The sequence below is a fragment of the Curtobacterium sp. Csp1 genome, assembly GCF_013347185.1.
The window spans coordinates 1,270,493-1,385,835 of record NZ_CP054594.1 but is presented as its reverse complement, the minus strand read 5'-3'; the positions used below and the strand labels follow the sequence as shown (position 1 = coordinate 1,385,835).

Sequence of the window (115,343 nt, the reverse complement as noted above, 5' to 3'; positions counted from 1 at the left end):
ACCCGACGGCCTTCCGACCGACGAGGTAGAACACCACGTCCTTGCCCTCGCTGCGGAGCAGGGAGGCGAGCTCCTCGCCCTGCTTGAGGACGTTGGAGCTGAACGCGCCGTTGAGGCCGCGGTCGGAGGTGAACAGGACGACCGCCGCACGGGTCGAGGACTCGGGCTCGGTGGTCAGCACGTGGTCGACGTTCGAGAACGTCGCCACGGCCGACACGGCACGCGTCACGGCCCGCGAGTACGGGCCGGACGCGGCCATGCGCGCCTGCGCCTTCTGGATCCGCGACGCCGAGATCAGCTCCATCGCGCGAGTGACCTTCTTCGTGGTCTTCGCCGACTTGATGCGCTGTCGGTAGACCCGGACCTGTGCCGCCATCTAGCGACGACCCTTGACGATCTGCTCCTGGTCGACGTCCTCGGCCTGCGCCGCGTCGAACTGCTCCGAGCCGAGCGTCTTGCCGTCGCTCGTCTGGAAGCCCTTCTTGAAGGCGTCGATCTCGCGGTCCATCGCGGCGACGGTGTCGTCGCTGAGCTGGTTGGTCTCGCGGAGCGTCGTCAGGACGTCCGAGTTGCGGCGGAGGTGCTCGAGCAGCTCCGACTCGAAGCGGAGCACGTCGGAGACGGGCACCTCGTCGAGCTTGCCGTTCGTGCCGGCCCAGATCGAGACGACCTGCTCCTCGACCGGGTACGGCGAGTACTGCGGCTGCTTGAGGAGCTCGGTCAGACGCGCACCACGGTCGAGCTGACGACGCGACGCCTGGTCGAGGTCGGACGCGAACATCGCGAACGCCTCGAGCGAGCGGTACTGCGCGAGCTCGAGCTTGAGCGTGCCGGAGACCTTCTTGATCGACTTCACCTGGGCGTCACCACCGACGCGCGAAACCGAGATGCCCACGTCGACGGCCGGACGCTGGTTCGCGTTGAACAGGTCCGACTGCAGGAAGATCTGGCCGTCGGTGATCGAGATCACGTTGGTCGGGATGTACGCCGAGACGTCGTTCGCCTTGGTCTCGATGATCGGGAGACCCGTCATCGAACCGGCGCCGAGGTCGTCGGACAGCTTCGCGCAACGCTCCAGCAGACGGGAGTGCAGGTAGAAGACGTCACCCGGGTAGGCCTCGCGGCCCGGCGGACGACGGAGGAGGAGGGACACGGCGCGGTAGGCCTCGGCCTGCTTCGACAGGTCGTCGAAGATGATCAGGACGTGCTTGCCGCCGTACATCCAGTGCTGGCCGATGGCCGAACCGGTGTAGGGGGCGAGGTACTTGAAGCCGGCCGGGTCGGAGGCCGGAGCGGCGACGATGGTGGTGTACTCCATCGCGCCGGCGTCCTCGAGCGCACCCTTGACGGAGGCGATCGTGGAGCCCTTCTGACCGATCGCGACGTAGATGCAGCGGACCTGCTTCTCGACGTCGCCGGACTCCCAGTTGGCCTTCTGGTTGATGATCGTGTCGATCGCGATCGCCGTCTTGCCGGTCTGGCGGTCGCCGATGATCAGCTGACGCTGACCGCGGCCGACCGGGATCATGGCGTCGATCGCCTTGATGCCGGTCTGGAGCGGCTCGTGGACCGACTTGCGGGACATGACTCCAGGGGCCTGGAGCTCGAGGGCACGACGGCCCTCGGCCTGGATCTCGCCGAGACCGTCGATCGGGTTGCCGAGCGGGTCGACCACGCGACCGAGGAAGCCGTCGCCGACGGGGGCGGACAGGACCTCACCCGTGCGGGTGACCTCCTGGCCCTCCTCGATGCCGGCGAACTCGCCGAGCACGATGGCGCCGATCTCGTCCTCGTCGAGGTTCTGCGCGAGACCCAGGGTCCCGTCCTCGAAGCGGATGAGCTCGTTCGCCATGACGCCGGGGAGGCCCTCGACGTGCGCGATGCCGTCGCCCGCGTCGGTGACGTGCCCGACCTCGGCCGTGGAGGCCTTCGTCGGCTCGTAGTTCGAGACGAAGTCCTTCAGGGCATCACGGATCTCATCGGGGCTGATGGTGATGTCTGCCATGGGATTTTCCTTGTTGGTTTCCGGGGCCCTTCGGCTCCGAGAGGGTGACGCTGCCTGACTCGGCAGTTCCCGTTGTGGACTTGGGTGGGGCGGCTTCGACCGTACGCTCAGCCGGCGAGCTGGAGCCGGAGCTCCGACAGGCGCGTGGACACCGTGCCGTCGATGACGTCGCCACCGACCTGCACGCGGACCCCGCCGACGACCGCGGGGTCGACGACGTGGTTGACGCTGATGTCCTTGCCGTACCGCTCGGCGAGACCCCGGGCGACGCGAGCCGCCTGGCCGTCCGAGAGCGGGGACGCGGTGATGACCGTCGCGACGAGCTTGCCCGCCTGGTCGGCCACGATGCGCGAGGCGTCGCGGACGAGCTCACCGATGCGGCGGCCACGCGGCTGCTGCACGAGGTGGGCGACGATCGCGGTCGTCTGCGCCGAGGCCTTCGACCCGATCAGACGCTCGACGAGCGCGGCCTTCTCCGCCGGGCTGCCGAGCTTCGTGCCAAGTGCGAGCTCGAGCGACGCGTCCGAACGGACGGCGGTCTCGAACGCGAACAGCTCGGCCTCGATCGAGGTGTCCGACGACGCGGTGGCCGCGACGGCGCGGATGCCCGCGTCCTCGATGCCGGCGAGCAGGTCCTGCTGCGAGGACCAGCGCGAGCCGGCCACGGCGGTCAGGACCGCACGCGTCGCGTCGGACTGGCCGGCGAAGACGCGGTCGATGAGGACCTTCTTGCCGACGACGTCCGCCGTCGGGTCCGAGAGCAGTCCGAGCAGCTGGGGCGCACCGGCGATCGCACGCCCGGAGGCGAGGATCTCGACACCCGCGCCGAGGTCGACCGACCCGCCGAGGTCGGCGAGCACCGCCCTCGTCGACGTGAGTGCTTCCCTGGTGGCGCTGCGCATGCTCAGCGCTCCCCGGCCGACTGGCCCTGCGATGCCTCGAGGTCGGCGAGGAAGCGGTCCACGACCGCGGCCGACTTCGCGTCGTCGCGGAGCGACTCGCCGATCACACCGGAGGCGAGGTCGAGGGCGAGGCTGCCCACCTCGCTCCGCAGCGACTGGAGCGCGCTCTGCCGCTCGGCCTCGATCTGCGCCTGGGCGTTGGCGGTGATGCGTGCCGCATCCGCCTGTGCCTGCTCGCGGACCTCGTTGCCGATCGCGGTCGCGTCGGCACGGGCCTGCTCGCGGATCCGCGAGGCTTCGGCACGCGCGTCGGCGAGCTGCTTGTTGTACTCCTCGAGCGCGGCCGCGGCCTGCTCCTGAGCGGCTTCCGCCTTCTTGATGCCACCCTCGATGGCCTCGGTGCGCTCATCGAGCATCTTCGTGATGCGCGGCGTCACGACGCGCCACATCACGATGAAGATGATGACGAAGGCCACCGCGGACCACACGATGTCGTACACCGGCGGGATCAGCGGATTGTGGGTCTCCTCCGCCGCGATGATGAGTGCAGTCTGCATCGAGAAGCCTTACGCAGTGAAGATGAAGTACGTGGCGATGCCGATGAAGGCCAGGGCCTCCGTGAAGGCGATACCGATGTACATGAGGGTCGTCAGACGGCCCTGGAGCTCAGGCTGGCGGGCGACGGACTCGATCGTCTTGCCGACGACGATGCCCACGCCGATGGCCGGACCGATCGCGGCGAGGCCGTAGCCAACCGTTGCGATGTTGCCGTTGATCTCCGCGAGAACGGTCGTTGCGTCCACGTGTTTTCCTTTCGAGTGCGGCCCGACGGATGTCGTGCCGTATGGGGGTCAGTAGGTCAGTGCTCGTCAGCCAGCGCGAGCTGGATGTACACAGCGGTCAGCAGCATGAAGACGTACGCCTGCAGCAGCGCGACGAGGATCTCGAAGAAGCTGAACGCGATGCCGAACGCCAGGGTCCCGATGCCGAACAGCTTGAAGAGGCTGTCGGCGTCGAAGAAGAAGAACCAGGTCGCCGAGAAGAACAGCACCAGGAGGAGGTGGCCGACGACCATGTTCATGAGCAGTCGCAGCGTGAGCGTCACCGGACGGAGCACGAAGGTCGAGACGATCTCGATCGGCGTCACGATGATGTACAGCGGCCACGGAACCCCGGGCGGGAACAGCGCGTTGCGCAGGAACGTGCCCGGGTGCTTGCGGAGACCGGCGTAGATGAAGGCGACGTAGGCGACGATCGCGAGGATCATCGGCATCGCGATGCGGCTGGTCCCGGCGATGTTCATGAACGGGATGAGACCCGTCAGGTTCATGAAGAGCACACCGAAGAAGACCGTGGCGAGGAGCGGCAGGAAGCGCTTGCCGTCCTTCTCACCCAGGTTGTCGAAGGTGTTGCGACGGACGACGTCGAACGCGTACTCGATGAAGGCCTGGCCCCGGTTCGGGACGAGCTTCAGCGCGCGCGTCCCGACGAACGCGAAGACGAGCAGCACGGCCACCGCGAACAAGCGGATGAGGACGATGCGGTCCATCTCGATCGGGGTCCCGGCGAAGAAGATCGGGTCCGGGAAGAACTCGTTGATCGACGGACCATGGAATTCGGCGGCCTTGCTGCTCCCCGCCGCCACGGTGTTGGCCGCAGCGGTGAGGGACAGGGGAAGAGCGTGGGATAGCAGCGCTGTCTCCTGTGTCGGCGCGCGCACGTCATGGCACGCGATGGTGGACTGTGTGGAGGCTCGTCCGCTCCGAGCGAGGCTCCGGACGCGGACTTCGAGAAGCCTATCAGGTGCGAGAGGCTTCCCGGGCTCTCAGGAGCGGGGGGTGTCGTTCCCAGGAGCGGAGCCGTCACCGGGCAGGCTGACGCCGATCGGGATGCGCGCCTTGGCGACCGCGACGACGTCGATCACGAGGGATCCGACGACGCCGACGATGATCACGACCGCGAGCACCGGGAAGTCCACCCACGCCCGGTCACGCAGCGCGATGAGCACCACGAGGAACAGGATGAACTTCAGGATCCAGGTGCCCATCACGATGCCGAAGAAGGCACCGGAGATCATCTGCCCCTTCGACACCCGCAGGGCGACGAGCACGGACAGCGCCGTGAGCCCGAGGAACACCACGCTGAGCACCGCGCCGAGCAGTCCCCCGACCAGGCCGGGCGTACCGCTCACGACGAGCCCGACGACGCCGCCGGCGACCGCCAGCGCGACGGCGAGCAGGCCCGCCCAGAGGAGGATGCGGCGGAAGACCGGCCGGACGTGGTCGAGGGCGTTCGGTGCGGTCACGAGGGGTCTCCAGGGATCGATCGGTCGTTGGCGGCGCGGTCGAGGGGGTCGAGGCGGGCGTCCACCACGGGGGACGACCGCGTGGCGGCCTGCGCGGCGAACTCGGCGCGCTTCCGCCCGAGCGGGGCGAACGTGGCGACGGCGCACACGGTGAACCCGACGGCGACGAAGGTCAGCACCCAGTACCAGTCCACGAACAGGAACAGCAGGCACCCGAACGCGACGGTCGCGGTCCACGCGTAGAAGATGAGCACCGCGTGGAAGTGCGAGTGCCCCATGTCGAGCAGCCGGTGGTGCAGGTGCTTCCGGTCAGCCGAGAACGGCGACTTCCCCGCGCTCAGGCGCCTGGTGACGGCCAGGCCGAAGTCGAGGATCGGCACGATCAGGATCGCGAACGGCAGCAGGATCGGGATGAACGCCGGGAGCAGGGCCTGGCGCGTCTGCACCGCCGCCGGGTCGATGTTGCCCGTCACCGACACCGCGCTCGTGGCCATCAGGAAGCCGACGAGGAGCGCGCCCGCGTCCCCCATGAAGAGCTTCGCGGGGTGCCAGTTCAGGATGAGGAAGCCGAAGCACGCCCCGACGAGCACCGCCGTGAGCAGCGACGGCAGGTTGAAGAAGAACTCCGTCTGGACGACCACGCGGTTGATGAAGAACGTGTACAGGAAGAACACGCCGCCGGCGATGATCGCGACGCCGGCGACCAGGCCGTCCAGCCCGTCGATGAAGTTCACGGCGTTCATCACGAGCACGACCGCGAGCACCGTGAAGATCAGGCTCATGTACGACGAGCCGACGCCGAGCGTGTTGCCGATCGGCAGCGAGACGATCGCCACGCCCTGCCACGCGAGGATGCCGGCCGCGATGATCTGCCCGGCCAGCTTGGTCATCCAGTCCAGGTCCCAGATGTCGTCGGCGACGCCGAGCACGACGATGATCGTCGCCCCGCCGAGCACCGCGAGCACGCGCCCCGGTTCGCTGAACACCAGGCGGAAGTAGTCGGTCCCCGCGATGGACGGGAACAGGAACCACGCGGCGAGCATCGCCACGATCACGCCGATGTACATCGCGATCCCGCCGAGCCGCGGGGTCGGCGTGCGGTGCACGTCGCGCTCCCGGACCTTCGGGTACCAGCCGTACCGCAGGCCGAGCTTCCACACGATCCAGCTCATGCAGAAGCTCACGACCGCGGCGATCGCGCCGGCGAGCAGGTAGTACTTCACGTGAGCAGGTCGGCTCCGACGACCCGGGCGATCTCGTCGTCGGGGATGACGCCGTGCCGCACGATCGTCAGCTTCCCCCCGGTGGACAGCCCGGTCGCGTCGACGATGGTCGATCCGGTGGACGCCGCGACGCCGTCCCGCACCGCGATCGGGCCGCCGTCCAGGTACACCGACACGCTGTCGCCGAGCATCGCCTCGGCCCGGTCGACGTCCATCGCTGCGGGGTCGCCCGTGGAGTTCGCGGAGGAGACCGCGAGCGGTCCGACCTCCTGCAGGAGCTCGAGGGCGATCCGAGAGTCGGGCATCCGGAGCGCGACGGTCCCCCGCGTCTCCCCCAAGTCCCAGTCGAGCGAGGGCTGCGCGCGGAGGATCACGGTGAGGCCGCCGGGCCAGAACTCGTCGACGAGGTCGCGGACCTGCTGCGGGATCTCGGTGGCCAGCGCCTCGAGCGTCGGCGGCCCCGGGATGAGCACCGGCGGCGGCGACTGCCGCGTGCGGCCCTTCGCGTCGAGGAGGCGCTGGACGGCGCTCGCGCTGAACGCGTCCGCCGCCAGGCCGTACACGGTGTCGGTGGGGACGACGACGAGCTCTCCGCGCCCGAGCGCGGCACGTGCGAGCCGCATCCCGGTCAGGAGCCCGTCGGGGTCGGTGCAGTCGTATCGGGAGGCCATGACTCGACGATGATAGTGCGACACAATGGGTGGCATCGTGAACGAGACCGACGCGCCCCGCCTCCTGTTCCTCTTCGACATGGACGAGGTCCTCGTCCGGTACGACTGGCGGGTCCGGATGGCCGCCCTCGCCGAGTTCACCGGACACGACTTCGCGGAGCTCCGCCGCCGCTGGTGGGACTGCGGGAACGAGGCCCGCGCCGAGGCCGGCCACTACGCCGACGGCGACGCCTACCTGGCCGCGTTCGCCGACGCGATGGGCACCGACGTGCCCGAGGCCGACTGGGCGCGGATCCGCGGCGCGGCCATGACGGAGCTCCCGGACCGGGTCGAGGCGGTCCGGATCGCCGCCGAGCACGGACGCGTCGGGCTCCTCACGAACAACGGACCGCTCGCCGGTCGGTGGATCGGCCGCTGGGTACCGTCGCTCCCGCCGCTCTTCGGCGAGCACCTGGACACGACGAGCAACTTCGGGGCCAGGAAGCCCGAGCCCGAGGTCTTCGAGCGGGCGCTCGCGCACCACGGTGTCCCCGCCGAGCGCACGTTCTTCGCGGACGACATGCCGGTCAACGTCGAGGCGGCGCGGTCGGTGGGCATCCACGCGGTGCTCGTCGAGGAGCACACGGACCTCCGCGACGCGGTCCGCGCCTTCGTCGCGATGACCGACGACAGCCTGGAGGCGCGGCTCGGGTCCGTCTAGCGGGTCGCGGTGGTCGTGCGGTCGCGCCCGGTGAGGTCGACGTGCGTCTCCGGGGTCCGGAACCCCCGGCGCGCGAGGACCTCGCGCACACCGACGCCCTGCTGCTCCGCGTGCTCGATCACGAGGAGACCGCCCGGCACGAGCAGGCGCCAGGCCGTCTCGGTGAGGGCCCGGACGGCGTCGAGGCCGTCCGCTCCCCCGTACAGCGCGAGCGCCGGGTCGTGGTCGCGGACCTCGGGGTCGACCGGCACCATGTCGTCGGGCACGTACGGCGGGTTCGAGACGACAACCGACACCGTGCCGTCGAGCTCCGGGAGAGCATCAGCGAGGTCGCCCTCGACGAGCCGGACGGTCCCGCCGTGGGCGTCGACGTTGCGCCGGGTCCACGGGAGCGCCTCGGGCGAGCGCTCCACCGCGTACACGACCGCGTTCGGCACCTCGGTGTCCATCGCGATCGCGATCGCCCCGCTCCCCGACCCGAGGTCGACGGCGACGGGCTCCGGGACCGCGGCGGCGCGCAGGGCGTCGATCCCGAACTGCACGACCCCCTCGGTCTCCGGTCGCGGCACGAACACGCCGGGTCCGACGGCCAGGGTCAGCGCGCGGAAGTGCGCCTCGCCGGTGATGTGCTGGAGCGGCTCGCGGGTGGTGCGCCGCGCGACCGCGTGCCGGAAGCGGTCGACGTGGTCGGCAGCGATCGCTCCCCCGGTCATCGCGCGTGCCTGCACCGCGCCGCGCGACGTGTCGGTCGCCCAGGCGAGCAGGAGTTCGGCGTCCACACGCGCGGACGGGACCCCGTGCGCGACGAGCGCCGCGGTCGCCTCGTCGAGGAGGCGATCCGCGGTGAACGTCGGCTGACCGTCGGAGGTGATCCGATCCTCCAGGCCGCTACTGGCCGTCCTGGTCGCCGATGGCGGCCAGGCGGGCCTCTTCGTCCGCCGAGACGGCGGACTGGATGACGGGCTCGAGCGCCCCGTTCATCACGCGGTCCAGGTCGTACGCCTTGTAGCCGGTGCGGTGGTCCGCGATCCGGTTCTCCGGGAAGTTGTACGTGCGGATGCGCTCCGAGCGGTCCATGCCGCGGATCTGCGACTTGCGCGCGTCCGAGGCGATGGCGTCGAGCTCCTCCTGCTGGCGGGCGAGGATGCGGGCGCGGAGGACGCGCATGCCGGCCTCGCGGTTCTGCAGCTGCGACTTCTCGTTCTGCATCGCGACCGTGATGCCCGTGGGCAGGTGCGTGATGCGGACCGCGGAGTCCGTCGTGTTGACGGACTGCCCGCCGGGGCCGGACGACCGGTACACGTCGATCTTGAGGTCGTTCTGGTTGATCTGGACCTCTTCGGGCTCGTCGACCTCGGGGAACACCAGCACGCCGGTGGTCGAGGTGTGGATGCGGCCCTGCGACTCGGTGGCCGGCACGCGCTGCACGCGGTGCACGCCGCCCTCGTACTTCAGGTGTGCCCAGACCCCCTGCGAGGGGTCGGTCGCGTTCGACTTGATCGCGACCTGGACGTCCTTGTAGCCGCCGAGGTCGGACTCGGTGCGCTCGAGGAGCTCGACCTTCCAGCCCTTCGCCTCGGCGTAGTGCGAGTACATCCGGAGCAGGTCCGCGGCGAAGAGCGCCGACTCCTCGCCGCCCTCACCGCCCTTGATCTCCATGATCACGTCGCGCCCGTCATCCGGGTCGCGCGGGATGAGGAGCCGGCGGAGGCGCTCCTGGCGCTCCGCCAGCTGCTCCTGCAGCCCGGGGACCTCGTCCGCGAACGCCTCGTCCTCGCGGGCGAGCTCCTGGGCGGCGGCGAGGTCGTCCCCCGCCGCCTGCCAGGACTCGTACGCGGCCTTGATCTGGCTCAGCTCGGCGTAGCGCCGGTTCACCTTCTTCGCCCGGGCGGCATCGGCGTGGAGCGCGGGGTCCGACAGCTGCTGCGTCAGGTCCTCGTGTTCCGCCAGCAGCCCCGCCACCGACTCGAACACGCGTTACTCCTGGTGGCCGTCGTGGCGCCCGCCGGTCGTCGGGACCGACTTCTGCACCTGGACGAGGAACTCGACGTTGGACTGCGTCTCCTTGAGGTTCCGCAGCACGATCTCGAGCGCCTGCTGCGGGTCGAGCCCGGCGAGGGCCCGACGCAGGCGCCACGTGATCTTGACCTCGTCGGCGGAGAGCAGCTGCTCCTCGCGACGGGTCCCGGAGGCGTTGACGTCGACGGCCGGGAAGATCCGCTTGTCGGCCAGGTGGCGGTTCAGGCGGAGCTCCATGTTGCCGGTGCCCTTGAACTCCTCGAAGATCACCTCGTCCATCTTCGAGCCGGTCTCGACGAGCGCGGTCGCGAGGATGGTCAGCGAGCCACCGTCCTCGATGTTGCGCGCGGCGCCGAAGAAGCGCTTGGGCGGGTAGAGCGCCGCGGAGTCGACGCCGCCGGAGAGCACGCGACCGGAGGCCGGGGTCGCCAGGTTGTAGGCGCGGCCCAGGCGGGTGATCGAGTCGAGCAGCACGACGACGTCGTGACCGAGCTCGACGAGACGCTTCGCACGCTCGATGGCGAGCTCGGCGACCGTGGTGTGGTCCTCGGCCGGTCGGTCGAAGGTCGAGGCGATGACCTCGCCCTTCACCGAGCGCTGCATGTCGGTGACCTCTTCGGGACGCTCGTCCACCAGGACGACCATGAGGTGCGCCTCGGGATTGTTCTTCGCGATCGCGTTGGCGATGGCCTGCAGCACGACGGTCTTGCCGGCCTTGGGCGGGGACACGATGAGCCCGCGCTGGCCCTTGCCGATCGGCGACACGAGGTCGATGATCCGCGTGGACAGCTTCTGCGGCTCGGTCTCGAGGCGCAGGCGCTCGTTCGGGTACAGCGGGGTCAGGTCGGAGAAGTCCTTGCGGGCCGCTGCCTCGTCCGTGGTCTGCCCGTTGATCGAGTCGACCTTGACGAGGGCGTTGTACTTCTGGCGGCCCTGCTGCTCGTTGTCCCGCGGCTGCTTGATCGCGCCGACGACCGCGTCGCCCTTGCGCAGGTGGTACTTCTTCACCTGGCCGAGCGAGACGTAGACGTCGCTCGGGCCGGGCAGGTAGCCCGTGGTGCGCACGAAGGCGTAGTTGTCGAGGACGTCGAGGATGCCGGCGATCGGGATGAGGACGTCGTCCTCGGTGATCTCCGGCTCGAACTCGTCGTTCTGGGCGCCACGGCCGCGCTTGCGGTCCCGCTGACGACGGCCGCGGCCGCCCTCGGCGTCGTCCTGCTGGCCGTTCTGCTGCGGGCCGTTCTGCTGCTGGCCGTTCTGCTTCTGCTGGCCGTTCTGGCTCTGGCGGCCGTTCTGCTTCTGCTGGCCGTTCTGCTGCTGGCGGTCGTCCTGGTCGGCGTCGGCCTTCTGCTCGTCCTGCTTGGCGTGCTGCTGACCGGCCTGCTTCTGCTGGCCGTTCTGCTCGCCGGACTGCTGCTCGCCGTTCTCGCCGTTCTGCCCGCGGCCGCGACCGCGACCCCGGCTGCGGCGTCCGCGGCGCGAGCCGCCCTCGCCCTGCTGGTCGTCCTGGCCCTGGTCCTGCTGGCCCTGGTCGTCCTGCGTCCGACCCTGGTCGGCCGGCTGCTGACCGGCGTCGGCCGGCTGCTGACCGGCATCGGCCTGCTGGTCGGCGGCGTCGACCGTCGGCGCCTCGGCGGCGGGACCGCGGCCACGGCCACGGCGCTGTCCGGCCTGGGCGGCCTCCTGGGCGTCCTTCTCGGCGCGCACCTGGTCGAGGCCCGCGAGCAGGTCCTCGGTGCCGGTGTGGCCGTGGTTGGTGTGCTCGGCGGCCGAGGTCGGCGCGGCGCTGACCGTGCCGCCGGACGAGGCACGGCGCGAGCGACGGCCACGAGCGGGCTGCTCGGCGGCGGGGGCCTCGGTCGGCTCGGCTGCCGCGGGGGTCTCGACTGCCGGAGCCGGCTCCGCCGGGGTCTCGACCGCGGGGGTCTCGACCGCGGGGATCTCGACCGTGGGGGTCTCGACGGGGGCGGCGTCGGCGGGACGCTTGTCCTCGATCGAGGCGATGAGGTCGCCCTTGCGGAGCTTGGAGAGCCCGGTGATGCCGAGCGAGGAGGCGATCCGCTGGAGCTCCGGGAGTCGGAGGGCGCGCAGGTCGCTGGGGATCTCCACCGGGGTGGAGTCGTTGACGTTCGTCAAGTCGGTGTTTCCTTTCGAACCGCAGAACGCGGAGAGTTTCCACCGTCCCGGCGCGTGGGTGCGCGTCGACCGTCGTTCAGACGACGGACCGGGATTCGGTGATCAGAAAGAGAGTGCCCCCGCGCACCGGACCCTGCGCTGGTGAGGAGCAGTCCTTGCGCCTACGCGGGATCGGCTTCGAGCGCCGAGTGCGGCACCACTGTAGCACCACCCAGGTCCACGGCCAGCATGAGGGCCCGCCAGTCGGACTGCGCGTGTCGCGCCACCAGGTCCGCGGCCGTCAGGCGCTGCGCCGGGTCGCTGCCCAGGACGAGCAGGCTCGGTCCCGCGCCGGAGACGACCGCGGCGAGGCCCTGCTGCCGGAGGAGACCGATGAGCGCGTCCGTCTCGGGCATCGCGCTCGCCCGGTACGACTGGTGCAGGCGGTCCTCGGTCGCGGCGAGCAGCAGCTCGGGGCTCTGGATGAGCGCGGCGACGAGCAGGGCGGACCGCGACACGTTGAACGCGGCGTCCTCGTGCGGCACGCTCGCGGGTTGCAGGGACCGCGCGAGCTTCGTCGACAGCGTCGAGGTCGGCACGAAGACCACCGGCGAGACGCCGCGGTGGACGAGCAGCCGCTTGTACGCGGGGCCCTCTGGGGTCATCCACGCGATCGTCAGACCGCCGAACAGGGCCGGGGCGACGTTGTCGGGGTGCCCCTCCATCTCGGTGGCGAGCGACAGCAGGGTCGACGCGTCGAGGTCGACGATCCCCTCGAGGAGTCCGCGGGCGGCCATGAGCCCGGCGACGATCGCCGCGGCGGACGAGCCCATGCCGCGCCCGTGCGCGATCGCGTTGACGGCGTGCAGCTCGAGCCCGGGCTGGGCCACTCCGGCGTGCTCGAGGCCGCGGCGGACGGCTCGGACGACCAGGTTCGCGTCGTCCGTCGCGACCTCGCCGGCACCGACGCCCTCGACCGTGACGGTCGCGCCGGGCTCCGGACGGACCCGGACGACGACCTCGTCGTACAGCGACAGCGCGAGCCCCAGGGAGTCGAACCCCGGGCCGAGGTTCGCGGAGGTCGCCGGGACGCGCACACGGACCGCCCGTCCGGCCGGTACAGCGTTGCGGGCGGTCATGCCCTCCCCCGGCCCGGACGAGCGGTCGACGCTCACGCGGAGCCGACCAGTCCGAGCACGTCGGCGACCGACTTCGTGTCGACCGGGACGCTCGTCGGGGCGACTTCACCGCCGTCCGGCGTGCGGAGGGCCCACTGCGGGTCCTTGAGGCCGTGTCCGGTCACCGTGATGACGACCTTCGCACCCTTGGGCACGATGCCGGCGTCGGCACGCTCGAGCAGTCCGGCCACGCCGATCGCGGACGCGGGCTCGACGAAGACGCCGACCTCGGCGGACAGGATGCGGTGCGCGGCGAGGATCGCCTCGTCGGTGATCGCACCGAAGTAGCCGTCGGTCTCGTCCCGGGCCTCGAGCGCGTACTGCCACGAGGCCGGGTTGCCGATGCGGATCGCCGACGCGATGGTGTCCGGGTTCGGGACGACCTCGCCGCGGACGATCGGGGCGGATCCGGCGGCCTGGAAGCCGAACATGCGCGGCATCTTCGTCGACCGGCCGGCCGCGACGTCCTCGCGGTAGCCGCGGGAGTACGCCGTGTAGTTGCCGGCGTTGCCGACGGGCAGGAAGTGGAAGTCCGGCGCGTCACCGAGGACGTCGACGACCTCGAACGCGGCGGTCTTCTGCCCTTCGATGCGGTCGTTGTTGACCGAGTTCACGAGGTGCACCGGGTAGTTCGCGGCGAGGTCGCGCGCGATGTCGAGGCAGTCGTCGAAGTTGCCCTGCACCTGCAGCAGCTGGCCGTCGTGCGCGACGGCCTGGCTGAGCTTGCCCATGGCGATCTTGCCCTCGGGCACGAGCACCGCAGCGGTGATCCCCGCGTGCGTGGCGTAGGCGGCGGCCGACGCGCTCGTGTTGCCGGTCGAGGCGCAGATGACGGCCTTCGCACCGTGCTCGACGGCCTTCGAGATCGCCATGGTCATGCCGCGGTCCTTGAAGGAGCCGGTCGGGTTCATGCCCTCGTACTTCACGTAGACCTCGGCGCCGGTGCGCTCCGACAGACGACGAGCCGGGATGAGCGGGGTCCCGCCCTCGCCGAGGGTGACGATCGGCGTCGTCTCGGTCACGTCGAGACGATCAGCGTACTCGCGCAGGACTCCCTGCCACTGGTGGGCCATCAGGCTCTCCTTGTTCGGTGTGTTGCAGTCGGGGGCGGTGGGGTGACGGTCAGGCGCCGACGACGCGGAGCACGCTCGTCACCTCGACGACGACGTCCTCGTCACGGAGGGCCCGGACCGTGTCGGCCAGGGCGGACTCGCGGGCGAGGTGCGTGCCGATCACGAGGTTCGCGGTGCCGGCCGTGCCGTCACCCGGGTCGGTGGCGGCGGTCTGCTCGACGGTCTCGACGCTGACGCCGTGGTCGGCGAGGACGCCGGCGACGGTGGAGAGCACGCCAGGGGCGTCCGCGACGTGCAGCGTGATCTGGTAGCGCGTGCTCACCGAGCCGATCGGGAAGACCGGCAGCGCCGACTGCGTCGACTCGGCGATCCCGGGGCCGCCGATGACGTGGCGACGGGCGGCGGACACCAGGTCGCCGAGCACCGCGGACGCCGTCTCGACGCCGCCGGCACCCGCGCCGTAGAACATGAGGTCGCCGGCCGCCTCGGCCTCGACGAACACGGCGTTCTTCGCGCCGTGCACGCTCGCCAGGGGGTGCGACTCCGGGACGAGCGCCGGGTACACCCGGGCGCTGACGCCCTCGACGCCCTGCGCGTCGGTCAGGCGCTCGGCCGTCGCGAGGATCTTCACGACGTAGCCGGCCTTGCGCGCGGCCCGGACCTGCTCGATCGTGACCGAGGTGATGCCCTCGCGGTGCACGGCGGCGAGCGGGACCGAGGTGTGGAACGCGAGCGACGCGAGGATGGCGGCCTTCTGCGCTGCGTCGTAGCCCTCGACGTCGGCGGTCGGGTCGGCCTCGGCGTACCCGAGCTCGGTCGCCGTGGCCAGGGCGTCCTCGAACGTCGCGCCCTCGCGGTCCATCAGGTCGAGGATGAAGTTGGTCGTGCCGTTGACGATGCCCATGATCCGCTCGATGCGGTCACCCGCGAGCGAGTCGTGCAGCGGCCGGATGATCGGGATCGCCCCGGCGACGGCGGCCTCGTAGTAGAGCTGCGCGCCGACCTGCTCCGCCGCGGCGAAGAGCTCCGGGCCGTGCGTGGCGAGGAGCGCCTTGTTGCCCGTGACGACGTCGGCGCCGGACTGCAGCGCCTGCAGGACGAGCGTGCGCGCGGGCTCGATGCCGCCGATGAGCTCGACGACGATGTCCGCGCCGAGGATGAGCGACGCCGCGTCCGTCGTGAAGAGCGCCTTCGGCAGGTCGACGTCCCGAGGCGCGTCGGTGTCGCGGACCGCGATGCCCACGAGCTCGAGGCCGGCGCCGGCACGGGAGGCGAGCTCGTCGCCGTGCTCCAGGAGCAGCCGGGCCACCTGGGAGCCGACCGAGCCGGCTCCGAGCAGCGCGACGCGGACGTTGCGGTATTCGATCATCTGGTGCGGGTCCTGTCGTTCTCGGGTCATCCGGCCGCGCCGGCTGCGGGCGCGGGGACGACCCCGGTGTCGCGGGCGAGGAGGTCGTCGATCGACTCGCCCCGGACCAGGGTACGGGCAGCGCCGTCCGCCACCGCGACGACCGGCGGGCGGCCCACGTGGTTGTAGTTGCTCGACAGCGCCCAGCAGTAGGCACCGGTGGCCGCGACGGCGAGCAGGTCGCCTCGGTGCACGTCGCCGGGCAGGTACTCGTCGTGCACGACGATGTCGCCCGACTCGCAGTGCTTGCCGACGACGCGCGTCAGGACGGCCGGGGCGTCCGAGGTGCGGGCGAGCCGGGCGGTGTAGTCGGCGCCGTACAGCGCGGGGCGGGCGTTGTCGCTCATGCCGCCGTCGACCGAGACGTACGTGCGCGTGGCGGTCGCGCCGTCCTCGGTCTCGAGCGCGACCGGCTTGATCGTGCCGACGCGGTAGAGCGTGACGCCCGCGGGGCCGACGATGTAGCGGCCGGGCTCGACCGCGATCTCCGGCACCGGGATGTCCCGCTCGGCGCAGGCCTCGGCGACGATGGTGGCGAGGGCCTCGGCGACGTCCTCCGGGGCGAACGCCTCGTCCGCCTCGGTGTAGTCGATCCCCCAGCCGCCGCCGAGGTTCAGCTCCGGCACCGGCCCGGACTGCACGAGCTCGGCGTGCACGTCCATCAGACGGCGGGCGGCCTCGCGGAAGCCCGACTCGTCGAAGATCTGCGAGCCGATGTGCGAGTGCAGACCGACGAACGCCAGGCTCGGCTCCGCGCGCACGGCTGCGGCGGCCTGGACGGCCTCGGTCAGCGGGATGCCGAACTTCTGGTCCTCGCGCGCGGTCGCCAGGTACTCGTGCGTCGATGCGTGGACGCCGCTGTTGATCCGGATGCGGACGCGCTGCACGGTCCCGGCGTCCGCCGCGGCACGGGCGACGCGGCCGATCTCCTCGTGGCTGTCGAGCACGATCGTGCCGAGGCCGACCTCGACCGCGCGGGCGATCTCGGCGTCGGACTTGTCGTTGCCGTGGAAGCCCAGGCATGCCGGGTCGACGCCGCCGGCCAGGGCGACCGCGAGCTCCCCGCCCGTGCAGACGTCGACGCGGAGGTCGGCCTCGGCCATCCACGCGGCGACCTGGGTCGTGAGGAACGCCTTCGCGGCGTAGTAGACGTGCGCCCGGGTGCCGATCCGGCCGAAGGCGTCGTCGAACGCGGTGCGGACGCGGACGGCACGGGACTGCACGTCGCGCTCGTCGACGACGTAGAGCGGCGTGCCGTACTGCGCGACCAGGTCGGCGGCGGCGACGCCGCCGATCGCGAGCGAGCCGTCGTCGGTCCGCGTCGCGGACGCGGGCCAGATGCGCGCGCTCAGCGCGGAGGCGTCGTCGGGGACCCGCAGCCGCGGCGGGGCAAGGGGGTTCTCGCTCACGGGACCCGATCCTAGCGAGCCGGGACGAGCCTCCAGTCCGCTGTTACGGGCCGACACGCGCCGACACGCGCCGCGACGGGACGCGACTCCCCCCGCCACGTCCGACGTCACGGGCCGTGGCGCCCCGACATGCCCGCGCCCGCGCCGTCAGCTGCCGCAGGTCCCCACGGTCTGCAGTCCCTGCTCCGTGAGCGGCAGCCGGTCGGCCGTCACCCGCACGGTCGCCTTCGACCCGGTGATGTCGAGCGAGCGGACCCGCAGCTGCTCCGGCAGGAACTGCGCCGTGCAGACCGTCACGGGCACGTCGGTCACGCCGGGGATGGAGTCCACCTTGAGCCCGAGCGCCGAGTTCGTGATCCGGACCGTCTGCGGCGTGATCGTCACGCCGCGGCCGTCCGACTGCGCCACGACGTCACCGGTGGCCGCGTACGAGATGTCGTAGCCGAGCACCGCGGTGGAGCCGGAGAGCTCGACCCCGCCGTCGACGAGCCGGAGCCGGTCGAACAGCGGGCTGTACTTCGCCAGGTCCTTCACGCTCGAGGCGGCGAGCGTCACGTGCCCGTCGACGTCCCGGACGTCGCCCTTGCCGTCGACCGGGACGTCGTGCACGGTGACGTCCGCCGCGAGCGGGACGCCGTCGACCGTGATCCGGTCCGACGAGATGTCCACCCGGTCGAGCGTCCCGGCGATCAGCTGCGGCAGGACGATGCCCTCGGCGTGGGCAGTGACCTCGCCGGTCGTGCCGTCGGGCAGGGACTGCTCGACCTGGTCGGCGATCGTGCGGTCCACCACGCCGCGCAGGACGAACTCGGCGACGACCGCGAGCGCGGCCAGCACGACGAGGAGCACGACGAGGACGATCGGCCAGCGACGGCGCTTCCGGGCGGGTGCGGGGGCGACGGACATGCGTCCCAGCCTGCCAGGGTCCCCCGGCAGCCGGCCTGGAGGCACGGGTGCGGCCCGGCGCGTCGGCTGCGGCGGGCGCGCGGCTGGCCGGTGTGCGGTCGGGCGGGGGCGGGCGCGTGTCGAACCAGGAAACCGACGTCGAACCAGCCGCGGGGGCTGGTTCGACGTCGGTTCCGTGGTTCGATCCGGGCGGGGCCGCGCTACATGCGCTCGGGAGCGGAGACGCCGAGCAGCCCCAGGCCGTTGCGGACGACCTGGCCGGTGGCGTCGTTCAGCCAGAGGCGGGTGCGGTGCAGGTCGGTCACGGCCTCGTCGCCGAGCGGCGTCACGCGGCAGGCGTCGTACCAGCGGTGGTACAGCCCCGCGAGCTGCTCGATGTACCGCGCGATGCGGTGCGGCTCGCGCAGCTCCGCGGCCTGCCGGACGACCCGCGGGTACTCCGCGAGGGCACCGAGGAGTGCACCCTCGGTGTCGTGGGTGAGCAGCGAGGCATCGAACGCCGAGCGGTCCACCCCGGAGGCGGCGGCGTTGCGCGCCACCGACTGCGTGCGGGCGTGGGCGTACTGCACGTAGAAGACCGGGTTGTCGTTCGTCCGCTTGGTGAGCAGGTCGAGGTCGATGTCGATCGCGGTGTCGCTGGCGAACCGCACGAGGGCGTACCGGCCGGCGTCCACACCGACGGCGTCGACGAGGTCCTCCATCGTCACGATCGTGCCGTTGCGCTTGGACATCCGGAACGGCTGGCCGTCCTTGAGCAGGTTGACCATCTGGCCGATGAGGATCTCGAGGTTCGTACCCGGCTGGTCGCCGAACGCCGCGCACATCGCCATCATCCGACCGACGTAGCCGTGGTGGTCCGCGCCGAGCATGATGAGGTTCCGCTCGAACCCCCGCTCGCGCTTGTCGAGGTAGTACGCCAGGTCACCGGCGATGTACGCGGGGTCGCCGTCGGACTTGATGACGACGCGGTCCCGGTCGTCGCCGAAGTCGGTCGTGCGGAGCCAGAGCGCCCCCTCGGCCTCGTACATCATCCCGAGCGACTGCAGGCGCTCGATGGCGCGCTCGACGGCCTTCGACTCGTGCAGCGAGTTCTCGTGGAAGTACACGTCGAAGTCGACGCCGAAGTCGTGCAGCGACTGCTTGATGTCGGCGAACATGAAGTCGACGCCCTCGCGGCGGAACAGCTCCTGCGCCTCGTCGCGGGGCAGGTCGCGCACGTCGCCGTCGTACGTCGAGAGCACGCGGGCGGCGATCTCGCTGATGTAGGCGCCGCCGTAGCCGTCCTCGGGCGTGGGCTCCCCGAGCGCGGAGGCGACGAGGGACCGGGCGAAGCGGTCGATCTGCGCACCGTGGTCGTTGAAGTAGTACTCGCGGGTGACGAGGCCGCCCTGCGCGGCGAACACGCGCGCCAGGCTGTCGCCGACCGCGGCCCAACGGACGCCGCCCATGTGGATCGGGCCGGTCGGGTTGGCGGACACGAACTCGAGGTCGATGCGGACGCCGTCGTACAGGTCGCCGTGCCCGAAGGACGAACCCCCGTCGACGATCGTGCGGGCGATCTCCCCCGCGGCCGCTGCCTCGAGCGTGATGTTGATGAAGCCGGGTCCGGCGACGTCGACGGACGCGACACCGTCGAGCTCGGACAGCTCGCCCGCGATCTCCGTCGCGAGCTCGCGCGGGTTCGTGCCGAGGCGCTTCGCGAGCTGCATCGCCGCGTTCGAGGCCCAGTCGCCGTGTGCGCGGTTCTTCGGCCGTTCGAGCGCGACGTGCGACTCCCCGACGGTCACGGTGTCGGACGCGCCTCGTCGCTCGACGATCCCGGTCAGGATCGACAGGTACGCGGCGGAGAGTTCGGCAGGAGTCACGAGGGTCGATCCTACCGGGACGTCCAGGCGGCTCCTGGCCCGCGTCTGGTCGCGTGCACCATCATGTCCGGATGACCACCCGCAGCCGTGCCCGGGCGATCACCGTCGCCGTCCTCAGCGTGACCGCGTCCCTCGCCCTCACGGCGTGCACGGGCGGGTCCGGCGGCGGCTCCCCCAGCGCCAGTGCGAGCGCCGGACCGATCGGGCAGCGCGTGGCGCAGAGCTGCACCGACCTGCTCCCCGCGTCGGCGCTGCAGGTGTACGGCAGGACGTTCACGCAGGACACGTCCTGGACGCCCGCGAAGGGCACGCCGGCGGCCACCATCGAGCGCCAGCGCGGTCGCGTGTGCCGCTTCGTCGCGACCGACGACCCCGCCACCACGGTGACGCTCGCCGTCGCCCACCTGCCTGAGAAGTCGCTCACGACACTGAAGGACGCCCTGTACGAGCGCGGCGGCTCGGTGCCGACCTACCGCGTCGAGGGCTACTTCGCCCTGACCGACGGCGTCGGGCGCGCGGACGCGTTCCCCGACCCGTACTGGATCACCACCGAGTCGACCCTGTTCACGGAGCCCGGCGGCGCGCAGCCCGTCGTCGACGCCGTGCACGCGGCACTCGAGCCGAGCGCCTCGGCGGCCCCGGCCGACTGACGGGACGGCACGCCCGGCCGCCGGCCCACGTCCGACGCGACCCGGCAGCGGACGGGAGGCGCGGGGCGGGCCCGCACCGTGCCTCCCGTCCGGTGCGGCGCGACACGCGCTGTCCTGGTGCGGTGCGCAGACCTGCTACGGTTGGTCTCACCCACGAGCCCCCATAGCTCAGGGGATAGAGCACTGCCCTCCGGAGGCAGGGGCGGAGGTTCGAATCCTCCTGGGGGCACCGATACATCTCCGCGCAAGCTGACGTTCTCGCTGCGCTCGATCGGCAGCGCGCGATGTCGCCTCCGGCGACCGTCCCCCACGCACGCGCCCGCCACGCCGGTCTCGACAGGCTGGTTTGCCGGCGCGACACCCGGCGTCACTATGATCCGCGCCGATGAGCACCGGCACCACGGACACCCAGGCACCCCTCGCCCGCGGCACACACGCGCCCGAACCGCGCACCCTGCTCGACGTCCTGCGGGCGACCGCGGCCGCGACCCCGGACGCCCTCGCGCTCGAGGACCCGGCCGGGACCGTCGACTACGCGACCCTGCTCGACCTCGTCGCCGCGCAGGCCGACGACCTCGCCACGCGCGGGGTGCGCCGCGGCGACCGCGTCGGCATCCGCCTCCCGTCCGGCGGCCGCGACCTGTACGTGTCGATCCTCGCGGTGCTCGCCGCCGGTGCCGCGTACGTCCCCGTCGACGCCGACGACCCCGAGGAGCGGGCGGCGCTCGTGTTCGGCGAGGCCGGGGTCGTCGGTGTGATCGGGGCGGGCGGCGTCCTGCGGACCTCCGGCGCGCCCGACGCCGACCCCGCGCCGGTCGTCGACCCCGGCGCGCGTGCGGCGGCACCGACGGTCGACGACGACGCCTGGATCATCTTCACCTCGGGCTCGACCGGTGTCCCCAAGGGCGTCGCCGTGACCCACCGCTCCGCGGCAGCGTTCGTCGACGCCGAGGCGCGGATGTTCCTGCAGGACGCCCCGATCGGCCCGGGCGACCGGGTCCTCGCCGGGCTGAGCGTCGCGTTCGACGCGTCCTGCGAGGAGATGTGGCTCGCGTGGGGCCACGGGGCGTGCCTGGTCCCCGCGCCGCGGTCGCTCGTCCGGACCGGGGTCGACCTCGGGCCGTGGCTCATCGCGCACACGATCACGATCGTATCGACCGTGCCGACCCTCGCGGCGCTCTGGCCCGACGACGCCCTCGAGCAGGTCCGGCTCGTCATCTTCGGCGGCGAGGCCTGCCCGCCCGAGCTCGCCGCACGCATCGCCTCCCGGGACCGCGAGCTCTGGAACACCTACGGCCCGACCGAGGCCACCGTCGTCGCGTGCGGGTCCCTGATGGACGGCAGCCAGCCCGTCCGGATCGGCCTGCCCCTGGACGGCTGGGACCTCGCCGTCGTCGACGAGCACGGGCAGCGCGTCGCCCCCGGCGGCGTCGGCGAGCTCGTCATCGGGGGCGTCGGACTCGGCCGGTACCTCGACCCGGCGAAGGACGCCGAGAAGTACGCACCCTTCCCGGAGCTCGGGTGGGACCGGGCGTACCGGAGCGGGGACCTCGTGCGGTACGAGCCCGAGGGCCTGGTGTTCCAGGGCCGCGCCGACGACCAGGTCAAGCTCGGCGGTCGCCGGATCGAGCTCGGCGAGGTGGACGCCGCGCTGCAGGGCCTGGACGGCGTCGCGGGCGGTGCCGCCGTCGTGCAGCGCACCCCCGCCGGGAACCAGGTGCTCGTCGGGTACGTCGCCCCGGTCGCCGGCGCGACGATCGACACCGCCGCCGCGAACGAGCGCCTCCGGCAGGAGCTGCCCGCCGCCCTCGTGCCGCTCCTCGCCGTCGTCGACGCCCTGCCGACCCGCACCTCGGGCAAGGTCGACCGCGCTGCGCTCCCCTGGCCGCTCCCCGGCGCCACCGACACCGCCCTGCTGCCGGACACCGTCGCGTGGATCGCCGAGCGGTGGGCGGCGATCCTCGGCGTCCCGGTGACGAGCGTCGACGACGACTTCTTCGCGCACGGCGGCGGCTCGCTGACCGCGGCGCAGCTCGTCTCGGCCATCCGCGAACGCTTCCCGACGACGACCGTCGCCGACGTGTACGACCACCCGCGGATCGGCGCGCTGGCCGAGGCACTCGACGACGCCGGGCCGGTCGCCGCCGCCCGGCGCCCCGTCCGTCCGGTCCCGCCGGCGACCGGGCTGCTGCTGACGGTGCTCGGCCTGCCGGTGCAGGTCCTCCGCGGGCTGCGGGTCACGACCTGGACCGCCCTCGCGTCGAGCGTCCTGCACGCGACGTCGTTCCCCGCCCTGCCGTCGCTGCCCTGGTGGGCCCTCGTGCTCGCGCTCGCGGTGTTCGTCACCCCCGTGGGCAAGATGGCGCTCACGGTCGTGCTCGCCCGGCTCGTCCTGCTCGGCGTCCGCCCGGGCGACCACCCCCGTGGCGGCTCGGTGCACGTGCGCGTCTGGCTCGCGGAGCGGATCGCCGAGGCCGTCGACGGCCCCTCGACGTCCGGCGCGCCGTGGATCAGCTACTACGCCCGCGCGCTCGGCGCCCGGATCGGTCAAGGCGTCGACCTGCACACGCTCCCGCCCGTGACCGGCATGCTCACGATCGGCAAGCGGGCGTCGATCGAACCCGAGGTCGACCTCGCCGGGCACTGGGTCGACGGCGACGTGTTCCGTCTCGGCCGGGTCCGGGTCGACGCCGACGCGGTCGTGCACAGCCGCTCGACCCTGATGCCGGGCGCGCACGTCGGCGTGGGAGCCGAGGTGGAGGCCGGCTCCGCCGTCTCCGGCCAGGTCCCCGACGGGGAGCGCTGGGCGGGTTCGCCGGCGGAACGCGTCGGCTCGGCTCGGCACGGTCGGGAGGCACGACCACCGTCCCGCAGGCGCTGGCTCGTCGCGTACGGGGTCGGCTCCGTCGTCGTCGCGGGGCTGCCCGTCGTCGGCGTCGCGGCCGGCGTGACGGTCGCCGCGGCCCTGGTCGGGCGAGCGGACACGATCGGGTCCGCCGTGCTGCACGGCCTGGCGGCCGTCCCGCTCGCCACGCTCGTCGCGGGTGCCGTGTACGCCGGGCTCGTGGTCGTCGCCGTCCGGCTGCTCGGCATCGGCCTCCGCGAGGGCCGGTACCCGGTGCGGTCCCGGACCGGGTGGCAGGCGTGGTGCACCGAACGGGTGCTCGACGCCGCACGGACCCTGCTGTTCCCCCTGTACGCCTCGCTCGTCACGCCGCTGTGGCTCCGGGTGCTCGGGGCGAGGGTCGGGCGGGACACCGAGATCTCGACCGTGCTGCTCATCCCCGCGCTCACGCAGATCGCGTCGGGGGCGTTCCTCGCCGACGACACCATGGTCGCCACGTACGAGCTCGGCGGCGGGTACGTCCGGATCGGGCGGTCGAAGGTCGGGCGGCGCGCGTTCCTCGGCAACTCCGGCATGACCGGGGCCGGCCGCTCGGTCCCCCGCGAGGCCCTGGTCGCGGTGCTGTCCGCGGTGCCGAAGAAGGCCAAGCGCGGCTCGTCGTGGCTCGGCTCGCCGCCGGTGCGGCTCCGCCGGGCGACGACCGAGTTCGACGAGGAGCGCACCTTCCGTCCACCGCGCCGCCTGAAGGTCGCCCGGGGGCTCTGGGAGCTGCTCCGACTCGTGGCGCCGATGGTGTCCGCCGCGATCGCCCTCGGCGTCGCCGGGGCGCTGCTCGCGCTGTGGTCCTCGATCGGGCTCGGGTGGACGGTCCTGCTCGCGGGTCCGGTCCTCATCGTCGCGGGCGCCGTCGCCGCCGCGGTGTCGACGGCCGCGAAGTGGGTCTTCGTCGGGCGGATCGACGCCAGGGAACGGCCGCTGTGGTCGTCGTTCGTGTGGCGCAACGAGGTGCAGGACACGTTCGTGGAGACCGTCGCCCGGCCCTGGTTCGCCGAGCAGGCCGCGGGGACGCCGGCCCTCGCCGCGTGGCTCCGGAGCCTCGGAGCCCGGATCGGCCGCGGCACCTGGATCGAGACGTACTGGCTGCCGGAGGCCGACCTCGTCGAGATCGGCACCGGCGCGTCCGTCGCGCGCGGGACCGTCGTGCAGACCCACCTGTTCCACGACCGGGTCATGCAGCTCGACGCGGTCCGCCTGGACGCCGGCGCGACCCTCGGTCCACACAGCGTCGTCCTGCCGGCGGCGGGCATCGGCCCCGGCGCAACCGTCGGCCCGGCGTCGCTCGTGATGCGCGGCGAGCAGGTCCCCGGCGGTACGCACTGGTCGGGCAACCCCATCGCTCCGTGGACGACCGCCCCGCCGGTGGACCGCGACGAGGACCCGGGCGTGGCAGACTCGACGGCACCGTGAAGCCGAACCCCGACGCCGACCCGTACACCCCGCACAGCGGCGACCGCCGGTGGAGCGCCCTGCACCACGACCTGCGCCTCGGCTACCGCGTCGCGACCAACCGGCTTGACGCGACGGCGACGATCACCGCGCGGGCGCTCGTCGCCCTGGACCGAGTCGTGCTCGACCTGCACGGGCTGCGGGTCGACCGTGCTGACGTCGACGGCGTCCGGGCGGCGAAGGTCGCCGCGTCGACCCACAAGCTGACGGTCACCCCCGCCGAGCCGATCGCCGCGGGTGCCGAGTTCACGCTGCACCTGCGCTACCGCGGCGCACCGCGTCCGCTCCGCAGCCCCTGGGGCCAGATCGGGTGGGAGGAACTGACCGACGGCGTCATCGTCGCCGCGCAGCCGACCGGTGCCCCGAGCTGGTTCCCGTGCAACGACCGCCCGGACGACAAGGCCACCTACCGCTTCGAGATCACGGCCGAGACCGGCTACGACGTCGTCGCGAACGGCGACCTGCTCGGCCGCGAGCAGGCACGCGCCGGCACGACCTGGACCTACGCGGTGACCGAGCCGATGGCCACGTACCTGGCGACCGTGCAGATCGGGCGCTACCGCTCGACACGGCTCCGCGGTGCCGTCCCGCCGGTGACCGTGCACCACCCGGCGGACCTGACGTCCGCGGTCCGGACGGACTTCGGGCAGGTGCCCGAGATGCTCGCGCTCTACGCCGACCGGTTCGGCCCGTACCCGTTCTCGTCCTACGGGATCGTGGTGACGGACGACGAGCTCGAGATCCCGCTCGAGGCGCACGGGCTCGCGGTGTTCGGCCGGAACCACGTCGACGGCGAGCACGGCACCGACCGGCTCATCGCGCACGAGCTCGCGCACCAGTGGTTCGGGAACTCGCTCACCGTCCGCCGCTGGCAGGACATCTGGCTGCACGAGGGCTTCGCCTGCTACGCGGAGTGGCTGTGGTCCGAGCACCGCGGCGGCGACTCGGCGGACGTGCTCGCCGCGCAGCACCGACAAGCGCTGGTCGCCGGGCCGCAGGACCTCGTCGTCGCGTCGCCGGGCGCGCGGGACATGTTCGACGACCGGGTCTACAAGCGCGGCGCCCTCGCCCTGCACGCCGTCCGACGGACCGTCGGCGACGAGGGGTTCTTCGCGGGGCTGCGGACGCTCACCGACCGGTACCGGCACGGCAACGTGGTGCCCGAGGACGTGCTCGGCGCGCTCGCGGACGCGGCGGGACTGCCCGTCGACGCGGTGCGACGGATCACCGGGCCGTGGGTCGACGAACCCGGGGTGCCTGCGCTGCCGGTCGTCCGTCCGGTCTGAGCGGCGCCGAGGGAGCGTTACGAGGCCGCGCGGTCCGGCGCGTGCACGTCCGTCCAGAGCGTGTCGAGCGAGAGTCCGACCTCGCCGGCGACCGCGGCGATCGTGGCGAACGCCGGGGTCGCGATCCGGCCCGTCTCGATCTTCCGCAGGGTCTCGGGCGAGATGCCGGCGGCCAGGGCGACGTCGAGCATCGAGCGCTCGGCACGGGCCCGGCGGAGCAGCGCCCCGAGCCGACGCCCACGCTCGAGCTCCTCGGGACTGAGCGGGAGACGGACCATGGACCTGATGGTAGTACCGGTACTGTTGTACCGGCCGAACTGTACCGGTAGCCTCGACGCGTGATCGAGATCCTGAGCCCCACCGAGGTCGACCGGGCCCGCCGCACGGGCGCCCTCGTCGGCACCGTCCTGCAGACCCTCCGCGAGCGCACCCGGGTGGGCACGAACCTGCTCGAGATCGACGCGTGGGCCCGGACGCTGATCGAGGACGCGGGCGCCGACTCCTGCTACGTCGACTACGCCCCGTCGTTCGGCCGCGGGCCGTTCGGCCACCACGTGTGCACCGCCGTGAACGACGCGGTCCTGCACGGGCTGCCCCACGACCGGGCGCTCGTGGACGGCGACCTGCTCACGCTCGACCTGGCGGTGTCCCTCGACGGGATCGCCGCCGACGCGGCCATCAGCTTCGTCGTCGGCACGCCCGACCCCGCGGACACGGCGCTCATCGCGGCGACCGAGCGCGCCCTGGCCGCCGGGATCGCGGCCGCCCGCCCCGGCGCTCGGACCGGTGACCTGTCCCACGCCGTCGGCACCGTGCTCACCGACGCCGGGTACCTCGTGAACACCGAGTTCGGCGGCCACGGCATCGGGTCGACCATGCACCAGGACCCGCACGTGTCGAACACCGGTCGACCGGGGCGCGGGTACACGCTCCGGCCGGGGCTCCTCCTCGCACTGGAGCCGTGGGTGATGGCGGACACCGACGAACTCGTCACCGACCCGGACGGCTGGACGCTGCGGAGCGCGACGGGGTCCCGGACGGCACACACCGAGCACACGATCGCGATCACCGAGGACGGTGCCGAGGTCCTCACGCACCCCCGGCGCTGAGCGGGACGTCCTGCGGCGCGGTGACCGTGATCGGCAGGCCGCCCGCCGCGACCGCGAGCACGAGGTCCGCGTCGAGCCAGGTCACCGTCACCGGCTGCCAGCGGCCGTCGAGCCGTGCCCGACCGCGGCGGAGGTCGACCTCGACCCGCGCGGGGTCGACGCGGAGCCCGCGGCCGTCGCGCTTGAGCACCGCCTCGGTGACGGCCCACGCGGCGGCGCGGTCCTCCTCCGTGCGGAGCCGGGCGGACTCCCGCGGGCCGGACGCGTCGAGCGGGGCGGCGGCGACGCGCGAGACCCGCTCGACGTCGACGCCGATCGTCGGCGCGGATGTCCCCGCCGGCCGCGCAGCCCCCAGCAGCGCGGCCACGGCGACGAGGCCGGTCGTGCGCGCGAGGCTCACCGGGACGGCCGTACCGGCGGCCTCCGCCCAGGGGCGCCCGTGGTCGGACGCGCCGCACGTCGGACAGGACCGGCCGGTGCGCACGGTGACCGGCTCGACACCCGCAGCGGACGCGGCGGCGGTGACCAGCGCCTCCCGGCCGACACCAGCGGTGTCCGCGTCCGCGGCGACGACGCGCACCGTGACGGCGACGGCGCCGCACCTGGCATCGTTGCGGGACCGGGCGACCACGCGGTGAGCCTACCCGCGACGAGCGGGCGGATCAGGCGTGCGTGAGCGCGATGAGCGCGACGTTCATGGTGCTGTAGGCACCCTCGGACCGGGTTGCCTGCCGGACGCGGCCGCGCAGGACCTCGTAGCGGCCGTCCTGCTCCCGGACGAAGCCGATCACGCCGCTCGCCGGCGTCGAGACGCGGTGGTAACCGTCCTCCAGTGGGACGACCTCTGTGCTCGTCGTGCGCTCCATCGTGCTCCCCTTCCGTTCGTCGTCGAACAGTGGCCGCCAGCATACCCCGCCCGGGGGACAAACCCTCCCCAGGTTGCGCGTCCCGCGGGGTTCTCCCGAAGTCTGTCCGTCCGCGAAGGAGCGTGGATAGCATCGGGGCGACGGCAGCCTGCTCGGCGCGGTCACGGGGTGCGTCGCAGGGCACACCCGACGACGGATGGAGGACGGATGCGAGCGGTCCACGCCCGGACGAGCGCGACGACGGCTTCACACAGAGCGGACTCCGCCGGGGGACAACGGCGGCGCGGACGCCGCGGGTTCCGCGCCCGGCTCGGCGCGGCACTGGTGGCCGTCGGTCTGGTCGTCGGCCCCGTGCTCGTCCCCGTGGCCGCCGCGGACGCCACCGAGCCGGTGGACCTCGCCGGAGCGTACGTGCTCGACGACGCCGGAGCGCTGACGAGCGGGCAGCGGACGCAGGTCGAGCGGGCGATCCAGGACCTGTACGACGAGACGAAGACGCAGCTCTACGTCGTCTACGTCCCCACGTTCACGGACCCGACCGACCACACTGCCTGGGGCGACGCGGTCATCCAGCGGAACCAGATCGGCTCCGACAGCATCGTGCTGTCGGTCGCGGTCGACGACCGGATCGCGGACATCCGGCAGACGACCGAGGGCGTGCTGTCCTCGACGGACGTCAAGAACGCCTACCAGCAGGACGCGGTCCCCCAGCTGCGGGACGGGAACTGGTCGGGCGCGGCGGTCGCGCTCGCGGACGGCCTGGTCGCCAGCCAGGCGCCGCCGGACCTGACCTGGCTGTGGGTCGCGCTCGCCGTCGTCGTGGTCGGCCTGCTCGTCCTGCTGCTCGTCGTCCGAGCACGGAACAAGCGCCGGACGGCAGCGGCCGCGCGGGCGCAGCAGGAGTCGCTCGCGGGACTCGAACGGGCCGCGGGCGGTGCCCTCGTCACCATCGACGACGAGCTCAAGACCGCCGAGCAAGAGGTCGGGTTCGCCGCCGCCCAGTTCGGCGACGACGCCGCGAAGCCCTTCGCCGAGGCGGTCGACGCCGCGAAGCGGTCCGTCCGCCAGGCCTTCGCGTACCAGCAGCAGCTCGACGACGAGGTCCCCGACACCCCGCAGCAGCGCGCCGAGTGGGCGAACCAGATCATCGCGATCTGCGAGCAGGCGCACGCGGCGATCGACGAGCAGACCGAGGCCTTCGACCGCCTCCGAGCGCTCGAGGACGGGGTCGAGGACGCGGCACGGGCGCTCGGGTTCGCGGTGGCCGCCGCTCCCGCCGACCTCGCCGCCGCGCGGGCGGCGCTCGACCGGGTGCGCGGGGCGTACGCCGGCCGGACCCTGGCATCGGTGTCGGACAACGTCGACCAGGCGCAGCAGGTGCTCGACTACGCGACCGAGCGGTCCCGGGCAGCCACGGCCGCGATCGCCGCCGGCGACAAGGGCGAGGCCGTCATCGCCGTGCGGGACGCGCAGCACGCCCTGGCGCAGGTGCAGCAGCTGACCGGCAGTGCGACCGCCGCGGAGACGACCTTCGCCGAGGCCGCTGCCCGCGCGCAGGCGATGCGCGCCGACCTCGAGGGCGACGTCGCCGCGGCGCGTGCGACGCGATCGGGCGACCCGGCCCTCGCCGCAACGGCGACGCAGGCCGACGCGGTGCTCCGGCAGGCGGTCGACCCGCGGGACCCGATCGCGGCGGTCGACGCCCTCACGAAGGCGAACACGGCCATCGACGCCGCGTTGGCCACCGCCCGCAGCCAGCAGGAGCAGCGCGAGCGGGCCCAGCGGGCGCTCGACGACGCGCTGCGGGACGCGCGGACACGGATCAGTCAGGGGCGGGACTTCATCTCCGTGCGCCGCGGCGCCGTCGGCACCACCGCGCGGACCCGGCTGTCCGAGGCCGAGCGGGCGCTCGACGACGCGGTCGACCTCGCCACCTCCGACCCCGCACGTGCGGTGCAGGCGCCGCGGTCGGCGGAGCAGTACGCCGCGGCTGCGATGGACGCGGCGAACGACGACATGGGCGGGTGGCCGGGGCAGGGCGGCGGCGGGAACGGCGCGCAGCTCGGCGGGCTGGTCACCGGCCTCGTGCTCGGCGGACTGCTCGGCGGACGCGGGGGCAGCTTCGGCGGCGGTTCGTTCGGGGGCGGGGGCTTCGGGGGCGGGGGCTTCGGCGGCGGGGGCGGCGGCTTCGGCGGTGGTGGGGGCGGCGGAGGCGGCGGGTTCTCCGGCGGCGGCCGCTTCTGACCTCCGGGACTCCCCACCGCCCGCCCAGCGACACCTCCCCCGGCAGACCGCCGGACCGCCCATCCAGATCACCAGTCAGACCACCGACGGACCTCCCAGGAAAGGCAACGCACATGGCAAAGCAGACCATCTTCGGCCGGATCTCCGCGCTCATCCGCGCGAACGTGAACCAGATCATCGACGACGCCGAGGACCCGCAGAAGATGCTGGACCAGCTCGTCCGCGACTACACGAACAACATCGCGGACGCCAAGACCGCGATCGCGCAGACGATCGGCAACCTCCGCCTGCTCGAGCAGGACCACGAGGAGGACAAGCGCGCCGCCACCGAGTGGGGGCAGAAGGCCGCGAACGCCTCGTCGGCCGCGGACAAGTACCGCGCCGAGGGCAAGACGGCCGAGGCGGACAAGTTCGACAACCTCGCGAAGATCGCCATCGGCAAGCAGATCGCCGCCGAACAAGAGGTCAAGGACAACGAGGGCCCGCTCGCCACCCAGAACGAGCAGGTCGAGAAGCTCAAGTCCGGTCTGGCCGGCATGGAGCAGAAGCTCGAGCAGCTCAAGTCCAAGCGCGACTCGCTCGTCGCCCGCCAGAAGACCGCCGAGGCACAGTCGAAGGTGAACGACGCCATCGGCAACATCGACATCACCGACCCGACGAGCGACCTCAACCGCTTCGAGGAGAAGGTCCGCCGCGAGGAGGCGAAGGTCCTCGGACAGCAGGAGCTCCAGTCGTCGAGCCTGGACGCGCAGTTCGAGAGCCTCGAGGACGTCGGCCGGGACGCCGAGGTCGAGGCGCGACTCGCCGCGCTGAAGAACGGCGGGTCGTCGACGATCTGACCCGACACGCTGGTGCGGACGGCGCCGGGCCGTGCTGACAGACTGAGACGATGCAGTTCCTCGTCGTCGGGCAGTGGCAGGGTTCGGCGTCGTCGCGGGCGATGCGCCTCGGCGACGGCGCCCAGGCCGTCGCAGCCGATCTCCCCCGTGCCGCCACCACCGTCGTCGACGTGCCCGCGGGCGCAGGCGACCGACTCGAGACCGCCGTCGCGCGCTACACCTCGGTCCGCTCGGTCGCCGAGCGCGTCGCCGAGGAGGTCGGGGTCGCGAGCGAACCCGTGCTCGTCGTCGGCGGGGACGGCTCGAGCGTGCTCGGGGCAACGGTGCTCGTGCGTCCCGGCACGGCCTTCGTCCGGATCGCCGGGTCGAGCGGGTACCGCGCTCTGAACCGCGCCCAACCCGTAGCCGCGGAGACCGCGGTGCTCCGGCTGCTCGTCGACCGGCCGGACGACCTGTTCCCGGACCTGCCCGTCGTCGACCCAGCGGCCGTCGTCGTCGCGGGCATCCGCGGCACCGAGGACGCCGAGCTCGCCGCGCTCGACCGGGTCGGGATCACGCACCTCGACGTGGACGACGCGACCCCGGACACCCTCGACGCCGCCGTCACCGCGACCGGAGCCGACGCGGTGTTCGTGCACGTCGACCTCGACGTCCTGGACCCGTCCGAGGTCGACGGGCTGCTCGAACCCGTGCCGTTCGGACTCGACGCGGCGGCACTCGTCGCGCAGATCCAGGCGGCGACCCGCGGCCGACGGCTCGTCGGTGCGGCGCTGACGGGGTTCGCGCCGGTCGACCCCGAGCGGGCCGTCGACGACCTCGGCGTGATCCTGCGCGCGGTCGGCGCCCTCACCACGGCGTCCCGCGCGTAGCGGGCGGTTCCGCGCATCGGGAGCCGTCCCGCGTATCGGAGGACATCTCGCGCATCGCAGGCCCTTCCGCGCATCGGAGGACGTCCCGCGCATCGCAGGCCCTTCCGCGCATCGGAGGACGTCCCGCGCATCAGGTGTCGTCCGTTCCGACCCCAGACGCGCGGGCCCGCATCCCATGTCGCGCGCGATGGGATCGATCGCTCACCCGCACCTCCACGCTCACCCGCGCCTCCACACGCACCCGCACCTGCATCCGCACCTGACCCCGCACCGACCCCACCGCGCTGCGCGACGGGCGCGAACCGTCCTCGGCCGCCGACTCCGACGCGCCATCCGGACCGATACCCATCGCACCCGGACGCCCCTCCGGCGGCCTGCGTACGCTCGGGCACATGACGGACTACGACCTCATCGTGATCGGCGCCGGCGCAGTCGGCGAGAACGTGGCGGACTACGCCCACAAGCGCGGCCTCTCGGTCGCCGTGGTCGAGGCCGAGCTGGTCGGCGGCGAGTGCTCGTACTGGGCGTGCATGCCCTCGAAGGCGCTCCTGCGCAGCGGGCACGCGGTCGCGGCGGCGAAGCGACTCGAGGGCGCCGCCCAGGCCGTGACGGGTGACCTCGACGCCGCGAAGGTGCTCGCCCGTCGCAACTCGTTCACCTCGGACTGGAAGGACGACGGACAGGTCGCGTGGCTCGAGTCCGCCGACATCGCGCTCATCCGCGGCCACGCGCGCATCACCGGCGAGAAGACCGTCGAGGTCGCCGGCGAGACCCACACCGCCCGTGCCGCCGTCGCCGTCGTGACCGGGTCGCTGCACCAGCTCCCCGACGTCCCCGGCCTGGCCGAGGCGAAGCCCTGGGGCACCCGCGAGGGCACCAGCGCCCAGCACGTCCCCGAGAGCCTGCTCGTGATCGGCGGCGGTGTCGCCGGCTCCGAGCTCGCGACCGCCTGGGCGTCCCTCGGCGCGAAGGTCACCCTGGTCGCCCGGCACGGCCTGCTCGGCGGCATGGAGCCCTTCGCGGGCGAGCTCGTCGCGGACGCCATGCGGGAGCTCGGCATCGACGTCCGGACGGGCGTCAACCCGACCCGTGTCGACCGGGACGAGCACGGCCTGGTCACGACGACCCTCGACGACGGCACGACCCTGGTGACGAGCGAGGTGCTCGCCGCCACCGGTCGGTCGCCGCACACCGCCGAACTCGGCCTCGAGACCGTCGGGCTGACCCCCGGCGACTGGCTGCAGGTCGACGACACGATGCTCGTGCAGGGCACCGACTGGCTCTACGCCGTCGGTGACGTCAACCACCGGGCGCTCCTGACCCACCAGGGCAAGTACCAGGCGCGTGCCGCGGGCGAGGCGATCGCCGCACGGCACCAGGGCCGTCCGGTGCACACCGAGCCGTGGGGCGCGCACGTCGCGACGGCCGACCACGCCGCGGTGCCGCAGGTGACCTTCACGGACCCGGAGGTCGCGAGCGTCGGCCTGACCGAGGACGCTGCTCGCAAGCAGGGGCTGACCGTCCGCGCCGTCGAGTACGACCTGGGCGCCGTCGCCGGTTCCGCACTGCAGGCCGACGGGTACACCGGGCGCGCGAAGATGGTCGTCGACGAGGACCGCGGGGTCGTCGTCGGCGTGACCTTCGTCGGTCAGGACGTCGCCGAGATGCTCCACGCCGCGACGGTCGCCGTCGTCGGCGAGGTCCCGGTCGACCGCCTCTGGCACGCCGTCCCGGCCTACCCGACCATGAACGAGGTCTGGCTGCGCCTGCTCGAGACCTACGGCCGCCCGGAGTAGCGGTGCGGAACCCGCTCCTCGACTCCCCCGTGTCGCGGGCCGGCTGGCTGTTCGCCACGGCCGTCGGCCTCGCGATCGGCGTGCCGCTGTCGACCGGCAGGATCCGGGTCGTCGACGGGCTGGTGGTCTGCAGCGGCCTGCCCCGGTGGGTCTTCCGCCGCGGCGGGACCTGCGTGGGATCGGTGTACCTGACGCGCGACAACGACGGCGACCGGGTGCTCCGGCACGAGCGCGTGCACGTCACGCAGTGGCGCCGCTACGGCATGGCCATGCCGCTGCTCTACGCACTCGCGGGCCGCGATCCCCTGCGCAACCGCTTCGAGGTCGAGGCCGGCCTCGAGGACGGCGGCTACGTCCGCTGACGCCGACGCTCGCCGAGCGTGCCAGATCTGGCACGTTCGGCGTGCTCGAGCGACGAATTGTGCCCTCCGGGCGGACGTGAGCGGCGTGTCCTGACCACTCGCGGGTGACCAAGCACGGCGGGGGCGAGCGCGCGATGCGAGCGCGCGTCAGGCGGCGCGGCGCCGCGGGACGACCAGGGGCGTGCCCGTCTCGGGGTCCGGGACGACCACGCACGGCAGGCCGAAGACGTCCTCGACGAGCTCGGCGGTCAGGACGTCGGCCGGACGCCCCTGCGCGACGATCGACCCCGCCCGCATCGCGACGAGGTGCGTGGCGTACCGCGCCGCCTGGTTGAGGTCGTGGAGCACCGCGACGACCGTGCGTCCGGCCGCGTGCAGCGCAGAGGCCAGTTCGAGCACGTCGTACTGGTGCGCGATGTCGAGGAACGTCGTCGGCTCGTCGAGCAGGACGATGTCGGTCTCCTGCGCGAGCACCATCGCGATCCAGACGCGCTGCCGCTGCCCGCCGGAGAGCTCCCCGACGCTGCGGTCGGCGAGCGTCACGGTGTCGGTCTGCTCGAGCGCGGCCTGGACGGCGGTGCGGTCGGAGCCCGACGAGGGGTGCAGCAGGTCCTGGTGCGGGAACCGGCCGCGGGAGACGAGGTCGCGGACGGTGATGCCCTCGGGGGCGATGGGGGTCTGCGGGAGCATGCCGACCCGGCGCGCGACGGCCTTCGGGCGGTAGGACGTGATCGGCGCGCCGTCGAGGTACACCGTGCCCGCGCGGGGCGTCAGGGTCCGGGCGAACGCCTTGAGGAGCGTCGACTTGCCGCACGCGTTCGGACCGACGACGACCGTGAGCTCACCGTCCGGCACGTCGACGTCGAGGGCGTCCACCACGACGCGGTCCTCGTACGCGAGCGTCAGCCCGCGGGCGCCGAGCGCCGTCGTCGGGAGCGCCGAGGGGGTGGAAGTGTTCAGTGCTCGGCCCTGCCGTGCCGCCAGTAGCCCATGAACGCGACCTGTTCCCGGGCGATGCCGACACCGCGCACGAGGTGGCGCCGGAGCTCCTTGACGCAGCTGGCCTCCCCCGCGATCCACGCGTAGACGGGGCGCTCCTCGGCGGCGGCGGGGACGTCCCAGAGCACCTGCTCGTCGACGTCGAGATCTGCGTCGACATCCGCGTCGACCGGGGCGAGTGCGACCGTGGGCGCGACCGCGGCGGCAGCGCCTCGGCCGCCGACGACGTCCGACGCCCACGCGTGCACCTGGTGGGTCATGCGCTCGCCGTGCGAGGCGCCGTTCCGGGCGATCCAGCGGACCTCGACCCCGGCGGGCGCGGACACCGGCAGGCGGTCGGCGTCGGTCGGGACCTCGATGAAGACGTGGCCGACGGCCGTGACGTCGAGGGCCTCGAGGATGGCGCAGATCGCCGGCGCCGCGGTCTCGTCGCCGGCGAGCAGGATGCGGTCGGCGCGCCCCGGGGCGAACTCGGCGGCACCGCTCGGGAGCTCGGCCGGCGAGGACGGGACCGCCGGACCGACGATGCGGAGCTCGTCGCCGACGCGGCAGCCCGAGACCCAGCGGGACGCAGGGCCGGTGTCGCCGTGCGCGACGAAGTCGATGTCGAGCTCGCGGGCGTCCGGACGGAACGAGCGGACCGTGTAGGTGCGCAGCGGGTTCCGCACGGCGTCCGGCAGCGCGCGCCAGGCGCCGTACCAGTCGTCGCCGTCGGGCAGGTCGGTGAAGCCGTGGCCCGGGATCGGCAGCACGATCTTGATCCGCTGGTCGAGCCCCACCGCGGAGAACTCCGCGAGGGCGTCTCCGGACAGCGTCACCCGGACGAACGAGGGGGTCAGCGCGGACACGGCCGTCACGCGGACGGAGAAGACGCGGTACCGGGCAGCCACGAACGCAAGTATGGCATGCCTCACCTAACCGTTCCAGGGTGGAACGGGGTACCCCGGACGGTGCGAGGATCGTCCCCGTGCACGAACCCGACGACGAATTCTCGGACCTGGCCGCGCTCGCCGCCGCGAGCGGCGTGACGGAGCCGCTCCGCGCCTCCAGGCAGGTGGTCCGCGGCGACGACGGACGCGAGACCGCCGCGATCCGGTGGGACACGGCGGACGGACGGGAGGCACGGATCACCTACCTGCACGGGCTCGGCATCGACGCGCACAGCTTCGACCAGACCGCGCTCGCCGTCGGCGAGCCGGCGGTCGCCCTCGACCTGCCGGGACATGGCCGGTCGAGCTGGCGCGACGACGCGGACTACGGCGCCGCGGTCACCGCCCCGCAGGTGCTCGCCGCGCTCGACGCGCTCGACGTGCCGCCGGGGATCGTCGTCGGGCACTCGCTCGGGGCGATCCTCGCCGCGCGGCTGGCGTCGCTCGCGCCGGAGCAGGTGACCGGTCTCGTGCTCGTCGACATGTCGCCGGACTTCGCGCAGCGGGCCGTCGACCGGATCGCGCGGGCGCTCGAGGACGAGGAGCCGTTCGCGTCCCTCGACGAGGTGGTCGACCGTGCCGTCGAGGCCCGCGTCGGCGACGACCGGCAGGTGCTGCTCCGCGAGGCGCGGCACACCACCCGGCTCGGCGCCGACGGCCGGCTCGTCCGTCGGCACCACTTCCCGCACCTGCCCGCCGGCCGGACCGCCTCGGTGGGCCGCTTCGCCGACGCGTGGCCGGACCTCGAGGCGCTGGACGTCCCACTGCTGCTCGTCCGGGGGGACCGCGGCTACGTCTCCCCGAAGCTGCACACCGGGTTCGTCGAGCGCCTGCCCGACGCCCGGGTCGTGACGGTCACGGCCCGGCACGCGGTGCAGAACCAGGCACCCCTCGAACTGGCCACGGCGATCCGGGCATGGGCCGAGGACCACGGATTGTTGCACCCCGTGGAGAAACCGTCCCCCGACGGTCCGGTTGGTCGGTAGCCTCTTGCGAGCGCGACGCGACGACCGTCGCTCCCACGCGCCCGGAAGGAACCCACAACCCATGAGTCCGCTCCTCCCCCGCCTGGGTCGACGTGCAGCACGCGTCGCCCTCGCCAGCACGGCCGTCGCGGTCGTCTCGGCCCTCGCCCTGACCGGGTGCTCGGGATCGTCGAACGAACAGGGCGGCGCCGACGCGACCGTCCGGATCGGGCTCGTCCTCGAACCGACCAGCCTGGACATCCGCACGCAGTCCGGTGCCGCACTCGACCAGGTGCTCATCGACAACGTGTACCAGGGGCTCGTCGGCCGGGCGGCGGACGGCAGCGGTGCGATCCACGACGTGCTCGCGTCGAAGCACGAGGTCTCGGCCGACGGGCTCACCTACACGTTCACGCTCCGCGACGGGACGACGTTCCAGGACGGCAAGCCGGTCACCGCGGCCGACGTCGTGTGGTCGCTCCAGCAGGTCAAGGACAACGCGTCCTACGTCGACTCCGCGCAGCTCGCGAACGTCCGGTCGATCGCGTCGCCGTCGTCGGACCAGGTCGTCCTGACGCTGTCGAAGCCGGACTCCGACCTGCTCTGGAACCTGACCGGCCGCGCGGGACTCGTGCTCGAGCAGGCCGCGAAGAACGACCTGTCGGACTCCGCGAACGGCACCGGCCCGTACGAGGTGTCGAGCTGGAAGCAGGGCGACGCGCTCGTCTTCGCCCGGAACGCCGACTACTGGGGCACGAAGGCGAAGGTCGCCAAGGTCGAGTTCCGGTACATCACCGACGGGTCCGCGGCCGTGAACGCGATGGCCGCGGGCGACCTGGACGTGCAGACCTCGGTCGACGGCACGCTGAAGAGCCAGCTCGAGGGCAACGCCGACATCTCGCTGCACACCGGCAAGACGACCGACAAGTACACGCTCGCGTTCAACGACCGCAAGGCGCCCTTCACCGACGTCAAGGTCCGCAAGGCGATCCGGCAGGCGATCGACCCGAAGGCGCTCATCAAGGCGATCGGTGGGACCGGGGTGCCGCAGGGCGGGCCGATCCCGGAGCTCGACCCGGGCTACCAGGACCTGACCGACATCGACGCGTACGACCCCGCGGCCGCGAAGCAGCTGCTCGCCGAGGCCGGCGCGAAGGACCTCAAGCTCACCCTGACCTACCCGAACATCTACGCGGCGACGATCGGCGACGTGCTGAAGTCACAGCTCGCGGACGTCGGCATCACGCTGAGCGTCCAGCGCGTCGACTTCGCCACGTGGTTGTCGCAGGTGTTCGAGAAGCACGACTTCGACCTGTCGATGGTCAACCACGTCGAGTCGCGGGACTTCGGCAACTGGGCGAACCCGGACTACTACTTCGGGTACGACAACCCCGAGGTGCAGGCCCTGTACGCGCAGTCCGTCGCGGCGACCGACCAGGCCGACAAGACGAGGGCGCTCGAGCAGGCGGCCCGGATCGTCAGCGAGGACGCCGCCGGCGAGTGGCTCTACACGGCGACGTCGGTCACCGCGGTCCGCAAGGGCGTGACGGGCGTGCCGTTCGACGGCACGAACTCCCGCCTGGACCTCGCGCAGCTGGCGGTGCGGTGACCGGGGTCGCCGCTGCCGGGCCCGTAGCATCGGACTCGTGACCCGGTTCCTCGTCGGGCGACTGCTGCTGCTCGTCGTCGGTCTGCTCGTGGCGAGCATCATCGTGTTCGCCGTGCTCCGGGTGCTCCCCGGCGACGTCGCGCAGGTCGTCGCCGGCACGCAGGCGTCCCCGGCGCAGGTCGAGCAGCTCCGCCAGCAGCTCGGCCTGGACCGGCCGGTCGTGGTGCAGTACGTCGACTGGATCGGCGGGCTGCTGCACGGCGACCTCGGCCGCTCGCTCGTCACCGGGGGCCAGGTCGCCCCCGAGCTGACCCAGAAGCTCGCGGTCACGCTGCCCCTCGCCGGGATGTCGCTCGCCGCGGCCCTCGTGCTCGGCGTGCCGCTCGGGGTGCTCGCCGCGGTGCTGCGGCGCCGCGCGGGCGGTGCCGTGATCGCCTTCGTCGCCCAGGCCGTCGCCGCGATCCCGATCGTCTGGGCGGGGCTGCTGCTCATCGCGCTGTTCGCCGTGACGCTCCGGTGGCTCCCACCGCAGGGCTTCCCGCTCGACGGCTGGGGCGAACCCGGGCGGGCGTTCTCGGCGCTCGTGCTCCCCGCGCTCACGATCGGCGCCGTCGAAGGCGCCGTGATCCTGCGTTTCACCCGGTCGGCCACGCTCGGGGTGCTCGACGCCGACCACGTCCGCACCGCCGCCGCGATCGGGCTCACCCGGACGCAGGCGCTCGTGCGGCACGGGCTGCCGTCCGTGGCGCTCACGGTGCTCGCGGTGCTCGGTGTGCAGATCGCCGGGCTGCTCGTCGGCGCCGTCGTCGTCGAGCAGCTGTTCTCGCTGCCCGGTGTCGGCCGGATGCTCGTCACCGACGTCGGCCGGCGGGACGTCACGAAGGTGCAGTCCGAGCTCCTCGTGCTCACCGGGCTCGTCCTGCTCGTCGGCTTCGCGGTCGACGTGCTGCACCGCGTGCTCGACCCCCGGCAACGCGAGGTGCACGAGTGACCCGCCGACTCGTCGCCCGGCCGACCGGGGTGTTCGCCGTCGTGGTCCTCGGCCTGCTCGTGGTCCTGGCCGCCGTGTCCCTCGTGTGGACGCCGCAGGACCCCTTCCGCACCGACCCGTTCCGGCAGTGGTCCGGGCCGAGCGCGGCGCACTGGTTCGGCACCGACGCCTCCGGACGGGACATCGCGAGCTACCTCCTCGCCGGCACGCGGACGACGGTGCTCGTCGCCGTGGGGTCGGGGGTCATCGCGAGCGTCGTCGGCATCGTGCTCACCGCGGTCGGCTCGCTCACCGCCCGGTGGGTCCGCGAGGGCACGGCCGTCCTGCTCGACATCCTCGTGGCGTTCCCCACGCTGTTGACGGCGATGCTGCTCACCGCGGTGTTCGGCGGTTCGCTCGGCGTCGTGGTCGTGAGCGTCGGGCTGTCCTTCGGCGTGACGATCGCCCGCGTGGCCCGCGGCGAGATCCGCCGGATCGCGCGCAGCGACTACGTCGTCGCGGCACGGGCGTCCGGCGTGGGACCGCTCGGGGTGCTCACCCGGCACCTCGTGCCGAACGCGGCGCCGCTGTTCACCGTGCAGCTCTCGCTCGCGATGGCGACCGCGGTCCTGGCCGAGGCCGGGCTGTCGTACCTGGGCTACGGCGCCGGTTCGGACACCGCGTCGTGGGGTAGCATGCTCGCCGACCTGCAGACCTACGTGGGCGTCCACCCGTGGAGCGCCGCGTGGCCGGGGGCCGCGATCGCCCTCGTGGTCGCCGCGCTCTCGCTGCTCGGCGACGCAGTGCGGGACGCGACGGACCCGCGGCTGACGACGGGCGACCGGGCGTCCGACCCGACCACGACCTCGCCGACGACCCCGGGGGTGACCGCGTGACGGACGCACACGACCGCGTGACGCACGCACACGAGCGCGGGCCGGACCCGCGCGCCGGACTCGGGGTCTCGGGTCTCTCGGTGCGCATCGCGGGGCGGACGGTCCTGGACCGTGTGTCGTTCACCGTGCCTCCCGGCCGTCGCGTCGGCGTGATCGGCGCGTCCGGATCCGGGAAGTCGATGACCTCGCTCGCCCTGATGGGGCTGGAGCCCACCGGTGCGCAGGTGACCGGCAGCATCCGCCTGGACGGGCGGGAGCTCGTCGGCCTGCCCGACCGCGAGCGGGCGAAGCACCGCGGCGCGGACCTGGGCATGGTGTTCCAGGAACCGGGCACGGCGCTCGACCCGCTCCGACGGGTCGGCGCCCAGGTCGCGGAGCCCCTCCGGCTGCACCGCGGCCTGGATCGTCGTGCCGCGCGGACCGCCGCCGTCGCACTGGCCGACGCGGTGGGTCTGCCGGACCCGGCGTCGCTCCTGCGGCAGTACCCGCACCAGCTGTCCGGCGGGCAGCGGCAGCGCATCTGCATCGCGATGGCGATGGCCGGGTCGCCCGCCTACCTGATCGCCGACGAGCCGACCACGGCGCTCGACGTCACGACCGAGGCCCGGATCCTCGAGCTGTTCGAGCGGCTGTCCTCGGCACGCGGCACCGGGATGCTGTTCGTGACGCACGACCTCGCCGTGCTCGCGCGCATCGCCGACACCGCCGTCGTGCTGCACGAGGGGCGCGTCGTCGAGCAGGGGCCGGTCCGCACCCTGCTCGGGGCGCCGCAGCACCCCGCCACGACCGCACTCGTCGAGGCCGCCCGCGCCACCGCCAGGAGGACCCCGTGACCACGCCCTCCGCAGCGCCGCAGCCGGACGCCCTGCCCGTCCTGGCCGGGACCGGGCTGCACCGCACGTACCGGCCCCCCCGCCGTGGGCCGTTCGAGCCCGGCCCGGTCCGCACCGCCGTCGACGGGATCGACCTGACGGTCGCTCCCGGCGCCCGGCTCGGGATCGTCGGCGAGTCCGGGTCCGGCAAGTCCACCCTGGTGCGGCTGCTCGCCGGCCTGGAGGCGCCTTCCGCCGGCACCGTGACCGCCTCCGGTCGTCCCGTGGTCGCGTCCGCCTCCGCTGCCGCGATGCGGTGGTTCCGTCGCGAGACGGGCGTCGTGTTCCAGGACCCCTACGCGTCGCTCGACCCGCGGATGCGCGTGGGCACGATCATCGCCGAGCCGCTCCGGGCACTGCGGATCCCCGGCGACCACCGGGAGCTGGTGCGGCGGGTCCTCGAGCGGGTCGACCTGCCGGTGGACGCCGTGGACCGGTACCCGCACGAGTTCTCCGGCGGGCAGCGGCAGCGGATCGCGATCGCCCGGGCGGTGGTGCACGAGCCGCGGATCCTGTTCGGGGACGAGCCGATGAGCGCCCTCGACGTGGTGGTCCGCGCGCGCGTGATCGACCTGTTCCGCTCGCTCGCGGACGACCTCGGGTTGACGCTCGTCCTCGTGTCGCACGACATCGGCGTGGTGCAGCGGCTGTGCGACACCGTGGCGGTGCTGTCCGAGGGGCGGATCGTCGAGCACGGCCCGGTCGCGCTGCTGGACGACCCGCAGCACGACGTCACGCGGGCGCTGGTGGCGGCGGCGCCGACGCTGCCGTAGGCGGTGCGGGCCGGCGCGACCGCCTCACCAGCAGGCGGGGTGCCGCCGCTGCCACCGCAGGCGTCGCTCGAGCTGGGCGCCGAGCGCGAGCAGCGTGCGCTCTCCGCCGGGACGGCCGATCAGCTGCACGCCCATGGGCAGGCCCTCGCCGTCCGGGTGGCCCGCACCGGTGACCCCGACGGGCAGCGTGATCGCGGGCAGTCCCGCGACGTTGACCATCGAGGTCCACGGGGAGTACGCGCACTGGCGGCGGAAGTCCTCGTCCGGGTCGTCGCCGTACCAGCCGAGGGGTCGGGGCGGCAGCGCCAACGTCGGGGTGAGCACGGCGTCGAACCGGTCGAACGCCCGGATCAGCGCCACGGAGAACGCGTCGAGGGCCGTCATCGCGTCGAGCACCTGCGTCGCCGTGAGCCGCCGGCCGCGCTCGACGAGCCACGCGACGAGCGGGGTCAGCGCCGCGAGGTCGATGCCGGGGACCCGGGGCAGCCCCGCGGCGCTCGACTCCCACGCCACCCGGAAGGCGTCGGCGTACGGCAGCCGGGGCATCGCGACGTCCTCGACCCCGTGCCCGACCTCGCCGAGCACCCGGACGACGGTGGCCACGGCGTCGCGGGCGGCGGGGTCGACCACCACGTCGACGGTGTCGTCCCACGGGGAGCCGTCGAGCAGCCCGACGACGAAGCGCCCCTCGCCCCGGACCGCCGCGGCGGTGAAGGGGCCGTCGCCGACGTCGGGCGTGACGAGCGCGTACGGCGTCGGTTCGTCGAGCCCCGTCGGCCGCGCGAGGGCGTCGAGGAACATGCCGGCGTCCGCGACGTTCCGGGTGATCGGCCCGGCGACGCTCAGCCCGCCGAGGCCCGATCGCCCGGGCACGGACGGCACCCGGCCCCGGCTCGGCTTGAGCCCGACGAGCCCGGTCGCCGCGGCGGGGATCCGCACCGATCCCCCGCCGTCGGTCCCCACGGCCGCCGGGAGCAGTCCCGCCGCGACCGCGACCGCGGCGCCGCTCGACGATCCGCCGGGAGCCCGGGAGGTGTCCCACGGGTTCACGGTGGTGCCGAGCCGGGTCTCGGAGGACGACGACATCCCGAACTCGGGCGTGGTCGTCTTGCCGAGGCTCACGGTGCCGGCTGCGGCGAGCGCTGCGACGAGCGGGTGGTCGGCGGCTGCGGGCGCGGCGGGCAGGGCGACGGATCCGCTGCGGGTGACGACGCCCGCGCGGTCGTACAGGTCCTTGTCCCCGTGCGGGAGTCCCCAGAGCGGTCGGGAGGTCGGCACGGCGGTCCCGGGCTGCGCGGCGGTCCCGAGCTGCGCGGCGCGGCTCCGGGCCTCGTCCGCGGTGACGGTGACGAACGCGCCGAGCCCCGGGTCGAGCCGTGCGATGCGGTCGAGGTAGTGCTCGGTGACCTCGAGCGCGGTGGTCTCGCCCCGTCGGATCCAGTCCCAGAGTTCCTGCGCGGTGAGGTGGTGGAGTTCGAACACGGTCCCTGAGCCTAGGCGGCGGTGTCCGCGGCCAGGTGTGCGGCGAGCACGTCCCGGACCGTGGTCCAGCGGTGCGGACCGTAGCGGTCGTTCCGGACGTGGTGGAGGGTGGCCTCGCCGCTGAACATGCTGACGAAGTACTGCATCCCCTGCCAGGCGGGGAACGGCTCGTCGTCCGGGGCGCTCGAGACGCGTCGGCCGATCCGGGCCATGGCCGACAGCGTGCTCGCGGTCCCCGCCCACTGCGTGCGGAAGTGCGTGCCGGTGAGCTGCGAGAGCGTGTCCGCGACGCTCCGGGCGGTCACCCGGTCGCCGGCGACCTCGACGACGCGCGAGGCGTCCGGATCGAGTGCGGCGAGCGCCGTCACCCGCGCGGTGTCGTCCTTCGTGGTGAAGTCGAGCACCTGGTCGGCGGAGGACCAGTACAGCGCCCGACGGCGGGCGAACAGGATCATGGGTGCCTGGCCGGTGAGCATGTCGGTGAAGGCGCCGTTCAGCACCGAGGTCGCGCGGACCGGGGCGGCGTCGAGCACGGCGGCGAACTCGCGGCGGAGCTCGAAGTTGCGGTTGGTGCCCGGGGTGATCGAGCGGTAGTCGGCGGAGTAGTCGGACGGCAGGAACCGCGGCACCCCGGCGTCCACGGCGGCGCGGAGCAGTGCGGTCTGGGCGTCGACGATGACCGAGCGGGTCCCGCTCACCGCGGAGACGACGACGTCGACCCCGTCGAGGGCGCGGACGAGGGCGTCGTGGTCGTCGTAGGCGGCGGAGACGAGGCGCACGCGGTCCGGCGCCCCGAAGGCGTTCGCGGCACCGGTCGACCCGGCCGCCCCGCCCGACCGGCTGAGCGCCCGGACGAGCACGGGCCCTCGGTCGGCACCCGTGCCACCGACAGGGGACCGGTCGTCGAGCAGGGCGTGGACGATGCGCGTGCCGAGGTCGCCGGTGGCGCCCGCGACGAGGACGGTGGTGGTCATGCCCCGACGCTACGCACCCTCGCCCGGGTCGGCTCCGGCTTGCACCCTTCGGAGGAACTCCCGGTGGTGCGTCCCTCCGCCGGTCGTCGCGGGGACGGCGGATTCCTAGCGTCGGGGCCATGCCTCCACACACGAAGACGATCGCACACACGAACACGGGGAAGCACGCACCCCGGACGAACCTCGCGGCGCGACACCCCATCGCGACCTTCGCGGTCCTGGCGCTCGGCCTGAGCTGGCTCGCCTGGATCCCGTACATCCTCAGCCCGCACGGGCTCGGCGTCTGGGACGTCCACTTCCCGGAGTTCCTCGGCACGGCGCAGTTCACCGGTATCCTCCCCGGGGCGCTCCTCGGTCCGCTCGGCAGCGCGTTCCTCGTCACGGCCCTCGCCGACGGGCGCCCGGGTCTCCGGCGCTGGGTCGGGCGGCTGTGGCGCTGGCGGGTCCCGTGGCGCTGGTACGCGCTGGCGCTCGTCGGCGTCCCGCTGCTGGTGGTCCTGACCGGGCTGCCGTTCTCCGGCGGTCAGGTGCAGGCTCCCACGGCGCTGGCGCTCGTGGCACTCGTGCCCGGGCTGGTCGTGCAGCTGTTCACCACCGGTCTGTCGGAGGAGCCCGGCTGGCGCGACTTCGCCCTGCCCCGGCTGCAGGAGCGGTTCGGTCCCCTCGGTGCCGTCGCGGTGCTCGGTCCGCTCTGGGCGCTCTGGCACATGCCGCTGTACCTGTCCGACTGGGGCGGGTGGCCGGACGCGCAGTGGTCGGAACCGCTCGTGTTCGCGCTCTTCACGATCACCTTCAACGTCGTGATGACCTGGGTCTTCAACCGCACCGGCGAGAGCCTGCCGGTCGCGCTGCTCCTGCACGTCGGTGTGAACAACACCATCTCGACGCTGTGGGCGGACATGTACCCGGGGATGACGGCCGGCACGATGATGCACGGTCTCGCGATCGTCTCCACGGTCGCGGCGGTCGTCCTGCTGGTCGCCACCCGCGGGCGGCTCGGCTACCCGGGTGCGCGCGGTGCCCGGCCGGGAGGCACGCCCTCCACCACGACGTCGGCGCACGTCGTCCTCGTAGGATCGGACGATGGCACCCGCTGAGTCCCGCGTCGGCCGCACCGAGGTGCTGGTCGCGCTCGGCACCGCGGTCGTCGCGCTCGGCCTGCTGCTCGGCCTCCCGCCGCTGGACGCCGCCGACCCCGAGACCCTCGCAGCGCCCGTCGTCGCTCCCGCGGTGGGCAGCCTGCCGTGGTCGCTCCTGGCGCTCGGGCTGCTCGTGCAGTCCGCCGCGCTCCTGGCCGTGCGTCGGTTCCCCCGGACGGTGCTCGTCGCGGTCGCCGCGGTCCCGGTGCCGATCGCCGTGGCCGTCCCGGCGGTCGTCGACCTGTTCGGGCTGACGGCGCTGCCGGTCCTCGTCGCGGTGGTCGTCGTCGCCCTGCGTGCGCCCCTGGTCCGGACCTGGCCCGCGCTCGTCGTCACCGCCCTGCTCGTCGCCGTCGGCACGGGGTGGCACCGGGCGATCGTCAGCGGAGCGTTCCGCGGCGGGCAGGTCGTCCGGGCGCTGCTCGACGTATCGGGGCAGGGCGTCCTGCAGGCCCTCGGCGCGGTCGGGCTCCCCCTGGTCGTCGCGCTCGTCGTCCGCTCCCGCCGCGAGGTCCGCGCCGCCCGGGTCGCCGAGGCCGACGCACGCTCGGCGGAGGCGGACGCCCGCGCCGCCGAGGCCTCGGCGTCGGTCCGCGAGCAGGACGCCCGGGTCGACGCCGCGGTGTCCCGCGAGCGTGCTGCCATGGCCCGCGAGCTGCACGACATCGCCGCGCACCACCTGTCCGGCATCGCCCTCATGTCGGCCGTCATCGACCGGCAGATCGACGTCGACCCGCCCGCCGCGCACGAGGGGGTGCGGCAGGTGCGGGAGCAGAGCACCGCCGTGCTCGAGGACCTGCGTCGCCTCGTCGGGCTCCTGCGCGACGACTCCCCCGCCGAACGCACGGTCGAGACCGTCGCCGGCGTCGTCGACCTGGTCGAACGCGCGCGGCTCCGGTCGGACGTCCGGCTCGAGGTGCTGCCGGGCGATCGTCCCCTGGCGGACGGCGTCGGTCCGCTCGCGCAGCTCGTCACCTACCGGACCGTGCAGGAGGCGCTGTCGAATGCAGCCGTGCACGCGGCCGGGTCGATGGTCACGGTGACCGTCGACGACCGCGACGACGAACGCCTCCGGGTCCGTGTCGAGAACTCGGTTCCCACCGCACCGTCGTCCGGGAGCACGGCAGCGGGTGGGAACGGACTGCGTGGCATGCGTGAGCGGGCGGACCTGGTGGGGGCGCGCCTCCAGGCCGGGCCGACCGACGGCGGCGGCTGGGTGGTGATCCTCGAGCTGAGCCGCGAGCAGCCCGAGGCGGCGTCGTGATCCGGGTGCTCGTGGCGGACGACCAGCCGCTCGTCCGCGCCGGCGTGTCCGCGCTGCTCGCGGCCGAGCCGGACGTCGACGTGGTGGCGGTCGCGGCCGACGGCGGCGAGGCGCTCGCCCTCGCGCGGTCGACGCGGCCGGACGTGGCGGTGCTCGACGTCCGGATGCCGGTGCGGAACGGGATCGAGGTCGCCCGGGAGCTCTGCGCTCCGGACGCGGACCCCGCGGTGCCGGTGTTGGTGCTGACGACGTTCGACCTCGACGACCTGGTGTTCGGGGCGCTCGAGGCCGGCGCGTCGGGGTTCCTGCTCAAGGACGCCGAGCCCGACGTCATCGTCGGCGCCGTCCGGCAGGTCGCGGCGGGCAACGGCACCATCGACCAGTCCCTGACCCGGCGGGTCCTGCGGGAGTTCGTGTCCCGGCGCAGCCTGCAGCCCGTGACCGGGGACCGCGCCAGCGAGGTCCTGACCGCCCGCGAGCGCGACGTGTTGCTGCTCCTGGCGCAGGGGATGTCGAACGAGGAGATCGCGGCGGCCCTGGTCGTCGAGGTCTCCACCGTGAAGTCGCACCTGGCGCGGATGCTCCCGAAGCTCGGGGTCCGGTCGCGCCTGCAGGCCGTGGTGTGGGCGTACCAGAACCGGGTCGTGGCGGTCCCCGAGGGGTAGCGCGCGCTGCCGCCGATCCGCGCGTCGGAGGCCGATCCGCGCGTCGGAGGCCGATCCGCTCGTAGGAGGGTGAATCGCTCGTAGGAGGCCGTTCCTTCCGGCACCCCACGCGCGGATCGGCATCCCATGTCACGCGCGATGGGCAGGAACGCTCGCTACGGGCGGGACCGCCTGACGGACGGGAGGCGCGTGGCGGGGCCGACCCGAGCCTCCCGTCCGGTGGGTGGTGCGTCGCGGACGCGGCGCGCGTCCGTGGGACCATGTCCGGATGACCGCCACGCTCGTCGCCAAGGACCTCGCCGGCGGCCACGCCGCACGCACGCTCTTCGAGGGCCTCGACCTCACGGTGGCCCCTGGTGACGTCATCGGGTTGGTCGGGGTGAACGGCGCCGGGAAGTCGACGCTCCTGCGGCTGCTCGCGGGTGTCGACGAGCCACTCGCCGGCACCGTGTCGACGAACCCACCCGACGCGTTCGTCGGGTGGCTGCCCCAGGAGCACGAGCGCGTCCCCGGCGAGACGGTCGCCGCGTACGTGGCCCGTCGGACCGGGTGCGCCCAGGCCACCGCGGCGATGGACACCGCCGCCGAGGCCCTCGGCGCGCCGGACGCCGACGACGCCGTCGCGGACCGCTACAGCGCGGCGCTCGAGCACTGGCTCGCCGCGGGCGCCGCGGACCTGGACGAGCGCCTGCCCGTCGTCCTCGCCGAGCTCGGGCTCGACGTGGGCGCCGAGGACGCCGGGGTCGGCCCGGACTCCCCGATGACCGCGTTGTCCGGCGGGCAGGCAGCGCGCGTCGGACTGGCGGCGCTGCTGCTCTCCCGGTTCGACGTGGTGCTCCTCGACGAGCCGACGAACGACCTCGACCTGGACGGCCTCGAACGGCTCGAGCAGTTCGTCCGGGGCCTCCGCGGCGGTGCCGTCCTGGTCAGCCACGACCGCGAGTTCCTCGCCCGCTCGGTCACCGCGGTGCTCGAACTCGACCTCGCACAGTCGTCGCACCGGCTGTTCGGCGGCGGGTACGACTCGTTCCTCGAGGAGCGCGAGATCGCCCGGCAGCACAAGCGCGACGCATACGACGAGTACGCGGCGACGAAGGCCGACCTGGTGTCCCGCGCCCGCACCCAGCGGGAGTGGTCGAGCCAGGGCGTCCGGAACGCCATGAAGAAGAACCCCGACAACGACAAGACCCGTCGGAAGGCGGCGAGCGAGTCGAGCGAGAAGCAGGCGCAGAAGGTCCGGCAGATGGAGTCCCGGATCGCACGCCTGGACGAGGTCGAGGAGCCCCGCAAGGAGTGGCAGCTCGCGTTCACGATCGGGAGCGCCCCGCGGTCGTCCGCCGTCGTCGCGACGCTGTCCGACGCCCGCTACGAACGCGGCGGGTTCACCCTCGGCCCCGTCTCGCTGCAGGTCTCCGGCGGGGACCGCATCGGCATCACCGGACCGAACGGCGCCGGCAAGTCGACGCTCCTCGCGGCGCTGCTCGGACGGATCGAGCCGACGTCGGGGAACGCCTCGATGGGGTCGAGCGTCGCGGTCGGCGAGGTCGACCAGGCCCGAGCGGCCTTCACGGGCGACGAGCCCCTCGCCGCGGCGTTCGAGGCCCTCGTCCCGGAGATGACCACGGCCGACGTCCGGACCCTGCTCGCCAAGTTCGGGCTGAAGGCCGACCACGTCGGTCGACCGGCGGCGCAGCTCTCCCCCGGGGAGCGGACCCGCGCCGGGCTGGCGCTGCTGCAGGCCCGCGGGGTGAACGTCCTCGTGCTCGACGAGCCGACGAACCACCTCGACCTCCCGGCCATCGAACAGCTCGAGCAGGCGCTCGAGGGCTACGACGGCACCCTCCTGCTCGTCACGCACGACCGCCGGATGCTCGACACGGTCCGGCTCGACCGGCAGTGGCGGGTCGAGGACGGGCGGGTCACCGAGCGCTGATCCGGGTGCGGCAACGGGACGGCACCCTTGCGCTGCCCGCGCCGACCCCTCCAGGATGTTGACGTTGACACAGCCGTCAGCACCGGGTCGACACAGGGGTCGACGACGACAGCCGAGGAGGCGGGATCGATGGGGATCCGAGCAACACGACAGGGGAACGGGCGACGCACACTCGCCTGGGCGATCGCGGCAGCGGTGGCCGTCGGCGGGCTGGGCGGTGCCCCGGCCCTCGCCGCGGCGGCACCGGCCGCGGCAGCGACGAACGCAGCAGCATCGACCACAGCGCCGGCCTTCCAGCCGGGACAGCCGTGGAACGACGACCAGGGACAGCCGATCCAGGGGCACGGCGGCCAGGTCGTCACCGCGCAGGACAGCGACGGCAAGCCGATCTACTACTGGTACGGCGAGGACCGCACGAACGGGTACAGCGACACCCCGGGCGTGCACGTCTACTCGTCGCGCGACCTGTACGACTGGCACGACGAGGGCCTCGCCCTCCGCACGATGACGAGCCGTGCCGACTTCGCCGACCCGTACTTCGCCTCGCTGTACGGCGGGTACGACCAGGCGCAGCAGGACGCCGTCTACCGCGACCTCGGCGTCACGGCGGAGAGCGCGACCCGTCCGGGTGCGATCCTCGAGCGGCCGAAGGTGATCCACAACGCGAAGACCGGCAAGTGGGTCATGTGGGTGCACGCCGACGGCCCCACGGCCACCTCCGACGCGCAGTACGCCAAGGCCACCGCGGGCGTCGCCGTCGCCGACTCCCCCACGGGACCGTTCCGCTACGTCGACTCGTACCGGCTCGACCGGGTCCCGGCGAGCGACCCCACCAACCAGCACCCGAGCGACCCGGGCATGGCCCGCGACATGAACCTCTTCGTAGACGACGACGGCACCGCGTACATCGTCTACGCCAGCGAGGAGAACCTGACGCTCTACATCTCGAAGCTCGACGCCGACTACACGAACCTGTCGGCGGACCCTGCCACGGCCGTCGAGGGCGTCGACTTCCGCCGACCGCAGCCCTGGATCGGCGGGCAGCGGGAGGCCCCGGCCCTCACCAAGGTCGGCGGGACGTACTACCTCGTGACCTCCGGCGCGACCGGGTGGGCCCCGAACGCGGCCGCGTACGCCACCGCGACGGACCTGCTCGGGACCTGGACGGCGCACGGCAACCCGGCCACCGGCACGAACGCCGACACCACGTGCAACTCGCAGAGCACGTCGCTGCTCAACCTCGGCGACGGTCGGGTCGTGTACCTCGGCGACCGGTGGAACAACGCCACCGACCTGCGGACCGCGCCGTCGGTCTGGCTCCCGGTGACCTTCGGCGACGGCGGCGCGATGTCGTTCTCGTGCGACACGACCAGCTGGACGCTCGACGACCTGCACCCGTCCACGCCCTGGACCGTCACCACGGCGGTCCCCGGGCAGGCCACGCTCTCGTCGAGCACGAAGGCACTCCCGCGCACCGTGCAGGTCCGCGAGGGGTCCACGACCCGGTCGCACCGCGTCACGTGGGCAGCGGACGCACTCGCCACGGCCGGTGAGCGGACCGTGACCGGCACGCTCGACGACGGCCGGACCTTCACCCGCACCGTGACGGTGCTCCCCGCGAAGCTGTCCTACTTCGTCGACGCCGGCGGCCAGGGCACCGCCGACCACACCGCGGACCTCGCGTTCCTGCGGCAGCGCGGCGACCGGCTGCTCAACTCCGTCGACGACCAGCGCTTCGGGGCCGACCCGTCGACCGGCGACCACTGGGGCTACCTCGGCACCACGGGCGGGACGAACGGCACCTCGGGCGGGACGATCACGAGCACCGTCCGCTGGCAGGCCGACGCGACCGACCTGGAGTACGTGCTCACCGGTCTGAAGTCCGGCAAGCAGCGCGTCGACGTCGGCTTCTGGGACCCGTGGACCAAGAGCGCGCCCGGTCGCGCTGCCGCGGTGTCGGTCAACGGGAAGACCGTCGCGACCGCGCAGCCGATCGACGGCACCTTCCGGACGCTGTCGGCCGAGGTGACCGTCGGCAAGGACGGCGTCGTCGACCTCCGGGTCTCGCCCGCGACGAAGTACGGCATCCAGCTCAGCTGGGTGATGGTCTCGAAGGGCTGACCCGCCGTCGAGGGGGCGCGCCGCGCCGAGCGGCGTGCCCTCCCGGCCCGGATCTGGTGGACTGGTGCAGGGGAGGACACCATGCAGCGCAGGACCTGGGGCATCGCACTCGCAGCCGTCGGGGTGGTCGCCGTCGCGGGCACCGTCGTCGGGGTCGTCGCGGCGGGGTCGGCGCCCGAACCGGCGGCCACCCGCGCGGCAGCGCCGCGCTCGGTCTCGCCGACCCCGTCGCCGACGCGGAGCGCCACGCCCCTGGCCGCGGTCCCGGCGGCACCGTCGGCCGAGCAGCTCGCCGCCCTGCCCCTGGCCTTCCACGACGCGGTCGTCCCGCAGCTCCTCGACGGCACGCACGTCCACCCCGAGAACCAGTGGACGATCGCCGTGCCGAACGCTGCACTCGTCGCGCTCTACGCCGAGCCGTCGGCGTCGGCAGCTCCGATCGCGACGCTCGCGTCCACGGTCTCGACGATCGACACCCCGGCGGCCACGGCCGTCTGGGGCCGGAGCCCCGGGCAGGACGGCGGCATGGTCCTCGTCTCCACCCCGGCGCGGAACCGCACCCCCGGCGACGGCGGTGACCCGACGGCGCCGAGCGCCACCTTCGCCTGGGCGCGCGCCGCCGACTTCACGCTCACGTCCGCGGACCGGATGATCGAGGTGGACGTCGCCGCGTCGACGGTCTCGGTCGTGGGCCGGGACGGGGCGGTCAGCGCGACCGAGGCCGCCCGGCTCGGCACGCCCGACGACCCGACCCCCACCGCGACGGCGACGTACGTCGAGGCCGCGTACGTCGACGCCCGCGTGACGTACACGCAGGGCAACCCGATCATCCTGACCGGGGCGCACTCGTCACGGATCGCCCAGTACGGCGGCAACGCGGCCCTGACGGCGCTGCACTACTACCCGGACCCGACCGGCAGCTCGCACGGCTGCGTCCGGATCTCCGCCGAGATGACGAAGACCCTGGCGCAGCTGCCGGTCGGCACCGCGATCCAGTTCACCTGACCGCGGACACCGTCCGACCGCCTCAGCCGACCGGCGACAACCCGAGCCGCTCGAGCACCTCGGCGCTCTCCTCCTCCGGCGTCCGGTCCGCGGCGATGGTCACGTGCGTCTCGTCCGGCTGCGGGAGCTCGAGCGTGGACAGCTGCGACGCCAGCAGCGACGTCGGCATGAAGTGCCCGGACCGCGCGGACATCCGGTCGGCGATGAGCGCACCATCGCCCGCGACGTGCACGAAGACGACCCCGGGGGCGCGGAGCACGTCGCGGTAGGAACGCTTCAGCGCGGAACAGGTCACCACGCCCGGGCGTCCGTCGTCCAGGTGCGTCCGGATCCACCCGGCGACGACGTCGAGCCAGGGCCAGCGGTCCTCGTCGGTGAGCGGGGTGCCGGCCTGCATCTTGTCGACGTTCGCCTGCGGGTGCATCTCGTCGCCCTCGGCGAAGTCCCATCCCAGGCGCTCGGCGACCATCGCCGCGACCGTGGACTTCCCGGACCCGGAGACGCCCATCACGACGAGGACCCGCGCGTCGACCCCGGCCTCGGCGGTCACAGGAACACCCCCGCGAGGAGCACGCCGCCCAGGCCGAGCACCGAGATGAGGCACTCGAGCACGGTCCACGTCTTGAACGTCTGCCCCACCGTCGTGCCGAGGTAGCCCTTCACGAGCCAGAACCCGGCGTCGTTCACGTGCGACAGGAACACCGACCCCGCACCGATGGCGAGGACGAGCAGCGACGTCTCCGGCGTCGACAGCCCCTCGGCGATCGGCGCCATGATCCCGGCGGCCGTCACGGTCGCGACCGTCGCCGACCCGGTGGCGACGCGTACGAGGGCGGACACAACCCACGCCACGAGCAGCACCGAGATGCCGGACTCCTGCACGGCGTCCGCGATCACCCCGCCGATGCCGGTGTCGATGAGTACCTGCTTGAAGCCGCCGCCGGCACCGACGATGAGCAGCACGCCGGCGATCGGGGGCAGCGCGTCCTCGAGGGACTTCGCGACGGCGGACCGGTCCATGCCACCACCGATCGCGAAGAACACCATCGCGAAGACGGCGGCGATGCCGATCGCGATCACGGGCGACCCGAGGAAGTCGAGCAGCGACACCCAGCCGCCGGCGGCGTCGGGCGCGACGGCCTCGCGGACGGCCTGGGCGAGCATGAGCACCACCGGCAGCAGGATGCCGACCAGGGCGACCGTGAAGGACGGGCTCCGCGGCTCGCTGATCACGCGGGTGAAGTCGCTCTTGCCGTTCGGCAGGGACGCGGTGTCCTGCGTGGCGGGGCCGCGCCGTGCCTCCCGTCCGGCCTGCGCGGGGTCCGCCGGACCGGAGCCGGTCGACGCGGCCGCACCACGCGACGAGAACATGTCGGGCGCGGGGATGTCGACCCAGCGCGCCGCGAAGCGGGCGAAGACCGGACCGGCGAGGACGATGACCGGGATCGCGAGCACGATGCCGAAGGCCAGGGTGGTGCCGAGGTTCGCGCCGACCGTCGACACGGCGACGAGCGGGCCGGGGTGCGGCGGCACGAAGGCGTGCATGGTCGACAGGCCGACGAGGGCCGGGACCGCGATCTTCATGATCGGGACGCCGCTGCGCTTCGCGACGAGGACGATGATCGGGATGAGGAGCACGAGGCCCACCTCGAAGAACATCGGCAGTCCGATGAGCGCCCCGATCAGGGCCATCGTCCACGGCAGCGCGGCCGTCGAGGACCGTCGCACGAGGGTGTCGACCACTCGGTCGGCAGCGCCGGAGTCGACGAGCATGCGGCCGAACATCGCCCCGAGGCCGACGAGGATGCCGACGCTCGTCATCGTCGCGCCGAAGCCGTTGCCGAAGCTCGTCACGGCCTTGTCCGGGGCGAGCCCGGCGCCGATCCCGACGCCGAGGGCACCGATCACGAGCGCGATGAACGGGTGGACCTTGAGCCACGTGATGAGGACGATGATGACGACGATGCCGACCACCGCCGCCGCGACGAGCTGGCCGACCGCCCCGGAGGGGTCGACGGTCGGTGTGCTGCCGCCCTCGGCCGCCAGGACGGTGAGCCCGTGCGGCGCGGTCAGCCCGTGCGCGGTCAGCTCGTCCAACGCTCCGGACGTGGGTGCGTGAGGCATCTGTGCCCCTTCCTGGGCCGCCGCCTCGCGGCCCCGTCGCCTTCGTGTGTGCACCGCTCGTGACCGGTCGGCCGGGTGGTCGGCCGGCGGTCCGCGCGGGGCGCGACCGGACACGCGATGGTCCGGTCCAATAATCTGATTAATCAGATCATACGACGAAGCGCCGCGTGCCGTGCGCCCTGCCCGGCAGTCTGCCGCTTCGATGAGCAGGACGGACCCAGCCGGACGGGCCGCTACCGGCAACGCACGACCAGCACGACCGCACGTCAGACACGTGCGGCAGGACCTGCACGACCAGCACGACCAGCACCACCAGCACCACCAGCACGGAGGAACGATGACCACCGCCCGCGGGCTCCACGCCCAGGTGCTCGAGACGCTCGGGCAGCAGATCGTCGACGGACTGCTCCGTCCGGGCACGGTCGTCCGCCCCGAAGCCGTCGCCGAGGAGTACGGCGTGTCCCGGTCCGTCGTCCGCGAGGCCCTCCGCGTCCTCCAGTCCCTCGGCCTCGTCGAGCCCCGGCAGCGGGTCGGCACGCTCGTCCGGCCCGCGTCCTCGTGGGAGCTCCTCGCCCCGACCGTCATCCGGTGGCGCGGCGCCTCCCCCGCGTACTTCGCGCAGCAGCGGGAGCTCCTCGAGCTCCGGCTCGGCGTCGAACCCGTCGCCGCCGCCCTGGCCGCCACGAACGTCGGCACCGACGCCACCGACGGCACCGACCGTACCGCCGCCGTCCTCGCCGCCGCGACCGACATGGCCGCCGCCTGCGACCGCGACGACTCCCGCGCCTACCTCGAGGCCGACGTCCGCTTCCACCGCGCCCTCCTCGCGGCGTCCAGCAACGCGGTCTTCGCCCACTTCGCCGGCACCGTCGAGGCCCTGCTCCGCACCCGCACCTCCGAGTCGCGCGACACCATCACCCGCTGGACCCACGACGCCGCCGCTCGCCACGTGGCGGTCGCGCGCGCGGTCGTCGACGGCGACGCGGACGCCGCGTCCTCCGCCGCGACGGCGCTCCTGCGCGTCACGCGGGACGAGTTCATCGCCGAGGCACCGGCCCCCTGACGGGCGAGCGGCGCGTCGGTACCTGGCGGAACCGGGCATCCCTGACGTTCCCGGAGCACCGGGTACGCCCGGAACGACCAGCCATCGCGCGCGACCGGGGGGAAGGGCGGACGGGAGGATCGTGCGGACCCCGCCACGCGCCTCCCCTCCGGCCCGGGGCCGCGTCAGCGCCGGCCGCGCGCGAAGAGGCGGGGGCCGCGGAGGCGGCCCGGGGCCGCGTCAGCGCCGGCCGCGCGCGAAGAGGCGGGGGCCGCGGAGGCGCAACCGCATCGTGACGGTGCCGAGCCAGCGGTCGTACTTGAAGCCGACCTTCCCCATCCGACCGACCTCCTCGAAGCCCAGGCGCTCGTGCAGGCGGATCGACGCCTCGGCCTGGCGGTCGGCGATGACGGCGATGACCTCGCGGACGCCGGCGGAGCGGCACTCCTCGAGCAGGGCCTCCATGAGGGCGCGGCCGAGTCCCTTCCCACCGGCGGCGGCGCCGAGGTAGATCGAGTCCTCGACGACGTGGTTCGACCGGTCGCGCGGGTTCCACGGGTCGACGAGGGCGTAGCCGAGCACCTGCCCGGACGGGTTCTCGGCGACCAGGAACGGCAGGCCGCGGCGACGGACCTCGTCGTACCGCTGCTTCCACTTCGCGAACGTGAACGCCGACGGGTCGAACGTGACGGAGGAGTTCCGGACGTAGTGCGTGTGGATCTCGCGGACGTCGGGCAGGTCCCCGGGTTCGGCGGCGCGGATCGTGTAGGTGAACGCGGCCTCGGCGGGCACGGGCGCGCGCAGGTGGCGCGGCAGCACGCGGCGACGCTGGTATTCCTCCTCGAGCACGTCCCGAGCCTAGTGCGGGCGCGGCCGGGCCGTCAGGCGCTGCCACGACGGCGGGCGCTGCCGAGTCTCGCGCTGGGCGACGACTCCCGGGCGCTGCGACCCGAGTCGTGTCGCCCACGCCGAGACTCGGCCGACGTGCCGGCGCGTCAGGCGGGCAGGGACCAGTCGACCGGGGTCGCGCCCTGCTGCTCGAGCAGGGCGTTCACCTGCGAGAACGGACGGCTGCCGAAGAACCCGCGGGAGGCGCTCAGCGGCGACGGGTGCGCCGACGCCACGACCGGGGTGTCGCCGAGGAGCGGTCGGACGGACGCAGCCTGGGCACCCCAGAGCACGGCGACGAGCGGGGTCCCCCGGGCGACGAGCGCGCGGACGGCCTGGTCGGTGACGGCCTCCCAGCCCTTGCCGCGGTGGCTCCCGGCGGCGCCGGACCCGACCGTCAGCACACGGTTGAGCAGCAGCACGCCCTGCTCCGACCACGCACGCAGGTCGCCGTGCGCCGGCGGCGTCACGCCGAGGTCGTCGCGGAGCTCGCGGTAGACGTTCGCCAGACTCCGCGGAACGGGCCGGACGTGCGGGTCGACCGCGAAGGACAGCCCGATCGGGTGCCCCGACGTCGGGTACGGGTCCTGTCCGACGACGAGCACCTTCACGTCGTCGAAGGGCTGTGTGAACGCACGCAGGACGACGTCGCCGGCGGGCAGGTAGGGGCGCCCGGCGGCGACCTCGTCGCGGAGCCAGTCCCCCATCCGGTGCACGTCGGTCTCGACGGGCGCGAGGGCCTCGGCCCACCCGGGGTCGACGAGCTCGGCAAGCGGCCGCGGCTGCACGACCGGTGCCTAGGCGCCCATGGTCGCGACGGAGACCGACTCGTCCCCGGCGACGACGCGCCAGACGCTGCCGGTGCCGCGGACCTGGAGGGCGCCCTCGCCGACGACGAGCGCCGTGTCCTCGTCGATCGCGAGCCCGGCGGTGACGAACTCCGCCTCGGCGGCGGCGATCAGCCGCGCCAGCGTGCCGGCCTGGACGGCGTGCACGTCGATGGTCAGGTCGACGAGCCCGAGTCCCTCGCGGAGCTCGACCTCGTCCAGCCCCTCGGACGCTTCCTCGGGGCAGACCTCGACGCCGCCGATGCGCCAGCCGCCGACGAGTGCGCGGTCGGCGACGACCATCGCGCCCGCCGAGTAGCCGAGGTAGGGCAGGCCGTCGGACACGAGCAGCCGGATCTGGTCGACGAGCGGGGCGATCGCGTCGAGGTAGTGCGGGGTCACACCGCCGCCGATCACGAGCGCGTCGACGTCGCTGAGGACCGAGGTGGCGAAGACCGTGCCGGGGGCGACCTCGGTCACCAGGACCTCGGCCTGCCGGGCACCGCCGAGGGCCTCGGCGAGGTCGGCCGTCGACGAGGGCGATGTGCCGTCCTGTCGGGAGACGGACAGGAGGCCGATGCGCGGCACGGTCCGGCCGACGGCAGCGGCGCGCGCGGTGGCCTCGGCCAGGAACGGCGCGACGGCGTCCGAGGCGATGACCGGGCCGCCGCCGACGAGGTGGATGCTCACGACTCGGCCGTCACCGGGGCGAGGGCACTCCACGGGAACGTGATCCAGCCGTCGACGCGACGCCAGACGTGGTCGGGCTCGAGCACCGTGCCGGGCTTCGAGTACAGGCACGCGCTGCGGACGTCGGCGCCGGCGTTCCGGATGATGTCGACGACCAGGCGCAGGGTGCGGCCGGAGTCGGAGACGTCGTCGACCACGAGGACCCGCTTGCCCGCCAGGCTCGGCGCGTCGAGGGCCGGCGACAGGATGACGGGCTCGTCCAGGCGCTGCTCGACGTCGGTGTAGAACTCGACGTTGATCGAGCCGCACTCCTTGGTGCCGAGCGCGTAGGCGACGGCACCGGCGATGATCAGCCCACCGCGGGCGACCGCGACGACGACCTCGGGCTCGAAGCCGGAGGACAGCACGTCCTTGGCGAGCAGCCGGGCCGCGTCCCCGAACTCGAGCCACCCGAGCACCTCGGGCCCGCTCGTGACGGTCACGGTCGAGGGTGCCTGCGCGGCTGCCCCGGGTTCGCTGCTGATCGGCATCCGACCACGGTAGCGGCACTGCCCCGTCCACCGCGACCCGTCACCAGGACCCGCGCGCGTCCGGACCTGGACCCGGACAAGGACACGGACACGGACACGGACACAGCCCGGCCCCGGCGCGGCTCCTGCCCGCGTCAGCTCCGCGGGGTGAGCGGCCCCCGCGCCAGCTTGTGCTGCGCCGACTGCGCGACGGGCCGCACGGTCACCAGGTCCAGGTTGACGTGCGCCGGCAGCTCGACCGCGTGCACGATCGCCTCGGCGACGTCCTCGGCCACGAGCGGCTCCGGCACGTCGGCGTACACCGCGTCGGCCTTCTCGCGGTCGCCCCGGAAGCGCGTGAGGGCGAACTCGTCGGTCTTCACCAGCCCGGGGGCGATCTCGACCACCCGGAGCGGCTCGCCGTTCAGCTCGAGGCGGAGCGCGCCGACCAGGGCGTGCTCGGCGAACTTCGCGGCGTTGTAGCCGCCGCCGTTCTCGTACGCCACGTGCCCGGCCGTGCTCGTCACGGTGACGACGTCGGCGACCCCGGCGGTCGCGGCCCGACGGCGGAGCTGCGGCAGCAGAGCGGCGGTGACGCGCTTCGTGCCGATCACGTTCACCTCGAACATGGCGCGCCAGTCGTCGACGTCGGACTCCTCGACGCTCGCCGAGCCGAGGGCGCCACCGGCGTTGTTCACGAGCACGTCGGCACCGCCGGCCTCGGCCACCCGTGCGGCGAGCGCCGCGACCGCGTCGGCGTCCGTGACGTCCGCGACGAGCCAGTCGGTGCCGGTCTCCTCGGCGAGCGCCCGGAGCCGGTCCTCGCGTCGGGCGACGGCGAGGACGTCCCATCCCCTCGAGCGGAACAGCCGGACGGTGGCGGCACCGATGCCCGAGCTGGCTCCGGTGACGACGGCGAGACGGGACATGGGACCTCCGACGGAAGGGACGGGAGCGGACCGCACCACCGTACCGACGACGATCCGGTACCGTGACCGGGCATGAGCAGGGACGCCGGACCGCGCACGAGCAGGGACACCGGACCACGCACGAGCAAGGACGCCGCGCCGACCGCCCCGACCACCCCGCTCGAGCCCGGCCGCGCCCCTCGTCGCATCCCGATGTGGGACACCGCACGCTTCGTCGCCGTGACCCTCGTGGTGATCGGGCACGCCATCCAGCGCCAGACCGCCGGCAGCGAGCACGCCCTCGCGCTCTACACGTTCATCTACGCGTTCCACATGCCCGCCTTCGGCGTGATCAGCGGCTACTTCTCGTCGGCGGACACCCCGACCGCGCAGCGGATGCGGCGGACGTTCACCGACATCGTCGTGCCGTACATCGTGATGCAGACGATCTGGACCGTGGTGCAGGCGGTCGTCGAGGGCGGCAAGGAGTTCAACCCGACGCAGCCCACGTGGACGCTCTGGTTCCTCCTGGCGCTCGGGATCTTCCGGCTCGTGCTGCCGTACCTGGCGATCCTGCGGTGGCCGCTGTTCTGGGCGGTGGTGCTCAGCGTCGGGGTCGGGTACTCGGACAACGTCGACTCGACGTTCTCGCTCGGTCGGGCGATCAGCCTGCTGCCGTTCTTCCTGGTCGGCTGGCAGCTCAGGCAGTGGGGGCTGTTCGACCGCTGGTACGAGGCGTCCCGCCGCACGGTGGTGCGCGTGCGCATGGCGGCCGGCGCGGTGTTCGCGGCGTGGGCGGCCGCCTGCCTGCTGTTCATCCCGCAGTTCGCCGAGTTCGACCTGCACCACTGGTTCTTCTACGACGACTCGTACGCCGGGCTCGGTGAGGACGCCTGGTGGGCGGGCGGTGTCCGGCTCGGTCTGGTGCTGCTCGCCGGCGTGCTGACGGCGTCGTTCCTGCTGCTCGTGCCGCGCCGGAGGGTGTGGATCACCCGGTTCGGCGCGGCGACGATGTCCGTCTACCTGCTCCACACGTTCGTCCTGTACCCGATCCGCGAGTCCGGGGTCCTGGCCGGCGAGCACTCCGCCTGGCCGTACGTACTGCTGATGGTCGCGGTCGCCTGCGCGGTCAGCCTGTTCCTGGCGCAGCCCTTCGTGCGCCGCGCGATGCGCTGGCTGCTCGAGCCGAAGGTGGACTGGCTGTTCCGCAGGGACGTCGCGACCCCGGGACCGGCACCCGGACGGCCTGGAGGCACGGCCTAGGTCCGCCCCGTCCGTTACGCCCGGTGGCGGCCCTGCTGGTGCCCGCCCGGCCACCTGCGTACCGTGACGGTCGACGCAGCGCAGCCACGGGCCTCCCGTCCGACGCGCAGGGCGACCCGACGACCACCGCACCCGACAGGAGCACCGATGAGCACGAACGACGCCGCCGCTTGGCGGTTCGAGACGACGCAGGTCCACGCCGGCGCGCAGCCCGACCCGACCACGGGTGCCCGTGCGACGCCGATCTACAAGACGACGTCGTACGTGTTCGAGAACTCGGACCACGCCCGCGACCTGTTCGCGCTCGCGCAGCCGGGGAACATCTACTCGCGGATCATGAACCCGACGAACGACGTCGTCGAGCAGCGGATCGCCGCGCTCGAGGGCGGTACCGGGGCGCTGCTCGTGTCCTCGGGGCAGGCGGCGGAGACGTACGCGGTGCTCAACATCGCGGGTGCCGGCGACCACATCGTGTCGTCGTCGTCGATCTACGGCGGCACGTACAACCTGTTCAAGTACACGCTCGCGAAGCTCGGCATCGAGACCACCTTCGTCGAGGACCAGGACGACGCCGAGGAGTGGCGCCGCGCGGTCCGGCCGAACACGAAGCTGTTCTTCGCGGAGACCATCGGCAACCCGCGCATCAACGTCCTCGACATCACGAAGGTGTCGGACGTCGCGCACGAGGCCGGCGTGCCCCTGATCGTCGACAACACCATCGCGACGCCGTACCTGATCCGTCCGTTCGAGCACGGCGCGGACATCGTCGTGCACTCGGCGACGAAGTTCCTCGGCGGCCACGGCACGGTGATCGGCGGCGTGATCGTCGACGGCGGCCGGTTCGCCTGGTCGGACCACGCCGAGCGCTTCCCGGAGTTCAACAGCCCCGACCCGTCCTACCACGGCGCCGTGTTCGCGCAGGCCGTGGGCAACGAGCTCGCGTACGTCGTGAAGGCCCGGGTGCAGCTGCTCCGCGACCTCGGTGCGTCGAACTCCCCGGACACCGCGTTCGCGCTGCTGCAGGGCATCGAGACGCTGTCGCTCCGCATCGAGCGGCACGTGTCGAACGCGCAGGAGATCGCCGAGTGGCTCGACCGGCACCCGGACGTCGCGTCGGTGTCCTACGCGGGGCTGCCGACCTCGCCCTGGTACGCGGCAGCGAACAAGTACGCGCCGCGCGGCGTCGGGGCGGTGCTGTCCTTCGAGCTGAAGGGCGGCGTGCCCGCGGGGAAGGCGTTCGTCGACCACCTGCAGCTGTTCTCGCACCTGGCGAACATCGGGGACGTGCGGTCCCTGGTGATCCACCCGGCATCGACGACGCACTCGCAGCTCACGCCCGAGCAGCAGCTGACGACCGGGGTCACCCCGGGGCTCGTGCGGCTGTCGGTCGGCATCGAGAACGTCGAGGACCTGCGGGCCGACCTCGAGGCGGGGCTCGCGGCGGCGCGGGCCGTCGCCCAGGAGGGCCAGCGCGCGTAGCGCGCGGGCCGGGCGCGCGGGCGGAGCGTCGTCGCCGCGCTCGCGGGCCCGGCCACACGCCGCCGGGCCCGGCCACACACCGGGCGTGACGTAACACGGCGGCGGTGCGTCGCGCCTCCCGGCAGACTGGACCCACCATGGACTGGCAGACGACCCCCGAGGACTCCGTGCCGTCCACCCTCGTGCCCGGCGCCGAGCTGGGCACCCTCGGCAAGCCGCCCGTCACCGGGGCCTGGCGCCCGGGCGACCACCCCGGCGCCCGCCGCTTCGAGTCGCTGGGCGAGCAGTGGGTGCGTGGTGGCCGCCTGACGTCCGTGCGCGTGGCCTACGAGACGTGGGGGACGCCGAACGCCGCACGGGACAACGCGGTGCTGGTGTTCCACGCGCTGACCGGGGACTCGCACGTCGCCGGTCCCCCCGGACCCGGGCACCGCACGGCCGGCTGGTGGGGTGACGTCGTCGGACCCGGTCGGGCGATCGACACCGATCGGTGGTTCGTCGTCGCGCCGAACATGCTCGGCGGGTGCCAGGGCACGACGGGGCCGTCCTCGGTCGCGCCGGACGGCCGCGAGTGGGGCGGCCGCTTCCCCTTCGTCACGGTCCGCGACCAGGTCGCCGTGCAGGCGCAGCTCGCCGACCGGCTCGGCATCGAGCGCTTCGCGGCCGTCGTCGGCGGGTCGATGGGCGGCATGCACGCGCTCGAGTTCGCGATCGCCCACCCGGAGCGGGTCGAGCGCCTCGCGCTGCTCGCCACGACCGCGCAGACCACCGCCGACCAGATCGCCGCGAACTCGCTGCAGCGCACGGCGATCCAGATGGACCCGGCCTTCGCGGACGGCGACTACCACGACGCCGACCCCGGCGAGGGACCCCACCGCGGGCTCGCCCTGGCACGGCGGATGGCGCTCATGACCTACCGCGCGCCCGACGAGCTGAACGGCAGGTTCGCCCGGTCCTGGCAGAGCGACGTCTCTCCGCTCGGCGACGAGGGCCGCTTCAGCGTGGAGAGCTACCTCGACTTCCACGGCAACAAGTTCACCCGGCGGTTCGACGCGGCCTCGTACGTGACGCTGACGCACGCGATGGACTCGCACGACGTCGGGGCCGGCCGGGGCGGGGTCGCCGCAGCGCTCGGCACGGTGCGGGCGCGCACGCTCGTGGTCGGGGTGTCGAGCGACCGACTGTTCCCGGTCGAGGACCAGCACCGCATCGCAGCCGGGGTGCCCGACGCCCTCGACGGCGACCGGGCGGCGGTGATCGCCAGCGAGTTCGGGCACGACGGGTTCCTCATCGAGCACGAGGCCGTGGGGGCCCACCTGCGCCGCCTGCTCGACTGACCGCCGGGCGTCCGCGCCGCTCGGTGCCGTCGTCCGCGTGGGCACCGCCGACGCCGTCGCCGCGCGTCCGCGCAGCGCGGCCCGGGTAACGATCCCGTCGCCATCCTGACGTCACTGGCGTGCCGGACACCCCACAACGGGTGCCGCCCGTGGAATGATGACGACGGAGCCGGTCTCCCGCCGAGCGCACGACCGTCCGGACCCCCGGACGGACGGTCACCAGCACACCCGTACCGCCGCACCAGCACAGCCCCCGGAACCACCGGAGCGGTGCTGACGTCACCACCAGGACACCGATGGACTTCATCGCACAGGAACGCGACCGCTTGCTGCGGTCGACGACCCGTGTCGTGGGTGTCACGTGCGCCCTGGTGTCGGTCGTGGGCATCATCAGCTCGGCGTCGGTGCCGATCATGCCCCTCCTCGGTGCGCTCGCGTGCATCGCCGTGCTCATCGCCGCGTTCCTGGCCTTCGGCGCGAACGGCTCCCCGTGGTGGAGCGCCCTCGCGTCCGTCTCCGGGCTCGGCGCACTCGCCCTCCTGCTCCTCGGCACGACGCCCGACCAGCGTCCCGTGGTCGCCGCCGCCGTCGTCCCCCTGGCCGCCGGTTCGCTCTCCGCACCGCTCATGGCGCAGCGGGGTTCCCGCCCCGGTCTCGCCCTGACGATCGGCAGCGGCGCCGTCGCGCTCGCGGCGGTCGTGTGGGCGTCCGGCAGCGTGCTGTCCGCCGCCGCGGTCGGGACAGCCCTCGGGTGGATCCTCATCGCCGTGATCACCGTGTGGATCGCCCGGAGCATCCCCCGGGTCGCCCGACGCATCCAGAGCATCGGGACCGCGCACCGCGCCGAACGCCAGGCGAGCGAGACCGAGGCCCAGCGTCGGCAGGGTGCCCGGCTCCTGCACGACACCGTGCTCGCGACCCTCACACTCCTGGCGCACTCCGGCCGCGGGGTCTCCGAGCAGGCCATGCGCGAGCAGGCCGCCGAGGACGCCCGCCTCCTCCGCCACCTCCGGCTCGGCGCGACCCCGCAGCCGCAGCAGTCCGGCGACTACTCGCTCACCCGGCAGGAGGAGTCGCCGCTCGGGCAGACGCTCGAGTCCGTCAAGCAGCGCTTCGGCCGGATGGGGCTCGAGGTCAGCTGGCACGGCACCGGCCAGGTCCTGCTCCCCTCGCACGTGCTCGACGCGTTCCTGCTCGCGCTCGGCGAGTGCCTGGAGAACGTCCGACGGCACGCGGGTGTCGGCGAGGCGCACGTGACGATCGTCCACGACCAGGAGACCGTCCGCGCGATGGTGACGGACTCCGGTGTGGGCTTCGACCTCGACGCCGTCGGCGCCGAACGACTCGGCTTCAAGGAGAGCGTCGTGAACCGTCTGCGCGAGGTCGGCGGTGACGCCAAGCTCTTCTCGGCGCCCGGCTCCGGCACCACCGTCGTGCTGGAGGCACCGCGGTGAGCCGCCTGCCGGAGGACACCATCAGCCGCGGCCTGCCCGGCGAGACCGCGGCGGCCGCACCCCGCACCCGCCGCGAGGCCCGGGAGCGCTACCGCGGGACCGACCGGCGGCAGGCCCGGGGCCTGCCGTCCACCTCCACCGGCGCGCGCTCGCTCCGCCAGGCAGCGAAGCCCGGGGCGTCGCTCGGCACCGGTTACCTCGGCCTCGGCGCCGCGGTGCTCGCCGCGATCCAGGCCGTCGCCGGCATCGCGCTCTTCCTCGTGCACGCTCCCGGGCTGTCGAACCCGTGGCTCCCGGCCGCCGCGTGGGCGCTCTACCTCCTCGCCGCTGTGTGCGTCTGCCTGAGCCTGATGACCTACGGCGAACGCCTGACCGGCACCGCCTTCGCACTCATCTGCGTCGTGCTCGCGTGCGTGGTGACGCTCGACTTCGTCGGGATCTTCCCCGAGCACGACCTCGCCCGGACCGCGAGCGCGTCGGTCGCCGCCGGGTTCGCCCTGCTCCCGATCGCCTCGCTGCGCCCCGCGAAGGAGGTGGGGACCGCGATCGTCGTGCTCGGTGCGGCCTTCGTCGCGATGGCGGTGACGTCGACGCCGATCACCCCGGACACCATGCCGGGCCTGGTGTCGATGCTCGCGATCGTCGTGGTCCCGCCGTCCATCGCCCTGTTCGTCGTGCACCGGTTCCGCCAGCTCGTGCAGCGCGAGCTCGACCGCGTGCTCGTGCAGAGCAACGTGCAAGCGCCGCAGTTCGCCGTCGGCATGCTCGCCTCCGACGAGCTCGCCCGGCTCGACCTGGCCGCCGAGAAGCTCCTCGACGCCGTCGCGAACGGGTCCGACCCGCTCCCCCTGTCCGATGCCTCCGCCTCGGTCGCCGCGTCGCTCGCCACCGAGCTCCGCCTGCACCTCATCGAGGGCCGCCGCGAGACCTGGCTCTACCACGCCATCACGGAGTCCGACCACCTCGGCCGCTCGGTCAGCGTCGCCGACCCGCAGGGCCTCGCGGGGCACCTCACCCCCGCGCAGCGCGACGGGCTCCTGCAGGCGCTCTGGCAGATGGTCGGCGACGGCCGGACGAGCCAGCCCGGCGTCCCGGTCGTCTCCGTGACCCTCGGGCCGATCGGCTCCGACGGCCACCCGGTCTCCGACGAACGCATGGACGTGCCGATCGTCTTCGAGTCCCGCGGGGTCCCCCGGCGTCGCCTCGGCCCCACCGCGTGGAGCGCCCTGCAGCGCATAGGTCCGTACACCGACTCGGTCCGCGACGGGGTGCTCACCGTCGTCGCCCACTGCGTCGTCGACCGGCACCCGTCGATGTAGCGCCGTCCCGCCGCGCGCCGAGCGACGCGCCCCACGAACGCACCACCTGGCCGGCCCCGGAGTCCCGGACACCCTGGCCCACCTGCCCGCCACGACCGGTCGCTCCCCCTAGGATCGGCAGGCACGCCCCCGAGAAAGGACGCCTGATGGCGACTCCAGAGGAACCGATCCGACTCGCACTCGTCGACGACCACAAGATGCTCCTCGGCGCACTCACCGAGTGGATCCGCAGCGCCGCCGACGACATCACCCTCGTCGCCGCGGTCACGACCTGGCCCGAGCTCCTGACGAACCCGGCGTTCCCCGTCGACGTCGTCCTGTTGGACCTCGACCTCAAGGACTCCATCCCGGTGTCGTTGAAGATCTCCACGCTCAAGACCGCCGGCGTCAAGACCGTCGTGATGAGCACGTACTCGGAGCCGAACGTCGTCCGCGAGGCCCTGGGCGCCGGCGCCCTCGGCTACCTCGTCAAGAGCGAGGACGCGGACATGATCGTCGAGGCGATCCGCGCCGCGCAGCGCGGCGAGCAGTACGTCTCCGCCGAGCTCGACCTCGCGATCAACAGCGGCGACGTCGGCGGCGTCCCGAAGCTCAGCGCCCAGGAGCGTCGCGTCATGGCGCTCTACGGCGGCGGCGAGCCGGTCAAGAGCGTCGCGTACCAGCTCGGCATCTCCGAGGAGACCGCGAAGAGCTACCTCAAGCGCATCCGTGAGAAGTACCGCGTCGCCGGCTTCGACGTCGGCACGAAGGTCGCGCTGCGGAAGCGGGCGATCACCGACGGCATCATCGTGCAGGACGGCAGCCCGGTCGGGCTGTAGGGACCGCTCGCGGTCCGGCGGACTGCCGCACCCAGCAACCGGACGGGAGGCACGTGGCGACGCCGCCACGTGCCTCCACGTGGCGACGCCGCCACGTGCCTCCCGTCCGTCCTCCGGTCGCTGTCGACACTCGTGCGCTGTGGACACCCGTGCGCTGTCGACACCTGGGCGCTGTCGAGTGAGCAGAAGCCGTTGGTTCCGTCCGACGGACCCGACGGCTTCTGCTCACTCATCGGACGGCCAGGACCGCCGGGCAGCCGCGCGCGCCGGACGGACGGAACGACTCAGACGGTCGGGACCGGCGCGGTGATCGGACCCGTCGACGGGGACGTCGTGCGCAGCCCCGCACGCCGGACGGTCCGCCGCCCGACGCCGTAGCTCACCGCGGTGACGACCAGGCCGAGCAGGGCGAGGACGATGCCGAGCCACGCCGGCGCGAGGAACCCGAAGCCGGCCGCGATCACCGCGCCGCCGAGGGCCGCACCGAGCGAGTTGCCGATGTTGAACGCGGAGTGGTTGAGCGCCGCCGCGATCGTGCGGGCGTCGCCGGCCACGTCCATGAGTCGCGACTGCACCGCCGGGGGTATCGCCGACGAGGTCGCGCCGAGCAGGAACGCACCGAGGAACACGCCCCACGTCCACTGCGCCGTGAAGACCGTGACGAGCAGGGCACCGACGAGTGCGAGCATGCCGACGTAGATGGTCCGCTTGACGCTCCGGTCCGCCAGGTGCCCGCCGAGGACGCCACCGACGACCATGCCGAGCCCGACGACCACCAGGACGAGCGGCACCGCCGACTCGGGCAGCCCCGTGACGTTCTGGACGAGCGGCGAGATGTACGAGTACACGGCGAAGAACCCACCGAACCCGACGGCGCCGAGGCCCATGACGATCCACACCTGCGGGGAGCGGAACGCCCGCAGCTCGCGGCCGATGGTCGCGTGCTCGTCGCGGGGGCTGCGCGGGACGAAGGCGGCGACCGCCAGGAACGTCAGCGCGAACAGGACCGACACGACCCCGTACGCGGTCCGCCAACCGGCGTTCTGCCCGACCCATGTGATCGCGGGCACACCGACGACGTTCGCGATGGACAGGCCGAGCATGACCATCGCGATGCCCTTGCCCCGCTTGCCGGGTCCCATGATGTCGCCGGCCACGATGGAGGCGATGCCGAAGTACGCGCCGTGCGGCAGACCCGCGACGAAGCGTGCCACGAGGACCAGGCCGAAGCTCGGCAGGACCGCGCTCGCGACCGTCGCGACGACGAAGCCCACGAGCAGGACGAGGATCAGGCCCTTGCGCGGGAAGGTCGCGGAGATCGCCGCGATCGTCGGGGCACCGACGACGACCCCGAGGGCGTAGGCGCTGACGAGCCACCCGGCGTGCGCGACCCCGGCGTCCGGCGAGACGGCGTACTGCTGCGGCAGCAGCGCCTCGGCGATGTTCGGCAGCAGCCCCATCGCGACGAACTCGGTCGAACCGATCGCGAAGCCGCCCATGGCGAGGGCGATGAGGGCGAGCGCGCGGCTCGTCGGGGTGGTGAGCGTCATGCGACCTGTTCTCGTGACGTGGGGTGGGAGGCCCGCCGCGATCTGGGGTCCCGGTCCGGCGCAGCGCGGCGCCGACCGAGGACCGTCCGACGGTGGTCGGGGCCGGTGCGGGTTCGGCGGCGAACGGGACGGGCCTGCGATGCAGCCCGTCCCAGCAGTGTAGAACGCTCCAACGGGTCAGCGGAAGCGGCGGACCGAATCGATTCGACCAGACGCCCGAGCGACCAGCGGGAGGTCGTCTGCGGAACAGCCCTCAGGCCGCGCGGCGCTCCACGTGGGCTGCGGCCGACGGCGCCGGCTCGGGCACCTCGTCCCGGTGCACCCAGCCCGCGCCGCACTCGACGCACGTCGCCCAGCCGTTCTCGCCCTGCTCGTCCGCGTCGACCACGACCGTCTGCAGGTCGCAGTCAGGGCACCAGCCGTCGTGGGTCATCACGCGCTCCTCGTGGTCGTCGGTCCGGCCGCGGGTGCGGCTCGACGACACCATGAGACACCCGGCCACCGACATCCCGGGGACCGTGGCGGCGTGTCGGCCGCGGCGGTAGCGTGACGGTCATGTGGTGGTGGATCGGGACCGTGGTTGTGCTCGTCGCGCTGTTCGGACTCTGGCTGTGGATGCACCACGTGACCGACTTCGGCTCGCGGTCGCGGGCCTTCGACGGCTCCGATCCGGAGATCGCCGAGGCGCTCCGGCAGGCAGAGCGCGACCAGAACACGGGGCGGATGTACCCGTAGCGGCCGACCAGCAGCCGGACGCCCCCCGTCTCAGTCGCCGAGCGCTGCTTCGAGCCGTTCGAGCTTGCCGTCGATCTCGCCGGTGTGGCCCGGCCGGATGTCGGCCTTCAGCACGAGCGACACCCGGGTGCCGTGGGCGGCGACGGCCTCGGTCGCCCGCTTGACGACGTCCATCACCTCGTCCCACTCCCCCTCGATCTCGGTGAACATCGACGAGGTGCGGTTCGGCAGCCCGGACTCGCGGACGATCCGCACCGCGGCGGCGACCGCGTCGTGCACGGAGCCGTCCGAGGACGCTGCGGGACCACCGGACGGGGCGACGGAGAACGCGACGATCATGCGTCCATCCTGCCCCGCTCGACCTCGACGGGCACGCCACCGTCGGACGGGAGCTCCCGGGTCCGCGCGGACCGTCCGGACGGCGAGCGAGCCAGCAGGACGAGCCCCCAGACGAGCACCCCGACCTCGAGCAGGTTCCGGATCGTCAGCACCACGAGCACCCAGGGACGCACCAGGAGCACCTGGTCGTAGAACGTCGGGTAGAAGACCTGGGTGAGCACGGCCGTCACGAGCAGGGCGACCGCGACCGGCACGAACCGCCGGGCACTGGCACGCCCGGCGACGAGTCCCCACACGACGGGGACCGCGAACCAGCCGACGTACTGCGGGGAGCCGACCTTGTTCGTCGCGATGAGCGCGGCGACGAGCACGAGCGCCAGCAGCGGGGCGACCTCGGCACGGCGGGCACCGCGCCGGACCGCGACCAGCGCGAGGACGATCCCGGCGAGCACGGTGACGGCCATCAGTGGCGTGGAGAGCGCAGCGGCCGCGTGCGTCCCGGCCCCGGACACCTCGAAGGTCAGGATCCCGGTGTCGTAGTAGACCGCGGCCCCGGGGACGCCGGCCGCCGCCGCCCACATGAACGGCGTCGCGAGCGGAGCCTCGATCTGCAGCGCCCGGCCGCTCTGCTGCGAGACGAAGGAAAGCAGGTGCGCCGCTCCCCCGTACAGCACGTCGACCAGGACGATCAGCGCCGTCACGACCAGCGCCCCGGTGAGGACGCCCCGCCGGTGCCCTCGGCGCAGCAGCAGGACCCCGACGAGCGCGGCCGGCCAGACCTTGGTCCACGCGGCGACGGTGAACACCGCCGAAGCGACGGCGGGTCGGGTCGCGACGAAGGCCACCCCGACCAGGGCGAGGGCCGTCGCGACCGCGTCGATGCGGCCGAGAGCGATCGGGCCGAGCGCCAGCAGGAACAGCAGCCACCACCAGACCACCCGCACCCCGAGCGCGCGGAACCGCCAGAGGACGGCGACCGCGGCGGCGTCGAGCACGGTCATGAGCAGCAGCCACCCGGTGCCGATCGACGCGGCGCCGCCGAGCGCGGCGGCGGCCATGGGCACGATCGCGAACACCGGGTAGACCCAGTCCGAGTCGACACCGACCCAGTAGTGGTCCCGGTGGCCCGCCTCGATCCACTCGCGGTACGTGCGGGTGACGTCCCCGAGCGGCAGGTTCGGCAGGGACGTGTTCGCCCACCACAGGAACGCGTGCACGAGCACGAACGCCGCGACGAACAGGGCCGCCTCGACCCACCGGAACCGTACCTGCACCGGTCGAGCGTAGCGGGGCGTCGTCCAGGCTCCCCTGAGCGGGACGTGCCACGGTGGCGCCGTGACCGCAGTCCCACCCCGCCGACGTCCGACCCGCAACCCCGTCGCCTGGGTCGTCCTGGTGGTGGTGGTCGTCTCGGTCCTCGCCGTCGGTGTCGTCGCGGCCACCAGGGCGTACTCCTCGCGAGAGGACGCGAAGGCCTCGGCGACCCCCACCGTCGCCGCGAGCCGCGCGCCGTCGACCCTGGACCCCGCGGACCTGGCGGGCCGCTGGACCGTCGGCGGGGACTCCGAGGCCGGCTACCGCGTGCACGAGGTGCTGAACGGCTCGGACGTCACGGTCACCGGCCGGACCGACAGCGTCAGCGGCGAGGCGACGGTCGCCGGGACCGCGATCACGGCAGCGACCGTCACGGTCCGTGTCGCCGACATCGCGACGGACTCCGCGCAGCGCGACTCGTACTTCCGCGACTCCGCCCTCGACGTCGCGGCCTTCCCCACCGCGACCTTCACCCTCGGGGAGCCGATCGCGGACGCCGTCCCGAGCGGTTCCGCCACCACGACCGTCGACGCCCCCGGCGAGCTGACGCTGCACGGGGTGACCCGCTCGGTCACGGCGACGCTGCAGATCGGCCTGGACGGCGACGGCGTGCAGGTGTCCGGCAGCGTGCCCGTGACGTTCGCGGACTACGGCGTGCAGGCGCCCGACCTGGGGTTCGTCCGGGTCGAGCCACGTGGCGCCGTCGAGTTCCTGGTGCACGCGAGCCCCGCCCGCTGACCGCGGACGGGGCCGACACCAGCCCGACCCGCTGACCGCCCTCAGTCGGTCCAGGTCCGCACCCAGTCGATCTCGAGGTGCCCCGGCGCACCCCAGTCCCCGATCTGGAACATGTACCGGTGCGGGGTCGTCGGCACGTGGTCGTGCGCCTCGAAGACGAGCTGCGCGTCCACGTAGAACCGCACGGTCCGGCCGGGCTCCCACACGGTCGTGTACGTGTGCCAGTCCCGCCAGGACGCGTCGGTGTGCAGTCCGGCCGCCTGGCGCTCCTGCCCGGGGACCGTCGAGTGCACGAACGCGCCGACGGGTCCGGCGAAGTTCCCCTCCGGGAAGTCGACCTCGCCGTCGGACCACCGGTCCGACATCGGCCAGAGCATGAACGCGGCACCGTTGCCGTCGCCGCCGATCGCCCGCGCCCGGACGCTGAACACCCCGCCGGTGTGCGCCCACGCCCCGTCCGGGGTGCCGAACGTCCCCGCGGCACCGCGCTTCCCGTCCATCGCCACGTCCATGTACCCGTCGTGCGCGCTGACGGTCGGTCCGGACCAGTACTTGCCGCCCATGCCGTCCGGGTACGGCTGCCACGACCCCGCGTACGTCGTCGCGAACGCGCCGCCGGCCGCCGCCGGGGTGTCGAAGTCCTCGGCGAACGTGGGTGGGCCGTCACCGGTGGGCGGCGCGGCGGGTGTCGCCGAGGCCGTCGGTGTGGCACCGCTGACGACGGCGGTGCCGTCGGGGTGCGGCTGCGGCCGCGCGTCGGCGCTCGACACCGCGGACACGGTGAGCGCCGCGAGGGCCGCGGCGGTCAGGACGATCGCCGCTCGGAGGATCTTCGTCGATCGGGTTCGGGACATGGTGGAGCATCGCTTTCCGGGGCGGCCGCCGGGTCGGGTGGTCCGGCGCACGTCCCTCGCGACGTGTCTACGCCGACCGGACGGTCACCTCGACGTCCCCGCGACCCGGTGGCGGGATCGCTGCGGCTTCCCGACGTACGTGCGGCAACCCGCGCAGCGGCCGTCGGCACGGTCCGCTGGACGGACGTCGGCGCGGCCCGGTCTCGGTGCCGGTGCACACCGGACGGGAGGCGCGCCACCGGACGCGGGACGTGCCTCCCGTCCGGTGGTCCACACGTCCGGCGGACGGCCGCTGCGCGGACCGGTGGGTCCGCTCGCTCAGGCGGTCGCGTCGCCGGTGGTCACGAGGTCGCGGACGACGCCGGGGAGGGCCGCGACGAGCGCGGTCATCGGGAACGGTCCGCCCCCCGAGGCGCGGCGCGCGGCCGTGCCGTGCACGACCGCGGCGGCCGCGGCGAGGTGCGCGAGCTCCTCCTGTCCGACGGCCGCGCTGCCGGCGCGGGTCGCGACGAGGGCGCCGAGCACGCCGCCGAGGACGTCCCCGGCGCCGGCCGCCGCGAGCCACGGCGTGGCGGACGAGGCGACCAGGCGCACCGACCCGTCCGGCGTGACGACGTGCGTGTCCGCACCCTTCAGCAGGACGACGCTCCCGGTCCGCTCCGCGGCGCGGAGGGCCGAACCGCGCGGGTCCCCCTCGACCTCGTCACGGTCGACGCGCAGCAGCTTCGCGAGTTCGCCCGCGTGCGGCGTGAGCACCGCGAGCGGCCCGAGGTCGACGAGCGGGATCGCCCCGGCGTCGACGACGACCGGCACGCCGTCGTCCGAGGCGTGCCGGAACGCCTCGGCCGTCGTGTCGTCGAGGTCGTCGAGCGAGGACGCCGAGATGCCGGAACCGACGAGCCACGCCTGGACGCGTCCGACGCCGGCGACGGCCTCGGGTCGGCGGGACAGGACGTGGTCGGTCGCCCGGTCGGGACCGACGTACCGGACCATGCCGACCCCCGTGTGCACGGCTGCATCGACACCGAGCACCGCGGCACCCGGGTACGCCGCCGACCCCGTCGCGACGCCGAGCACCCCGCGGCGGTACTTCGTCGACTCGCCGGTCGGCGCGGTGGTCCAGGCGGCGGCGTCGGACGGGGTGACGGGCACGAAGTCGTTCATCGTCCCCACGTTACGGTGGGGCGCATGAGCCTGTTCCTGCCCGGTCGCGTGGTGGTCTTCGACTACGGCGAGGTGATCAGCAGGACCCCGCACGGCGCGTGGGACGCCCTCGTGCAGGCCACCGGGGTGCCCGCGGACGAGCTGCTGCCCGTCTACCAGGAGCTCCGGCACGACCTGGACCGCGGCGACCTGTCCGTGCTGCAGTACTGGCGCGCGATCGGCGCCCGGATTGGGCGGACGTGGAGCGTCACCGAGGTGCACGGCTTCTGGGCGATCGACTTCACCGGGTGGTTCGCGGTCGAGCCGGAGACCCTCGCGATCGTCGAGGAGCTGCACGACGCCGGCACCCGGCTCGCGCTCCTGTCGAACGCCGGCTTCGACTTCGGCGACCCCTACCGCCGGTCGCCGATGGGGTCGCTCTTCGAGACCGTCGTCGTCAGCGCCGAGGAGCACGTCCTGAAGCCCGACGCGTCCGTCTACCGCACGACGTGCGACCGGCTGGGAATCACGCCGGAGCAGATGGTGTTCGTCGACAACAGGGCCGAGAACGCCGCCGGCGCGGACGCGATCGGGGCGGTCGGCCACCACTACACGTCGCCGGCCGGGCTGCGGGCCTTCCTGCAGGACCTGGCGGCGTCCGCCGAAGGAGCCCCCGCGTGACCCACGCCCTGTTCGACCCGATCACCGTCCGTGACCTGACCGTCCGCAACCGCATCTGGGTCTCCCCGATGTGCCAGTACTCGGTCGAGCGGCAGGACGGCGTCCCGACCCCGTGGCACCTCGTGCACCTCGGCGGGTTCGCCAAGGGCGGTGCCGGCGCGGTCGTGGTCGAGGCGACGGGGGTCGTCCCCGAGGGTCGGATCAGCCCGCAGGACCTCGGGCTGTGGAACGACGAGCAGCGGGACGCGTTCCGCCCGATCGTCGACTTCCTGCACGACCAGGGCGCCGCGGCCGGCATCCAGCTCGCGCACGCCGGGCGCAAGGCGTCGACGTTCCGCCCGTGGGAGGACACGCACGGCTCGGTGCCGGTCGACCAGGGCGGGTGGAGCACCGTGGCCCCGTCGGCCGTGGCCTTCGGCGGGTACGCCGCGCCGCGCGAGCTCGAGCCCGAGGACATCCGGGTCGTCGCGCTCGCCTTCGCGGCCGCCGCCCGTCGGGCCGTCGACGCGGGCTTCGACCTCGTCGAGCTGCACGCCGCGCACGGCTACCTGCTCCACCAGTTCCTCTCGCCGCTGTCGAACCACCGCACGGACGCCTACGGCGGGTCGCTCGAGAACCGGGCCCGTGCGCTCCTCGAGGTGCTCGACGCGGTGCGCGCCGAGGTCGGCGCAGGCTTCCCCGTCGTCGTCCGCTTCTCGGCCACCGACTGGGTCGACGGCGGACTGACCCTGGACGAGACCACGCAGGTCGCGCGCTGGGCGGCCGAGCACGGTGCCGACCTGGCCGACGTGTCGACCGGCGGCAACGTCGCGAGTGCCCCGATCCCGGTCGGCCCCGGCTACCAGGTGCCCTTCGCGGCAGCACTGAAGCGTGACGCGGGCGTCCGGACGATCGCGGTCGGCATGATCTCCGACGCGTTCCAGGCCGAGCAGGTCGTCGCGACCGGACAGGCCGACGTGGTCATGGTCGGGCGCGAGTTCCTCCGCGACCCGGCCTTCCCGCTCCGCGCTGCGGTCGAGCTCGGCGTGCACGTCGACTACGAACCGCAGCAGTACCACCGCGCCCGGGTGACGGCGTAGGCCACCCTGACCTGTACGTCCTCTCGGCTTCCGATGCCCCGACGCAGTACGATGACCCTCACTGTGGACGATCCTCCGAACGCTTCCTCGCCTCACTCATCCGCCGCTCACTCGGTGAGCAGCGCTCCCTCGCGCCCTGCGGGAGGTGAAGAATGAGCCCGATCGACGTCGTCATGCTGATCGGCGGCATCCTGCTGACGCTCGGCACGGGTGTGTTCGTCGCGTCCGAGTTCGCCCTCGTGAACCTCGACCGCGCCGAGGTCGAGGCACGTCGGGACCGCGGCGAGTCGGGCCTCGGGCCGGTCATCGGCGCGCTCAAGGTCACCTCGACGCACCTGTCGAGCGCGCAGCTCGGCATCACGCTGACCACCCTGCTGACCGGCTACCTGCTCGAGCCCTCGATCGCGACCCTGCTCGAGGCGCCGTTCCTCGCACTCGACCTGCCCGAGGCGATCGTCGAGACCGTCGGGTCGATCGTCGCCCTGGTGATCGCGACCCTGCTGTCGATGATCCTCGGCGAGCTCGTCCCGAAGAACTTCGCCCTCGCCCTGCCGTTGCAGACCGCGAAGCTCGTCGTGCCCCTGCAGGTCGCGTTCACGACCGTCTTCAAGCCCGCGGTCGCCGTGCTCAACGGCACCGCGAACGCCGTGCTCCGGTCGATGGGCATCGAACCGCAGGAGGAGCTGTCGGGTGCGCGGAGCGCCGAGGAACTCAGCTCGCTCCTCCGCCGGTCCGCGTCCGAGGGCTCGCTCGAACAGGACACCGCGACGCTCCTGCAGCGGACCATCGCGTTCTCCGAGCTCAGCGCGAGCGACGTGATGACCCCGCGCCCCCGCCTGTCCACGATCCGGGTGTCGGAGTCCGCCGAGGACGTCATCGCCCTGGCCCGTCGCACCGGCTTCAGCCGCTTCCCCGTCATCGAGGAGGACGCGGACGACGTCGTCGGGCTCGTGCACGTCAAGCAGGCCGTCGCCGTGCCGCGCGAGAAGCGCGCCGAGGTGCCCGTCGGCGCACTCATGACCGAGGCCGAGCGCGTCCCGGAGACCATGCCCGGCGACACCCTGCTCGCCGAGGTCCGGAGCCGCGGCTACCAGATGGTGATCGTCGTCGACGAGTACGGCGGCACCGCCGGGGTCGTCACGCTCGAGGACCTCGTCGAGGAGATCGTCGGCGAGGTGTCCGACGAGCACGACCGCGCCCGCATCGACGTCGTCCGCTCCCGCGGGTGGCTGACCTTCCCGGGGCTCCTCCGGCCGGACGAGCTCGAGGACCGCGCCGGCGTGCGCGTGCCCGAGGACGGTCCGTACGAGACGGTCGGCGGGTTCCTCATGTCGACCCTCGGCCGCCTGCCGGTCGTCGGTGACGAGGTCGCGATCGAGGACGGCGTCTTCCGCGTCGAACGCCTGGACGGCCGTCGCATCGACCGCATCCGCTGGACCCCGAACCACCCCGACCCGACGCCGACCGGCAGCACCGCGACCACGCAGCGCCCCGCCACCGGCATCATCATCCCGGCCACGAAGGAGGGCGCCCGATGAGCGCCGCAGTGTCGAGCGGGGTCGTCCTGGCCGCCGGTGAGTCCGCCTCGAGCAGTTCCGACTGGTGGGGCATCTTCTGGCTCGTCGTGCTGCTGCTCGGCAACGCCTACTTCGTCGCCGCCGAGTTCGCCGTCATCTCCGCGCGCCGGTCGCAGATCGAACCCCGCGCCGAGGCCGGCTCGAAGGCCGCGCAGATGACCCTCTGGGCGATGGAGCACGCGACCCGCATGCTCGCCACCACCCAGCTCGGCATCACGGTCTGCTCGCTGCTCATCCTCAACGTGTCCGAGCCGGCGATCCACCACCTGCTCGAGGTCCCGCTCGGCCTGACCGGGTGGAGCGTCGAGGTGATCGGCATCGTCGCGTTCGTGTTCACGCTCCTGCTCGTCTCGTTCCTGCACGTGGTGTTCGGTGAGATGGTGCCGAAGAACATCTCGTTCTCGATGCCCGACCGCGCCGCCCTCGTGCTCGTCCCGACGCTCTGGTACATCGGGCACGCCCTGCACTGGGTCGTGGTCGGGCTGAACGAGGTCGCGAACGCCGTCCTGCGCCTGTTCAAGGTCGAGCCGAAGGACGAGGCCGTGAGCGCCTTCACCGTGGAAGAGGTGCAGACCATCGTCGAGCAGTCCCGCCGCGAGGGCACGCTCACCGACGACGGCAAGCTCGCGATGGCGTTCGAGTTCACCGAGAAGAAGGTCAAGGACGTCGCGGTGCCGATGTCCGAACTCGTCACGCTCCCCGACGACGCCACCCCGGCTGACGTCGAGCGCTCCGTGGCGCAGCGCGGCTTCTCCCGCTACGTGCTCGTCGGCGACGACGGCGACCCGACGGGCTACGTGCACGTCAAGGACGTCATCGACCTGCGCCCGGACGAGTTCGACGACCCGGTGCCGCCGAAGCGCATCCGGCAGCTCATCTCGCTGTACACGGAGATGGACCTCGAGGACGCCCTCGCGACCATGCGGGCCGCCGGGCGGCACGTGGCGCGCGCGTTCGACGCGGACGGGCGGACGCTCGGCGTGCTGTTCCTCGAGGACATCCTCGAGGAGCTGGTCGGCGAGGTCCAGGACGCCACCCGACGTCGCTGACCCGACGGCACTGACCAGACGTCGGTCGGTCCGAGCCACGAACGGACGGGAGGCACGGTGCCAGCTGGCACCGTGCCTCCCGTCCGTGTGGGGTCGCGTCGCGCGACCCGGCGCTACCAGCTGACGGGCAGGGGCTTGCCCTCCTCGTAGCCCGCAGCGGACTGGATCCCGACCAGGGCCCGCTCGGAGAACTCGGCGAGGGACGACGCCCCCGCGTACGTCGCCGAGCTGCGGATGCCCGTGGTGATCATGTCGAGCAGGTCCTCGACGCTCGGGCGCTCGGGATCGAGGTAGATCGTCGACGACGAGATGCCCTCGGCGAAGAGCGCCTTGCGCGCGCGCTCGTACGGGTCGAGCCGCTCGAAGCGCTCCCGCACGGCCTTCGCCGACGCCATGCCCCAGCTCTCCTTGTACGCCTTGCCCGCGGCGTCGCGGCGCAGCACGCCCGGTGCCTCGAGCGTGCCGGCGAACCACGAGCCGATCATGACGGCCGAGGCCCCGGCGGCCAGCGCCAGTGCCACGTCGCGCGGGTAGCGGACGCCGCCGTCGGCCCAGACGTGCGCGCCGAGCGAGCGCGCGGCCGCGGCGGTCTCGAGCACGGCGGAGAACTGCGGTCGGCCGACGGCGGTCATCATGCGCGTGGTGCACATCGCGCCGGGGCCGACACCGACCTTGATGATGCTCGCGCCGGCGTCGACGAGGTGGGCCACGGCGTCCGCGGTGACGACGTTGCCGGCGACGATCGGCAGGCCGAGGCCGAGCGACGAGACGGTCCGGAGCGCGCGGAGCATGCCCTCCTGGTGTCCGTGCGCGGTGTCGAGGACGAGCACGTCGACGCCGGCGGCCGCGAGGGCCTTCGCCTTGGCGGCGACGTCGCCGTTGATGCCGACCGCGGCGGCGACCCGGAGACGGCCGTCGCCGTCCACCGCGGGCGTGTAGATGTCGGAGCGGATCGCGCTCGTCCGGCTGGTCGTGCCGACGACCCGGCCGTGCCGGACGACCGGGGCGAAGTCGACCTCGGCGGCGGACAGCACGTCGTACACGTGGCGGGGCGAACCGGCGTCATCGGCGTCGATCGCGGTGGAGGCCCCGTGCAGCAGGTCGCCGAGCGTGGCGTCCGGACCCGCGGTGCCGAGGCGACCGGCGGGCACGCAGCCGAGGTACTCCCCCGACGCGTCCCGCACGACGACCCCGCGGCCCGCGACCGGCAGGAGCTGCTCGAGGGCCTCGGCCACGGTCGTGTCGGCGCCGAGGTCGTAGGGGGTGTCGAAGTCGACCGGCTGGTCCTTGACCCACCGGATCGCGGCGTCGAGGTCCTGCAGGTGCATGTCCTGCGGCAGCACCCCGAGCCCACCGCGCCGGGCGAGCGTGGCGGCCAGCCGGGGGCCGGTCACCGAGTTCATGTTCGCGCTGACGATCGGGATGGTCGCGCCCGTGCCGTCGTTCGTCGAGAGGTCCACGTCGAAGCGGCTCGTCACGCCGGAACGGCTCGGGACGAGGAAGACGTCGGAGTAGGTCAGGTCGTGGGTCGGCCGCGTCTCGTAGAACCTCATGGAGTCCACTGTACGGCTCCGCAGGGGCGCGGGATCCCCGGTCCGACGGGCGTCCGCGGCCCCGACACGCGCGGGGTGCCGGGAGGCGCGACCCACCCCCGCCTCGCACCGGACGGTCATGACGGAACGGCTAGGCTGGCGGGCAGTGCGGAGCAGGGTTGCCCCGCACGACACACACGAGCATCTATCGACGGAGAGTGGGCGATCGGCTGTGTCGAGCCATCTGACGGGTACGGACGAGACCGCGGGCGAATTCGGGGCGAACGAATGGCTCGTCGACGAGCTGTACGAGCAGTTCGTCGCCGACAAGGAGTCGGTGGACAAGTCCTGGTGGCCCGTCCTCGAGAGCTACCACCGGTCGCAGGGCGCCGCAGCCGGCGGGAACTCTCCGGCACCTGCGCAGCAGCAGGCGGTCCCGCAGCCCGAGACGGCCGCGCAGCCCCGTTCCGCCGCGCAGCCCGCGGCCGCGGCGCAGCAGCCCGGCGGCCCGATCCAGGCGAAGACCACGTCGAAGCAGCCGTCGCCGCAGCCGATCCCGGCCGAGGCGAACGACGCCGCCGACGACCACGACGAGACCCACGAGGACGTCGCCACCCCGCTCCGCGGCATGGCGAAGACCCTCGCGTCGAACATGGACGCCTCGCTCACCGTCCCGACCGCCACGAGCGTGCGGACGATCCCGGCGAAGCTGATGATCGACAACCGGATCGTGATCAACAACCACCTGCGCCGGGCGCGCGGCGGCAAGATCTCCTTCACGCACCTGATCGGCTGGGCCATGGTCCAGGCACTGAAGGACTTCCCGAGCCAGAACGTCTTCTACGAGGAGCGCGACGGCAAGCCCTTCGTCGTCGAGCCCGCGCACGTCGGCCTGGGCATCGCGATCGACGTCCCGAAGAAGGACGGCACGCGCTCGCTCCTCGTCCCGAGCATCAAGCGCGCCGAGACGCTGACGTTCGGCCAGTTCCTCTCCGCCTACGAGGACCTCGTCAAGCGCGCGCGTGACAACAAGCTCACCCCGGCCGACTTCCAGGGCACGACGATCTCGCTGACGAACCCGGGCGGCATCGGCACGGTCCACTCGGTCCCCCGCCTCACGAAGGGCCAGGGATCGATCATCGGCGCCGGCGCGCTCGAGTACCCGGCGCAGTTCCAGGGCTCCGCGACGAAGACGCTCGTCGAACTCGGCGTCGGCAAGACCATCACGCTGACGAGCACCTACGACCACCGCGTCATTCAGGGCGCCGGGTCGGGCGAGTACCTGAAGAAGGTGCACGAGCGGCTCATCGGCGAGCACGGGTTCTACGAGGGCATCTTCGCCGCGCTCCGGATCCCCTACAAGCCGATCCAGTGGGCGAACGACATCAACGTCGACCTGGCGCACCGGGTCAACAAGACCTCGCGCGTGCAGGAGCTCATCAACAGCTACCGCGTCCGCGGGCACCTGATGGCGGACATCGACCCGCTCGAGTACCGGCAGCGCACGCACCCGGACCTCGAGATCGAGAACCACGGGCTGACGTTCTGGGACCTCGACCGCGAGTTCGTCACGGGCGGTCTCGCCGGCACCACGAACGCGCCGCTCCGCGACGTGCTCGGGATCCTCCGCGACGCCTACTGCCGCACGGTCGGCATCGAGTACATGCACATCCAGGACCCGGAGCAGCGCCGCTGGGTGCAGGCCCACATCGAGGTCCCGTACTCGAAGCCGTCGAAGGACGAGCAGCTCCGCGTCCTCGGCAAGCTCAACGAGGCCGAGGCCTTCGAGACCTTCCTGCAGACGAAGTACGTCGGCCAGAAGCGCTTCTCGCTCGAGGGGGGCGAGTCCACCATCGCCTTCCTCGACACGCTCATCCAGCACGCCGCCACCTCCGGCCTGTCCGAGGTCGCGATCGGCATGGCCCACCGCGGCCGCCTGAACGTGCTGACGAACATCGCCGGCAAGACCTACGGTCAGATCTTCCGGGAGTTCGAGGGCTCGTCGCTGCCCGGCGCCGTCTCCGGGCAGGGCTCCGGCGACGTGAAGTACCACGTCGGCACCGAGGGCGTGTTCCGCGCGTCGGACGGCTCGTCGATCCCCGTGACGATCGCGGCGAACCCGTCGCACCTCGAGGCCGTCGACGGCGTGCTCGAGGGCATCGTCCGCGCCAAGCAGGACCGCACGCCCCCGGGTACCTTCGGCGTGCTGCCGGTGCTCGTGCACGGCGACGCGGCCATGGCCGGCCAGGGCGTCGTGGTCGAGACGCTGCAGATGTCGCAGCTCCGCGGCTACCGCACCGGCGGCACCGTCCACCTGGTGATCAACAACCAGGTCGGGTTCACCACCCCGCCGGAGTCCGCCCGCACGTCGGTCTACTCGACCGACGTCGCGAAGACGATCCAGGCGCCGATCTTCCACGTGAACGGCGACGACCCCGAGGCCGTGGCCCGCGTCGCGGAGCTGGCCTTCGCCTACCGCGAGGAGTTCCACCGCGACGTCGTGATCGACCTGGTCTGCTACCGCCGCCGCGGCCACAACGAGGGCGACGACCCCTCGATGACGCAGCCGATGATGTACAACCTCATCGAGGCGAAGCGCTCCGTCCGCACGCTGTACACCGAGGCGCTCGTCGGCCGCGGCGACATCACCCAGCAGGAGTACGACGAGGCGCACCGCGACTTCCAGGACCGCCTGGAGCGCGCCTTCGCCGAGACGCACGAGGCGCAGACCGGCACGATGCCGGTGGTCACGGGCGACGACGCCGGTGCGGTGGACGGCCTCGAGCGGCCGACCGCACAGCGCGACGACTCCGAGGTGGACGTGCACGAGACCGCGATCTCGGAGGACCTCGTCCGGGCGATCGGCGACGCGCACAGCAATCCGCCCGCCGGGTTCCAGGTGCACCCGAAGCTCCAGCAGCTCCTCACCAAGCGCACCGAGATGACCCGCTCCGGCGGCATCGACTGGGCGATGGCCGAGCTCATGGCGATCGGGTCCGTCCTCGTCGAGGGCAAGCCCGTCCGACTCGTCGGCCAGGACGCCCGCCGCGGCACGTTCGTCCAGCGCCAGGCGGTCTTCCACGACCGGTCGAACGGCCAGGAGTGGCTGCCGCTCGCGAACGTCAGCGAGGACCAGGCGCGCTTCATGATCTACGACTCGCTGCTCAGCGAGTACGCGGCGATGGCGTTCGAGTACGGGTACTCGGTCGAGCGTCCCGAGGCGCTCGTGCTCTGGGAGGCCCAGTTCGGCGACTTCGCCAACGGCGCCCAGACCGTGATCGACGAGTTCATCTCGTCGGCCGAGCAGAAGTGGGGGCAGCGCTCCGGCCTCGTCCTGCTGCTGCCGCACGGCTACGAGGGCCAGGGGCCGGACCACTCCTCGGCACGTATCGAGCGGTACCTGCAGCTCTGCGCCGAGGAGAACATGATCGTCGCGCGTCCGTCGACGCCGGCGTCGTGGTTCCACCTGCTCCGTCGTCAGGCGTGGGAGCGCCCGCAGAAGCCGCTCGTCGTGTTCACGCCGAAGGCGATGCTCCGGCTCCGCCAGGCGACGAGTCCGGTCGAGGCGTTCACGAGCGGCACGTTCCACGCGGTCCTGGACGACGACCGTGTGGCCGACAAGGGTGCCGTGCGCCGCGTCGTGCTGCACTCCGGCAAGGTCCACCACGACCTGCGCGCCGAGCTCGAGAAGCAGGGCCGTTCCGATGTCGCCCTGGTCCGGCTCGAGCAGCTCGCGCCGCTCCCCCTCGACGACCTGCTCGCGGTCCTCGCGGGCTACCCGGACGCCGAGGTCGTGTGGGCCCAGGAGGAGCCCGAGAACCAGGGTGCCTGGCCGTTCGTCTGCATGGGGCTCTCGCCGCACCTCGACGGTCGGCCGCTCTCGGTCGCGGCTCGTCCGGCCAGCGCCGCCCCGGCGACCGGTTCGTCGAAGCGCTCCGCGCAGGAGGCCTCGGACGTGATCCGCCGGGCCCTCGGCTCGGCGCAGCACTGACACCGCACCACACCACGAAGCGAGCACGGCCCGCCCCGGACCTCCGGGGCGGGCCGTGCTCGTCTCGGCCTCGGGGCTACCGCAGCTTCGTGTACCGAACCCCGGCCTCGTGGTACCCGCGCTTCTGGTAGAAGCGGTGCGCACTGTCCGTCGCCGCCGCGGACACGGCGCTCAGGCGCCGTGCGCCCTGCTCACGCGCCCACGTCTCGAAGGTGTCGATGAGCGCGGAACCCGTGCCGTGCCTCCTGGCCGCGGGGTCGACCACCAGCAGCAGGAGCTGCGCCGTCGGCTCGTCGCTCGCGTAGGACCACGTGACCTGCGCACCCGCCACCGCGACCGCGCGGCCGTCTTCGCCGCGGACGAGCCACGTGCGGTGCCCCGCTGCGGGCGTGAGCCGCTCGAGCCGCGCACGCATCTCGGGCTCGTCGACGACGTGCCCGAGCAGGCGGACGAGGGCGGTGACGTCGGCGACGTCCGTGTCGGACCAGGTGGTGATCGACTCGGCGGTGAGGGTCATGGGGCGACCCTACCGAGCACGGGCGACGTGTGACGACACGCCGCAGCGACGGTCAGTGGCTCGCCTGCTCCACCCGGATGCGCGCGAGGATCTCGGTGCGGAGCTGCTCCGGAGCCGTCTCCTTGCACGCGCGCTTCACGGTCTCCATGAGGACGACGCCGACGCGGTGCTCGCTCGTGCAGTCCTCGCAGGACTCCATGTGCTCGCGGATGTCCGCGGCGTCCTCGCGGCAGAGCTCGTCGTGCAGGAACTCCTCGAGCTCGGCCTTCGCCTTCGAGCAGTCGCAGCCGCTCATCGTGCGTCCTTCCCGTCGGAGCGACCAGTGGTCGCCGGTGTCTTCCGGCCGCGTCCGCGCATCGTCGCCGTCGACGCTGCGTCCGGGACGATGCCGGTCTCGCGTGCGTGGTCCGCCAGGAGCCCACGGAGGAGCCGGCGGCCACGGTGGAGACGGCTCATGACCGTCCCCACGGGGGTCTTCATGATGTCGGCGATCTCCTGGTAGGAGAAGCCCTCGACGTCCGCGAAGTACACGGCCATCCGGAAGTCCTCGGGGATCGACTGGAGGGCGTCCTTCACGGCGGAGGACGGCAGGTGGTCGATCGCGTCGGCCTCGGCGGAGCGGGCGGACACCGACTGGGTGACGCTCTCCGCGCCGCCGAGCTGCCAGTCCTCGAGCTCGTCGATGGTGCCCTGGTACGGGTTCCGCTGGTTCTTGCGGTACGTGTTGATGAACGTGTTCGTCAGGATCCGGTACAGCCAGGCCTTCAGGTTCGTGCCCTGACGGAACTGTCGGAACGCGGCGTACGCCTTGACGAAGGTCTCCTGCACCAGGTCCGAGGCGTCGGCTGGGTTGCGGGTCATCCGCATCGCGGCGCCGTAGAGCTGGTCCATGAAGGGCAGCGCCTGGGTCTCGAACAGCGACCGCAGCTCGGACTCCGACACGGTCTTCTCGTCGGCGGGCTCGGCCAGTTCCTCAGCCTCGGCCGCTTCGGAGACCGCGTCGAGCTGCTCCTCGGTCTCCTCGACCAGGTCGTGCGGTGCTGCCTGCGGCTCGTCGGTGGTCATCGCGTCCCAGTCTAGGCGGACGGTCCCGACCTGCCCGGCGGGCGCGAGCGGGGTCGCCGTCCCGCGTGGACCAGCCGCGTCCGGCGACACCGAGCCGCGCGGGCCGGCCGGGACCGAGCCGGGTACGACCGCGTCGTCGAGCGTCGTGACCGTGTCGCGCAACCGTGTCGACGGTCGCGCCAGTGTTGCTGTCGCCAATGGTCCTCCCGGTGCGTTCAGTACCCTGGTGAACCGATGGCCGACACGACGCATTCCCAGCAGCCCGATCCGTGGATCGCCCCGCGCGCACGCGGGCCCCTGCACGGGGACGTCGCGCTCCCCGGCTCGAAGTCCCTGACGAACCGGGAGCTCGTGCTCGCCGCCCTCGCGGACGGCCCGTCGACCATCCGGCTCCCCCTGCACTCCCGCGACTCCGCGCTCATGGTCGCGGGGCTCCGGCAGCTCGGCGTCGGCATCGAGGAACTCGAGCCGGCGCCCGGCACCGACGCGAACCCGTACGGCCCCGACCTCCGGATCACCCCGGCCCCGATGCGCGGCGGCGTCCGGGTCGACTGCGGGCTCGCCGGCACCGTGATGCGCTTCCTGCCGCCGCTCGCCGCCCTCGCCGCCGGGTCGGTCACGATCGACGGCGACCCCTACGCCCGGAAGCGGCCGATGGGGGCGATCATCCGCGCGCTCGTCGACCTCGGCGTGGACGTCACCGACGACGGCGACGGCGCGATGCCCTTCACGTTCACCGGGACCGGATCGGTCCGGGGCGGGGCGCTGACCATCGACGCGAGCGCGTCCTCGCAGTTCGTCTCCGGCCTGCTCCTCTCCGCGCCGCGCTTCGAGGAGGGCCTGCACCTCACGCACGTCGGCGACCGGCTCCCGAGCCTGCCGCACATCGACATGACCGTCGACGCGCTCCGCGCCCGCGGCGTCCGCGTCGATCGACCGGCCGTCGGCGAGTGGGTCGTGCACCCCGGCCCGATCGCCGCGCGCGACGTCACGATCGAGCCCGACCTGTCCAACGCCGCGCCGTTCGCCGTCGCCGCCCTCGTGGCTGGTGGCACGGTGCGGATCCGCACGTGGCCCAGGGCGACGACGCAGGTCGGTGCCGATCTCGAGACGCTGCTGCCGCGCTGGGGCGCGACCGTGACGCGCGACGGCGACGATCTGCTCGTCGACGGCGGCGTCGGGGTCCTGGGCGGCGCCTCCTTGCCGGGGGTGGACCTGGACCTGACCCGCGGTGGCGAGCTCGCCCCCGCGCTCGTCGCGCTGGCCGCGCTGGCGGACGCACCGAGCGAGATCACCGGGATCGGTCACCTGCGCGGGCACGAGACGGACCGGCTCGCCGCGCTCGCGGGGGACGTGAACCGGTCGGGAGGCACGGTGCAGGAACTCGACGACGGCCTGCGGATCGCGCCGGCGCGGCTCCACGGCGGCCCGTGGGCCGCTTACGACGACCACCGGATGGCCACCGCCGGGGCGATCGTGGGACTCGTCGTCGACGGCGTCGCCGTCGACGACATCGGCTGCACCGCGAAGACGCTGCCCCAGTTCCCCGAGCTCTGGGCGGCCCTCGTGGCGACCGGCGCCTCCGCCGCCTCCGCCGCCTCCGCCGACCGCGACGGGGCGTGACGGGCATGAGCTGGTGGGACGACGTCGACGGCGACGACACGGACGACGACGAGCCGTACGGGCAGTACGAGTCCAAGGTCCGGATCCGGCCGAACCCGAAGGGCAACCGTCCGCGCACGAAGACCCGGCCGACCTACGACGACGCGACCCGCGGCTGGGTGACGAACGTCGACCGCGGCCGCTTCGGCGTGCTCGTCGACGACGCCGTGATCACCGCGACGAAGGCCCGCGAGCTCGGCAAGAAGTCCGTCGTGACCGGCGACCGCGTCTCACTCGTGGGAGACGTGTCCGGCGAGCCGGGGTCCCTCGCCCGCATCGTCAAGGTCGACGAGCGCACGACGCTGCTCCGCCGGAGCGCCGACGACACCGACGAGGTCGAGCGCGTCATCGTCGCGAACGCCGACCAGATGCTCGTCGTCGTGGCGGCGGCCGACCCGGAGCCCCGTCCGCGCTTGATCGACCGGTACCTCGTGGCCGCGTTCGACGCCGGCCTCGACCCGGTGCTCTGCGTCACGAAGACGGACCTCGCCGACCCGGCACCGTTCCTCGCGCACTTCGCCTGCCTGGACCTGCGGATCGTCACGAGCCGCTCGGACGACGTGCCGTTCGAGGCCCTCCACGAGGTCCTGGACGGGCGCGTGACGGTCACCGTCGGGCACTCGGGCGTCGGCAAGTCGACGCTCGTCAACGCGATCACCGGGTCGAGCCGCGCGACGGGCGTCGTGAACGCGGTCACCGGCCGCGGGCGGCACACGTCGTCGTCGTCGATCGCCCTGCGCGTGCGCGACGGCGGCTGGATCATCGACACCCCCGGCGTCCGCTCCTTCGGCCTGGGCCACGTCGAGCCGGCGAACGTGTTCCGGGCGTTCGCGTCGCACGCCGTGCCGGTCCGCGAGCCCGCCGACGGCATCCCGCTCGACCAGGCGCACGACTGGGAGATCGTCGACCGGGTGCAGGACGGCGAGCTCGGGCCGACCGGTGTCGAACGGCTCGACTCGTTCCGGGCACTGCTGACCGGCATGGGCGCGGACGACCCCGGCGCGGACTGATCCGGGCGGCACGGGTGTACAGTCGACCCTCGTGTCAGAAGTTGCAAAGTACAACTTGGTGGTCACCCCGAACCCCGAGCCCCGTCCGTCGCACCACCACGCCGACCACGCCGCGCCGCGTCCCCCGCGCCGCCCGTCCGGTACGTCGGTCCTGCGCCCCGAGCACCTCGGGCGGACGCTGCGCGGCTTCGGGTCGCACATCCTCGTGCCCCTCTTCCTCGCGGTCGGCATGACCCTCGCCTACCTCGGTGCCTTCCACGCACCGACGCCGCACGAGCTCCCGGTCGGTGTCGTCGGTCAGGGCGCCGCGGCGCAGGTCTTCGCCCAGACCGTCACGGACGGCTCCGACGGCAAGCTCGTCGCCCACGTCGTGGCCTCGCCCGCTGCCGCCGAACAGCAGGTCCGGGACCGCGAGCTCGCCGCCGTGTACGCGCCGACGACGGACGCGGCGACGCTGTACGTCTCGTCCGCCGCGAGCGAGACGACCGCGTCCGCCGCCCAGAAGGTCTTCCTGCCGATCGCCTACGAGCAGCACCTGCCCTTCACGGTGCAGGACGTCGTCCCGACCGGACCGGAGGACCCCACCGGCCAGGGCCTGTTCTTCCTGCTCGTCGGCCTGAGCGTCGGCGGGTACGCCTCGGCCATCGCCGTGGCCGCGGTCGCCACGCGCCTCCGGGCGTTCTGGACCGTCGTGGTGGGTGCCGCGACCGCCGCGGTGGTCGCCGGCATCGGCACGATCGTGGCCGGCCCGGTCTACGGCGTCGTGCCGGACCACCGCTGGCAGGTGTTCCTCTTCGCCTGGCTGTACGACGCGATCGTCATCGCCCTCGGGGTCGGCCTGCACCCGCTGCTCGGCCGGTGGACGACGCCGATCCTCACGATGCTCTTCGTGATGCTCAACTTCACGAGCTCCGGCGGGATCTTCCAGCCGACGTTCCAGCCCGGGTTCTTCGCGGCCCTGAACACCTTCTGGAGCGGCGCAGCGTGGCTCCAGGCCGCGCAGGACCTGGTGTACTTCCCGGGGTCCTCGCTCGGCCGCCCCGCACTCGTGCTGGCGCTCTGGCTCGCCGTCGCGGTGCTGCTCGGCGTCGTCGTGCACGGCCTCGCCGCACGTCGGAGCCGCCTCGCCCGGGAGCGCGCGGTCTCGCGCTACGAGGAGGAGTCGGTCGTCGCGGCGTAGCGCCGTCCGCCCGGCACGACCCCGCCGCCGGTACGCTGACGCCGTGGACCTCAGCGCCGACCTGGACTTCGCCCGCTCCCTCGCCGACACCGCCGACGCGATCAGCCTCGAGCGCTTCCGCGCCGCGGACCTGCACGTGTCGAAGAAGGCCGACAGCACGCACGTGACCGACGCCGACCAGGCGGTCGAGCGCGCCCTGCGGGACCGGCTCGCCGCCGAGCGGCCGGACGACGCGTTCCTCGGCGAGGAGACCACCGCGGACACCGGCGCCGAGGCCACGAGCGAGGGACACCGGCAGTGGGTCGTCGACCCGATCGACGGCACCGCGAACTACCTGCGGGGCGTCCCGGTGTGGGCGACCCTCATCTCCCTGGCCGTCGACGGCCGTCCGGTGCTCGGCGTGGTCAGCGCGCCCGCGCTCGGGAAGCGCTGGTGGGCCGCCGAGGGGCTCGGCGCGCACTCCACCGACGGCCCGCTCCGGGTCTCGGGCGTCGCGGAGCTCGCCGACGCGAGCATCAGCTACAACAGCATCCAGCAGTGGGACGACGACGACCGGCTCGACGCCCTCGTCGCGCTCTCCCGGAGCGTCTGGCGCACCCGCGCGTACGGCGACATGTGGTCGTACATGCTCGTGGCCGAGGGCGTGCTCGACGTCGCCGGCGAACCCGACCTCAAGCCGTGGGACATGGCCGCCCTCGTGCCGATCGTCGAGGAGGCCGGCGGGCGCTTCACCTCGCTCGACGGCGACCCCGGCCCCTGGCACGGCAGTGCGCTCGCGACGAACGGGCTCGTGCACGACGCCGTCGTCGAGGTCGTCCGCCGCCCATGACCAGGCAGTGACCCGGCACTGACCCGACGCTGACCCCGTCGGCCCCGGACGTACCCCTCCACCGGGGCACGTCCGACGGCGCGGCCCGGTGCGGAAGGGAACGGTCCCGACGCACCGCCACGGCGTGTACCCCAGCCCGACGCCTCCCCCGGCGTGCCGCGCTGGACGCCCCGCCGGACGACCCCCCGGACTGGGGACAACGCGAGCGGACAACTCGTCGCCGCGGCCCTCGAAGTGGTGCCGGACCTGGGTTACTGTGACGGCAGCGTCAGGTCGGAGACTGCCTCGGATTCCCTAGGTCCGAGAGCGGTGTCGGACCCGTCGTGTCTCGTCCAGAAACCCTAACCCGAGGGGTGGTACAGACGATGTCTTCATCGTTCCCGCGCGGAACCGAGTGCACCCTCACTCGTCGTCCGCATCTCGTTCCCGTCCATCCCGGCGCGCGCACCCTCGCCGCCGCGACACCCGGGGGCCGGTGAGTCATGGCACTCACCGGTCGCCGTCTCGAGGTCGACCGGATCGCGACCCTCGCAGCACTCCCTCGTGAGTGCGCGATGGTCGTCGTCGGCGACCCTGGTTCAGGACGCAGCAGCGTCCTCGACGCGGTCGCGAACCGCGTCGCCCTCCCCGTCGTGCGCGTCGGTGTCAACGGGACCGAGTCCCGCTGGCCGCTCGCCGGCGTGACCTCCCTGTTCACCGCGCTCGACGACCCCCGTGCGTCGGCCCACATCGCCCTGCTCCTGGAGTCCGACGCCCCGGGCTCCGGTTCGGGCGGACTCGCTGCGGCGCACGACTTCCTCGAGGCCGTGCAGACGCTGACCCTGCCGCCGACGGTCGTCCTCATCGACGACCTCGACCGGATGGACGCGGAGAGCCAGGAGCTCATCGCGTTCCTCGCCGGTCGGCTGGCCGGCACGGCCCTGCGCCTGGTCGCCACGGTCCGCTCGGTCCCGGCGGACGGGCCGCTCGCGTCCCTGCCGACGCTGCGGCTCGAACCGCTGACCGCCGACGAAGCACTGGTCGCGGCGCGCTCGATGGCGCCCGCGGACGCGAACGAGGGCGTCCTCGCCGTGCTCGCCCAGGAGACCGGGGGCAACCCCGGCGCCCTCCGCGAGCAGGTCGACGCGCTCACCCCGGAGCAGCGGACCGGCACCGAGCCGCTCCTGCTCCCCCTGCGTCCGACGGCGACCGGCGAGGCGATCGCCGACCGTTCCCTCGAGCACGAGAGCGAGGGAGGACGCGATCTGGACGTCCTCGCCCGCCTCGCGCTCGCCCCCGTCGCCCGCACGGCGGCGTGGGACCGGGACAGCGTCGACGACCTGGCCGACGCCGGGCTCGTCGCGGTGCGCGGCCAGAGCGTCACCGTCCGCGACCCGCTCGTGCGATCGGTGCTCTGGTGGCGGATGTCCGCTCGACAGCGGCGCGCCGGGCACACCGAGCTCGCAGGCGTGGTCGCGGAGTCCGACCCCCGTGCGGCGGCCTGGCACCGCAGCTTCGTCGACGACGTCCCGGACGTGGTCGGTCTGCTGACCGCGGCCGCGGGCTACGTGGCGGACGGCGTGCCGAACGCCGCAGTGGCCCTCGCCGAGCGCGCCCTGCACGTCGGCTCCGGCTGCGAGGACGAGCGCGCGGCGCTCCTGGGCGTCGCCGAGGCGATGCTCGCGAACCGCATGCTCGGGCTCGCCGCACGGTACCTGGCCGCGATCCGGCCGTTCCGCCGGACCGCCGACGAGGTCCGCCGCCTGCGGCTGCTGTACTCCGTGCAGTACCTGCGCGGCGAGGTCGTGCACGCGGACGAGCTGCTCGTGCCCGTCGCCCCGGACGCACCCGAAGCGCCCGCGGCGGCAGGACTCCTCGCGACCGTCGCGAGCTTCCGCGCCGAGTCCTGGGACCTCGAGCAGGCCCGCGACCTGCTCGCCCGGGTCGAGGCGCTCCGCCCGGCGGTCGACGCGCACACCGCGGAGATCGCCACCGCGGTGTCGCACCTCGTCGACGCGATCGACGGCACGCTCGCGCCGGACACCGAGCTCTACGACGGCCTCGCGACGTCGCAGCTGCTCACGCTGTCCGACCCCGCGCTGCTCCTCGTCGCGCACGCCCTGAGCCTCGGCGAGCGCCACCGCAGCGCCCGCCGCGTGTTCGCCCTGGCGATGGCCCGCAGCCAGGAGACCCAGGCGGTCTGGACCGAGGCCGCCCGCTACCTGTCCGCCGAGAACGAGCTGCGTTCCGGCAACTACCGGCAGGCGCTCCGGGCGATCGACGTCTGGGACGCCGCGGCCGGTGCGGACGGGCGTCCGCCGGAGGCCTCCCGGGCGCTCGCGATCGCGTACCGGCACTTCGCCGAGGGGCGCTCCCACGAGGCCCTCGAGGTGGTCGACCGGTGCCTCGCGCAGCGGTCGACGAACCAGCTGTGGGCCACGACCGCGAAGCTGCACGCGCTCCGTGGGCGGGTGCTCCTGCTGGACGGCCGGGTCGAGGAGGCCGTGGTCGCCCTCGAGGCCGCGGACGCCGTGGGCCGCTCGATGCGGAACCCGACGATGCTCCGGCACCTCGGCGACCTCGTCGAGGGCTACGTCCGGGCCGGTCGGACGGACGACGCACGCACCGTGACGGCACGGCTCGCGGCGGACCACCACGCCCGGCCGTCGCGGTGGGGTGCCCTGGTGCTCGCCAGGAGCCTGGCGCTCGTCGCGGACGACACGACCCGCGACGCCGCGCGGCGCCGTGCGCTGGAGCTGTTCCAGCCGCACGACTCGCAGTACGAGCGGGCCCGCACGTTCGCGGCGCTCGCCTGCGTCGGCACCGCGGCGGAGCGTCCGCGGCTCGGTGCCGCTGCGGCGGCGTCGTACGAGGCAGCCGGGCTCCGGCGGCCGCTCGTGACGCCGGTTGCGAGTGCGGCGATGCCGTCCTTCGCGGCCCCGTCGTCGGTGCGCTCCGTCCCGAGCGCGCAGGTGCCGGGATCCCCGCGGAGCGTGCCGGACGCGTCGGCGGTGCTCACGACGCTCACGGCCGAGGAGCGCGCGGTCGTGCAGAAGGTGACGGAGGGCTACCGCAACCGCGAGATCGCCTCGTCGCTGTTCATGTCGCAGCGGACGGTGGAGCTGCGGCTCACGCAGATCTACCGCAAGGTCGGCGCGCGCTCGCGCTCGCACCTGGTGGCGCTGCTCACGTGACGGGTCGCGTCCGCCACCGCGGTGACGTGGACGCGACCCCCTGACGGACGGGAGGCCCGGTACCAGCTGGTACCGGGCCTCCCGTTCGTCGTCGTCCCACCCTGGTGACCGCCGGGTCCGGTTGCGGGAGACCGCACGACCGTCGCCGCGGCGCACCGCGGCGGCGGGGAACCGCAAGAGGGGCGTGCTGCCGTTGCCGGGGCCTCCGCCGCGGTGGAGGCTGCTCCTGCACCGACCGTCGTGCCCCCTGGTGGGGACCCGTCCGCGGACCCTCGTCCGGTACCCGAACCGTCGGCCACGAACGCCGTCGTCCGTCCCCACCAGATCCGGGGGCGGGCGGCGGTCCGGCCGGCGGACCCGGACGCGCGGCAGACCCGACGGCGGTCGGTGCCGAACTCCCCCAGCAGTCCCACCGATCGGACACCAGATGTGCGGCATCATCGCGGCCCGTGTCACCGACGACGCCACCCCGTACCTGCTCGACGGTCTCGAGCGGCTCGAGTACCGGGGGTACGACTCGGTGGGCGTGGCGGTGCGGACGGCGGCCGGGACGATCGAGACGGTCCGCTCCGTGTCCCGCGTCGGCGACCTGCGGGCGCGCGTGGCCGAGCACGCGGCGACGGTCCCCGTGGCCCGCGCGGCGACCGGTGCGGGGATCGCGCACACCCGGTGGGCGACCCGCGGCGCGGTGAGCGAGCTGAACGCCCACCCGCACGCGGACTGCTCCGGGCGGATCAGCATCGTGCACAACGGGACGATCGCGAACGCCGGGCGCTTGCGGACCTCGCTCGAGGCGCAGGGGCACGTGTTCCGCTCCGAGGGCGACTCCGAGGTCGTCGCGCACCTGGTCGAGCGGGCGTTGACCGTCGATCCGGACCTCATGCTCGCGGTGCAGCTGACCGCGGCGCAGCTCGAGGGGTCGTGGGCGGTCGTCGTCCTGGACGCCCGGGACGGCCGGATGGTCGTGGCGGCCCACCGGTCGCCGCTCGTCATCGCCCGGTCGGACCGCGGGGACTTCGTGGCGAGCGACGTCGGGGCGATCGCGCCGTGGTGCGAGACGTTCGTGCCGCTGCGCGACGGGGACGTCGTCGAGCTCGGCGAGGCGTGGTCGTGGTCGTCCGGTGGGCTGGCGGTCCCCGTGCCCTTCCCGACGCCGGCACCCTTCGCCGCGGACACGCCGGACCGCGGGGACCACGCGGACCACATGGCGAAGGAGATCGGCGAGCAGCCGACGGTCGTCGCCACGATCCTGGACCGGGTCGGCCGCCGGACCGTCGACGGGAGCACCTGGACCGGCCTCGGACTGCCCGCGTTCGACCGGTTGGCGGTCGTGGCGTGCGGGACGTCGCTGCACGCCGGTCAGGTCGTGGCGGGGGTGCTCCGTCGACTCGGGGGTGTCCCGACCGACGTCGTCGCGGCGAGCGAGTCCGACCAGGTGGTCCTCGCACCGGGCACGCTCGTCGTGGCGATCAGCCGGTCCGGTGAGACCGCCGACGTGCTCCGGGCGCTCGACCGGTTCGAGGACCGCAACCCGGTCCTCGCGCTCACGAACGACGTGCACTCCTCGCTCGCCCGCCGCGCCGACGCGGTGCTCGACTGCGACGCGGGGCCCGAGGTCGGGGTCACCGCCACGAAGACCTTCACGGCGCAGGTGGTCGTCGGCGTGACCGCGGTCGTCTCGGCGCTCGTCGCCTCCGGGCGGCTCGATCCTGCCCGGGCGGCCGCCCTGGTCGACGAACTCGCCGAGCTGCCCGGACGGATGGCCGCCGCCGCGGCGGTCGCCGCCGACCGGGTGCCGCTGCTCGCCGCGACCGTGCGCGACGCCCCGGGGTTCCTGTTCCTCGGCCGGGGTCCCGGGCTACCGTACGCGGCGGAGGGCGCCCTGAAGACCACCGAGCTGAGCTACCGGTGGGCCCAGGCGCACCCCGCCGGCGAACTCAAGCACGGACCGCTCGCACTCGTCGACGAGGGCATCCCGGTCGTCGTCGTCGACCACGGCGACCACCGGCTCCGAGCGGACGTCGCCGAGGTCCGGGCCCGCGGGGCGCTCGTCGTGACCATCGGCGGCGCGGACTCCGACGTCCCGGCGCTCACGGCGTCCCGGAACGCGACCGCGGACCTCGCCTGGGGCCGCGGGACCGCTCCGTGGGGGCCGGTCGAGGCGGTCGTTCCGCTGCAGATGCTCGCCCGGGAGCTCGCGCTGCAAGCGGGGTGCGACGTCGACAAGCCACGGGGCACCGCGCGGGCGGTGGGGGGCGCATGGCCCGTCACACCCGGGTGAACCGGGTGACGGTGTCCGTCGCCGTCACGGCCGCACTCGTCGTCCTCGTCACGGTGGTCGTGGTGCTCGTCGCCGTCCTGCCCGGCTGAGCGTCCGGCCGGGCGTCGGCTGCGTCCGGCCGGGTGTCGGCTGCGTCCGGCTGGGTCCGAGGTGCGCCCTGCCATCCTGGTCGCCGTGACCGCTGCCCCGCCGCTCGTCTTCGTCGCCGTCCTGGTCGGCGCCCTGCTGCCCTTCGTGCCGTACCTCGGCCGCGTCGCCCGGATCGCCGCGACGATCGTGCACGAGGTGGGGCACTGCGTCGTGGTCGTGCCGTTCGGCGGACGCATCGAGCGGATCGACCTGCATCCGGACGGCTCCGGCGAGGCCTGGGTCCGGCTCGGCCGCGTCCCCGCCGCGGTGCGGTGGGCGGTCCGGATCGCGAACCTGTTCGCTGGCTACAGTGCGCCGGTGTGGGCGGGTGTGCTGCTGCTCGCCGGGGTGCTGCACGGCTCCCGGTGGCTGCCGGTCGTGGTGCTCGGCGTGGTGGGGCTCGTCGCCCTGGCGTTCGTCCGGAACTGGTTCGGGCTGCTCGTGGTCGTCGGCTTCGACGCGCTCGCGTTCTGGGTGGCCCTGCGTCCGTCCGAGGCCACGGTGCTCGTCGTCGCCGGCGTGGGGGCGGCGTTCGTCGTGGACGGGGCCCGCTCGGTGGTCGCCGTCGCACGGTGGCTGGTGACCGGGGCACGCGTGCAGACGGACTTCCACATCGCCGCAGCCGAGATGCGCCTGCCCGCGGCGGTCTGGTTCGTGCTGTTCGTGGCCGTGAACGCCGTCGCGGTGTGGCTCGCCCGCGACCCGCTCCTCGTCGTGTGGGACACCTTGGACACCGGCGTCCGCGCCCTGTTCTGACGCGCGGCACGGCAGTCCGCCGGCAGCGCGGGCGCGGGTCCGCCGCTGCGGCACGCCCCGGTCCGCGGGCGTAACCGGACGCCGCACAGCCCCCACGGCGGCCGTCGGGGTGCGAGAGTACCCGCACGACCCACCCCCGGAGGGACCCCATGTCACAAGACGGCCACGGCTTCACCACCGAACAGGTCCACGGCGGGTTCCGGCCCGACGCCGACCACGGCGCCCGGGTCCCCGCCGTGCACATGACCTCCGGCTTCCTGTTCGAGGACTTCGACCAGGCCCGCGACCGCTTCGCCGGCACCGACGACGGCTACACGTACACGCGCCTCGGCAACCCGACGAACGCCGACGCCGAGCGGCGCATCGCCCTGCTCGAGCGCGGCGCCGAGGCGATCCTCGTCGCGAGCGGCCAGGCGGCGGCGACAGTCGCGTTCCTCGGCCTGCTGCAGGCCGGCGACCACGTCGTCAGCGCGCAGAGCATCTACGAGGGCACCCGCGGGCTGCTCCTGCAGAACCTCGGCCTGCTCGGCATCGAGGTGGACTTCGTCGCCGACGCCCGCGACCTCGACGCCTGGGCCGCGGCCGTCCGCCCGAACACCAAGGCCTTCTTCGCCGAGACCATCCCGAACCCGAAGAACGACGTGCTCGACATCGCCGGGGTCGCCGCCACCGCCCACCGCGCCGGGGTCCCGCTCGTGGTCGACAACACCCTCGCGACGCCGTACCTCGTCCGTCCGGTCGAGCACGGCGCCGACGTCGTCGTGCACTCCGCGTCGAAGTTCCTGTCCGGCCACGGGTCCGGCCTCGGCGGGGTCGTCGTGGACGCCGGCACGTTCGACTGGTCCGCCGCCCCGGAGCGGTGGACGCACCTGACGACGCCCGAGCACGCCCTCGGCGGCCGCAGCTACGTCGACGTCCACGGCCCCCGCGCCTGGGTCGTGTACGCGCGCGACGTGATCGCGTCCCGCATCGGTCCGACGCCCTCGCCGTTCAACGCCTTCCTGCTCCGCCAGGGCATCGAGACCCTCAGCCTGCGCGTCGAGCGCCACTGCGCGAACGCGCTGGCGGTCGCCACCTGGCTGGACCAGCAGCCGGAGGTGACGAGCGTCGACCACGCGGGTCTCGCCTCCAGTCCGTACCACGACCTCGCGCAGCGCTACCTGCCCCGCGGAGCCGGGTCCGTCTTCGCCTTCACGCTCGCCGGCGGCGAGCCGGCGGCGCGGGCCTTCATCGACGCCGTCGAGCTGTTCAGCCGGATGACCCACCTGGGCGACGTCCGCTCGCTCGTCCTGCACCCCGCCACGACGACGCACGCCGGTCGGACGCCCGCCGAGCGGGCCGCGCAGGGCATCGACGACGGCCTCGTCCGCCTGTCCGTCGGGATCGAGGACGTCGCGGACCTGCTCCGCGACCTGGAGCGCGGGTTCGCCGCGGTCCGCAGGGCGGTCGGCTCCACGGCCGGCCGGGAGGCCCGTGGCGCGTCCGCCACGGTCCGTGCGGCGACGCAGGTGGCCTGAGATGGCGGACCTGCAGCACTTCGGGTACTTCTTCTCGCGGGGCTTCGGCCCACAGGCGTGGGGGCGGGCGGACTGGGACTGGGGCCACGACTGGACCAAGCCGGACCTGTACCAGCAGTCCGTCCGCGCGCTCGAGCAGGCCGGGATGGACCTGGTGATCGCCGAGGACGCGATCTCGCTCGGCAACCCGTCCACCCTGGACCTGCGGATCCGGCAGGCCTACGGCGGCCCGAAGCACGACCCGCTGCTGCTGGCGCCGTACCTGTTCGCCGCCACGTCGCACATCGGCATCGCTCCGACGGTGAACGCCGGGATCACCCCGCCATACCTGGCCGCCCGGCAGGCCGCCACGCTCGCGCACCTGTCGTCGGACCGGTTCGGCCTGAACGTCGTCACGGACACCGGGAGTGCCCGCCACGTCGGCGCGGCGCCGCTCCCCCACGACGCCGCGTACGACCGGGCCGAGGAGTGGATCACGCTGCTGCGGCGGCTCTGGCACTCGTGGGGCGACGGGTACGTCGGTTCCCGTTCCGACTGGCACTTCGCGGACGGGGACGCGCTCGACGCCTTCCACCACGAGGGCGCGTACTTCACCGCCGACGGACCGCTCAACGCGCTGCCGCTCGACACGGACCCGGTCGTGGTCTCCCCCGGCGGCTCCGGACGCGGGCTCGGCTTCGCCGGCACGCACTCGGACGTGCAGCTCGCCCTCGCGCCGCTGTCGGCCGCCGCCGTCCGGGAGTACCGCGCCCGCGTGCTCGCCGCAGCCACGGACGCCGGTCGGAGCGCCGACGACGTGCGCGTGCTGTTCGTGGTGAAGCCGGTCCTCGTCGCCTCGGCGGAGGAGGCCGACCGGCTCGTCGATGCGTCCGCCCACCCGACCGACGAGGCACTGCTGGCCGCGGCCGTGGCGTGGTCGAGCGACTCGGAGACGGACCTGACCGTGCTCGACCTCGACGCGCCCGTACCCGCCGGGACGTTCGGCGAGCACGTCTCCGCCGGGACGATCCGCGGTCTGCTCGGCGACACCCCGGACGCGCCGCTGCGCGAGCTCCTGGCCAGGAAGGCACGGCTCGGGCGGCTGCGCACCCGGGACGGGTTCGTCGGCACGGCCGAGGAGTTCGCGGACTTCGCCGAGGAGCTCGGCGCCGACGCCGACAACGACGGGTTCATCCTGTCCGGGGACCTGCACCCGGCCCAGGTGTACCGGATGACGGGCGACCTCGTCCCCGTGCTCCGGCGCCGCGGGCTGCTGCGGCGGGAGTACGGGGACGGGGGTCTGCGGGGGAACCTGTTCGACTTCTAGTGGCGGACGGGCTCGAGGACGTTCGACTCCTCGACGTCGCGGACGTCCGCGGCGGTCCGGAGGATCTCCTCCCGCGGGGACGCCGAGGCGATCGCCCAGAAGTAGACCACGAGCGAGAACACGGCCACGACGACGATGTCCACCCACAGCGGGAACAGCACGACCGGCGCGGTGGTGTTGAAGTCACTGAAGTAGACGATGAGTCCCATCCCGACCAGGTACGGCAGCAGCCACTGCGCCGCCTTCCAGTCCCACCGGGGGCGGACGCTGGTCGCACCGCGGAACACGTTGTTCAGGACGATGACGACCGCGCCGATGAGGATCGCGACGCCGAGCTTCCAGTCGGTGTCCCACCCGGTCCACAGGATGATCAGGTTGGCGATGATGAACGCCACGGGCGACAGGACCGACGCGATCGGCATCCGGTAGGGGCGCTCGACCTCCGGGATGCGCTTCCGGAACGCCCCGAGGGCAAGCGGCGCCCCCGCGTACATGAGCACCGACGCGCTCGTGATGAGGCTGACGAGCCCCTGCCACGACGGGAACGGGGCGAAGCACGCGCAGCCGACGACGAACGCGGTCACGAGTCCGACCCACGGCACGCCGGCCTTCGTCGTCCACTCGAACGCCTTCGGGAAGTAGCCGTTGCGGCTCAGGCCGTACGAGATGCGCGTCGTCGCGGTCACGTAGATCAGGCCGGTGCCCGCCGGGGAGATGATCGCGTCGACGAAGATGACCACCGCGAGCCAGGTCAGCCCCGCGGCCATCGCGATGTCGGCGAACGGACCGGTGTACTTCGTGAAGTCGGCGGTCGCCCACGAGCCCTGCACCGCCCCGGACTGCAGCGCGCCGAGGAACACGACCTGGAGCAGCAGGTAGATCACCAGCCCGATGACCACGGAGCCGATGACGGCGCGGGGGATGTCGCGCTTCGGGTTCTTCGCCTCGCCCGCGAGCTGGTCCGCCTGCTCGAAGCCGAGGAACGCGAAGATGATGCCCGACGTCGACACCGCTGCGAGGATGCCCTTCGCCCCCTGCGGAAGGAAGCCGTCCGCCGCCGTGAAGTTCTCGCCGTGGAAACCGCTGAAGGCCAGCACGATGATGACCAGCAGCGGGATCGCGACCTTCCACCAGGTCGCGGCGGAGTTCGTGTTCGCCAGGATCCGGACGCTCAGCAGGTTGATCACCGTGACGACGGCCATCAGGACGATCGCGACGGCGATCCCCGCACCGGTCAGCAGCTGCTGCGTCTGGCCGTTGACGACGACGGTGTGCAGCCACGGGTGGGCGAACTGCCAGTGCTGCGCGTACTTGATCATCGCCTCGACCTCGATCGGGGCGACCGTCACGGACTGCAGCCAGGAGAACCACCCGAACGACGCGCCGGCGACCCCGCCGAACGCGATGTGCGGGAAGCGGGCCGTCCCGCCGGCGATCGGGAACATGCCGCCGAGCTCGGCGTGCACGAGCGCGAGGACCAGCACGGCGACACCGCCGATCACCCACGAGATGATCGCGGCCGGGCCGGCGGTCTTCAGGGCCTCCTGCGACCCGAACAGCCACCCGGAGCCGATGATCGACCCGGTCGAGGCCCAGATGAGCCCGATGAAACCGACGTTGCGCTTCAGGCCGGAGTCCGGCAGCGCCTGGGTCGTGGTGGTGTCCACTGCAGCTCCGTTCGACGGGGCGACCCCATCGGACGGAGTCGCGCGTCACGATGCTGGCACTGCGCGGGCCCCGGTGGCGGATTGTTTAACACAATGGAAACAAGAGCACTGTACAATCCCACAGCCTTCCGGCTGGACGGGTCAGGACCTCTTGCTGTGCTTCTTCTTGCCCTTTCCCTTGTCCTTCTTCGTCTTCCCGTCCTTCTTCTTGCTCTGCTCCTCGTCCTGCTTCTTGCCCGGCTTCTTCTTGTCGGACTTCTTCTTCTTCCTCATTCTGCTTCTCGACGTCCTGATCCTCCTCGCCGCCGAGCTCGGTGTCGTCCGGCGCCCCCGGCTCGGCGAGCACGACGACACTGCCGGTCTCCGCGGCCGCCTCGACCGGCGCCTCGGTCACCTCGGGCGCCAGCGCGTCGTCCACCCGCTCGACGATGATCTCCGCCCCGTCCTCAGCGAGCCGGAGCAGCGCCTGGGCCGCACGCACCCGCGTCGCCGTCCGCCGTGCGAGCACGTCGGACCGTGCCCCCTCGAGGAACGCGCGCAGGCTCCGCTCGACGCCCGACCGACCCCGCGGCGCCGCACGGTCGAGCCGGTCGAGCTCCCCGGCCACCCCGGCCGCGTCGTCGGCGACGGCTTCGTCCCGGACCGCGTCGACCAGCGCAGCGACCGCACCCGCTGCACGCTCGACCGCGGGCGACCGCTGGTCCAGGACGACGAGCATCTCGAACACCGACCCGTACGACAGGGTCTCGAGGCGCACGGGCTCGGCGCCGCGACCCCGGAGCACCAGCCGAGACTCCGGCGTCGGCAGCCACGCAACGACGGCCGCGACCGAGGCCACCGACCCGACGATCCGCTCGTACTCCGCCAACCCCACGCGCTCCTGCTCTCGCAGCCGGACACGGATCGCGATCTCCTGCACCACGCGACACACCCTCTCGTGCACCGGTCCGGGTCCCTCCCGCACCTGATCCGGACAGTAGTCGCCAGCGCTCCCGGGAACAGCGAACGCCCCGGCATCGTCCAGGGGACGACGACGGGGCGTTCAGACAACACCAGCGCCTATGCGGGCACTGCCCCTTCACAGGCACTGACCCTTCACGGGCACTGAGCCTTGAGGAGCACTGCGACAGCGGCTCGACGTCCGGCGATCGGTGGAGATGGGGGGAATCGAACCCCCGTCCATCGCTGCGCTTCGACGTCTTCTACGGGCGTATCCGGATGAGGCGTTCTGCTCGGCTCCGTCCTTTGCTACCGGCTTCTAGAACGACGAGCCCAGTCTCAGTGCAAGTCCCGCACGGCCCCGAGGCGCAACCGTGCAGCAAGTCCTCTGGATGACGCCGGGATCAGGTTAGGGGACGGTCACCTGGCCGACGGACTTCATGTGCTGGGCTGCTTACGCAGCGAGAGCGAAGTCAGTGCGCTTGGAATTGGCACTTGTTGTTTTCCACGGATCGTTCACGAGATGACCGTGGGTCCTCGGCCCGCTTCCCGTCGGCACACAGGCAATGTCGAAACCGATCATCCCCGTACAGGCCGGAACGTGCGAGCCGCTGTCGCGCTGTGGAGTTGTCAAGTGCTCCGGATCGGAGCGGTCCCTCAGTCTAGCCGACGAAGGGGAGGTCTGTCACTCGCCGAGGCGGTTCCGCGAGCGCATCGCCCGCTCGGCCTCGCGCTTGTCGGTCTTCTCCCGAAGCGCCTGACGCTTGTCGAACTCGCGCTTGCCCTTGGCGACCGCGATCTCGACCTTCGCGCGACCGTCGTGGAAGTAGATCTGCAGCGGGACCAGCGTGTAGCCGCCCTGCGCCGTCTTGTGCGAGATCTTCACGATCTGCTGCTTGTGCAGGAGCAGCTTGCGCTTCCGCCGCGGCGTGTGGTTGTTCCACGTGCCCTCGGTGTACTCGGGGATGTGCACGGCGTCGAGCCAGGCTTCCCCGGCGTCGATGAAGGCGTAGCCGTCGACGAGCGAGGCCCGCCCCTCGCGGAGCGACTTCACCTCGGTCCCGGACAGGACCATGCCGGCCTCGTACGTGTCCTCGATCAGGTAGTCGTGGCGCGCGCGACGGTTCGTCGCCACGATCTTCTCGCCGCGTTCCTTCGCCATGGTGTTCCCTTCCGAGGTGCTGGTCCTGCTGCCCGTCCTGGCGCAGCCCTCCAGCCTAGTGAACAGCGACGGGGCCGCGCACCTTCCCGGCGCGTCGACCCCGTCCCGCGTGGCGTGTGGGCGATCAGACCCGGAGGTACCGCCGGATCGCGATGGACGCCGAGATGCCCGCGAGCAGCACACCCACGACGATCACGGCCGGTACGACGACCGCGGCGTCGGACATGCCGATGAAGGACGTCTGCGGGAACCGCTGGGACAGGTAGTTCCGGACGAAGAACCAGACAACCGCCAGGATCGCGCCACCCGACAGGACCGCGCCGATCGCCGCGGCGATGACCCCCTCGAGCACGAACGGGGTCTGGATGAACCGGTTCGACGCTCCCACCAGCCGCATGATGCCTAGCTCGCGCCGTCGACTGAACGCGGAGAGCCGGATCGTGGTGGCGATGAGCAGGACGGCGGCGACGAGCATGAGCGACGCGATGCCGATCGCCGTGTACGACGAGGCGTTCAGCAGGTTGAAGATCGGCTGCAGGTAGCCGCGCTGGTCGACGACGCTCTGCACACCGGCGACCTTCGACAGGCTCTCCTGGAGCACGTCGGCCTGCGACGGGTTCTTCAGGTTCACCCAGATGGTCTCGTTGAGGTACTCCGGCTTGACGAACTCGGTCGCCGGCGAGTCCTTGAACTGCTGCTTGAACCGGTCGTACGCCTGCGCCTGGTCCTCGAAGTACGTCTTCTCGATGTACGGCTTGAGGGTCGACGAGTCGAGCTGCGCCTCGACCTGCTGCCGCTGCTCGTCCGTGACCTTCGCCCCGGTGCAGTTGCCCGTGGTGTCGGTGTCCGTGCAGAGGTACACCGCGACCTGGGCCCGGTCGTACCAGTAGCCCTTCATCTGGTTGATCTGCATCTGGAGCAGGATCGCCGTGCCGACGAAGGTCAGCGAGATGAAGGTCACGAGGACGACGGACACCACCATCGAGACGTTCCGGCGGAGACCGGACCCGACCTCGGACATGACCAGCCCGAGCCTCATCGGATGAGCCCCGGGATCGTCTGGATGCCGGTGGTGTTCGAGACGCCGGCGCCGCGCTGCACGGGGATCGCCTGCGTCTGGTACCCGCCGGACTGCTCGTCGCGGAGGATCGTGCCGTTGGAGAGCTCGATCACCCGGCGCTGCATCTGGTTCACGATGCTGGCGTCGTGCGTCGCCATGAGCACGGTGGTGCCTCCCTGGTTGATGCGTTCGAGGAGCGCCATGATGCCGGCCGAGGTCGTCGGGTCGAGGTTGCCCGTCGGCTCGTCGGCGAGCAGGACCGCGGGCTTGTTCACGACCGCGCGGGCGATCGCGACACGCTGCTGCTCACCACCGGAGAGCTCGTGCGGCATGCGCGTCGCCTTGCCGGCGAGCCCGACGAGCTTGAGCACGTCGGTGACGGCCTCGCTGATGAAGCCCTTGCTCTTGCCGATCACCTGCAGCGAGAACGCGACGTTGTCGAAGACGTTCTTGTTCGGCAGCAGGCGGAAGTCCTGGAACACCACGCCGAGGTTGCGACGGAAGTAGGGGACCTTGCGCGACGACAGGGCGCCCAGGCGTTGCCCGAGCACGTGGATCTGCCCCCGGGAGGGCTTCTCCTCCTTGAGGACGAGACGCAGGAAGCTCGACTTGCCGGAGCCGGAGGCACCGACGAGGAAGACGAACTCACCCTTGAGGATCTCGAGGGAGACGTCGTCGAGCGCCGGACTCGGGTTGCCCGAGTAGACCTTGGTGACGTGGTCGAATTTGATCATGACCGGATCAGGGTAGGTCGCCCGGTCCGGAAAACCGCCGAGGCGCGCGGCTCAGGTCCGCCGCGGCGGCCCTCAGTCGTCGTCGCCCTGCTTGCGCCAGCGGATGCCCGCGTTGATGAAGCCGTCCAGGTCGCCGTCGAACACGGCTGAGGGGTTGTTCACCTCGTGCTCGGTCCGCAGGTCCTTGACCATCTGGTACGGCGCGAGGACGTACGAGCGGATCTGGTCGCCCCAGCTCGCGGTGATGTTGCCCGCCAGCTCCTTCTTCTTCGCGTTCTCCTCTTCCTGCTTCAGCAGGAGCAGGCGCGACTGCAGGACGCGCATGGCCGCGGCACGGTTCTGGATCTGCGACTTCTCGTTCTGCATCGAGACGACGGTGCCGGTCGGGATGTGGGTCAGGCGGACGGCGGAGTCGGTCGTGTTGACCGACTGCCCACCGGGGCCCGAGGACCGGAAGACGTCGACGCGGATGTCGTTCTCGGGGATGTCGATGACCGCGGTCTCCGGCATGAGCGGGATGACCTCGACCGCCGCGAAGGACGTCTGGCGCTTGCCGGCGGCGCCGAACGGCGACATCCGGACCAGGCGGTGCGTGCCCGCCTCGACCGACAGGGTGCCGAACGCGTGCGGCGCGTCGACCTCGAACGTGGCGGACTTGATGCCCGCCTCCTCCGCGTAGGAGGTGTCCATCACGGTGGTCTTGTAGCCGTGCTGCTCGGCGTAGCGCAGGTACATGCGGAGGAGCATCTCGGCGAAGTCCGCCGCGTCGACCCCGCCGGCGCCCGCGCGGATCGTGATCACCGCGGGGCGGTCGTCGTACTCGCCGTCGAGGAGCGTCTGCACCTCGAGGTCGCTCATCGTCTTCTGGATGGCCTTGAGCTCGGCGGCGGCCTCGTCCGCGGACTCCTGGTCGTCGGCCTCGTTCGCCATCTCGACGAGGACCTCGAGGTCGTCGATGCGCGCTTGCGTGTCGGTGATCTTCCGCAGCTCGGCCTGCCGGTGCGAGAGCGCGCTCGTCACCTGCTGCGCGTGCTCGACGTCGTCCCAGAGGTCCTGGGCACCCGCCTGCTCACTGAGTTCGGCGATCTCACGCTGCAGGCGGTCGACGTCGACCACCGAGCGGATGTTGCCGAACGTCTCGCGGAGGGCGGAGAGCTGCTCGGAGAAGTCCAGTTCGACCATGGTCACCGATCCTACCGGCGTGCGTCCGGGGCCGCCGACCGGGAGGCACGCCCCACCGCCGCCACGCCGGTCGCGTCCGACGCCGCCTACCCTGGTCGGATGGTCTCACGACGCGACGCCGCCGTCCGGCTCGACATCCCCCTGGAGATGGCGAGCCGGCACGGGCTCCCCGCCCACCTCTCCGAGGCGGAGCTGTCGGCGATCGAGTCGGACCCGCCCGTCTGGCTCGTGCAGTCGCGGGCGAACCGGACGGGGGCCAGGAAGGTCTGGACGGACCTCACCTGCTCGATCTGCGGGGACACCGAGACGGCCCGGCCGAAGAAGTGGTGGCCGGAGTGGACGCTGCTCGTGTGCGACCGGCACGACCCCGAGGACGCGCCGGCACCCGCACCGGGACACGCCCGGTACGCCGTGCACGGGGTGGGCACCCGGTTCGTCGCGCTCGTCGACGAACCGGCCTGACCGCCGGAAGCAGCGTCGACGGGTCTCAGCGGCCGAGCACGGGCGTGCGTGCGGCCATCCCCGCGGCACCGGCCCGGGCGACCGCGTCCGGCAGTGCGGCGAGGAACGCGTCGACGTCGGCCTGCGTCGAGGTGTGCCCGAGCGTGATGCGGAGCGCGCCGCGGGCGTCCTCCTCGGACAACCCCATCGCGAGCAGCACGTGCGAGGCCTCCGGCACGCCGGCCTGGCACGCCGAACCGGTGGACACCGCGACCCCGGCGGCGTCGAGCAGGAACAGCAGCGAGTCGCCCTCGCAGCCCGGGAACGTGAAGTGCGCGTTGCCCGGCAGCCGGTCGACCGGGTCACCCATCAACCGCGCGGACGGGACGGCCCGCTGCACACCGGCCACGAGCCGGTCCCGCAGGGGCGAGAGGTCCGTGTGTGCGGTGGACGCGGCGACGCCGAACGCGACCGCGGCCGACGCGTCCTGGGTGCCGCTCCGAACCTGCCGTTGCTGGCCGCCGCCGTGGATCAGGGGCTCGACCGAGGCACGGCGTCCGAGGACGAGCGCACCGATGCCGACCGGTCCGCCGATCTTGTGTGCCGACACGCTCAGCGCGTCGAGCCCGGAGTCCCGGAACGAGACCGGCACCTGCCCGTACGCGGCGACGGCGTCGCTGTGCACCGGCACGCCCGCGGCGTGCGCGGTCTCCACGATGCGACGCACCGGCTGCAGGGTACCGACCTCGTTGTTCGCCCACAGGAACGTGACCAGGGCGACGTCCGTGGCGTCCGCGAGTCGCGCCTCCAGGCCGGCGAGGTCGACGCGACCCTGCGCGTCCAACGGGACCACGTCGACGACCGCTCCCTCGTGGCGCTCGAGCCACTCGACGGTGTCGACCGTCGCGTGGTGCTCCCCCGCCGGGACGACGATCCGCGGCCGTGGGCGGTCCTGCTGGCGGGCCCAGTACAGGCCCTTCACGGCGAGGTTGATGCTCTCGGTGCCGCCGGAGGTGAAGACGACCTCGACCGGCTCGGCGTCGAGCGACGCCGCGACGGCGGCGCGGCCGTCCTCGAGCAGCATCTTCGCGCGCTGTCCGGCGCTGTGGATCGACGACGGGTTCCCGACGGTGCCGAGCGCGTCGGTGTACGCGGCGAGCGCTGCGGGCAGCATCGGCGTCGTCGCGGCGTGGTCGAGGTAGACGGGCACGGGACTTCCTGGACGTGGGCGGCGGGGCGCGCGGTGGCCCCCGGTCGAGCGTGTCCAGGATACGCGCGGCCTCTCGTACCCTGGGTGGCATGCAGGAGACCGCGATCGACGAGACCCCCGGCTTCCGCCTCGGCGACGGCGAGCCGCGGTTCTCGGTCCGTTCCACGGACGCGACCGCCGTGACCCTGGTCGTGCAGCGCCCCGGTGACGCGCAGCCGACGTGGTACCCGCTCGAGCCGGTCACGGGGACGGACCGCTGGGCGGCCGCCACACCCGACGTCCGACCGGGCGACCGCTACCACCTGCTCGTGGACGGACCGGACGGGCCGCGGCACGGGTTCGACGCGTCGCGACCGCTGCTCGACCCGTACGCCCGCGGGATCGTGCGTGCCGACGCCGGCTCCGGCGGCGGCTCCGGCTCTGCGCGCTGGACGAGCGAGGTCGTCGACGACGCGTTCGACTGGGGCGGCGTGGTGAAGCCGGTCGTACCGCTCGACCGGGCCGTCGTGTACGAGGCGAACGTCCGCACGCTGACCGCGGCGAACCCGCACGTGCCCGAGCACCTGCGCGGGACGTACGCGGGCGTGGCCCACCCGAGCACGATCGCGCACCTGCACCGCATCGGCGTCACGACGATCGAGCTGCTGCCCGTGCACGCGTTCGACTCCGAGGCGTGGCTCCGCGACGCCGGGCGGGAGAACGCGTGGGGGTACAACTCCCTCGGCTTCTTCGCCCCGCACGCCGCGCACGCCTCCGCCGAGGCGCGGGCCGCCGGCGCCTCCGGGGTCCTGCGGGAGTTCAAGGGCATGGTCCGGCTCCTGCACGAGGCCGGGATCCAGGTCGTGCTCGACGTCGTCTACAACCACACCGCGGAAGAGGGCCTGGGCGGTCCCACCTCGTCGCTCCGCGGACTCGACGGCGCGTCCCACTACCGGTGGACCCCGGACGGCGACGCGTACTACGACACGACCGGGTGCGGGAACACGCTGAACACCTCGACGGACGCCATCGCCGACCTCGTCGTCGACAGCCTCCGCTACTGGGCGCGCGAGGTCCAGGTCGACGGCTTCCGGTTCGACCTGATGGCCGCGCTCGCCCGCGACGACCGCCACGTCTTCGACGCGGAGCACCCGCTGCTCGACCGGATCCGCCGGCACCCCGACCTGCAGGACGTGCTCGTCGTCGCCGAGCCGTGGGACGTCGGACCGGACGGGTGGCGCACCGGGGCGTTCGGTGCCCGGACGAGCGAGTGGAACGACGGCTTCCGGAACACCGTGCGGCAGTTCTGGCTGACGGACATCGCCGAGGAGCGGCGGAACGGTGCGCCCTCCGCGGGGATCGGAGCGCTCGCCGGGGCGCTGACGGGGTCTCGGGCGCTGTTCGGTCCGGACCGCGGTCCGACGGCGAGCGTGAACTTCGTCACCGCCCACGACGGCTTCACCCTGCTCGACCTGGTCTCGCACGACCGCAAGCACAACGAGGCGAACGGCGAGGAGAACCGCGACGGGTCGGACGACAACCGCTCGTTCAACCACGGCATCGAGGGCGACACCGCCGACCGCGGGGTGCGCGCCGCCCGGGGTCGGTCGATGCGGAACCTCGTCGGCACGCTCATGCTGTCCGCCGGCGTCCCGATGCTCACCGCCGGCGACGAGCGGAGCCGCACGCAGCACGGCAACAACAACGCGTACGTCGTGTCCGAGGACCTGACGCCCGTCGACTGGTCCGACGACGAGGACGCCGAGTCGATGACCGAGGCGGTCGCCGCACTCGCCCGGCTCCGGGCCGCGCACCCGGCGCTGCGCCCCACTCGCTACGGCGTCGAGGGGCAGGAGACCCCGGGAGCGACGCGGATGTCCTGGTACGGGCCGGACGGCGGTGCGATGACCCCGGAGGGGTGGGACCAGCCGATCCACCGCGCGGTGCAGTGGTTCGCCGAGTCGACCCCGGTGCACGAGCCGGCCGACCGGGTGCTCGTCGTCGTGCACGGCAGCGGGCGGACGCGGGACCTGACGCTGCCGGTCCGCGACGACGTCGTCGGGTACCGCCTGGCCTGGTCGAGCGAGAAGCACCGGGACCACGAGCGGGTCCGCCCGGCCGGGCAGGTCTTCACCGCCTACGGCCCGGGCATCCACGTGTTCGAGGTGGCGTAGAGCGCCTGGGGCCGATCCGCGCGTCGGAGGCGGTTCCGCGCGTCGGAGGACGATCCGCGCATCGGAGGTCGTTCCTTCCGACCCCCGATGCGCGGATTGGCTTCCCACGTCGGCTGCGATGGGCAGGAACGTGCACGGCGCCGTCCTCCTCCACAGGCCGCACGGCGCGCCCGGTCGTGCACAGGCCGCGTCTTCCGGGGAACGCTGGCCCCGCAGCCGGGTAGCGTCGGCTCCGTGGCCACTGCAGACCGACCCCGCCGACCGAAGATCGGGCGCATCCCGATCACCCGACTCACGCCGACGACCCCGAACGGGTTCCCGTCGAAGGCCTTCGACGGCGAGGTGATCACGTTCGGTGCGACCGTCTTCCGCGAGGGACACGGGGTCATCGGCGCCGACCTCGTGCTGGAGCGCCCCGACGGCGGCACCCGCACCGTCCCGATGACCTTGGTGGGCGCCGGCACCGACCGGTACGAGGCGACCGTGCAGGTCGACCACACGGGCGTCTGGACGTGGCACGTCGAGTCGTTCTCCGACGACTGGGCGACCTGGATCCACGGGGCACGCCTGAAGATCGCCGCCGGGGTGGACACCGAGGCCACGCTCCTCGACGGGGCGGTGCTGCTCGACCGGCTCGCGGCGGAGACCGACTCGACCGCCGCCGCGCGCGCCGCCGAGCGGGTCCGGGACACCGAGCTCGACCCGGCCGAACGACTCGCAGCCGTCGACGACCCGCGGATCACCGGCGAGGTCGAGGACGCACCGCTCACCTCGCTCCGCACGCACTCCCCCACTCAGCTGCTCGACGTCGAGCGCACCCGCGCCGGTGTCGGCGCCTGGTACGAGTTCTTCCCCCGGAGCGAGGGCGCGAAGAAGAACCCCGACGGGTCGTGGAAGAGCGGCGACTTCCGCACCGCGGCCCGACGTCTGCCCGCGGTGGCCCGCATGGGCTTCGACGTCGTCTACCTGCCGCCGATCCACCCGATCGGCACCACCGCACGTAAGGGCCCGAACAACACGCTGACCCCTGGTCCGAACGACCCCGGCAGCCCGTGGGCGATCGGCGGGCCGGAGGGCGGTCACGACGCGATCCACCCGGACCTGGGGACCGAGGACGACTTCCGCGACTTCGTCGAGACGGCGAAGAACACCGGGATGGAGGTCGCGCTCGACTTCGCCCTCCAGTGCTCCCCCGACCACCCCTGGGTGCAGGCGCACCCGGAGTGGTTCACGGTCCGCGCCGACGGATCGATCGCCACCGCCGAGAACCCGCCGAAGCGCTACCAGGACATCTACCCGATCCAGTTCGACTCCGACCCCGAGGGCATCGTCACCGAGGTCCTCCGGGTCCTCCGCCACTGGATCGCCTTCGGTGTCCGGATCTTCCGCGTCGACAACCCGCACACCAAGCCGCTGTGGTTCTGGGAGCGGGTCATCCGCGAGGTCCGCGACGAGCACCCCGAGACCGTGTTCCTGGCCGAGGCGTTCACCCGCCCGGCGATGATGCGTGCCCTGGCCGAGGCCGGGTTCCAGCAGTCCTACACGTACTTCACGTGGCGGAACACGAAGGACGAGATCGAGGACTACTTCACCGAGCTCAGCCACGAGACGAGCGCCTACCTGCGCCCGAACCTCTTCGTGAACACGCCGGACATCCTCACCGAGTACCTGCAGTTCGGCGGCCGTGCCGGCTACAAGGTGCGCGCAGCGCTCGCCGCGACGGGGGCGCCGACCTGGGGCATGTACGCCGGGTACGAGCTCTTCGAGGACGTCGCCCGCCCGGGCTCCGAGGAGAACATCGACAACGAGAAGTACGAGTACAAGCCCCGTGACTTCGCCCTGGCCGAGGCCGAGGGGGCGAGCCTGGCGCCCTACGTGACGATGCTCAACCGGTTCCGGCAGGCGCACCCCGCGCTCCGGCAGTTGCGCAACCTGCACGTGCACGCGGCAGAGGACCCGGCGATCGTCGTGTACTCGAAGCACCTGCCCGGCGAGTTCATCCGTTCCGGCCGCGCCGACACGGTGATCGTCGTGGCGAACGTCGACCCGCACTCCGCCCGCGAGACGACGGTGCACCTCGACCTCGCTGCCCTGGGACTACCTACCGAGCAGCCGTTCGACGTCCGCGACGTCGTGACCGGCCAGCGTTGGGTGTGGGGCTCGTCGAACTACGTCCGCCTGGACGCGTTCCAGGAGCCCGTGCACCTGCTCGTCGTGGAGGGACCCCACCGATGACCGACCGCGACCCGAAGGGGACCCCGCCGATGGGTGCCGACCAGCCGACCTCCGCCAGCGCTCCTGACAGCCCGGCGCCGACGCCCGCCGCCGACCGCGGACAGGGCCCGAGCGTCCCGCCGGTGCCGCCGCCCCCGCCGCCCGTGCGTCGTCCCTCGGCGACGCCGACCGCTGTCGCACCGAGCGGTGCGGACCAGCCGCGCTACGAACCGCGCGTGTCCGCTCCGGGTGAGGACCTCCCCGGGGCACCCGAGGTCTCCCCCGAAGCTCCGGACCGCGGCGTTCCCGAGTCCGCGACGCTCGGCGGACAGGCCACCGCTCCGTCCGGGTCCCAGGAGCCGACAGCGGCGAGCACCACCGCGACGACGAGCACCGCGCCGACCCCGAGCACCGACTCCGGTGCGCCGTCGCCCGACGGACCGCGGCCCGCCCCGGTCGAGGACTGGCTCCGGCAGCAGGTCGCCGAGGGCCGCTGGTCCCGCCCGCACGACGTGCTCGGGCCGCACCCGGTCGACGGTGGGACGAGCGTCCGGGTCGTCCGACACCTCGCATCGTCGGTCCGGATCGTCCGCCCCGACGGCGACGACGTCGAACTCACCCACGAGGGCGACGGCATGTGGGCCGGCGCGACGCCCGGCACCCTCGGCCGCTACCGGGTCGAGGCCGACTACGACTTCGACGAGTCCACGGACGCCGACGACGCGACCTGGACCACGGACGACGCCTACCGCTTCGCGCCGACCATCGGTGAGCTCGACCTCCACCTGTTCGGCGAGGGTCGCGACGAGCAGCTCTGGCACCACCTCGGCGCCCACGTCACCACGGTCGACGGCGTCGACGGCGTGGCCTTCACGGTCTGGGCGCCCCGTGCCACGGCCGTCCGGGTGATCGGCGACTTCGAGGGCTGGGAGGGTCGCACCACCGCGATGCGCCGCCTCGGCGACCTCGGTGTGTGGGAGCTCTTCTGGCCGGGCGCCCTGGTCGGGCAGCGGTACAAGTTCCAGATCCTGACCGACTCCGGCTGGGTCGAGCGGGCGGACCCCTTCGCCCGTCGGACCGAGGTGCCGCCGGCGACCGCCTCCGTGATCACCGCGTCCGACTACACGTGGTCCGAGGGCGACACCGCCTGGATGGAACGCCGCGCGCAGAGCACCACGCACGACGCCCCGATGAGCGTGTACGAGGTGCACCTCGGCTCCTGGCGTCCGGGGCTGTCCTACCGCGAGGTCGCCGACCAGCTGATCGGGCACGTGCAGCACCTCGGGTTCACGCACGTCGAGTTCCTCCCCCTCGCCGAGCACCCCTTCGGCGGTTCGTGGGGCTACCAGGTCACCGGGTACTACGCCCCGACCGCCCGGTTCGGAACGCCGGACGACCTCCGCTACCTGATCGACCGACTGCACTCCGCGGGCATCGGCGTGATCATGGACTGGGTCCCAGGCCACTTCCCCAAGGACGAGTGGGCGCTGGCGAAGTTCGATGGGTACGCCCTGTTCGAGCACCCCGATCCCCGACGCGGCGAGCAGCTCGACTGGGGCACCTACGTGTTCGACTTCGGGCAGCCGCAGGTGCGGAACTTCCTGGTCGCGAACGCGCTGTACTGGCTCGAGGAGTTCCACATCGACGGTCTGCGCGTGGACGCCGTCGCGTCGATGCTGTACCTCGACTACTCCCGTACCGAGTGGCTGCCGAACGTGCACGGGGGCCGCGAGAACCTCGAGGCGATCTCCTTCCTGCAGGAGACGAACGCCACAGCGTACAAGCGCTACCCCGGCATCGTGATGATCGCCGAGGAGAGCACCTCGTGGCCGGGCGTGACCCAGCCGACGAGCGCCGGCGGTCTGGGTTTCGGCCAGAAGTGGAACATGGGGTGGATGCACGACTCCCTCGAGTACATCGAGCGCGAGCCGGTCCACCGCAGCTACCACCACGACGAGATCACGTTCTCGCTCGTGTACGCGTTCAGCGAGCAGTTCACGCTGCCGATCAGCCACGACGAGGTCGTGCACGGCAAGGGCTCGCTCTTCGGCAAGATGCCCGGCGACGAGTGGCAGAAGCTCGCGAACGTCCGCGCCTACCTGGCCTACATGTGGGCGCACCCCGGCAAGCAGCTGCTCTTCATGGGCCAGGAGTTCGCGCAGCCGTCCGAGTGGTCCGAGGCCCGCGGCCTCGACTGGTGGCTCCTCGACGACCCGGGGCACCTCGGCGTCCAAGACCTCGTCGCCTCGCTCAACCGCGTGTACAAGGACACGCCGGCGCTGTGGACGCACGACTCCTCGCCCGAGGGCTTCGAGTGGATCGAGGGCGGCGACGCCCCGCACTCCACACTCGGGTTCCTGCGCAAGGACGGCGACGACCGACTGGCCGTGTTCGTGAACTTCTCGGGCGTGCCCGTGGAGCGGCGCTTCGGCCTGCCGGCAGCCGGCAGGTGGGACGAGGTGCTCAACACCGACGCCGTCGAGTACGGCGGATCCGGGGTCGGCAACCTCGGCTCGGTCACCGCGGACGAGACCCCGTGGGCGGGCCGCCCCGCCTCGGCACACTTCGTGGTGCCACCGCTCGGAGCGGTCTGGTTGCGCCTTGCTCGCTGACGCGACCCCCTGACGGACGGGAGGCGCGGTGCCGGCTGGCACCGCGCCTCCCGTCCGTCATGTGGTGCGCACCCGCGCGACGGCACCGGCCCCACCAGATGGTCCCGCAGCAGCGAGACGGTCCCGGAACGCCGAGACGCCGCCGGATCCGGCGGCGTCTCGGCGGATCGGCGGCGTCTCGGCGACGTCGCGCGAGGACCGCGCGCTAGTTGTACCCGGCCGTGACGTTGGTGACACTGCGGGGCTTGTGACTCAGCGAGGCCTCCTGGCTTGATGGAGCTGTCTAGTTCTGCCATCGCCAGGAGGCCTCTGTGTCCCACGCTAATGCCCGTCTGACCCTGCACGGCCGGCGGCTGCTCATTACTCGCGTCATTGATGACCGTCGTCCCGTCGCGCACGTTGCCAAGGAGCTCGGCATCTCGCGTCAGTGCGCGCACCGGTGGGTTCGTCGGTTTCGGGCTGACGGCGCCATCGGATTACTGGACCGGTCAAGCCGCCCGCTGCGGACACCGACGAGAACGAGCCCGGAGCGTGAGGCAGCGGTCCTGACCGCGCGG

99 protein-coding genes, 1 tRNA gene and 1 other RNA gene (1 of these 101 cut by a window edge) are annotated in these 115,343 nt (G+C 73.0%); 51 read left to right on the top strand and 50 right to left on the bottom strand.

The genetic code is table 11. From position 1 onward, the window contains the following. The 9 genes from HUN58_RS06765 to HUN58_RS06725 all read right to left on the bottom strand — a co-directional run. A protein-coding gene (locus tag HUN58_RS06765; RefSeq protein ID WP_058740382.1) for a F0F1 ATP synthase subunit gamma crosses the window boundary here: on the bottom strand, positions 1-376 show its beginning. It extends 527 nt beyond the left edge of the window; the window shows 376 of its 903 coding nt (coding positions 1-376); it begins with the start codon at positions 374-376; the stop codon falls past the left edge of the window. Beyond that, positions 377-2,005, bottom strand: a complete 1,629-nt coding sequence (gene atpA, locus HUN58_RS06760; protein WP_058740383.1) for a F0F1 ATP synthase subunit alpha — start codon at positions 2,003-2,005, stop codon at positions 377-379. Positions 2,006-2,112: 107 nt separating this feature from the next. Beyond that, a complete protein-coding gene (locus HUN58_RS06755) occupies positions 2,113-2,907 on the bottom strand; it encodes a F0F1 ATP synthase subunit delta (RefSeq protein ID WP_058740384.1) in 795 nt (264 codons plus the stop codon). Positions 2,908-2,909: 2 nt separating this feature from the next. Then, positions 2,910-3,464 (bottom strand): F0F1 ATP synthase subunit B, encoded by a 555-nt coding sequence (locus tag HUN58_RS06750; protein ID WP_180225385.1) that lies wholly within the window; start codon positions 3,462-3,464, stop codon positions 2,910-2,912. Between the two features lie 9 nt (positions 3,465-3,473). Then, entirely contained in the window at positions 3,474-3,710 is a 237-nt protein-coding gene (gene atpE / locus HUN58_RS06745; protein ID WP_058729232.1) for an ATP synthase F0 subunit C, read from the bottom strand. A 56-nt stretch (positions 3,711-3,766) separates the two neighbouring features. Further along, a complete protein-coding gene (gene atpB / locus HUN58_RS06740) occupies positions 3,767-4,552 on the bottom strand; it encodes a F0F1 ATP synthase subunit A (RefSeq protein ID WP_114850005.1) in 786 nt (261 codons plus the stop codon). Positions 4,553-4,732: 180 nt separating this feature from the next. Then, entirely contained in the window at positions 4,733-5,212 is a 480-nt protein-coding gene (locus HUN58_RS06735; protein ID WP_180225386.1) for a hypothetical protein, read from the bottom strand. Continuing rightward, on the bottom strand, positions 5,209-6,435 hold the full coding sequence (locus tag HUN58_RS06730; RefSeq protein ID WP_114850006.1) for an MraY family glycosyltransferase: 1,227 nt from the start codon (positions 6,433-6,435) through the stop codon (positions 5,209-5,211). Before HUN58_RS06730 ends, HUN58_RS06735 begins: the two co-directional genes overlap by 4 nt. Further along, the gene (locus tag HUN58_RS06725; RefSeq protein ID WP_114850007.1) at positions 6,432-7,106 is read right to left on the bottom strand and encodes an L-threonylcarbamoyladenylate synthase; all 675 of its coding nucleotides are present in this window, start codon (positions 7,104-7,106) and stop codon (positions 6,432-6,434) included. The genes HUN58_RS06730 and HUN58_RS06725 overlap by 4 nt, the downstream gene beginning before the upstream one ends. A gap of 37 nt (positions 7,107-7,143) precedes the next feature. Between HUN58_RS06725 and HUN58_RS06720 the strand changes: the two genes are divergently transcribed. Beyond that, positions 7,144-7,806, top strand: coding sequence for an HAD family phosphatase (locus HUN58_RS06720; protein WP_141861871.1), 663 nt, complete (start codon positions 7,144-7,146; stop codon positions 7,804-7,806). Here HUN58_RS06720 and prmC read toward each other — a convergent pair. The 9 genes from prmC to argS all read right to left on the bottom strand — a co-directional run bounded on the left by prmC (position 7,803) and on the right by argS (position 19,779). Further along, positions 7,803-8,678, bottom strand: coding sequence for a peptide chain release factor N(5)-glutamine methyltransferase (prmC, locus tag HUN58_RS06715; protein ID WP_180226020.1), 876 nt, complete (start codon positions 8,676-8,678; stop codon positions 7,803-7,805). The genes HUN58_RS06720 and prmC overlap by 4 nt on opposite strands. Positions 8,679-8,694: 16 nt before the next feature. Further along, complete coding sequence (prfA, locus tag HUN58_RS06710) at positions 8,695-9,780, bottom strand: peptide chain release factor 1 (RefSeq protein ID WP_180225387.1); 1,086 nt, start codon at positions 9,778-9,780, stop codon at positions 8,695-8,697. A 3-nt stretch (positions 9,781-9,783) separates the two neighbouring features. Further along, positions 9,784-11,961 (bottom strand): transcription termination factor Rho, encoded by a 2,178-nt coding sequence (rho, locus tag HUN58_RS06705; RefSeq protein ID WP_180225388.1) that lies wholly within the window; start codon positions 11,959-11,961, stop codon positions 9,784-9,786. A 161-nt stretch (positions 11,962-12,122) separates the two neighbouring features. After that, positions 12,123-13,079, bottom strand: a complete 957-nt coding sequence (thrB, locus tag HUN58_RS06700; RefSeq protein ID WP_058742866.1) for a homoserine kinase — start codon at positions 13,077-13,079, stop codon at positions 12,123-12,125. Positions 13,080-13,111: 32 nt separating this feature from the next. Further along, positions 13,112-14,191, bottom strand: a complete 1,080-nt coding sequence (gene thrC / locus HUN58_RS06695; protein ID WP_058742856.1) for a threonine synthase — start codon at positions 14,189-14,191, stop codon at positions 13,112-13,114. A gap of 49 nt (positions 14,192-14,240) precedes the next feature. Continuing rightward, positions 14,241-15,560 carry a homoserine dehydrogenase gene (locus HUN58_RS06690; RefSeq protein WP_180225389.1) on the bottom strand — a complete coding sequence of 440 codons (1,320 nt, stop codon included), beginning with the start codon at positions 15,558-15,560 and terminating at the stop codon, positions 14,241-14,243. Between the two features lie 26 nt (positions 15,561-15,586). After that, the gene (lysA, locus tag HUN58_RS06685) at positions 15,587-17,008 is read right to left on the bottom strand and encodes a diaminopimelate decarboxylase (RefSeq protein WP_180225390.1); all 1,422 of its coding nucleotides are present in this window, start codon (positions 17,006-17,008) and stop codon (positions 15,587-15,589) included. Between the two features lie 147 nt (positions 17,009-17,155). Then, the gene (locus tag HUN58_RS06680) at positions 17,156-17,914 is read right to left on the bottom strand and encodes an LmeA family phospholipid-binding protein (RefSeq protein WP_180225391.1); all 759 of its coding nucleotides are present in this window, start codon (positions 17,912-17,914) and stop codon (positions 17,156-17,158) included. A 200-nt stretch (positions 17,915-18,114) separates the two neighbouring features. Next, on the bottom strand, positions 18,115-19,779 hold the full coding sequence (gene argS / locus HUN58_RS06675; protein ID WP_175326355.1) for an arginine--tRNA ligase: 1,665 nt from the start codon (positions 19,777-19,779) through the stop codon (positions 18,115-18,117). A 71-nt stretch (positions 19,780-19,850) separates the two neighbouring features. Here argS and HUN58_RS06670 point away from each other — a divergent pair, with 71 nt between their 5' ends. The 4 genes from HUN58_RS06670 (at position 19,851) to HUN58_RS06655 (ending at position 26,066) form a co-directional block, all read left to right on the top strand. After that, a complete protein-coding gene (locus HUN58_RS06670) occupies positions 19,851-20,429 on the top strand; it encodes a hypothetical protein (protein WP_180225392.1) in 579 nt (192 codons plus the stop codon). 157 nt (positions 20,430-20,586) lie between these two features. Beyond that, positions 20,587-20,658 (top strand) — tRNA-Arg (locus tag HUN58_RS06665). A gap of 156 nt (positions 20,659-20,814) precedes the next feature. Beyond that, the gene (locus tag HUN58_RS06660; protein ID WP_180225393.1) at positions 20,815-24,741 is read left to right on the top strand and encodes a Pls/PosA family non-ribosomal peptide synthetase; all 3,927 of its coding nucleotides are present in this window, start codon (positions 20,815-20,817) and stop codon (positions 24,739-24,741) included. Further along, on the top strand, positions 24,738-26,066 hold the full coding sequence (locus HUN58_RS06655) for a M1 family metallopeptidase (RefSeq protein WP_180225394.1): 1,329 nt from the start codon (positions 24,738-24,740) through the stop codon (positions 26,064-26,066). Before HUN58_RS06660 ends, HUN58_RS06655 begins: the two co-directional genes overlap by 4 nt. A gap of 17 nt (positions 26,067-26,083) precedes the next feature. On the opposite strand, the gene HUN58_RS06650 is transcribed toward HUN58_RS06655, so the two are convergent. Continuing rightward, entirely contained in the window at positions 26,084-26,344 is a 261-nt protein-coding gene (locus tag HUN58_RS06650) for a helix-turn-helix domain-containing protein (protein WP_141861889.1), read from the bottom strand. A 60-nt stretch (positions 26,345-26,404) separates the two neighbouring features. Between HUN58_RS06650 and map the strand changes: the two genes are divergently transcribed. Then, on the top strand, positions 26,405-27,175 hold the full coding sequence (gene map / locus HUN58_RS06645) for a type I methionyl aminopeptidase (protein WP_141861891.1): 771 nt from the start codon (positions 26,405-26,407) through the stop codon (positions 27,173-27,175). Here the strand turns inward: map and HUN58_RS06640 are convergent. Together HUN58_RS06640 and HUN58_RS06635 are read right to left on the bottom strand one after the other, a co-directional pair. Beyond that, on the bottom strand, positions 27,156-27,806 hold the full coding sequence (locus HUN58_RS06640) for a 4'-phosphopantetheinyl transferase superfamily protein (RefSeq protein WP_180225395.1): 651 nt from the start codon (positions 27,804-27,806) through the stop codon (positions 27,156-27,158). The two genes, map and HUN58_RS06640, sit on opposite strands and share 20 nt — an antisense overlap. Before the next feature lie 31 nt (positions 27,807-27,837). Further along, complete coding sequence (locus HUN58_RS06635; RefSeq protein WP_058729997.1) at positions 27,838-28,041, bottom strand: hypothetical protein; 204 nt, start codon at positions 28,039-28,041, stop codon at positions 27,838-27,840. 324 nt (positions 28,042-28,365) lie between these two features. Here HUN58_RS06635 and HUN58_RS06630 point away from each other — a divergent pair, with 324 nt between their 5' ends. From HUN58_RS06630 to HUN58_RS06610, 5 genes are all read left to right on the top strand, one after another. Beyond that, entirely contained in the window at positions 28,366-30,285 is a 1,920-nt protein-coding gene (locus HUN58_RS06630) for a YgcG family protein (RefSeq protein ID WP_208745444.1), read from the top strand. A 113-nt stretch (positions 30,286-30,398) separates the two neighbouring features. Next, positions 30,399-31,124, top strand: coding sequence for a PspA/IM30 family protein (locus HUN58_RS06625; protein ID WP_058740646.1), 726 nt, complete (start codon positions 30,399-30,401; stop codon positions 31,122-31,124). A gap of 50 nt (positions 31,125-31,174) precedes the next feature. After that, positions 31,175-31,993, top strand: coding sequence for an arginase family protein (locus tag HUN58_RS06620; protein WP_141861897.1), 819 nt, complete (start codon positions 31,175-31,177; stop codon positions 31,991-31,993). A gap of 392 nt (positions 31,994-32,385) precedes the next feature. After that, positions 32,386-33,789 carry an NAD(P)/FAD-dependent oxidoreductase gene (locus tag HUN58_RS06615; RefSeq protein ID WP_114850018.1) on the top strand — a complete coding sequence of 468 codons (1,404 nt, stop codon included), beginning with the start codon at positions 32,386-32,388 and terminating at the stop codon, positions 33,787-33,789. A gap of 2 nt (positions 33,790-33,791) precedes the next feature. Then, entirely contained in the window at positions 33,792-34,151 is a 360-nt protein-coding gene (locus HUN58_RS06610) for a Fe-S oxidoreductase (RefSeq protein WP_175325499.1), read from the top strand. Between the two features lie 147 nt (positions 34,152-34,298). Here the strand turns inward: HUN58_RS06610 and HUN58_RS06605 are convergent, their stop codons facing one another. Next, complete coding sequence (locus HUN58_RS06605; protein ID WP_180226021.1) at positions 34,299-35,111, bottom strand: ABC transporter ATP-binding protein; 813 nt, start codon at positions 35,109-35,111, stop codon at positions 34,299-34,301. Continuing rightward, positions 35,108-36,040: a siderophore-interacting protein gene (locus HUN58_RS06600; RefSeq protein ID WP_229666817.1), complete on the bottom strand. Its 933-nt coding sequence runs from the start codon at positions 36,038-36,040 to the stop codon at positions 35,108-35,110. The genes HUN58_RS06605 and HUN58_RS06600 overlap by 4 nt, the downstream gene beginning before the upstream one ends. 77 nt (positions 36,041-36,117) lie before the next feature. On the opposite strand from HUN58_RS06600, the gene HUN58_RS06595 reads away from it, so the two are divergent. The 6 genes from HUN58_RS06595 to HUN58_RS06570 all read left to right on the top strand — a co-directional run bounded on the left by HUN58_RS06595 (position 36,118) and on the right by HUN58_RS06570 (position 42,164). Beyond that, positions 36,118-37,065: an alpha/beta fold hydrolase gene (locus tag HUN58_RS06595; protein ID WP_180225396.1), complete on the top strand. Its 948-nt coding sequence runs from the start codon at positions 36,118-36,120 to the stop codon at positions 37,063-37,065. Between the two features lie 61 nt (positions 37,066-37,126). After that, on the top strand, positions 37,127-38,653 hold the full coding sequence (locus tag HUN58_RS06590; protein WP_180225397.1) for an ABC transporter substrate-binding protein: 1,527 nt from the start codon (positions 37,127-37,129) through the stop codon (positions 38,651-38,653). 37 nt (positions 38,654-38,690) lie between these two features. Further along, entirely contained in the window at positions 38,691-39,644 is a 954-nt protein-coding gene (locus tag HUN58_RS06585) for an ABC transporter permease (RefSeq protein ID WP_058740651.1), read from the top strand. Further along, positions 39,641-40,519 carry an ABC transporter permease gene (locus HUN58_RS06580; RefSeq protein WP_180225398.1) on the top strand — a complete coding sequence of 293 codons (879 nt, stop codon included), beginning with the start codon at positions 39,641-39,643 and terminating at the stop codon, positions 40,517-40,519. The genes HUN58_RS06585 and HUN58_RS06580 overlap by 4 nt, the downstream gene beginning before the upstream one ends. Then, a complete protein-coding gene (locus tag HUN58_RS06575) occupies positions 40,516-41,352 on the top strand; it encodes an ABC transporter ATP-binding protein (RefSeq protein ID WP_254631633.1) in 837 nt (278 codons plus the stop codon). Before HUN58_RS06580 ends, HUN58_RS06575 begins: the two co-directional genes overlap by 4 nt. A 56-nt stretch (positions 41,353-41,408) precedes the next feature. Continuing rightward, positions 41,409-42,164: an ABC transporter ATP-binding protein gene (locus HUN58_RS06570; protein WP_254631675.1), complete on the top strand. Its 756-nt coding sequence runs from the start codon at positions 41,409-41,411 to the stop codon at positions 42,162-42,164. A 24-nt stretch (positions 42,165-42,188) separates the two neighbouring features. Here the strand turns inward: HUN58_RS06570 and HUN58_RS06565 are convergent, their stop codons facing one another. Together HUN58_RS06565 and HUN58_RS06560 are read right to left on the bottom strand one after the other, a co-directional pair. Then, positions 42,189-43,646, bottom strand: coding sequence for an amidase (locus HUN58_RS06565; RefSeq protein ID WP_180225399.1), 1,458 nt, complete (start codon positions 43,644-43,646; stop codon positions 42,189-42,191). An 11-nt stretch (positions 43,647-43,657) separates the two neighbouring features. Next, the gene (locus tag HUN58_RS06560; protein WP_180225400.1) at positions 43,658-44,620 is read right to left on the bottom strand and encodes an NmrA family NAD(P)-binding protein; all 963 of its coding nucleotides are present in this window, start codon (positions 44,618-44,620) and stop codon (positions 43,658-43,660) included. A 119-nt stretch (positions 44,621-44,739) separates the two neighbouring features. Between HUN58_RS06560 and HUN58_RS06555 the strand changes: the two genes are divergently transcribed. The 6 genes from HUN58_RS06555 (at position 44,740) to HUN58_RS06530 (ending at position 52,747) form a co-directional block, all read left to right on the top strand. After that, the gene (locus tag HUN58_RS06555) at positions 44,740-45,717 is read left to right on the top strand and encodes a type II CAAX endopeptidase family protein (protein WP_180225401.1); all 978 of its coding nucleotides are present in this window, start codon (positions 44,740-44,742) and stop codon (positions 45,715-45,717) included. Further along, positions 45,704-47,023, top strand: a complete 1,320-nt coding sequence (locus HUN58_RS06550; protein WP_180225402.1) for a sensor histidine kinase — start codon at positions 45,704-45,706, stop codon at positions 47,021-47,023. Before HUN58_RS06555 ends, HUN58_RS06550 begins: the two co-directional genes overlap by 14 nt. Beyond that, a complete protein-coding gene (locus HUN58_RS06545) occupies positions 47,020-47,688 on the top strand; it encodes a response regulator transcription factor (protein ID WP_180225403.1) in 669 nt (222 codons plus the stop codon). The genes HUN58_RS06550 and HUN58_RS06545 overlap by 4 nt, the downstream gene beginning before the upstream one ends. 268 nt (positions 47,689-47,956) lie before the next feature. Beyond that, the gene (locus tag HUN58_RS06540) at positions 47,957-49,621 is read left to right on the top strand and encodes an ABC-F family ATP-binding cassette domain-containing protein (protein WP_180225404.1); all 1,665 of its coding nucleotides are present in this window, start codon (positions 47,957-47,959) and stop codon (positions 49,619-49,621) included. A 129-nt stretch (positions 49,622-49,750) separates the two neighbouring features. Then, positions 49,751-51,742 carry a glycoside hydrolase family 43 protein gene (locus HUN58_RS06535; protein WP_180225405.1) on the top strand — a complete coding sequence of 664 codons (1,992 nt, stop codon included), beginning with the start codon at positions 49,751-49,753 and terminating at the stop codon, positions 51,740-51,742. 81 nt (positions 51,743-51,823) lie between these two features. Continuing rightward, positions 51,824-52,747, top strand: a complete 924-nt coding sequence (locus HUN58_RS06530) for a L,D-transpeptidase (RefSeq protein ID WP_180225406.1) — start codon at positions 51,824-51,826, stop codon at positions 52,745-52,747. A 22-nt stretch (positions 52,748-52,769) separates the two neighbouring features. On the opposite strand, the gene HUN58_RS06525 is transcribed toward HUN58_RS06530, so the two are convergent. Next, on the bottom strand, positions 52,770-53,255 hold the full coding sequence (locus HUN58_RS06525; RefSeq protein ID WP_180226024.1) for a gluconokinase: 486 nt from the start codon (positions 53,253-53,255) through the stop codon (positions 52,770-52,772). A gap of 38 nt (positions 53,256-53,293) precedes the next feature. Beyond that, positions 53,294-54,871 carry a GntP family permease gene (locus tag HUN58_RS06520; protein WP_254631632.1) on the bottom strand — a complete coding sequence of 526 codons (1,578 nt, stop codon included), beginning with the start codon at positions 54,869-54,871 and terminating at the stop codon, positions 53,294-53,296. A gap of 337 nt (positions 54,872-55,208) precedes the next feature. Between HUN58_RS06520 and HUN58_RS06515 the strand changes: the two genes are divergently transcribed. Then, complete coding sequence (locus tag HUN58_RS06515) at positions 55,209-55,934, top strand: FadR/GntR family transcriptional regulator (RefSeq protein ID WP_180225407.1); 726 nt, start codon at positions 55,209-55,211, stop codon at positions 55,932-55,934. A gap of 219 nt (positions 55,935-56,153) precedes the next feature. On the opposite strand, the gene HUN58_RS06510 is transcribed toward HUN58_RS06515, so the two are convergent. From HUN58_RS06510 to HUN58_RS06490, 5 genes are all read right to left on the bottom strand, one after another. After that, positions 56,154-56,762, bottom strand: a complete 609-nt coding sequence (locus tag HUN58_RS06510) for a GNAT family N-acetyltransferase (RefSeq protein WP_058740663.1) — start codon at positions 56,760-56,762, stop codon at positions 56,154-56,156. A gap of 146 nt (positions 56,763-56,908) precedes the next feature. Further along, complete coding sequence (locus tag HUN58_RS06505) at positions 56,909-57,589, bottom strand: uracil-DNA glycosylase (protein WP_180225408.1); 681 nt, start codon at positions 57,587-57,589, stop codon at positions 56,909-56,911. Positions 57,590-57,598: 9 nt separating this feature from the next. After that, entirely contained in the window at positions 57,599-58,318 is a 720-nt protein-coding gene (locus HUN58_RS06500) for a Type 1 glutamine amidotransferase-like domain-containing protein (RefSeq protein ID WP_180225409.1), read from the bottom strand. Further along, positions 58,315-58,848: a phosphoribosyltransferase gene (locus HUN58_RS06495; RefSeq protein WP_217507756.1), complete on the bottom strand. Its 534-nt coding sequence runs from the start codon at positions 58,846-58,848 to the stop codon at positions 58,315-58,317. Before HUN58_RS06495 ends, HUN58_RS06500 begins: the two co-directional genes overlap by 4 nt. 134 nt (positions 58,849-58,982) lie before the next feature. Then, on the bottom strand, positions 58,983-59,756 hold the full coding sequence (locus HUN58_RS06490) for an SDR family oxidoreductase (RefSeq protein ID WP_180225410.1): 774 nt from the start codon (positions 59,754-59,756) through the stop codon (positions 58,983-58,985). 72 nt (positions 59,757-59,828) lie between these two features. Between HUN58_RS06490 and HUN58_RS06485 the strand changes: the two genes are divergently transcribed. The 6 genes from HUN58_RS06485 to HUN58_RS06460 all read left to right on the top strand — a co-directional run bounded on the left by HUN58_RS06485 (position 59,829) and on the right by HUN58_RS06460 (position 67,405). Continuing rightward, entirely contained in the window at positions 59,829-60,998 is a 1,170-nt protein-coding gene (locus tag HUN58_RS06485; RefSeq protein ID WP_180225411.1) for an acyltransferase family protein, read from the top strand. Between the two features lie 147 nt (positions 60,999-61,145). Continuing rightward, positions 61,146-62,477, top strand: a complete 1,332-nt coding sequence (locus HUN58_RS06480; RefSeq protein ID WP_058740667.1) for a bifunctional o-acetylhomoserine/o-acetylserine sulfhydrylase — start codon at positions 61,146-61,148, stop codon at positions 62,475-62,477. A 137-nt stretch (positions 62,478-62,614) separates the two neighbouring features. Then, a complete protein-coding gene (locus HUN58_RS06475; RefSeq protein ID WP_180225412.1) occupies positions 62,615-63,814 on the top strand; it encodes a homoserine O-acetyltransferase in 1,200 nt (399 codons plus the stop codon). A 296-nt stretch (positions 63,815-64,110) separates the two neighbouring features. After that, a complete protein-coding gene (locus HUN58_RS06470) occupies positions 64,111-65,268 on the top strand; it encodes a sensor histidine kinase (protein ID WP_114850037.1) in 1,158 nt (385 codons plus the stop codon). Further along, positions 65,265-66,587 (top strand): hypothetical protein, encoded by a 1,323-nt coding sequence (locus HUN58_RS06465; RefSeq protein WP_141861927.1) that lies wholly within the window; start codon positions 65,265-65,267, stop codon positions 66,585-66,587. Before HUN58_RS06470 ends, HUN58_RS06465 begins: the two co-directional genes overlap by 4 nt. A 146-nt stretch (positions 66,588-66,733) precedes the next feature. Beyond that, positions 66,734-67,405 (top strand): response regulator transcription factor, encoded by a 672-nt coding sequence (locus tag HUN58_RS06460; RefSeq protein WP_058740671.1) that lies wholly within the window; start codon positions 66,734-66,736, stop codon positions 67,403-67,405. A 284-nt stretch (positions 67,406-67,689) separates the two neighbouring features. Here the strand turns inward: HUN58_RS06460 and HUN58_RS06455 are convergent, their stop codons facing one another. After that, positions 67,690-68,955, bottom strand: a complete 1,266-nt coding sequence (locus tag HUN58_RS06455; RefSeq protein ID WP_180225413.1) for an MFS transporter — start codon at positions 68,953-68,955, stop codon at positions 67,690-67,692. Between the two features lie 253 nt (positions 68,956-69,208). Continuing rightward, complete coding sequence (locus HUN58_RS06450; protein WP_141861929.1) at positions 69,209-69,463, bottom strand: hypothetical protein; 255 nt, start codon at positions 69,461-69,463, stop codon at positions 69,209-69,211. Positions 69,464-69,510: 47 nt separating this feature from the next. Between HUN58_RS06450 and HUN58_RS06445 the strand changes: the two genes are divergently transcribed. Beyond that, a complete protein-coding gene (locus HUN58_RS06445) occupies positions 69,511-69,690 on the top strand; it encodes a hypothetical protein (RefSeq protein ID WP_141861931.1) in 180 nt (59 codons plus the stop codon). 30 nt (positions 69,691-69,720) lie between these two features. On the opposite strand, the gene HUN58_RS06440 is transcribed toward HUN58_RS06445, so the two are convergent. Continuing rightward, a complete protein-coding gene (locus tag HUN58_RS06440) occupies positions 69,721-70,029 on the bottom strand; it encodes a thiamine-binding protein (protein WP_141861933.1) in 309 nt (102 codons plus the stop codon). Beyond that, positions 70,026-71,303, bottom strand: a complete 1,278-nt coding sequence (locus HUN58_RS06435; RefSeq protein WP_114850043.1) for a glycosyltransferase 87 family protein — start codon at positions 71,301-71,303, stop codon at positions 70,026-70,028. The genes HUN58_RS06440 and HUN58_RS06435 overlap by 4 nt, the downstream gene beginning before the upstream one ends. A 61-nt stretch (positions 71,304-71,364) precedes the next feature. Between HUN58_RS06435 and HUN58_RS06430 the strand changes: the two genes are divergently transcribed. Continuing rightward, complete coding sequence (locus tag HUN58_RS06430; protein WP_114850044.1) at positions 71,365-72,081, top strand: YceI family protein; 717 nt, start codon at positions 71,365-71,367, stop codon at positions 72,079-72,081. Positions 72,082-72,122: 41 nt separating this feature from the next. Here the strand turns inward: HUN58_RS06430 and HUN58_RS06425 are convergent, their stop codons facing one another. Further along, on the bottom strand, positions 72,123-72,935 hold the full coding sequence (locus HUN58_RS06425; protein WP_180225414.1) for a glycoside hydrolase family 16 protein: 813 nt from the start codon (positions 72,933-72,935) through the stop codon (positions 72,123-72,125). A 318-nt stretch (positions 72,936-73,253) separates the two neighbouring features. After that, positions 73,254-74,099 carry an ADP/ATP-dependent (S)-NAD(P)H-hydrate dehydratase gene (locus HUN58_RS06420; RefSeq protein ID WP_180225415.1) on the bottom strand — a complete coding sequence of 282 codons (846 nt, stop codon included), beginning with the start codon at positions 74,097-74,099 and terminating at the stop codon, positions 73,254-73,256. Positions 74,100-74,123: 24 nt separating this feature from the next. Between HUN58_RS06420 and HUN58_RS06415 the strand changes: the two genes are divergently transcribed. The 4 genes from HUN58_RS06415 (at position 74,124) to HUN58_RS06400 (ending at position 78,464) form a co-directional block, all read left to right on the top strand. Further along, complete coding sequence (locus HUN58_RS06415; protein ID WP_180225416.1) at positions 74,124-74,759, top strand: HAD family phosphatase; 636 nt, start codon at positions 74,124-74,126, stop codon at positions 74,757-74,759. Beyond that, positions 74,756-75,838 (top strand): NADH:flavin oxidoreductase/NADH oxidase, encoded by a 1,083-nt coding sequence (locus HUN58_RS06410; RefSeq protein ID WP_114850048.1) that lies wholly within the window; start codon positions 74,756-74,758, stop codon positions 75,836-75,838. The genes HUN58_RS06415 and HUN58_RS06410 overlap by 4 nt, the downstream gene beginning before the upstream one ends. A gap of 152 nt (positions 75,839-75,990) precedes the next feature. Beyond that, positions 75,991-77,376, top strand: a complete 1,386-nt coding sequence (locus tag HUN58_RS06405; RefSeq protein WP_180225417.1) for a hemolysin family protein — start codon at positions 75,991-75,993, stop codon at positions 77,374-77,376. Continuing rightward, positions 77,373-78,464 (top strand): hemolysin family protein, encoded by a 1,092-nt coding sequence (locus tag HUN58_RS06400; protein ID WP_231048990.1) that lies wholly within the window; start codon positions 77,373-77,375, stop codon positions 78,462-78,464. The genes HUN58_RS06405 and HUN58_RS06400 overlap by 4 nt, the downstream gene beginning before the upstream one ends. 113 nt (positions 78,465-78,577) lie before the next feature. Here HUN58_RS06400 and HUN58_RS06395 read toward each other — a convergent pair whose 3' ends face one another. Further along, a complete protein-coding gene (locus HUN58_RS06395; protein ID WP_114850050.1) occupies positions 78,578-80,017 on the bottom strand; it encodes a GuaB1 family IMP dehydrogenase-related protein in 1,440 nt (479 codons plus the stop codon). A 211-nt stretch (positions 80,018-80,228) separates the two neighbouring features. Here HUN58_RS06395 and HUN58_RS06390 point away from each other — a divergent pair, with 211 nt between their 5' ends. Beyond that, positions 80,229-83,987, top strand: coding sequence for a multifunctional oxoglutarate decarboxylase/oxoglutarate dehydrogenase thiamine pyrophosphate-binding subunit/dihydrolipoyllysine-residue succinyltransferase subunit (locus HUN58_RS06390; protein ID WP_188868847.1), 3,759 nt, complete (start codon positions 80,229-80,231; stop codon positions 83,985-83,987). Positions 83,988-84,063: 76 nt separating this feature from the next. Here the strand turns inward: HUN58_RS06390 and HUN58_RS06385 are convergent, their stop codons facing one another. Genes HUN58_RS06385 through HUN58_RS06375 form a run of 3 tightly spaced genes read right to left on the bottom strand, consistent with a single transcriptional unit; the run spans position 84,064 to position 85,533 of the window. Next, a complete protein-coding gene (locus HUN58_RS06385; protein ID WP_180225419.1) occupies positions 84,064-84,504 on the bottom strand; it encodes a GNAT family N-acetyltransferase in 441 nt (146 codons plus the stop codon). A gap of 52 nt (positions 84,505-84,556) precedes the next feature. Next, the gene (locus HUN58_RS06380) at positions 84,557-84,799 is read right to left on the bottom strand and encodes a zf-HC2 domain-containing protein (RefSeq protein ID WP_174778114.1); all 243 of its coding nucleotides are present in this window, start codon (positions 84,797-84,799) and stop codon (positions 84,557-84,559) included. Further along, on the bottom strand, positions 84,796-85,533 hold the full coding sequence (locus HUN58_RS06375; protein ID WP_254631674.1) for a sigma-70 family RNA polymerase sigma factor: 738 nt from the start codon (positions 85,531-85,533) through the stop codon (positions 84,796-84,798). The genes HUN58_RS06380 and HUN58_RS06375 overlap by 4 nt, the downstream gene beginning before the upstream one ends. Before the next feature lie 270 nt (positions 85,534-85,803). Here HUN58_RS06375 and aroA point away from each other — a divergent pair, with 270 nt between their 5' ends. The 9 genes from aroA to HUN58_RS06330 all read left to right on the top strand — a co-directional run bounded on the left by aroA (position 85,804) and on the right by HUN58_RS06330 (position 99,412). Then, positions 85,804-87,192, top strand: coding sequence for a 3-phosphoshikimate 1-carboxyvinyltransferase (gene aroA / locus HUN58_RS06370; protein WP_180225420.1), 1,389 nt, complete (start codon positions 85,804-85,806; stop codon positions 87,190-87,192). 5 nt (positions 87,193-87,197) lie between these two features. Beyond that, the gene (gene rsgA, locus HUN58_RS06365) at positions 87,198-88,241 is read left to right on the top strand and encodes a ribosome small subunit-dependent GTPase A (RefSeq protein WP_180225421.1); all 1,044 of its coding nucleotides are present in this window, start codon (positions 87,198-87,200) and stop codon (positions 88,239-88,241) included. A gap of 31 nt (positions 88,242-88,272) precedes the next feature. Further along, on the top strand, positions 88,273-89,421 hold the full coding sequence (locus tag HUN58_RS06360) for a hypothetical protein (RefSeq protein WP_180225422.1): 1,149 nt from the start codon (positions 88,273-88,275) through the stop codon (positions 89,419-89,421). A gap of 43 nt (positions 89,422-89,464) precedes the next feature. Continuing rightward, on the top strand, positions 89,465-90,250 hold the full coding sequence (locus tag HUN58_RS06355; RefSeq protein WP_058740687.1) for an inositol monophosphatase family protein: 786 nt from the start codon (positions 89,465-89,467) through the stop codon (positions 90,248-90,250). A 482-nt stretch (positions 90,251-90,732) separates the two neighbouring features. Continuing rightward, positions 90,733-93,423, top strand: coding sequence for a LuxR family transcriptional regulator (locus HUN58_RS06350; protein WP_180225423.1), 2,691 nt, complete (start codon positions 90,733-90,735; stop codon positions 93,421-93,423). Between the two features lie 427 nt (positions 93,424-93,850). Continuing rightward, positions 93,851-95,704, top strand: coding sequence for a glutamine--fructose-6-phosphate transaminase (isomerizing) (gene glmS, locus HUN58_RS06345; protein WP_180225424.1), 1,854 nt, complete (start codon positions 93,851-93,853; stop codon positions 95,702-95,704). Positions 95,705-95,878: 174 nt separating this feature from the next. Continuing rightward, positions 95,879-96,589 carry a M50 family metallopeptidase gene (locus tag HUN58_RS06340; protein ID WP_180225425.1) on the top strand — a complete coding sequence of 237 codons (711 nt, stop codon included), beginning with the start codon at positions 95,879-95,881 and terminating at the stop codon, positions 96,587-96,589. Positions 96,590-96,738: 149 nt separating this feature from the next. Next, entirely contained in the window at positions 96,739-98,106 is a 1,368-nt protein-coding gene (locus HUN58_RS06335; protein WP_180225426.1) for an O-acetylhomoserine aminocarboxypropyltransferase/cysteine synthase family protein, read from the top strand. Between the two features lies 1 nt (position 98,107). After that, positions 98,108-99,412 carry an LLM class flavin-dependent oxidoreductase gene (locus HUN58_RS06330; protein WP_180225427.1) on the top strand — a complete coding sequence of 435 codons (1,305 nt, stop codon included), beginning with the start codon at positions 98,108-98,110 and terminating at the stop codon, positions 99,410-99,412. Here HUN58_RS06330 and HUN58_RS06325 read toward each other — a convergent pair. From HUN58_RS06325 to prfB, 7 genes are all read right to left on the bottom strand, one after another. After that, positions 99,409-101,079: an APC family permease gene (locus HUN58_RS06325; protein WP_208738909.1), complete on the bottom strand. Its 1,671-nt coding sequence runs from the start codon at positions 101,077-101,079 to the stop codon at positions 99,409-99,411. The two genes, HUN58_RS06330 and HUN58_RS06325, sit on opposite strands and share 4 nt — an antisense overlap. Before the next feature lie 85 nt (positions 101,080-101,164). Further along, a complete protein-coding gene (locus HUN58_RS06320) occupies positions 101,165-102,001 on the bottom strand; it encodes a hypothetical protein (protein ID WP_180225428.1) in 837 nt (278 codons plus the stop codon). A gap of 227 nt (positions 102,002-102,228) precedes the next feature. Further along, positions 102,229-102,605: a transfer-messenger RNA gene (gene ssrA / locus HUN58_RS06315) on the bottom strand. Between the two features lie 98 nt (positions 102,606-102,703). Beyond that, positions 102,704-103,180 (bottom strand): SsrA-binding protein SmpB, encoded by a 477-nt coding sequence (gene smpB, locus HUN58_RS06310; protein ID WP_058740695.1) that lies wholly within the window; start codon positions 103,178-103,180, stop codon positions 102,704-102,706. Positions 103,181-103,304: 124 nt separating this feature from the next. Beyond that, a complete protein-coding gene (gene ftsX, locus HUN58_RS06305; RefSeq protein ID WP_058740696.1) occupies positions 103,305-104,219 on the bottom strand; it encodes a permease-like cell division protein FtsX in 915 nt (304 codons plus the stop codon). Then, the gene (ftsE, locus tag HUN58_RS06300; protein ID WP_058740697.1) at positions 104,216-104,974 is read right to left on the bottom strand and encodes a cell division ATP-binding protein FtsE; all 759 of its coding nucleotides are present in this window, start codon (positions 104,972-104,974) and stop codon (positions 104,216-104,218) included. Before ftsE ends, ftsX begins: the two co-directional genes overlap by 4 nt. Before the next feature lie 72 nt (positions 104,975-105,046). After that, positions 105,047-106,156 carry a peptide chain release factor 2 gene (gene prfB, locus HUN58_RS06295; protein ID WP_114850060.1) on the bottom strand — a complete coding sequence of 370 codons (1,110 nt, stop codon included), beginning with the start codon at positions 106,154-106,156 and terminating at the stop codon, positions 105,047-105,049. A 99-nt stretch (positions 106,157-106,255) separates the two neighbouring features. Here prfB and HUN58_RS06290 point away from each other — a divergent pair, with 99 nt between their 5' ends. Then, positions 106,256-106,618 (top strand): hypothetical protein, encoded by a 363-nt coding sequence (locus HUN58_RS06290; protein WP_180225429.1) that lies wholly within the window; start codon positions 106,256-106,258, stop codon positions 106,616-106,618. A 25-nt stretch (positions 106,619-106,643) separates the two neighbouring features. Here HUN58_RS06290 and HUN58_RS06285 read toward each other — a convergent pair whose 3' ends face one another. Beyond that, positions 106,644-107,807, bottom strand: coding sequence for a cysteine desulfurase family protein (locus tag HUN58_RS06285; protein ID WP_114850062.1), 1,164 nt, complete (start codon positions 107,805-107,807; stop codon positions 106,644-106,646). A gap of 89 nt (positions 107,808-107,896) precedes the next feature. Between HUN58_RS06285 and HUN58_RS06280 the strand changes: the two genes are divergently transcribed. The 4 genes from HUN58_RS06280 to HUN58_RS20455 all read left to right on the top strand — a co-directional run. Next, positions 107,897-109,960: a glycogen-debranching protein gene (locus tag HUN58_RS06280; protein ID WP_180225430.1), complete on the top strand. Its 2,064-nt coding sequence runs from the start codon at positions 107,897-107,899 to the stop codon at positions 109,958-109,960. 234 nt (positions 109,961-110,194) lie between these two features. Next, positions 110,195-112,195 carry an alpha-1,4-glucan--maltose-1-phosphate maltosyltransferase gene (locus HUN58_RS06275; RefSeq protein WP_204622584.1) on the top strand — a complete coding sequence of 667 codons (2,001 nt, stop codon included), beginning with the start codon at positions 110,195-110,197 and terminating at the stop codon, positions 112,193-112,195. 215 nt (positions 112,196-112,410) lie between these two features. Then, positions 112,411-114,786, top strand: coding sequence for a 1,4-alpha-glucan branching protein GlgB (gene glgB, locus HUN58_RS06270; protein WP_254631631.1), 2,376 nt, complete (start codon positions 112,411-112,413; stop codon positions 114,784-114,786). A 311-nt stretch (positions 114,787-115,097) separates the two neighbouring features. Further along, on the top strand, positions 115,098-115,343 hold a 246-nt coding region (locus tag HUN58_RS20455), incomplete at its 3' end, for a leucine zipper domain-containing protein (protein ID WP_254631673.1).

Coding starts and splice junctions, on each gene's coding strand:
- atpA (WP_058740383.1), bottom strand. CDS start 2,005: ATGGCAGACATCACCATCAGCCCCGATGAGATCCGTGATGCCCTGAAG.
- HUN58_RS06755 (WP_058740384.1), bottom strand. CDS start 2,907: ATGCGCAGCGCCACCAGGGAAGCACTCACGTCGACGAGGGCGGTGCTC.
- HUN58_RS06750 (WP_180225385.1), bottom strand. CDS start 3,464: ATGCAGACTGCACTCATCATCGCGGCGGAGGAGACCCACAATCCGCTG.
- HUN58_RS06725 (WP_114850007.1), bottom strand. CDS start 7,106: ATGGCCTCCCGATACGACTGCACCGACCCCGACGGGCTCCTGACCGGG.
- thrB (WP_058742866.1), bottom strand. CDS start 13,079: ATGACCGCCCGCAACGCTGTACCGGCCGGACGGGCGGTCCGTGTGCGC.
- thrC (WP_058742856.1), bottom strand. CDS start 14,191: ATGGCCCACCAGTGGCAGGGAGTCCTGCGCGAGTACGCTGATCGTCTC.
- HUN58_RS06690 (WP_180225389.1), bottom strand. CDS start 15,560: ATGATCGAATACCGCAACGTCCGCGTCGCGCTGCTCGGAGCCGGCTCG.
- HUN58_RS06680 (WP_180225391.1), bottom strand. CDS start 17,914: ATGTCCGTCGCCCCCGCACCCGCCCGGAAGCGCCGTCGCTGGCCGATC.
- HUN58_RS06670 (WP_180225392.1), top strand. CDS start 19,851: ATGACCACCCGCAGCCGTGCCCGGGCGATCACCGTCGCCGTCCTCAGC.
- HUN58_RS06660 (WP_180225393.1), top strand. CDS start 20,815: ATGAGCACCGGCACCACGGACACCCAGGCACCCCTCGCCCGCGGCACA.
- HUN58_RS06650 (WP_141861889.1), bottom strand. CDS start 26,344: ATGGTCCGTCTCCCGCTCAGTCCCGAGGAGCTCGAGCGTGGGCGTCGG.
- HUN58_RS06635 (WP_058729997.1), bottom strand. CDS start 28,041: ATGGAGCGCACGACGAGCACAGAGGTCGTCCCACTGGAGGACGGTTAC.
- HUN58_RS06625 (WP_058740646.1), top strand. CDS start 30,399: ATGGCAAAGCAGACCATCTTCGGCCGGATCTCCGCGCTCATCCGCGCG.
- HUN58_RS06620 (WP_141861897.1), top strand. CDS start 31,175: ATGCAGTTCCTCGTCGTCGGGCAGTGGCAGGGTTCGGCGTCGTCGCGG.
- HUN58_RS06615 (WP_114850018.1), top strand. CDS start 32,386: ATGACGGACTACGACCTCATCGTGATCGGCGCCGGCGCAGTCGGCGAG.
- HUN58_RS06590 (WP_180225397.1), top strand. CDS start 37,127: ATGAGTCCGCTCCTCCCCCGCCTGGGTCGACGTGCAGCACGCGTCGCC.
- HUN58_RS06560 (WP_180225400.1), bottom strand. CDS start 44,620: ATGACCACCACCGTCCTCGTCGCGGGCGCCACCGGCGACCTCGGCACG.
- HUN58_RS06555 (WP_180225401.1), top strand. CDS start 44,740: ATGCCTCCACACACGAAGACGATCGCACACACGAACACGGGGAAGCAC.
- HUN58_RS06550 (WP_180225402.1), top strand. CDS start 45,704: ATGGCACCCGCTGAGTCCCGCGTCGGCCGCACCGAGGTGCTGGTCGCG.
- HUN58_RS06540 (WP_180225404.1), top strand. CDS start 47,957: ATGACCGCCACGCTCGTCGCCAAGGACCTCGCCGGCGGCCACGCCGCA.
- HUN58_RS06535 (WP_180225405.1), top strand. CDS start 49,751: ATGGGGATCCGAGCAACACGACAGGGGAACGGGCGACGCACACTCGCC.
- HUN58_RS06530 (WP_180225406.1), top strand. CDS start 51,824: ATGCAGCGCAGGACCTGGGGCATCGCACTCGCAGCCGTCGGGGTGGTC.
- HUN58_RS06525 (WP_180226024.1), bottom strand. CDS start 53,255: ATGGGCGTCTCCGGGTCCGGGAAGTCCACGGTCGCGGCGATGGTCGCC.
- HUN58_RS06520 (WP_254631632.1), bottom strand. CDS start 54,871: ATGCCTCACGCACCCACGTCCGGAGCGTTGGACGAGCTGACCGCGCAC.
- HUN58_RS06515 (WP_180225407.1), top strand. CDS start 55,209: ATGACCACCGCCCGCGGGCTCCACGCCCAGGTGCTCGAGACGCTCGGG.
- HUN58_RS06495 (WP_217507756.1), bottom strand. CDS start 58,848: ATGCCGATCAGCAGCGAACCCGGGGCAGCCGCGCAGGCACCCTCGACC.
- HUN58_RS06490 (WP_180225410.1), bottom strand. CDS start 59,756: ATGTCCCGTCTCGCCGTCGTCACCGGAGCCAGCTCGGGCATCGGTGCC.
- HUN58_RS06485 (WP_180225411.1), top strand. CDS start 59,829: ATGAGCAGGGACGCCGGACCGCGCACGAGCAGGGACACCGGACCACGC.
- HUN58_RS06480 (WP_058740667.1), top strand. CDS start 61,146: ATGAGCACGAACGACGCCGCCGCTTGGCGGTTCGAGACGACGCAGGTC.
- HUN58_RS06475 (WP_180225412.1), top strand. CDS start 62,615: ATGGACTGGCAGACGACCCCCGAGGACTCCGTGCCGTCCACCCTCGTG.
- HUN58_RS06470 (WP_114850037.1), top strand. CDS start 64,111: ATGGACTTCATCGCACAGGAACGCGACCGCTTGCTGCGGTCGACGACC.
- HUN58_RS06460 (WP_058740671.1), top strand. CDS start 66,734: ATGGCGACTCCAGAGGAACCGATCCGACTCGCACTCGTCGACGACCAC.
- HUN58_RS06455 (WP_180225413.1), bottom strand. CDS start 68,955: ATGACGCTCACCACCCCGACGAGCCGCGCGCTCGCCCTCATCGCCCTC.
- HUN58_RS06450 (WP_141861929.1), bottom strand. CDS start 69,463: ATGTCGGTGGCCGGGTGTCTCATGGTGTCGTCGAGCCGCACCCGCGGC.
- HUN58_RS06445 (WP_141861931.1), top strand. CDS start 69,511: ATGTGGTGGTGGATCGGGACCGTGGTTGTGCTCGTCGCGCTGTTCGGA.
- HUN58_RS06440 (WP_141861933.1), bottom strand. CDS start 70,029: ATGATCGTCGCGTTCTCCGTCGCCCCGTCCGGTGGTCCCGCAGCGTCC.
- HUN58_RS06425 (WP_180225414.1), bottom strand. CDS start 72,935: ATGTCCCGAACCCGATCGACGAAGATCCTCCGAGCGGCGATCGTCCTG.
- HUN58_RS06420 (WP_180225415.1), bottom strand. CDS start 74,099: ATGAACGACTTCGTGCCCGTCACCCCGTCCGACGCCGCCGCCTGGACC.
- HUN58_RS06415 (WP_180225416.1), top strand. CDS start 74,124: ATGAGCCTGTTCCTGCCCGGTCGCGTGGTGGTCTTCGACTACGGCGAG.
- HUN58_RS06405 (WP_180225417.1), top strand. CDS start 75,991: ATGAGCCCGATCGACGTCGTCATGCTGATCGGCGGCATCCTGCTGACG.
- HUN58_RS06400 (WP_231048990.1), top strand. CDS start 77,373: ATGAGCGCCGCAGTGTCGAGCGGGGTCGTCCTGGCCGCCGGTGAGTCC.
- HUN58_RS06395 (WP_114850050.1), bottom strand. CDS start 80,017: ATGAGGTTCTACGAGACGCGGCCGACCCACGACCTGACCTACTCCGAC.
- HUN58_RS06385 (WP_180225419.1), bottom strand. CDS start 84,504: ATGACCCTCACCGCCGAGTCGATCACCACCTGGTCCGACACGGACGTC.
- HUN58_RS06380 (WP_174778114.1), bottom strand. CDS start 84,799: ATGAGCGGCTGCGACTGCTCGAAGGCGAAGGCCGAGCTCGAGGAGTTC.
- aroA (WP_180225420.1), top strand. CDS start 85,804: ATGGCCGACACGACGCATTCCCAGCAGCCCGATCCGTGGATCGCCCCG.
- rsgA (WP_180225421.1), top strand. CDS start 87,198: ATGAGCTGGTGGGACGACGTCGACGGCGACGACACGGACGACGACGAG.
- HUN58_RS06350 (WP_180225423.1), top strand. CDS start 90,733: ATGGCACTCACCGGTCGCCGTCTCGAGGTCGACCGGATCGCGACCCTC.
- glmS (WP_180225424.1), top strand. CDS start 93,851: ATGTGCGGCATCATCGCGGCCCGTGTCACCGACGACGCCACCCCGTAC.
- HUN58_RS06335 (WP_180225426.1), top strand. CDS start 96,739: ATGTCACAAGACGGCCACGGCTTCACCACCGAACAGGTCCACGGCGGG.
- HUN58_RS06330 (WP_180225427.1), top strand. CDS start 98,108: ATGGCGGACCTGCAGCACTTCGGGTACTTCTTCTCGCGGGGCTTCGGC.
- smpB (WP_058740695.1), bottom strand. CDS start 103,180: ATGGCGAAGGAACGCGGCGAGAAGATCGTGGCGACGAACCGTCGCGCG.
- ftsX (WP_058740696.1), bottom strand. CDS start 104,219: ATGAGGCTCGGGCTGGTCATGTCCGAGGTCGGGTCCGGTCTCCGCCGG.
- ftsE (WP_058740697.1), bottom strand. CDS start 104,974: ATGATCAAATTCGACCACGTCACCAAGGTCTACTCGGGCAACCCGAGT.
- prfB (WP_114850060.1), bottom strand. CDS start 106,156: ATGGTCGAACTGGACTTCTCCGAGCAGCTCTCCGCCCTCCGCGAGACG.
- HUN58_RS06290 (WP_180225429.1), top strand. CDS start 106,256: ATGGTCTCACGACGCGACGCCGCCGTCCGGCTCGACATCCCCCTGGAG.
- HUN58_RS06280 (WP_180225430.1), top strand. CDS start 107,897: ATGCAGGAGACCGCGATCGACGAGACCCCCGGCTTCCGCCTCGGCGAC.